Source organism: Suttonella indologenes, assembly GCF_900460215.1.
Taxonomy (GTDB): domain Bacteria; phylum Pseudomonadota; class Gammaproteobacteria; order Cardiobacteriales; family Cardiobacteriaceae; genus Suttonella; species Suttonella indologenes.
In genome coordinates this window covers 57672-157500 of record NZ_UHIA01000004.1, presented here as the reverse complement: position 1 = coordinate 157500, position 99829 = coordinate 57672, and the positions used below count along the sequence as shown (strand labels likewise).

Sequence of the window (99829 nt, the reverse complement as noted above, 5' to 3'; positions counted from 1 at the left end):
GCAATCACATTGTCATCAATGGGCTTTTTACGCATATGCACTTTCAAAATCTGCTCGCGTCCTTTCAGATCAGGCAGACCGACGGTAACTTGGCGGTCAAAACGTCCCGGACGCAATAAGGCAGGGTCTAAAACATCAGGGCGGTTAGTCGCCGCAATGACAATCACACCTTCATTGCCTTCAAAACCATCCATTTCTACCAGCAATTGGTTCAAAGTTTGCTCGCGTTCGTCATGTCCGCCGCCTAAACCCGCACCGCGCTGACGACCGACAGCATCAATTTCATCGATGAAAATAATGCAAGGTGCATGTTTTTTCGCTTCTTCGAACATATCACGCACGCGCGAAGCGCCGACGCCCACAAACATTTCCACAAAATCCGAACCCGAAATAGTAAAGAACGGTACTTTTGCTTCGCCGGCAATCGCGCGCGCAAGCAAGGTTTTCCCCGTCCCCGGCGGCCCTACCATCAATACGCCGCGCGGAATTTTTCCGCCTAGTTTACTGAATTTGCTTGGATCTCGTAAAAACTCGACCATTTCATACGTATCTTGCTTTGCCTCATCGGCACCCGCCACATCGGCAAAGGTTACTTTAATTTTATCTTCGGGAATCAATTTGGCGCGACTTTTGCCGAAAGAAAAAGCTCCGCCTTTACCGCCACCTTGCATTTGACGCGAGATAAAAATAAACAAACCGATAAACAACACCAAGGGCAGCAGATTAATCAAAATACGGCTGAGTAGACTTTCCTGTTTGATTGGTTCGCTGCTAATCATGACGTTATTGGCGCGCAAGTCCCCGACTAAAGCGCTGGTATTGATTTCAGGATTATTCGTGAAATAGCGGTTGCCAGAATTATCAACGAATTCAATCACCATTGTCTGCATATTAATGTCAGCGGAACGAATTTCGCCGTTATAGACGCGATCTAAAAATTGCGAATACGCCACCGTACGCGACTGTGAAGGAGAGCCGAATTTACCCACCTCGCTAATCAACACCACGAACAGCAGAATCAATCCGCCCCAAATTAATATCGATTTGTTTTTCTCGTTCAAAATATCACCTCTTTCCTATGAAATCTGCGTACCGCGAAAACCGCGGGCCAATAAATAAGTTTCCTGACTGCGCGCACGCGATGCCTCGGGTTTGCGCGTCAATACCGTTTTAAAATCCGTTTTCAGCTCCCGAAAATAATTGTCAAACCCAGGACCGTGAAAAACTTTCGTCAAAAAATCGCCGCCCATTGCCAAACGCTGACGGACGAAATCTAGCGCCAACTCCGCCAAATACATGCTCTTCGCCTGATCGGTAGATTTTACACCGCTCATATTTGGGGCCATATCGGAAATAATCAAATCCACAGCCTGATCGCCAATGGTCGCCAACAGTTCATTTAGCACCGCTTCCTCGCGGAAATCGCCCTGTATGAAAGTCACGTCCGCCAGACTATCCATCGGCAAAATATCCAAGGCAATCATACGCCCTTTGCTGCCAATCAAACCTGCTACATATTGCGACCAACCGCCGGGGGCGGCGCCCAATTCCACCACCACCATGCCGCTGCGAATCAATTTGTCGCGCTCTTGAATTTCTTTCAGTTTATATACCGCCCGCGAGCGATAACCTTCCTCGCGCGCTTTTAATACATAAGGATCGCTATGATGTTCTTTTAACCAATTTCCACTAGATTTACTGCGTGCCACGTCTAAATTCTGCTATTCTTGTCTTTCGTTAAAACATACTAGGATAATGCTATGTTAAGCAAAACCCAAATCCGATTTTTAAAATCCGAAGCCCATCATCTGCATCCGATTGTCATGATTGGCACCAATGGCTTAAGCGATGCCGTGCAAAAAGAAATCAATCTTGCGCTGGACAGCCATGAACTCGTTAAAATCAAACTCGGTCAATTGCCTGATGAAGAGCAAGCCGCGATTATCGAGGATATTTGCCGCATACAGCAAGCGGAATTTGTACAAAAAATCGGACATATTGCCGTCATTTACCGCAGCAACCCCGAGAAAAAACGTTATTCCTTACCCAAATAAACACCGAACCTGCTCAATGAGCAGGTTTCTTTTTGCCATGAAAAGGCGCGACGCAAGTCAGCACAATCAAGCCGACTATCAAGCCCACCAAAATTTCAAAAGCATACACACCGATGCCGCCGACACTATGCTGAATATTCTCTATCAGCGGATGCAGATAAGCCGTCAGCGGCGGTAAATGTTCCGCCCAAATCGTTCCGCCGACCGCCAGCATCGCAATCGTGCCGATCACGCTTAATGAACGTAAAATCTTCGGCGCAATCCATAATAAGCCGCGCCCAATCGTATGCAAGATACCTTGTTCTCCCTGCGTCCACTTCGCGCCGATATCGTCCATTTTGACAATCAGCGCGACCAAGCCGTAAACGCCGAAAGTCAGCAACAAGGCGATAAAAGATAGGGAAAAAACCAATTCCATAAACGATTGCGTCATTTCCGTCAGCGCGCCTAAAGCAATGACGACAATTTCCGCAGACAAAATGAAATCGGTACGAATCGCGCCGCGGATTTTCTCTTTTTCCAAAGCAAGCAAATCCACATCCGCTGCCACCGCAGCTAGCCGCTCCTCTTGATGTGCCGCTTTCTCTTTGCGATGGAAGAGCCATTCCCAGACTTTTTCCGCCCCTTCAAAACATAAATACGCCCCGCCGATCAGCAGGACATAATCAATTGCGGCAGAAAAAAAGGCGCTAAGCAATAAGGCAAGCGGCACTAAAATAACTTTATTCAGCAGAGAACCTTTTGTTACCGCCCATACGACAGGCAATTCCCGATCCGCCGCCAAACCGCTGACCTGATTGGCATTAACCGCCAAATCATCGCCTAAAATACCTGCGGTTTTGCGCGTCGCCACTTTAGTCATGGTAGCGATATCGTCTAAAACCGAAGCGATATCGTCAAATAAGGCAAAAAAACTGCCGGCCATTAGTCCTCCAATTCTGTGTAAGGATCGGAAAAGCCCAAAGCCGCTAAAACCTGCCGCTCGGCATTCTCCATGATTTCGGCTTCCGCCTCTTCGATATGGTCATAACCTAAAAGATGCAAAAGCCCGTGTATGCACATATGCGCCCAATGTGCCTGCGGCATTTTATTTTGCTGCTGCGCTTCTTCATTCACGACTTCTACCGCAATCACAATATCGCCTAAAAGACGCGGGCTTTCCGGTACTTCCCATTCCATCGGGAAAGACAGAACATTAGTCGGATAATCTTTGCCGCGATAATCGCGATTCAAAGCAGACATCTCTACCTTATCGACCAAACGCAAGGTTAACTCCAAGGCTTCCTCAATCGCCAAGGTCTTCAGGGCGCTATCCAGCCAATGCTGTACATCGTTCTGTGCAGGAAACGACCAATCCTGCGGTATGTCTTCTATCTGATAATCCAGCAACATCTTATTCATACTCGATCTGTCTTTCTTGCTGCTGATGGCTTTCATAGGCTTCGATAATCCGCTGCACCAAAGGATGGCGCACCACATCAGTCGCTTCAAACTGAGTAAAAGAAATTCCCTCGACCGCTCTTAAGACGCGCTGCGCATGCCGCAATCCGCTCGTGACGCCGCGCGGCAAATCCATTTGCGTCGGGTCACCCGTGATAACGGAAGTAGAACCGAAACCTTGTCGGGTTAGAAACATTTTCATCTGCTCTACAGTCGTATTTTGCGCCTCGTCTAAAATAATAAAGGCGTCATTCAGCGTGCGTCCGCGCATAAATGCCAGCGGTGCGATTTCAATCACACCGCGCTCCATCAGCTTCAAGACACGCTCCGCACCCAACATATCATTCAGCGCATCGTATAAAGGACGCAAATAAGGATCGACTTTTTGCGTCATATCGCCCGGCAGAAATCCCAAGCGCTCCCCCGCCTCTACCGCAGGACGCACTAAAATCACTTTGCGGACTTTGTCTTCCGCCAAATAAGCCACCGCCGCCGCTACCGCCAAATAGGTTTTGCCGGTTCCCGCCGGACCGATGCCGAAATTCACCGCATGCTCGAAAATTCGTTTGAGATAGCGGCGCTGATTATCGCCGCGCCCGGTAATCGTGCCGCGCTTGGTTTCAATTCGAATATCTTTGCCGGCGCCATGAGATTGCACATCGTGCGCCAAGGTTGCACCTGCATCTCGCAAAGCCAAATGCACATCGTCTTGATTAAGCACGTCCGCGCCTGTTTTCTGATACAGCTGCTCAATCACAAAACGCGCTTGGCGGACGCGCCCCTCATCGCCGCTAATCTGAAACAAATGTCCGCGATTAGCGATTTCCACCTTCAATTGACTTTCAATCAACGTGATATGTTGCTGCATCTGTCCGCATAATTCCGCCAAACGCCGCTGATCTTGCGGTTCTAGCTGAAAGGCTAAACTATCTTGCATAGATTTCCCTAGTAAAAACTGCTGCTATTATGACAAAGCCCAAAATGCCTGTGCATGACCTCTTGTTAGGGTAGCAAGGCTAATAAACGTTCGACCATCTGCGCGGATTGCCGCCCCGCCAAAGCAATGAACTCATCAAAACTTTGCTCGGCCTGCTCATCGGCATGATCCGAAATGGCTCGAATCACCACAAAAGGAACGCCGGCTTGATGACAGACTTGCGCAATCGCCGCCGCCTCCATTTCACAAGCCGCCACATCGGGAAAATGCGCGCGAATCGCTGCTGTCTGCACTTCACCATGTACAAATTGATCGCCTGAAACAATTAAGCCCGCATGTACCGTACTGGCAAAAACCCCTGCCGCCTGCGTTACCGCATTGAGTAAATCACTTGCCGCAATAAAGCGCGCAGGCAATTGCGGCACCTGCCCATGCACATAGCCAAATGCGCTCACATCAACATCATGATGCGCCGTTTCTTTGCCAATTACCACATCGCCGATACGAATGGCTGCGCCCAATCCGCCGGCACTACCGGTATTAATCACCGCCTGCACCTGAAAATGCGTCAGCAAAGCGGCTGTCGTTAAAGCAGCATTTACCTTACCGATACCGGATAAAGCCAATACCACCTCACGCCCCGCCAATTTGCCGCGATAACATTTCTGCCCCAGTAGCTCCAGACTTTGCCCTTCCTGCAAAGAATGTTGCAAATACGCCAACTCAGGCTGCATCGCCGCAATAATCACAATCACTTGACTCATAAAACACTCACAGAAGATGTTTCAACACACAGAGCGACACATAAAGCGTCGCTCTGTGTGTTGCTCTGAATTGTAAGAGGTTACACCTCTTACAATTTGATTATCCTCCCTAAAGGGAGGGGTTTCAACCAGTAAGGAAATTTTGATAAATTTGTCGATAAAGATCCGCACACTGAAGACGGGTTTGCACTCGCGAGCCGCTATTGTCAATCACAAAATTGGCACGGCTTAATCTTTGCTCACGCGATAATTGCGCCGTCATAATGCGGCGAATATCCGCTTCCGTTACACCATCTCGCATCGCGCCGCGAGAAATTTGCAAATCAGGCAAGATATCGACAACGATAACCGCATGACATATCATTTCTAAGGCATTTTCAAATAACAGCGGTACGCTATACATTATCCATGCCGCTTGAGATTCGGCAACCGCCAACTGCTGCTGCGCTCGCTCACGAATCAGAGGATGCATTAAATCATTTACTTGCTTTTTTAAACATTCATCTGCAAAAATTTGCCGGCGCAACCAAGCGCGATTCAATTGCCCATCCGACAATAAAACCTCTTTACCGAGCAAAGCTTTCAATTGTTCTAATAAAGGCTCGCCTTTTTGCACAATTTCGCGCGCAATCACATCAGCATCTACCAAGGGAACGCCTTTTGCCTGAAAAAAATCGGAACAAAACGTTTTGCCGCTGGCTATGCCGCCGGTAAGGCCAATAATCATTAATTAGGCAAAAAACTAAGAAATGCGGCAATTTGACCGCCAAACAAGAAAGTAAGCCAACCGGCTACCGCCAAATAGGGCCCAAAAGGTGCAGGCTTGCCAAAACCGATTTTATTAATCATGAAAAACACAATCCCGCAAATCGATGACACCATCAGGATAATCGGCAACATAATCACGCCTTGCCAAGCCAGCAAAGCCGCAAGTAATTTAAAATCGCCATACCCCATGCCTTCTCGCCCGGTCAGTAATTTAAACAGCCAATAAACCGACCATAAAGACAAATAACCCAACATGGCGCCTAAAACGCTATCGCTCAGCGAAATAAACAAACCTTGATTATGTCCCGTCCCCAACCAAGCGGCAAAAATGCCCAGCCACATTAAAGGCAAGGTGATACGGTCAGGCAAAAGACTGGTTTCCGCGTCAATAAAAATCAGCGCAATCAATGCCCAAGTGAATAATAAAGCAAAAAGCAAAGGCAAAGGCGCTTGAATGCGCCAAGCAATCACCGCACTAGCAAAGGCGCTTAATAGTTCAACAATGGCATAACGCGAACTGATCGGTCTCCGACAAGCCTTACATTTGCGTCCCTGCAAAAGATAACTGACAACAGGGATATTTTCCCAAGCGCGAATTTGATGACCGCAATTGGGGCAACGAGAAGGCGGCGTCAATAAATTAAACCGCCCCTCTGCTACCTCAGGATGCCGCTCTCCTTCTCCATGCACAATTTCCCAAGCCAGCAATTTATCTTCGCGTTCAATCATCACAGGAATACGATAAATCACGACATTTAAAAAACTGCCAACCAACAAGCCTAATAATGCAACAAGAAAAATACCTAACGGCGTTCCTAAGATTTCGATAAATATCATTAGAACATACTACCCATACTAAATATTGGCATATACATCGCAATCATCAAACCGCCAACGACAATGGCTAGGAAAGCCATAATCATCGGTTCAATCATTTGAGTTAAATTATCAATCCGCCAATCCAACTCTTCTTCATAAAATAAACCAACGCGTCCTAGCATTTCTCCCAAATTACCGGATTCTTCGCCAATCGCGGTCATTTGTACGGCAATTGCTGGAAACAATCCGGTATTTTTCATCGCAAAACTCATTTGCTGACCATTTTGCACATCATCTCTAATATCATATATCGCATTCTCATAAATAGGATTTCCTGTTGCAGGTGCTGTAGCAGCAAGTCCTTTCATTAAAGAAACCCCTGCATTAAATAAAGTAGACATTGTACGTGCAAAACGCGCATTAGCACCACAACGAATAATACCGCCAATCATTGGTAATTTAAAAGCTAATCGATTCAACTTATCTGCAAAAGCTTTATTTCTTTTTTTCACAAAAATAATGCTAGAAATAAAAAAGACTATTGCAATAATCAAAAATACACCTTTATCAAGCATAAAATTAGAAATATTTACAACTAACTGGGTTGGAGCAGGAAGTTGTGCACCATTAGACTCGAAAAAATTTGCAAAAACTGGCACTACTTTAATCATTAGAACAGCAGTTACTACAATAGCAAATACCATAACAATCGCAGGATAGGTTAATGCTTTTTTCACTTTTTTCTTCGTTGCTTCAGATTTCTCTAAATTTAATGCAATATCATCCATGGTTTGCTCAAGCATACCTGCTTCTTCACCCGCAGCTACCAAACTGGTATATAAATCATCAAAATAAATAGGATATTTTTTCAATGCTTCGGCGAAAGTCGCTCCATTTTCAATACTGGCATGAATATCAAAAATCATTTCCTGCATACGTTTTGGTTTCTCAATCGATTCGCCCACTAATTGCAAGGAACGCATCACAGGCATACCGGCACGCAACATGGTTGCCATTTGTCGGGTAAAAAATACGATATCTTTACTTTTAATTTTACCTTTATTTTCGCCGAACAGAGGTTTAGGTTTGACTTTAACCGTCACGCTAGCCAAACCTTGACGCGCTAAATAAGCTTTTAACACCGCCTCATTTGGTGCCTCCATCTCCCCACTAATTTCTTTACCTTGCTTATTTTTACCTTTCCACTGGAAGGCAATCATTTCTTTTTTTTCAGCAGCCATTGTGCAACTCCTTATGCTTAATCACTGGTAACACGTAATACTTCTTCAATACTGGTAATGCCTTGTTTGACTTTTAACAAAGCCGATTGACGTAAATCGGGATAACCTTCTTTTTGACATTGCTCGGCGATTTCCACCGCCGAAGCATTTTGTAAAATCAATTCGCCGAGACTTTCTGAAATCGGCACGACTTGGTAGATACCTGCCCGTCCGCGATAGCCTTGATAACTGCAACGTTCACAGCCTTTCGGTGCATAAATTTTCAGATCATCTAAATCTTCTTCCGCAAAACCAAGGCTCAATAATTCTTCATGGTGATGTTTGCGATCGCGCACCTTGCAATGATTACACAGACGACGCGCCAAACGCTGCGCCATAATCAAGTTCACGCTCGCGGCAATGTTATACGGCTCGATACCAATATTTACCAAACGTGCAATCGTTTGCGGCACATCATTAGTATGCAGAGTAGATAATACCAAGTGACCTGTTTGCGCCGCTTTGACCGCAATTTCCGCAGTACTCATATCCCGAATCTCACCCACCATGATGATATCCGGATCTTGACGCAGGAAAGCTTTGAGCGCCGCAGCAAAATCAAGACCTGTTTTAGGATTAACGTTTACCTGATTAATGCCCGGCAAGTTAATTTCCACAGGGTCTTCCGCAGTGGAAATATTAACTGTCTGTTTATTCAATAAATTCAGACCGGTATATAGGGAAACCGTTTTACCCGAACCCGTAGGGCCTGTTACTAAGACCAATCCCTGCGGTTTTGAAATCGCATCTAAATAATAGCGTTTTTGATCAGGCTCAAAGCCTAGAATTTCAATATTTAATTTCGCCGCCGAGCTATCCAAGATACGCAGAACAACCTTTTCTCCCCACAAGGTCGGCAATGAGTTCACACGAAAGTCAATTGCTTTAGTTTCAGAGACATATAACTTTATCCGCCCATCTTGCGGTACGCGTTTTTCCGCGATATCCAAATCTGCCATCACTTTCAGACGTGCAGTAATACGGTTGGCAATATTCGGTGGCGGCGTCGCCACTTCTTGCAAAACGCCGTCACGGCGAAAACGCACGCGATAACTGGTTTCATAAGGCTCAAAATGCAAGTCGGAAGCACCGGTACGAATCGCATCAAGCAGCATGCCATTCACAAAACGCACTACCGGCGCTTCTTCCTCGGCACCGGCAATAGACCCCAATGCCTCACCAATCGCATCTAAATTCTCTTCGGCAGATTCATCTTCAAACAGATTATCCATTCCGCCCATGCCGGCGAAATGGTCTTCTATCAAGGCCTCAATCGCATCAACATTCGCGATAATCGGCTCAACCGAGGTATAGTTGCCTTGATATTTAAATTCATCCAGCATATTGCGGTTGCTGGGATCAAAGGTCGCTAAAAATAAACGTCCGCCCGCGGCATACATCGGCAACGCCAAATGCTTGCGCACTACCGATTCTTTAAACTGCGCCGTCAATTCGCGACGAATGTCCATTTCACGCAACGCCACTTGCGGCAAATTAAATACTTCGCGATTGATGGTTGACAAACGCGACGGCGATAACAAGCCGTCGCTTAGCAATTGCTGTAAAAAATTCGCTCTTTTTTTCTGCGCACTACTACGCGCCTCACGCAACTGATCTGCAGTTGCGATTTTATGTTGCACCATATAGGCAACAATTGCATCATAATTATCCATACATTATCCTTTTAAAGCGCTTGTTTCATGCAAAAAATTTGCCAACAACCGATATCCCGCCTCGCTCATAAACGACTCGGGATGAAATTGCACGCCTTCAAGAGGCAATTGACGATGACGCATCCCCATAACCACCTGCTCCTCAGCATCATTAAACCAAGCGGTCAATTCAAAATCCTGCGGCATTTCCACAACTAAAGAATGATAGCGCGTTACCTGCAAAGGCATCGGCAAATCTTTAAACACGCCTTTATTATTGTGTTGAATCAAAGAAGTTTTGCCATGCATCACTTGTTTTGCTCTTTTCACCCGACCGCCAAAGACATCCGCCATACACTGATGCCCCAAACAAACGCCCAATAAAGGCACTTTGCCTGCAAAATGCCGGATGACCGCATTAGAAATACCCGCTTCCTTCGGCGTACAAGGCCCCGGAGAAATCACAAGATAATCCGGCTGTAAAGCCTCTATTTCCGCAACAGTCGTTTCATCATTACGCTTAACCAATACGTCCTGCCCCAGCTCTGCAAAATACTGCACCAAGTTATACGTAAAGGAATCATAATTATCAATCATCAAGAGCATGACAGTCTGCCGTCCCGCAGGTAAAATACCGAAAAATCATAACACAACCCGACACTAAATTCTCTACAGATGCTGCATTTTGACCGCGAACCCGCCTTTGTCCTCAAACGCACCCCCTATAAAGAAAACCAATATTTAATTGATTTACTTAGCTTAAATCATGGAAAAATTCGCGGCATCGCCCGTATTGGCAAACAAAAAACCCATCGCGAGACAGAAAATTTTGCACCGTTTCGAGAACTCGCCATCAGCGGACAGCAAAAAAGCGAATTAGCCCAATTATGGCAAAGCGACATCTTACAAAGCTACAACATCTCCGGCAAAAACTGGCTCAGCGCTTCATACGTTAATGAACTACTCCTGCTTTACGCCGCCCCCGAAACGGACGCGCAACTCTACCGACTTTACCAAACCTGCTTGCAATACCCGAACCATGCCCATTTACGTCAACTGGAATGGTATCTCATCCGCGAACTCGGCCTCATTCCCGAGCGCGAACAACACGCCGCTTATTATCAAATTCATGCGCAAGAAGGCTGGCTGCTGTTGCAAGCCGCCAAACAAGGCTTTGCGCACGAGCTGGTCAGTGCATTAGAAGCCGAGCATCTGCTGCTGGAACATCCGCAGCTCACCGCTTATTTGCAGAGTTTACTAAGACATCACGGCAATACGCCGCGCAGCAAACAGACCGCCCATGCCCTATTGCAGTTATTGCGCTCTTAGGCTGTAAAAGAAGAACCGCAGCCGCAAGTACTTTGCGCATTGGGATTGCGAATCACAAACTGCGCACCTTTTACATCCTCGCGGTAATCGATTTCCGCTCCTGTCAAATAGGGATAACTAATAGAATCGATCAATAAGGTAACGCCATTTGTGACAGCAACCGCATCGCCTTCTTGCGGCGCTTCATCAAACATAAAACCGTACTGAAAACCCGAACAACCGCCGCCGGTAACATAGACCCGCAATTTCAGCGCATCATTCTCTTCTTCCGCCATCAAACTGGCGACTTTATCCGCTGCGGCTTGCGTAAAAACAACTTCCGCATCAAAGATTTCTACATCAGACATACTGCCTCCAAATTAATTATCATACACCGCGGCCAAGCGATAAAAAAGCCCCGTAAACACGGGGCTTCGCTGAGCGATATGCGGTACCTGCTTATTCTGCTTCAACAACGCGCACTAAGACTTGTGATTGAATATCGCCGTATAATTTCAAATCGATGGGATATTCGCCCAATTCACGGATAGCACCGTGCGGCATTAAAATTTCAGGACGGGATAATTCCAAACCTTGTTGTTCGGCAGCAGCGGCAATATGTTGCGTACCGACCGAACCGAATAATTTACCCTCATTGCCCGACTTCGCAAAAATGGTCAATACTTTGCCATTTAATTGCTCCGCACGGCGCTCGGAAGCCGCCAAACGCTCTGCCTGTTGTTTTTCCAACTCTGCACGACGCGCTTCAAACTCTGCAATTTTCGTTTTACTTGCTTCGGTCGCTTTGCCTTTCGGAATCAGAAAATTACGTGCATAGCCTGATTTCACTTCCACTTTATCGCCCAAATCGCCTAAGCCGTTCACACGGTCTAACAAGATAATTTCCATGCGAATTCTCCTTAGTGTTGATCGCTATAAGGTAATAAAGCCAAGAAACGCGCACGCTTGACAGCAGTGGCTAATTGACGTTGATAAAAGGCATTAGTACCAGTTACGCGGGCAGGAACCAATTTAGCGGTTTCGGTAATATAGCCTTTTAATGTTTCCAAATCTTTATAATCGATTTCTTTCACGCCTTCAGCGGTGAAACGACAAATTCTTTTACGACGTGCCATGATAACTCCTTATTTTTTAGCTTCTTGTGCCATAGCAGAAGCTTCGGTAATCGCTTCATCACGGCGGATAGTCAAATGACGCAAAACGGCATCATTAAAACGGAAATTGCTTTCCAATTCAGCTAAAGTGGAAGCGTCGCATTCGATATTCATTAGAATATAGTGCGCTTTAACCAATTTTTGAATCGGATAAGCCAACATGCGGCGACCCCAATCTTCAAAACGGTGCACTTTGCCGCCGTTTGCTTCGATTTGCGAGCGATAACGCTCCACCATTCCGCCTACTTGCTCGCTTTGGTCGGGGTGTACCAAAAACACGATTTCATAATGTCTCATTAGTCTTCCTTATGGATGAAAAACAGCCGCGGATGCGGCAAGGAAATGCCGGTCAAACCGGCAAGGGCGCGAATTTTACGCAGTTTTGCCGGTATAAGCAAGCCCTAAAGACAAAAGATTGAACAAAAACAAGCCGAAAAATAAAGCCTGCGCATTTGCGCTACAATCTTTTTTCATTTAACCGCTGTTATTATGTTTCAAAAATACCGCTCATTATTCTTTTCCCTGCTCTGCCTGCTGCTTGCGCTGGCAGGATATTTTTACGCGCAACGCCAGCCCGTATTGTTTTTGCCGAGCAATACCGACCTTGCCGACCCCAGTCGCTACGCCTTTTTAACCGAAAGCGACGCCGCAGCCGCCTTAGTGGTGGATATGCGCGAGAAACGTTATTTCGGACGCCTTGCCTTGCCGAGCATTGCCCGACACAGCAGCATTGCCGCGCATAGCGCCAGTTTGGCGATAGGCAATCAACAGGAATTATTCGTCCAAAATTTGCGCGACGGCAGCCGCAAACATATTCGCCTGTCGGAAAACATTGACGCGCTTGCCGGCGCTCACGATAAACTCGCCCTGCGCGCGGGCAAGTCTTTTTTGCTCTACAGCCTTCCCGAGCTTAAACCGCTTAGCAGCATCGAACTCGACAGCCGAAGCATTTCTCTGCATTATGCGGATTTACAATCGCGCTGGCTGGCAGTTGAACAACCGCCGGCGATTGTACTGTATGAGCACAATCTCGAGCGCATCGCCCTACCCTATGCCCATATCAGCCCTGCCGCCCTGTCTCCGGACAACCGTTTCCTCGCCTTTCAAGCACAAAATGCCGCAGGACAAGGATTTGCCGTGATTTGGTCATTAGAAAATCAAGAAATCTTGCGCAGCGAACCGCTTGCTGCACCCAGCTTGCGTCCGCTCATCGATAATCGCAACGAATTCATTTATTTTGTCGACACTAAAGGCAAAGGGCTGCAATTTTCTACCAAAGACCTCAATGCCGCGCCGCGCCGCTTCGATAGTCTCGAAAACGCCCAAGACATCGCGCTCGGTTTTTTAGAAACCCGCCTTATCGTGCGTAATGCCGACAGTCTGGTGCTGATTGACAGCGGCAGTTTGCAAACCCTTGCCCGCTTATCGCTGGCGGAAAAAGGACAAGGCTTATTCGTCAGCGCCGACAGCAAAACCGTACTCATCGGCGGACAGCAACAGCTTTTCAGCCTGCAACTGCCGCGTAATCAACTCAGCAGCATCGCCCTGCCCGAAGCCATTCAAATGCGCGATATGTTCATGGGTGCGGGCAATCGACTCTGCCATTAATCCTCGCTTAAATGACGCAGCTGCACTTTTAGCGGCACTTTGCTGCAGGTGCTGCAATAACTTTTGTTCGGCACCTCGTATTTCAAACAGCAACTGCGGCGACGGCGAAAATGCACCGCCGAAACACCGTCCGCCCGCTCATACGGTAAAAGCAACATCGCCGTCTGCAAAGGCATCGGCAAATGGCGCACAAAGCGCGCATGACTCATCATCAGTCCCTCGACATCCGACACATATTGCCGCGCTTTCATCCAAGGATCGGCAACTGCCAAAGCGATATTGCCCCAAGAATCCGTAGTATGTACGCCGAATGCGGAAAAACTCTCGGCAATCTCCCGCGCCAATTCCGCCAATACTTCCGCCGTCTCCGCTACAGTCAAAACCTCGCCCCTCTGCCACTGCAAACCCTTCAAATTTTCGCCGTCCAGATACAAATCGCGCGAATTCGGCGCCACCGCATTGCCGAACAAAGCATTCGCCAGCCACTGTCCCAGAAAACCGCGTACAAACTGCTTTTGCCACAATAGCGCCGCCACAAGCGGTTTATCCACAGATAATTTTGCCGCCAAAGCCGCCATCTTGCGCGCATACAAGTCTTTATCCGCCATAATTTCTGCCAAAGAACGGCTTCCTGATTGCGGCAAAGACACCACAGCGGCATCTCCCATCAAACGCACCGCCTTAAAAGGCTGCAAAACCTCAGACATCAATTCGGCAAAATCACTCATCATCTTCTTCCTATATAAAGTGCTTCATCCACAGGCTATAGTAGAGAAAAAACCCTAAACTATACTTAAATTCCCATCGGCTTAATCTAAAAATTCCGCAAAGAATGCTAATACTGTTAAAATGTCATCATTATTGAAAGTAAAAAAATAGACGCAATCATGATGCACACCCTCATCGCGCTGCTGCGCCCCCGCACACTACCGCTTGCTATCGCCGTCATCTGCCTAGGCAATGCGCTGGCTTATGCTCAAGGCGACTGGCAGGCAAATATCTTTATCTTCAGTCTCTTAACCGCGCTCAGCCTGCAAATGCTGTCCAATGTTGCCAATGATTACGGCGACGGCATCCGCGGCACCGACAACTACCGCGACAGCAGCAGCCCCACACGCCTGACCGGCAGCGGCGCCGTCAGTCTAAGCAGCATGCGACTTTACATCGTCGCTCTCGTCTTACTCAGTATCGCGCTCGGCGGCTACCTCATCAGCATCAGCGTCAAAGGACAGGGACAAATCTTACTCTTTACCGCCCTAGGCGCACTCAGCATCGCCGCCGCCATCTTCTACACCGTCGGACGCTATGCCTATGGTTATGCCGGGCTGGGCGAAGCTGCCGTCTTTCTCTTTTTCGGCATCATCGGCGTATTAGGCAGCTATGCCCTGCAACAAGAACACATACGCCTCATCCAACTTCTACCCGCCGCCGCCATCGGACTCCTCTGTGCCGCCGTTCTCAACGTCAACAATCTGCGCGACATAGACAGCGACAAACAAGCGGGAAAATTCACCCTCGCCGTGCGGCTCGGCTTTTACCGCGCCAAACAATTCCACGCTCTGCTGCTTATCGGCGCCTGTCTCTTGCTGCTGATTTTCAGCCTATGCACAGACTGGAAATCCGCCCTCTGGCTCCTCTTATTTCCAGCCCTGCGCCAACACGGCAAACGCGTTCTTCAGACGCAGACGCCGCGTCTTATCGCCGTCGAACTCAAAAGCATTGTAGGATTATGCCTTGGCATCAGCTTATTACTATCCATCGGCATTCTCTTCAGTAATTTGTAAATCATCCGTTTTTTATTTTAAACCACATACTTATATAGGAAAATACATAAAACAGCGAATTGTGGTTAGCACAGCGTATATGACAAGACAAACATTCGCAGCACATGCTGAATTCCTTAAGCACAACTACAAAAAGTATTCAAATGCGCTCTAATAAAGCTAGGATAATAAAAAACCTCCTGAATTGAAAAATTCAGGAGGTTTAGATTCTAAGCAGTAAAATTAATTACCGCCGCCGCGCCATTTTTCTACAATTTGGTCATATTGACCGCTTGCACGAATATTCTTTAATCCTGTATTTATAGTCGGAGAAGTGAAAAGTAGCACAAGGCGGCGAGCCGCAGACAGTACAAGAGCGTACGGCAAGGCGAGCCAACGCCGTAATACTTTTTCAATTCTTTGACTATACCTTGGTCAGTAGTTCTTGATTTTGTTTATGAAGGACAGATTCCCTTCTAAATTATCAAAGATACCGGAAAATCATGGCTGAAAAACTCTACTTCGAATCCCTGATCTTGCGCGATTGCTTTGTAAGATATCGATATCAATGCCGACAAAATTGCCGGCATTATTGTACATAGTAAAGGTAGGATTGTTATTAAACAATCCTACCTTGTAAGTTTGCGCATAAACAGATAAGGAAGCTGTTAAGGCAAGGGCTAAAAAAGCATTTTTTTCATTTCAAGCTTCGCCTTTGTAATTAATTTTCTTGCAAACAAATTACAATTGCTGCGCTATATTTATTCCAAACAATCGGAATCACATAAGAACGCGCATCTTTCGGCAAATAAATTTCTCCCGGAATGCCTTGAATAACCATTGGCACGGAAATCATAAAAGTTTCGCCATACTGGCTGCGTGCATTACCTGAAATCGTATTGGCAATTTCGCCGACTAAATCCAACATACTGGCTTCACTGACTTCAGACTCGCCGATAGACATCAAGACATGCTTAAGCAGAACTTTAGGAGCGGTAAAATATACACAACCTTTATAATAACCTGAAATACCGATAATACCCGTATAATCCAGAGCCTTAGGCGTATTGTTTTCAACCAGATAAGGCGTTCCCACTTCCGCATTGATATTATTTACTTCATTGAAAAAACGATTAACGCCGTCAATGAATACCTGCATACTATCTTCTTTAATCATCTACTTACTCCATTAATTCATTTAAAGTTTTTAATAATTCGTCATCTGAAAACGGTTTGGTTAAAAAGCCGTTTGCTCCTAATTCTAGGGCTTTAATACCTGTCGCCTTATCCGATAAAGCAGAAATAACCAATATTTGTACTTCAGGATCAATCTTAATCAATTCCTGAATACATTCTAAACCGTCCATTTCCGGCATGGTTAAATCCATCGTAACGATATCGGGTTTGAACGTTCGAAACAAATCGACCGCCTCCATGCCATTTTTTGCTTTTCCTACAATTTTATAAGATGCATTGCTAGGCAAACGTGCAATCTTATTCCGAATAATCATTGAATCATCAACGATAAGCATTTTATACATTAAAAACTCCTTAAGCGCTTAAGCGGATAGTAAAGCGCGTAAATTGATTAGGCTTAGAGCGAATCGCAATTTTTGCACCTAAGCTTCTGACGCGGTCTAAGACCACATCCATTCCCACGCCTCGACCGGCATCTTCCGTGGATGTTTGAGCGGTTGACAAACCGGTAATGAAAATCGCACGATATAATTCATCTTCGCTCATTTCGTCAGGATTTTTATTAAAATCGGGGATTTGACGCAATTTCTCACGAATAGCTTCCGCATCAATGCCTTTGCCGTCATCTTCCACAATCAAATCATAGAATCCGTCGCGATGAATCAGACTGACGCCGATATTGCCTTGTCGCTCTTTGCCTTTTGCCTTACGTGCCTCAGGCGTTTCAATACCATGCACAATGGCGTTACGTACTAATTGCACGGCAATAGACTTAATCAAATCCATACGAATTTCATCAAAAGGTGCTTTATTAAAGCCTTCTACATGATGTTCAACTAATTTGTAATTTCTTTCTGCCGCCTGCTCAATATAGTGCGCCAAATATTGATCCACATCGCCGTGATTGACTTGGGCAACAACATCATGCATAGCGGATTTAAGCCCTTCTTCCACATTATGTGCAGATTTTTCTGAAGCAGAAGGCTGATGCGCATGTACTTGCAAACGCTCATGCAGATTTTTGGTGATTTCCAATTGATCCATTAAGGCATCCAAATAGACCGCAATAGAAAGGAAGTCATCACCGACCAAATCTCTTTGCTCACGCAATTCTTTCAACTTGCCTTCCATTTCTTCTGCAATAGAAACGAAGCGGTCGAATTCCAAAGCGGAAGACTCGCCTTTGAATGAATGGATTTCACGGAAAATTTCATTGATTTTTTCACGCAAACCTACGCGATTATTTTGCTGACGCAAGATGTTGTTGATTTTTTCCGCCACTTGATTTCCGCGACGCAAATAGCCTGCCAAAATAGAAGGCTCTACGCGCAATACTTTCACCAACATTTCTACTTGGCGGTTATTTTGCTCACGTTCTTTTTCCAAGCGTTGCTCAAGTTCCACTTCTTGCGTGATATCTGCAACAGAAACCAGAATTTGCTTGATTTCTTTATCTTCATATACCCGCGTGAAATCAAAACGCAGATATTTATCAGATAAACCGCCTTTTTTATCATCAATAAAGACTTGTACACGGTTCAAAGGGTTAAGCGATTTTACTAAGGATTCTTTAACGCGCGGTTTAAACAACTGGTTAATATAACTCTTAGTATTTTCAATATCGGATTTGCTGAGAATTTTGTCCAATACTTCCTCGAAGGGCTGATCGGCAACATCCATACTTGGCAAAATTGCATTCAAGGCTTGCGAGTGCTGCGAACCGATAACTAAGTTATCATCAACCAAGAACAAACCCTCTTGCACTGACGACATGATTTCATCTACTTCACGACGTGCAACAGCCGCCTGCTCATCCGCTTTAAGCAAATTACGTACGAATACGAAAATCATGAAGATGAAGTACACAATACCGAATCCAATAGCGCCATAAAGAATTCTTTGCTCTAGAATTTCTTCTTCTGCAATATGCCCTTGAATGGTTGAAATGGCGTCATCTGTTTCGGTAATCAAATTGAGGTTAGAAACTTTTGCTTGCGTCATCGCAGACTCTAACTCATCCTGGCTGTCCACCATAATGTCATCAGCAACAGCCAGATAGGCTTTGATATTAGCTGCCAAAGGCTCCCAATTCTGCTTTAAGGCATGCAAATTATTTGAAATACTTTGCACGTTGTCATTAGAAACATGGTACGTCACACCATTGGGGCTGATATAAGTCCCTCCGTTTTCTAATGTTTGTAAGATTTTTGGAAATTCTTGGGTGTTTTGTTGCAGACGATTAAGTACTGCTCTCATGTGCGGACTGTTGGTGTCTTCCCCATAACTTGCATTCGCATCAAAAATATCCCGAATGATTTCCCGGCTATACTGACCAAGAGTTTGAAGAACCTGAATACGATCGTTTTCTGTTTGTTTATGGCTTGCCACCCGTAACTCATACAAGGTAATTCCAATAAAAATAACAACTAACAATGCAATCGCTACAACCAATCCTAAATATTTTTTAAGCGGCGAGGTCTTCTTGATCTCTTGAGTTGGCTTTGCCATAACTACTCCTGATAATATAGAAATATAATATAATTTGCCCAAATAAATGGCGGTTACTTAGAGCAACCGCGTAAACTTTTGGAACCTTTATATCTTAACAAAAGATAAACGGCAAGAAAACTTTTTGTTAGTTGTAGGACACAGTATTTTAATATCTAAAAAACAACGTATTAAAATAATCAACACTGTTTCTAAAAGAATAATATCTGACAAAAACCGTGCAAAAGAGTGTAATCCTTAACTTTCTTAACTTATTTCATCAAAAATACTGAAATTTCCTCATTGCAAGGTCATTTGCTGTGCATTTAATAGCTGCTGCAGACGCTTGCTGTAATAGGCATTGCCATTGCGTTTGTCATACATTTGTGACAAATCTTGCGCCAATTCCTTTGCGGAAACGAAAATATTTTCCTTAAAATATGCCATTGCCGAAAGATAATGCAAGGTGATGATTGGATGATTTTGGCTGCGCCGTCCGATGGCTTCATGATATTTTTCAGATAAGCTCTGTGCCGTATCATATTGTCCTAATTTGATTTGCAATTGAATCAATCTGGGCAGCAAATGAATGAAGTCTTCGCCGGCAGATTCAATGAGTTGCACCGCTTTGTGCATCTGTGCCGCCGCTTCTGTCCATTGATCGCTTTCAATCAGGCTATCGATAATAGGGTAGTAAGTATTGTGCGGTACTTCGCCGCAGCTCATACTGCCGTCAAGAATGGGCTGCGCTAATTGCACGGTTTGTTTATATTGCCCGATAAAGTGTCGGTAATGGATTTCATCGTTTAATTCGCAGGTTTCGCAATCTGAAAAATCATCTTTTTCAGATTGATGCCATGCTTGATGATGTATTTTTGCGCGCTCGATATCGCCCATATTCATGGCTTGGAGCATGAGGCATTTATGCAGCATGGCTGTCCCCAGTTCGCCGCGCTCATAATATTCACGCATGACTTCATTATAAAATTCGATGCGTTCTTTGGACATATCGGGCATAAGCGGCAAATCGGCGATAAACCATTTATATGCCCATAAGCAATGAGAGAGTTCCTGGCAGACTTTCTTTTTTGCTTTTTCCGTTTTACGCAGATTGAGGCGCTCGATGCAGTCTTCCGTCAGCCAATGTAGGCAGGCGATTTGAAAATCGGGAGAATAAAGATGGTTGGGCGCTTCTTCTCCAATGACATGACGACAAATTTGCGCCATCAATTTTTCATCTTCCGCATCTTGCGCGGCATCTAAGGCTTTTACTGTTTCATGCTGGATATCGCCATAACTTTCTAAAAGCCGCCATTGTGCACAAAGCTGTTCGAACTTTTTCATTTATTATCTATACCATAGAGGAATCTTTTCTAAAACACATTTCTACTTAACGCGAATAGGCTAAAGCAATCAAAGCATTGCTTAAATGTAGTGCTGCGGCTTCATAGCCCGCTTGGGTGAAATGCACGCCGTCATTGCGCGCCAATTTACGCCTTATCCATGTTTTCATGCCGCATTCGCCACCCATGACATTTTGCCATGACCAATATAGGGTTTTATGCTGTTGCGCGCTGTACCATTGAATATTTTGAATGGCATCCAATGAGGGCGCACGTGTACCGCATGTGCCGCCCGTGCCTTTTAAGGATTCCGGCGCTCCGATGATGAGTATGCCCGCCTGCGGCAAGGCTTGATGAATATTATTAAGCGTTTGCGCCCATAATTGCTGCACGCTTTCGGGTTTAAAAGGCGTATTGAAGGCTTCATTTGTGCCGTAAGCAAGAATGACCAAATCGGCGCGACTGCGTTTGAGGTCTTGCAACCAGCCCATACGCCATTTGTTGACTTCGCTGAATTGTGCACCATTGATGCCCATCGCGCTATAGACGACGCCTTTGTGCTCGTTTTCAATGTTGATGGCGCCTAAAGCCCATTGAGCGCCGTCGGCGGACTGAAAACTCAGCGGCGGCGTGGCTTTCAAATAGGTATGGAACCATTGTTTCGCCGTGCCCTTTTCTTCTAAGAGCCTGAATCGCTGTCCTGCGGCGTCGCGTACCAGCAGGCTTGAGCCTTGTCGCGGTGGCAAGAGGGTAAGGATAATCGCGGAAGCCCCCTGTGCTTTACGCGGTATCAGATGAAGCGATTGCTTCCCTTGCGACAAGGTCACGACGCCGCCGAGCGGAAAATCGGCATCGTCGCGGCGGCTCGTCAATATCTGCCAGCCTTGATGCTCATAGCTCATGACGGCACTGCGCTGCCCTTTGACATGATTCGGATAAATCCAACCGATGCCGCCGTCGCCAAATTTGGCTTGCAGGGATTGGCGAAGAAAATCGCTAAAATAATCGCCGGCAGTATGCGAATCACCCAACTGAATAATACGGAATTTGTGATTTTCGCCTTTGGCGAGTCCGCGCCATTTTTGCAGCCATATCTGCTGATTGCTGCCGTAATTAATCAATCCATCGGGTAGATTTTGTGCTGCGGCGATATTGCCGAAGCAGGCTAATAAAATCATTATTTTTATTCCCGGCAGACATCGCCGCCTAAAATATTGTACATAATGATTTTTGATTCCGTTCATATCTATTTTCCTTAGCTTTTTAATTTTCTGTTTGCATGTGTAGACGGCGCATAATGGCAATCGCGATTTGCCGCTGCCCCGTCGGTGTGAAATGAATGCCGTCTTTGCTGCGTACGCGCACGCTTTTGCCTTCCAGCATGATGGTATCGACATAGGTGGGCGCACCGCCTGTCAGGATGTATTTGGTCGGCACAAAAATGCCCTTGTCGCGCATTTCGCTGCGCATAATGCCGTCAAGATAAAGCATTTGTTCGTTGAGCTTTTCCGGCTTCATAAAAGGAAGCCCCAACCAAATCACGCCGGCATCATGTTTTTGCGCGCTTTCGACAATACGACTTATGCGGGCGCGATAGACCGCCTCCCATGCTTTGCTTTTAAATTTGAGATAGGGTGCTTTGCTGCCCTGCTCGGGATCGGGGAAATCCCAAGGGTCATTCGGACCTAAAAAGACGACCACGGCTTTGATACTTTTATCCGCCGCCAAGGTTTTTTCCACTTCCGCCGGCCAATTGAAGAAATCGGGATAAGATAAACCCGTGCTTTGTTTGCTTAAATTAATGCTGTTGATATTGTATTGGCGCTGCAGGGTTTGTTGCACGAAGGGCGCCACGCCCTGCATCAGCGAGTCACCGATTAATAAGACTTTGTCGCCCGCCTGCAAGGGAATTTGCTCAAGCAGGGCTTTGTTTTGCGGAGCCGCTTCGGTTTGTGTGTTTGTGCTGTCATTTGCCGCGGCCGTTTGTACGGTGGCTTTGGTTTCGCCGCTGTCATTGCTCGGCGGGGTTTCTGTATTTGCCATCAGTGCTGCGTCTTCGCTTGCTGCGGTGGCATTATTGTTTTCTATCTTTATTTGTGCGGAGTTTTCAACGGCGGCTTTGGTTTCGCCACTGTCGTTTGTCGGCGACGTTTCCGTGTTTGCCATTAGCGGTGCGTCTTCGCTTGGCGTGGCAGTTTTATCGTTTTCCGCCTTTGTTTGCACAGGATCTTCAACGGCGGCTTTACTGTCGCCGCTGTCATTGCTCGGCGGGGTTTCTGTGTTTGCCATCAGTGCTGCGTCTTCGCTTGGCGCGGTGGCATTATTGTTTTCTATCTTTGTTTGTGCGGAGTTTTCAACGGCAACTTTGGTTTCGCCACTGTCGTTTGTCGGCGACGTTTCCGTGTTTGCCATTAGCGGTGCGTCTTCGCTTGGTGCAAAGGTTTTATCATTTTCCGCCTTTGTTTGCACAGGATCTTCAACGGCGGCTTTACTGTCGCCGCTGTCATTGCTCGGCGGGGTTTCTGTGTTTGCCATCAGTGCTGCGTCTTCGCTTGGCGCGGCGGCATTATCGTTTTCCGCGGTCGTTTGCACGAGGTTTTCAGCGGCGGCTTTGCTGTCGTCTGCAGGATGGCTGTGTTCTGTTTGTGTGTCGGTAATGCTCGTTTCTTCAATCTGTTCTGCAAGGGCTTCTGTGGCTTCCCGCAGTTCCGCTTCGCTGAGCGTGAAATCTTCTTGTAGCAGCGCAACATTTGGCCCGGTGGTAGGCGGGCTCTGTTGCGCGGCGATGCGTTGGTCTATCGCTTGAATTTGACTGCGCAGTCCTTGTGCCAAGGTATTGGCGGTATTTTGTAGATTTGCCCCTGCCCTCCACAAAGCAAAGTAATCTAAGGAAGCTAAAGGACTAGGACGGTGATAGGTCTGTTGCCAATAACGATTAATCGACTGCTGACTAAACCAAATGCAGAACAAAGCACTTAAAGAAAGCGCGATAAAAACAGATAGGCGGGTATTAGAAGTTGGCATAGATAAATCCCGGAATGCCGGAAGGTGCAAAAATCATAATCAAGAAAAATACCGCGCTAATCGGTAATGCCCATAGCCATACCGGCAAGCGCTCGAGCAGACGCACAAAACGATTGATGCCGCGCAGAATTTCCTGATAGGCAATCAGCGCGGCGAGCATGGCGGCGAAGAGTAAGGCGGTGGAAAATACCGGCAGACTGAATTGTAGATTGCCGATAAGTGCTTGGAATATCAATGCCGCTTGGCTTAAATCCTGCGCACGGAATATCACGAAAGTAAAACAGACGAAATTCAGGGTAAAGAAGATGCCGATATAGCGCGTCCATTCACGCGCGGCAAGGGCGTCGCGTTTGCCGCACAGGCGGTCGCCGCAATTGAGCAGCACCAATGCCAGTCCGTGCAATAAGCCCCAGAGGGCGAAATTCCAACTGTGTCCGTGCCAAATGCCGGAGAGCAGCATCGCCAACAGCAAATGAATTTGCGTGCGCAGAAAGCCTTTTCGATTGCCGCCTAGCGGGATGTAGATATAATCGCGAATCCATGTGGAGAGCGAGATGTGCCAGCGGTTCCAAAAGTCGCGGATATTGTGCGCAATCAGCGGCATGCGGAAATTCGGCGGCAGTTGGAAGCCGAGCAGCATTGCCAAGCCGATGGCTAAATCGGTATAGCCGGAAAAGTCGAAAAAGAGCTGGGCGGTGTAGCCGTAAATGGCGGTTAGGAGGGTAAAGGTGTCATATTGCAGGGGGTTGTTAAATACGGGATCGACCCAGCCGTCACCGATGGTGCCGGCAAAGCACCATTTTTTAATAATGCCTAATAAAATCAGCGTGATTGCCAGTGCGGGGCGGATGATTTGTCTTGGATTGGAGTTTTGGATTTGTGCGGCGGCTCCTTCGTGTTCGCCGTCGATGGTTTTCATGCGTTCGGCGCGGAAAATCGGGCCTGAAGTGATGGTGGCGAAAAAGCTCAAATGCAGTAATAGTTCATACCAAGCCAGTTTGACGGGTTTGTAGCGGTATAAGGCGCTTAAATAGGCGATGGATTGGAAGGTGTAATAGGAAATGCCCAAAGGCAGCAGCAAATCCGGCCAAGCGCTTTGCCGGTCATGTGGCAATTGGGCACGGAAAAAATCATAATATTTGAATACCGCCAAATTTAGTACCGCCAAGCTGATGCCGATGATTAGCCAAGTCTTAGCATGACGCGCGTCGATGCTATGCACAATCTGCTGCGCCACTACCACATTCAACAAGCCCGCGCCGGCAACCGCCGCCGCAAATAAGGGATTGAGATAATACAGCCAGCCCATGCTAGCAAGGAGCAGAAGCCAATTCTGCACGCGCGGCGATGCGCCAAACAGCCAGTACAGCGGAAAGAACAGCAGAAAAAAAACGGCAAATTCAATGGATAAAAAGGGCATAGGGCTAGCGCTGAGCTAAAAGTGCGAAGTTTACCGCAAAGCAGGCTTTGGCGATAGTTTAGCGTTTTGCCATGACATGAATGTTAATCGGCATCGCTTGAAGCACTTGTTTGAAGCGACTGTTTTTATTTTTAAAAAGTTTTTCATTACTATCTAAATGGATTTTTGCCTCCTATTATGGATACAATATAAGAAAAATCATTTAGAGGCAGGCAAAAAGCACTTTGGGCATGGCTCAAGGTTTTTATTTGGAATCAGTAGGAGTTTGTATGATGAAGAAACAGTTATTAACGGCTTTAGTGGCATTGGGTGCGAGTACGATGTCGTGGGCGGAGGTGAATATTTATTCGTATCGTCAGGAGTTTTTGATTAAGCCGATGTTGGAGGCGTTTACCAAAGAATCGGGCATTCCCGTCAATATTGTTTATGTGAAAGACGGTTTGGCTGACCGACTCAAGCAAGAAGGCGAATTAAGCAAGGCAGATGTGGTGCTGACGGTGGATATCAGCCGTTTGGAGGAGTTGGTCGCCGCAGGGGTAACGCAGCCTTTTACTTCTGATGTGGTCAATGCAAACATTCCGGCGCATTTGCGCGGCGAGCATTGGGCGGCTTTGACTACGCGTGCGCGCGCGATTTATTCTTCCAAAGAACGGGTAGGCAAACTGCCGGCAAGCTTTACTTATCAGGATTTGGCAAAGCCTGAATTGAAAGGCAAGGTCTGCGTGCGTTCGGGCAAACACCCATACAATGTGTCTTTGGTCGCTTCCATGATTGCACGTGACGGCGAGGCGGCGGCGAAGGCTTGGCTGGAAGGCGTGAAGGCGAATTTGGCGCAGAAACCGCAGGGCGGCGATCGCGACCAAGTCAAGGCGATTATGGAAGGCAAATGCGATTACTCGCTGGGCAATTCTTACTATTTCGGCGCGATGCTGAATAATGAGAAAAACCCTGAGCAAAAAGAGTGGGCAAAAGCGGTGGAGATTAATTTCCCGAATCAGAAAAGCACGGGTACGCATGTGAATGTCTCGGGTGTGGCGCTTGCCAAACATGCGCCTAACCGCGCCGATGCTTTGAAATTGATTGAGTTTTTAAGCGGTGATGCGGCGCAGGAGATGTACGCGGAAGTCAATCATGAATACCCTGTGAAAGCGGGTGTGAAGCGTTCTGATTTGGTGGCTTCATGGGGTGATTTTAAAGCAGATGATTTAAATGTGCTGGAGATTGCCAAACATTATCAAAGCGCTTTGAAGCTGATTGATGAAGTGAAATTTGATATGTGATCAAGGCTTAATGTGATAGTCGATTAACATAAGAATGAGACAAGGCGACGAGCCGCAGACAGTACAGATAGTACGGCAAGGCGAGCCAACGCCGTATCATTGCAATTTTAATCGACTATATAAGCCGCAAAAGCGCTTTGAGGGCTTCTTGCTTTCAAAGCGCTTTTTTATGGGCGTGTTGGGATTGCTATGTTATTGAATAAATTGCGCTGTGGTTTTTCTGTGTTACTGCTGTGGGTGGTGGCACTCTTGCTCTGTTTGCCGCTGTTGGCTTTGTTTTACCAAGCCTTGACCGCGGATTCGCCGATTTTTGAGCATTTGCAACGCACGGTGCTGTGGGATTATGTGCGCAACAGCGTGATTTTGGTTGTGGGCGTGGTGCTGCTGTCTTTGCTTTGGGGCGTGCCGAGTGCGTGGCTGATTGCGCGTTATCGTTTTTGCGGACGGGGTTTTTTCCGCTGGGCGTTATTGTTGCCACTGGCGATGCCTGCTTATTTGGCGGCGTTTGTCTATACGGAATTGCTGGATTATGCGGGCATGGTGCAAAGCGCTTTGCGGCGCGTGTTTGGTTTTAAGAATGCGCAGGATTATTGGTTTTTTGAAATTCGCAGCATGGGCGGGGCGGTATTTGTCTTGTCCTTGTGTTTTGCGCCTTATGTTTACTGGCTGTGCGTGCAGGCTTTTGCCAAATTACCTGCCAATCAAATCCACGCTGCCGAGCTTTTGGGGGCAAAGCGCTTTGAGATATTCAGACGGGTACTGCTGCCGCTGCTGCGCCCGACTTTGGCAGTGGCTTGCGGTTTGGTGGCGATGGAAACCTTGGCGGATTTCGGCACGGTGGCGTATTTTTCGGTTTGGCATTTGACGACAGGGATTTACGATGTTTGGCTGGCGCACCGCGATTTGTCCGCAGCGGCGAAATTATCGAGCCTGATGCTCTTGGCGGTGGCGCTGTTGCTGGCATGGGAACAGTATTACCGTCGCCGCAATCATTTAGCACGCAACCACGCGCCGCTCGAAGCCAAGCGCTTTGCCGGTATGGCGAGCGAAATGGCGGCGGTGTTATGGTGCGGTTTGGTCTTGCTGTTGGGCTTTGGCATTCCTTCCGCTTGGCTGCTGTGGGCGGCGTGGCGTTATGTGGGCGATACCGATTGGGCGGCATTTGCCCATATGGGCTTTTATACCTTGCGCCTTGCCTTAACGGTAGCGGCGATTGGTACGGCATTGGCATTTGTGTTGCAAGCATGGCAACGAGCCACCGCGCGCGGCAAGGGTTTGATTCGCCTTGCCGGTTTGGGCTACGGCGTTTCGGGCACGGTATTAGCCATCGGCGTGTTGATGATAACTACTGCCTTCGATCACAAAATCAACGCCATCAGCAAAGCGCTTGGCTTCGGCATGGTCGGCTTGATTTGGAGCGGCACCATAGCGGCTTTGGTCTATGCCTTTTTATGTCGCTTTGCGGCGGTGAGCTTGGGGGCGGTGGAAAGTGGTTTTGCGCACATTCCGCCCAGCCTTGACCAAAGCGCTTTCTTGCTCGGCTGTTCGGAAAAACAAACGGCATGGCGTTTATGGTTGCCGCTGTTGCGCAACAGTCTGGTTACCGCCGCCTTGCTTTTGTTTTTGGAATCAATGAAGGAATTATCGGCGGCGATGCTTTTGCGCCCCTTTAACGTGCAAACCCTCTCGACGTATATTTACGAATACATTTCCGCCGAACGCTTTGAAATGGCTGCATTGCCTGCTTTGCTGATGGTGGTTTTGGGTTTGCCGCTGGTGGCATTGCTGTTGAAAACCATGGAGGATTAAAATGCCAATCGAACAAGAACAAGCGCTTTGCTTGCATCAAGTCAGCATTCATTACGGCGCAGCGGCGGTGGTGCGAGATTGCGATTTTGCATTGCAACGCGGCGAAATCGGCGCACTATTGGGCGCCTCGGGTTCGGGCAAAAGCACCTTGCTCAAAGCCATTGCAGGCTTATTGCCAATTGCGGGCGGAGAAATTTATATGCAAAACCAATTGGTTTCGGGCGATGGCGTGCATATACCGTCGCAGCAACGCGAAGTGGGCATGCTGTTTCAGGACTACGCCCTGTTTCCGCATTTGAACGCGCTGGAAAACGTCTGCTTCGGCTTGCGCCATTTGCCCACAGCGGCAGCGAAAGACAAAGCGCTTTCCATGCTCGAACGCGTGCAATTAGCGGATTTTGCCAAACGCTTTCCGCACGAACTCTCGGGCGGACAGCAACAGCGCGTCGCCCTTGCCCGCGCCTTAGTGAGAGAACCGCGCCTGTTACTACTCGATGAACCTTTTTCCAGCCTCGACCAAGCGGTACGCGAACATTTAATCGATGATTTGCGCCTATTATTCAAAGAACAGCACATCAGCGCCTTGCTTGTTACCCACAACAAACGCGAAGCCTTCGCGCTGGCGGATAAAGTGGCGCTGATGAAGGCAGGGCAGGTGGTGGACAGCGCCGCACCGCAACAGCTCTACGACCACAGCGCACAAGGTGAACTGGCGACAGTCTTGGGGCATCTCTGCTTGATTAGCGCGGTGAAAGTGGGCGATGGGGCGCAAAGCGCTTTTGGCGCATTGCCTTTGCCGCTGTCGGCGCGTGATGCCCCTGAGGGCGAGGCATTATCAATCGCCCTGCGACCGCATCAATATGATTTGCACGCCGCACAGGAAGATGGCGCAACGGTCATGGAGGTGCAATTTTTGGGAGATATGTCGCGCTATCGCCTGCAGCAGGGCAAAAGCAGTGCGGAATTTTTAAGCACCAAGCGCTTTGTCTGCGGGCAGAAAGTGCGGGTGGTGTTTCATTAAAAATTCCTTTTCGGCTGAACTCTCGCCATTTATGGCGCTAGAATTTCATTGGAAGCGGCAGTCAGCGCTTCCCGTTCAGGGCAACATATAGGGCGATGCTTTATGCGTATCGTCCTGTGTGTTGAAACATCAGGTATAGGCGGGATTTAGGGCGTTTTGCGTCCGAATTTTGGCATTTTTTCCGTAAATCCGCGATAATAGCCGGCTTATTTTAATTTAGCAGATGCTCATCATGATACAAACCCTCAAACACGTTTACATCGAAACCCACGGCTGCCAAATGAATGAATACGATTCTTCCAAGATGTTGGCGGTGCTGAAGGTGTCGCATGGCATTGTACCGGTGAAAACGCCTGAAGAAGCGGACGTGCTGTTACTCAATACCTGCTCTATCCGCGAAAAGGCGCAGGAAAAAGTTTTTTCCCAAATCGGGCGCTGGCGACCGCTGAAAGAGAAAAATCCGCATATTATCATTGCCATCGGTGGCTGCGTCGCTTCGCAGGAAGGTGAGGAATTGCGCCGCCGTGCGCCTGAGGTCGATGTGGTCTTCGGACCGCAGACTTTGCACCGCTTGCCGAATTTAATCAGCGAAGCCCAGCAGAAACGCGGCGGCGTGGTCGATGTGTCTTTCCCCGAGATTGAAAAATTCGATCATTTGCCCGAGCCGCGCGCCGAAGGCCCGACCGCTTATGTGTCGGTGATGGAAGGCTGTTCCAAATATTGCACCTTTTGCGTAGTGCCTTATACGCGCGGCGAAGAAGTCAGCCGTCCTTTTGACGATGTGATTGCCGAATGCGCTTCGCTTGCGGCGCAGGGCGTGCGGGAAATCAATCTCTTAGGGCAAAATGTGAATGCCTATCGCGGCGCTATGGACGACGGTAATATCGCGGATTTGGCTTTGTTGATTGAATACGTTGCCGCGATTGAGGGTATTGACCGTGTGCGCTTTACCACATCGCATCCTGTGGAATTTACCGACAGCTTGATTGAGGTTTATGCCCGCGTGCCGCAATTAGTCAGCCATCTGCATCTGCCGGTGCAAAGCGGTTCGGATAAGGTGCTGGCTTTGATGAAGCGCGGACATAAGGCGGCGGAATATGTGGAGAAATTGGAACGTATTCGCGCCATTCGTCCCGATATCAGCTTTTCTTCCGATTTTATCGTCGGTTTCCCCGGCGAGGAAGACAGCGATTTTGAAGACACGATGAATCTGATTGAAACGGTGTTTTACGATACTTCTTATAGCTTTATTTACAGTCCGCGCCCCGGCACGCCGGCTTCCGCCATGCCTGACCGCATTTCTATGGATGTGAAAAAAGCGCGTCTGGCGCGTTTGCAGGCGCGTATTCTCGAGATGGCGGGCCAGATTTCGCAACAGATGGTCGGCACGGAGCAATGGGTCTTGGTGGATAGAATTTCGCGTAAAAACCAAAACGAAGTCAGCGGACGTACGGAGAATAATCGCGTGGTGAATTTCCAAGCGCCGGCTTCTTTGATTGGACGCTTTGCTAAAGTGCAAATTACGGCGGCTTATCCTAATTCTTTGCGCGGTCGTCTGATTGAGGCGGAGGGGATGCAGCGCCCCGTGATTTACGGACAAAGCGCCTAATAAAAAACCGCCACTTTCAACAGTGGCGGTTATGTTTTTTACTCAAACGGCGATTATTCCGCAAAACAATCTTTCAAACCTTTTGCCAGATTTTTCTGTAACTCGCCGAACATGGCAGGGCCGGTCGCCAAATCTGCGCCGACAGGATCTAAGACCCCTACTTTCACCTGCGTGCCTTCAATCAATTTATCGGTGAGTTTGGAAGAAAATTGCGGCTCATTGAAAATACAGGCGACTTTATTTTCCTGTAAAACAGCACGTAATTCGCCGATACGTTTTGCGCCAGGCTCGTGTTCCAGATCCGCACGCACCACGCCCACAGGATTGAGAGCGAATTCTTCTTCAAAATAAGGATAGGCATCATGGAAAGTCATGTAAGGCTTACGCGCCACGCCCTCCAAAGATTGCGCGACTTCTTGATGTAGAGTTTGCAGATTTTTCAAAGCGGTTTGCAGATTTTGCTCATATTTGTCCGCATTGTCTTTATCCAAAATGCTCAAATCGGCGGCAACCGCTTTTAACAAAGGCGCGGCATTTTCCGTTCCTAACCATAAATGGAAATTGTATTCGCCATGGTGATGATCGTGTCCGCCGTCCATATGACTGAAGCCGGAATCTTCATCGCCATGATGGTGATGCGCTTCTTCCCATAAACCGCCGCTGCGGGTTTTTAACAATTTCACGCCGGCGGATTTATCCCAAATCAGGGTTTTTGCGCCTTTGATTTTTGCTGCGCTGCCTGCCATGAATGTTTCCAAATCATCGCTGACCCAAACCAATAATTGCGCATCATTCATGGCTTTCACATCAGAAGGCTTGAGCGCATAGGCATGCGGCGAACCTTCTTTAATCAATAATTTCGGCTCGCCGACGCCGTCCATAATTTGTGCGACCAAACTATGCAAAGGTTTGATAGTGGTGACTACGTTCGGCACCTCCGCCTGCGCGGCAAAGCCGATAGATAGAGCGATTGAGCCGATTAAGAGTTTTTTAAGCATGACATTCTCCATAGGTTTTGAATAAATGTAATGCTATAACAATTGTGAAAAAAGATAAAGCGAATTTATCGCAGAACACTGAATGCCTGCCAAGCATTTAACACGTCTTCAACAGCAATATCCGCCATCTTGCCGCCGCCACTGGCAGGGCAATCTTTGGGTTGAACTATCGCTAAAGGCGCGTCGAAAATGGGGCGCGTGCGTTGCGGATTGGTCGGGCCGTATAAACCGACGGTCGGCGTGCCGGCGGCATTGGCAAGATGCAAACCGCCGGTATCGTTGCCAATCACGCATTGCGCTCGGCGGAGCAAATTAAAAAACTCCGACATGTCGGTCTTTCCTGCCAGATTGCGTACCTGTTCAAGCGCTAAATCTTGCATAATCGCTTGGCAAATTTCCTTATCTTTGGCAGTGCCGCACAGCAGGATTTCCGCATCGCTGTGGCGGCGCAATTGTTGGATAAAAGCCCGCCATTTGCTGACTTCCCAGCGTTTTTCAGGACTGTTTTCCGAGCCGCAAATCAGCACGATATGCGATGCGCGGTCGGCATTTGGCAATAAAGGCGCAAAAGAAACGCCGTCTTGCAAAGCAAAATGGGCGGTAAAATCTGTCCATAATTGACTTTGATGCCGCTCTCCGTCCTGCTCGGGATGAGAAATATAATAGCGATGCGTCAGCAGGCGGCGCGGACGCGTTTGCCATGCAATGCCGTAACGTTTTGGAATGCCTTGCAGCCATGCTTCCGCATCGCTGCGCTGCGAATTGGCAAATAAAACCGCTTGTCTGAATTGTCCGCGTTGCTGCCAAAAATGCGGATAATAACGCCAATTTTTCGACGGCAAAGCGCGATATTCTTGCTGAAAACCTAAAGCGGGCAACAAAGGGGCAAATGCCGCTTGTCCGCTGAATACACTGCGCGGATGTTTTTGCAGTATCGCCGCCGCAACAGGCAAAGCCATAACCACATCGCCCAACCAATTCGGCAAACGGATAATTAGCGACATACGACCTCCAAATTAGGCGCGGTGATAGGGGTGATTTTGATTGATAGACCAAGCACGATACAGGGCTTCCGCTACAATAATGCGCACCAAAGGATGCGGCAACGTCAGCTTGCCTAATGACCAACTTTCATTGGCTTTGGCTTTTACCGCTTCGCTCAATCCTTCCGGGCCGCCGATCACAAGCGCCAGATGCCGCGCTTGTTGCTGCCATAGCTGCAAACGTTCGGCAAGCGCTTCGCTGCTATGGACTTTGCCCGGAATGTCTAATGTGACGATGTAATCCGCCTGCGCAAGAGTTTGCAAAATTTGCTCGTCTTCTTTTTGCCTTGCGGCGGCTATTTGGTTTTTATCGCTGCGTTTTTGCAGAGGAATTTCTTTGAGTTGCAGACTGACGCCGCCTTTAAGGCGTTCGGCATAATCCTGATAGCCTGCTTCCACCCAAGCAGGCATTTTATGACCGACAGCGATAAGTGTGATGAGCATTATTGCTGCTGCAAATATTGCCGGGCAGGCGGAAATCCTTGCGCGGCGGCTTTTTGGATATAGGCTTTGCCGTTTTTTGCATTAGCGACAACGCCGTCGCCGCGCATCAGCATAATGCCGTAATTAAATTGGGCGGCGGCATCGCCATTGTCCGCCAAAGCTTGCATCCATGGTGCTGCTTGCTGCGCTTGTCCTGTGGACAAATAATACATGGCTAAATCGTATTGCGCAGGCGGATAACCTGCTTGCGCGGATTGCTGCAACCATTGCAAGGCGGCTTGCTGATTGACCGCCGTGCCGTCGCCGTTGCCGTAAGCGACGGATAAATTATAGGCGGCAACCGGATCGCCTGTTTGCGCGGCTTTGTTCAGATGATTAAAGGCTTTCACGGCATCGCCCTGCTGATGCGCTTGAGCCGCCGCCTGCAATTCCGCCTGCGCATTTTGCGCTTGTGCGCTCATGCAGGCGAAGCCTGCCAATAAGATTGCAAGCAGATGAGTTCTTAATTGCATGATGTCTCCTCTTTTTGATAGCGTAAATCCCAAACGTCGTGTCCTTTGCCGATGCCGCGCCGTTCGAATTTGGTTTCTGGCCGCCATTCGGGACGGGGTGCAAAATCTTCTCCATCGCCTAAATTATGCCATTTATTATCTTCGCGCAAAATATCGCGCATCCAAAAGGCATAATGCTCCCAATCGGTTGCCAAATGTAATTCTCCGCCTGCACGCAATTTTTTATGCAGCAAATCGGTGAAAGACTGCTGAATGATGCGGCGTTTGTGATGGCGCAATTTCGGCCAAGGATCAGGGAAATAGATTTGCACGCGCATCAGGCTATTATCGGCAATATGGCTTTGCAATATTTGAACGGCATCCGCTCGAATAATGCGCAAATTATCTATGCCCCGCGCCTCTGCGCCCATCATGATGTGTCCGACACCGGGACCGTGCACTTCAATGCCTATAAATCCGAGTTCCGGCGCAGCTTCCGCCATGCTCAATAGCGATTCGCCATTGCCGAATCCGATTTCTAAAACAATATCTTTTCTCAGTGGTTCAAATAAATGGGCTATTTCTATGAGACCCGTATCATCGGCGATGTCAATACCGTAACGCGGCCATAGGGTTTCAAACGCGCGCTCTTGTCCGCTGGTCATCCGCCCTTGACGCAGAACGAAGCTACGGATGCTCATAAACGTTTATCATGTTCAATGATGGCATAGGCTGAGTGATTATGAATCGACTCAAAATTCTCTGAAGACACGCTATAGGATTGAATCCGATCGTCTTCATTCAGCATCAATGCCACATCGCGCACAATGTCTTCGACAAATTTCGGATTTTCGTAGGCATGTTCAGTCACCCATTTTTCATCAGGGCGCTTCAAAGTCGCCCAAATCGGGCAAGAACCGCCTTTTTCGCCCATTCCAATCAATTCCTCAATGGAAAAAGGACGTTCAGGATCGTAAAGTGCAGTGATGATGATATGCGAACGCTGATTATGCGCACCGTAATCGGAAATCTCTTTCGAGCAAGGACAAAGGCTAGTTACCGGCACGGTAACTTCCACATATAATTCGCTATTGCCGACATTGCCGTCTGCCAATAGGCTTACTTCATAATCCATCATGCTTTTGCTGCCGCTGACCGGTGCGGATTTCTCCACAAAATAGGGGAAAGTCAGCGCAAAAGTACCTTCATCCGCCATCAAACGCTGCAGCATTTGCCCGTGCAGTTGCAAAAAATCCGCCACGCTATATTGCGAGGTTTCGTTCAGTATCTGAATAAAGCGCGACATATGCGTGCCTTTTTTATCATGCGGCAGCAGTACGGTCATTTCCGCCGTAGCAACGCTGTGTTGCTGCTTGCTTTCGGCATTGCTAAAAATAATCGGCATACGGATATCACGAATGCCAACGCGCGTAATCGGCAATTGACGGCGATCCGCCGAGCCTTGCACATCAGGAATCATTTCTGTCATTAGAGTTCTCGCTAAAAAATCGGGGTATTATGCGGTGCGGGCTTGCTTCCTGCAAGCCATTAAGCAAATGTTATTCTTGTTCGCTTTTTGCTTTCGCATAGTGATCATTTTCTTTGTTACTGACTTTCAGTACAAAATAGTCAAGCAAAGAAGTGGGTAAGAAACGTTTTGCCAAAGCCATCAACCATGTCAGTTTAGTCACATAGTAACGCGCCTTGGGCTTATCGGATTCAATCGCATGAATCAAGGCTGCCACTACCGCTTCAGGACCTAGCGTAAAAGGTGCAGGCTTATCGCTTTCCAAGCGCTGAATCATTTTCAGATAAGCCAGTTTATGCAAACTTTGCGCCGCATCAATCCAACGCTGGAATTGCAGGAATGAATTGCTACGAAAAGAGGAACTAATCGGTCCCGGTTCAATTAAGCTTACATGAATGCCGCTGCCTTTTAGCTCAAGACGCAAAACATCGCTCAAGCCTTCAATGGCAAATTTGGTTGCCACATAGGCGCCGCGAAAGCGCATCGCCGCAATTCCTAATACAGAGCTATTGTTAACGATACGCCCAAAACCTTGGCGACGCATGATCGGCAAAACCGAAACCGTCAGCTCATGCCAGCCGAGAAGGCAATTGTCCAATTGATAAGCCAAAGCGCTGCGCGATAAATCTTCTACTGCCGCAGGAATGGCAAAAGCACCGTTATTAAACAGGGCGTCAAGGCGACCTTGAGTAAGCTTTAAAGTCCAATCCAATGCCATCGCAATCGAATCAGGAGAAGCCAAATCCAATTGCACCGCATGCAAACCTTGCGCACGCAATTGCTCGACATCACCGGCATCTCGCGCTGTAGCAATTACCAACCAGCCGCGTTCATGTAACATTTCCGCCGCTTTACGCCCAATGCCGCTAGAACAACCTGTAATTAAAATCGAGCGCTGCATATTATTTTCCATGAGCAAAAGCCGGCCAATCTTGGGTATGGCGTAAAACCAAATCATGCAATAAAGCGATATGATCCGCACGGGCATTTAAGGCAGGAATATAGTCATAACGTTCGCCGCCATGATGTAAAAACAGCTCACGATTCCCTTCTGCCATTTCTTCCAAAGTTTCAAGACAATCTGCCGTAAACCCAGGACACATTACCGCCAAACTTTTCACGCCTTCTTTGGCTAATTGTTCAATGGTTTTATCCGCATAGGGCTGCAACCACACTTCTTTACCGAATTGCGATTGAAATACCACCATAAATTGAGAGGCTTGCAAAGACAATTTTTCAGCCACTAAACGTGCCGTTTTCTGACAAAAGCAATGATAGGGATCGCCCTCATGCAAATAACGCTCGGGTACGCCGTGAAAAGAAAAAAGAACTTTTTCAGGCATCTCGTTTGTCTGCAAATATTCCCTTACAGTCTGTGCTAATGCTTCGATATAAGCCGCCTCATCATGCCAATGATGCACAAAACGCCATTCTGGCATATAACGCATTTTCTTAAAAGCATCCGCTACCGCATCAATGACTGTCGCCGTTGTCGCATCACAATATTGCGGATACATCGGCACAATCAACAACTGATTAACACCTTGAGCTTGCAAAGCACGCAATTTACTTTCTATTGAAGGATTACCATAGCGCATCGCATAATCCACAATAATATCTTGACGAGCATAATGCTGATAAAGCAAATCACGCAAAGCATCTGTTTGCGCTTTAGTAATCTCTATAAGAGGTGCGCCTTTATCCGTCCATACTTTGGTATACAAAGCCGCAGATTGCTTCGGGCGCTTCGGCAAAATAAAAGCATACAAAATAAAAAGCCATTGCCAACGCGGCAAATCAATCACGCGCGGATCAGATAAAAACTCGGCAAGATAAGGACGCAGTGCCTTTGCCGTCGGCGCATCAGGCGATCCTAAATTTACTAATAAAACAGCTGATTTAGGAGAAATTGCAGGATGATCTACTTTCATATAAAAAAGCTCTGCCGAAGCAGAGCGTTTTGCATTAGGCCTGAGTATCTTCAACCGGACGGTCAACCAATTCTACGTAAGCCATTGGCGCCTGGTCGCCTGGACGGAAACCGCATTTTAAAATGCGAATATAACCACCCGGGCGCTCTTTATAGCGTGGCGCTAATTCAGCAAATAATTTTTGTACCGCATCACGATCACGCAGACGGGCAAAAGCTAAACGGCGCGCCGCAACCGTATCATTATTTTTTGCATGAGTAATGATAGGCTCTAATACACGGCGTAAATCTTTTGCTTTAGGCAAAGTTGTTTTAATCAACTCATGCTGAATCAAAGATACGCTCATATTTTTAAACATCGCTTCACGATGCGCGCTAGTACGGTTCAATTTACGACCAGCTAATTTATGTCTCATAATTCACTCCAAAATCTGAAAGCCGACATTAATTCTGCGGCCAATTTTCAATATCCATACCAAGCTCTAAACCGCGAGCAGCTAAAACCTCTTTGATTTCATTGAGAGATTTTTTACCTAAATTCGGTGTTTTCAGCAATTCAACTTCCGTACGACGAACTAAATCGCCAATACTGTTGATATTTTCCGCTTTTAAGCAATTAGCAGAACGAACGGTCAATTCCAAATCATCAACAGGACTTAAAAGAACAGGATCAATATGAATTTCTTCCTCTTCTTCCTCGATTACTTCTGTCGACTCAAGCTTAACAAAAACTTTAATTTGATTATGTAAAATCGTTGCCGCTTCACGTATCGCTTGCTCAGGCTCAATTGTGCCGTTTGACTCAATATCAATAATCAATTTATCAAGATTGGTACGTTGTTCAACCCGAGCTTGTTCAACACGATAAGCAATACGGCGTACAGGACTAAATGAAGCATCAAGGTGCAGAACATTTGCTCTCACTGATTCACCATCCTCAGTTTCCTGTGAAACCACGCGATAACCACGTCCTTTTTCAACAACAACCGTCATAGAAAAAGGTTTGTCTTGGGTTAAGTGCGCAATAACATAATCAGGATTTGCAATTTTCACCCCTGCCGGCGCACGAAAATCACCAGCAGTGACAACACCAGCCTTGCTTACGCTCAATTTCATTTCGGCACGTTCTAGATCAGGCATAATCAAAGCCACGCCTTTAAGATTCAGCAAGACATCAATAACGTCTTCCTTAACCCCTTCAATTGCCGAATATTCATGTAAAACACCTTCAATATCACACTCTATAATTGCTGCTCCTTCAATAGAAGAAAGCAATACTCGGCGCAGAGCCGTTCCTAAAGTGTAACCGAATCCGCGTTCCAAAGGCTCAAGCGTAACGCGAGAGGTGTTTGGGCCGATTTCTTTAATTTGAACAATACGAGGAGTCAATAATTCAGATAAAGCCATACCAACACCTTTTTAATAAAACCAAGACTATTTAGAATAAAGCTCAACAACCAACGACTCATTAATATCAGCCGATAGATCAATACGCTCTGGAATGCGCTTGAATTGACCTGTCATTTTAGACACATCAACTTCAATCCAATCAACAAAGCCGCGTTGAGAAGCCAGCTCTAAAGCGCTCTTAATGCGTACTTGATTGCGCGATTTTTCACGTACTGAAATCACATCTTCTGCTTGAACTTGATAAGAAGCGATAGTTACGCGCTTGCCATTAACTTCAATAGCACCATGAGAAACCAACTGACGAGCTTCTGCACGAGTAGCGCCGAATCCCATACGGTAAACCACATTATCTAAACGCTTCTCCAAAATTTGTAACAGATTTTCGCCTGTTGAACCTTTTTGCTGAGCAGCTTTTTTAAAGTAATTACGGAATTGACGTTCTAATACGCCATAAATACGCTTTAACTTTTGCTTTTCACGCAACTGACTACCGTAATCAGATAAGCGACCTCTACGAGCGCCATGCTGACCGGGTGCAGAAGCCATTTTACGAGTTTTTTTCTCCAGCGGGATAATGCCAGATTTTAATTCAAGATCAACGCCCTCACGACGCGCTAATCGACACTTAGGACCAATATATCTAGCCATAAATTACTCCAAAATATTTATACGCGACGTTTTTTAGGCGGACGACAGCCATTGTGCGGAATAGGCGTAACATCCGTAATACTATGAATATTAAACCCGCTTGCGTTCAACGCACGCACAGCCGATTCACGCCCCGGACCCGGACCTTTGATATTTACATCAAGGTTTTGCACTCCATATTCTTTCGCCACTTCGCCAGCACGTTCTGCTGCAACCTGAGCTGCGAAAGGAGTACTTTTACGAGAACCACGGAAACCTGAACCACCGGCAGTTGCCCAAGAAAGCGTGTTACCTTGACCATCTGTGATGGTCACGATTGTGTTGTTAAAAGAAGCATGGACGTGCGCAACGGCGTCCACAACAACACGCTTTGCCTTTTTTCTTACATTTTTCTGTTTACCAGCAGCTTTAGCCATAAATCATCTCTCTTAATTAACGTTTAATTGGACGACGAGGTCCTTTACGAGTACGTGCATTTGTTTTCGTACGTTGTCCACGAACCGGCAGACTACGACGATGACGCAAACCTCTAAAACAACCCAAATCCATCAGACGTTTAATATCCATAGACACTTGACGACGAAGATCGCCTTCAACTGTATATTGTCCAACAGCTTGACGTAACGCATCAATTTCTGCATCAGTCAAATCGCGAATTTTCTTATCCGGCTGAACACCTGTCTCTTTGCAAATTGCCTTTGCACGAGTAGGTCCAATACCGTAAATTGAAGTCAATGCAATTACCGTATGTTTTTGGGTAGGTACATTGATACCGGCAATACGTGCCATATTTACTCCTTAAAAAGAAAGGTGCGAAATTATAATGATCTCGCACCACGAAGTCAAAATAATTTAGCCTTGACGTTGCTTATGACGCTTGTCAGTGCAAATTACACGAACACTACCGTTACGACGGATTACCCGACAGTTACGGCACATTTTTTTAATTGAAGCACTTACTTTCATTTTTACTCCATCGAGTTTTAACGATGATATTGTCCGCCAAATCCGGAAAGATTGGCTTTTTTCATCAAAGATTCATATTGTTTTGACATAATATGAGACTGAACTTGTGACATAAAATCCATAGCGACCACCACAGCAATTAATAATGAAGTCCCGCCAAATAAGAACAAAATTTGCCCTGAAGTGGAACCAATATTCATTAACGAAGGTAAAATACAGACAAATGCCACATATAGCGCCCCTACCAAAGTTAGACGCTCCTGCACCATATCCAAATAATCAGCGGTTTGCTTACCCGGTCTAAATCCTTGGATAAAAGCATTGGAGCGCTTCAAATTATCTGCCAATTCTCTATTTTCAAACATCATAGATGTGTAGAAGAAAGCAAATAAAATAATTAACAATGCAAAAGCAGCAATATATAACCAACCGCCGGGATTTAATCCATTACCTAAATCACTCATATAACGCCCAAAAGCATTATTCATCCCGGAGAACAGGGAGAGCGCAGACACCAAAAGCGTTATAATCGCCGAAGCGAAAATCGCAGGTATGACGCCTGCCATATTAATTTTTAATGGCAAATGCTGACGATCTGTCATCCCACGAGAAGCACCATGCTGTTGTCGCGCATAATGGATCGCAATACGCCGCTGCGCGCGTTCTACAAAAACGATTAAAGCAAAGAGGGCGACAATAACAAGCAAGATTAGAAAAAACTTTCCATAACCGATTTCACCAACTTTAGCTTGGTTAAACAAATTATAAATGCCACTTGGCATATTGACGGCAATACCTGCAAAAATAAGCATAGATATACCATTACCAATTCCGCGTTCGGTAATTTGCTCTCCTAACCACATCATAAACAATGCGCCGGTAGCAAGACCGATCGTCGCTACAAGAAGAAATTGAGCCGCAGGCACTGTAGGCAGCACCATTCCCTGCGCTAAAACTGCTCGAGATATAGCAAAACCTTGAATTAAACCTAAAAACAATGCAAAGAATCGCGTATATTGAGTAATTTTCTTTTGCCCGGTACTTCCTTGCTGACGTAACTCCTTCAGAGGAGGATACATATGCGATAGAAGCTGCATTACGATAGATGCGGTAATATATGGCGCAACACCTAATGCCAAAAGAGAAGCATTAGACAAAGCGCCGCCAGAAAACATATTGAATAGCTGAAATAATGAACTATTACCACTATCAAACATATCTCTAATCATCGCCAAATTTACACCTGGCACAGGAATGTGCGCACCAACTCGATAAATGATTAATGCAACCACCAAAAAAATAAATCTTGAGGTTAATTCCTTATAAGGATTAGCAACGGGCTTTGCCATAAATTACCTTTACTCTTCTACTTTTCCGCCAGCAGCAGAAACTGCATTACTAGCACCTTCACTCAATGTTAATCCCTTAATTGTCACAACTTTATCCAATTTACCATGGAGATAAATTTTGACGTTCTGTGCTTGAACAGGAATAACACCAGCAGCTTTGAGAGCTGATAAATCAATAACTTCCGAATCAATTTTATTCAGTTCCGACAAACGGACTCGAGCAGTTAAATTACGATTTAAACTATTAAAACCACGCTTAGGCAAACGACGTTGCAAAGGCATTTGTCCGCCTTCAAAACCTACTTTATGATAACCGCCTGAACGGGCTTTTTGCCCTTTATGACCTTTACCACTTGTTTTACCTAAACCTGAACCAATACCTCGACCAAGTCTTTTGGCAGAATGCTTAGAGCCTTCGGCAGGCTTTAGAGAATTTAAACGCATTATTAGACTTCCTCTACTTTTAGCAGGTAAGATACTTTATTAATCATGCCCCGATTCTCGGGTGTGTTAATCACTTCACGCGATTGATGCATTTTACGCAATCCCAACCCAGCAACACATTGCTTATGAGATTCTAAACGACCATTAAGGCTTTTAATCAACGTTACTCGCAATTTATTGGACATTTGCTAATACCTCTTCAATAGACTTACCTCGTTTAGCAGCAACATCGGCTGCTGTATTCATAGATTGCAAGCCATTAATGGTCGCACGGATAACATTTCCCGGATTGCGAGTTCCCATACATTTCGCCAATACGTCTTTAACACCTAGTACTTCGAATACAGCACGCATTGCACCGCCGGCAATAATTCCCGTACCTTCAGAAGCAGGTTGCATAAATACACGAGCCGCACCATGTGTCCCAACGACAGCATGTTGCAGAGTATCTTTATGCAGAGAAATTTTCACTAATGATTTTTTGGCTTGATCCATAGCTTTCTGAACAGCAATAGGTACTTCTTTAGCTTTTCCATAACCAAAACCAACACGCCCATTACCATCTCCCACGACAACCAAAGCTGCAAACGCAAATTGGCGCCCACCTTTAACCACTTTGGTCACTCGGTTAACAGCAACCAGCTTTTCCAAAAATTCATTGTCTTGTTGACGTTCTTTTTGTTGAGCCATAGTAACCTCTTAAAATTCCAATCCAGTTTCTCGCGCAGCTTCAGCTAAAGCCTTCACACGACCATGATAGCGAAAACCGCTGCGATCAAAAGCAATCGTCTCAATTCCAAGAGATTTTGCTTTCTCACCAATCAGCCTACCTACTTTAGCAGCTGCTTCAATATTTCCGGTATATTTTAAACCTTCAGCAACAGAAGATTGTAAAGTAGAAACCGTTGCCAAAACGCGCCCATCTTGACCGTTTATAATTTGCGCATACATATGACGAGGTGTTTTATTTACAATCAAACTTGCCTTACCTGAAGCACGAATATTCAAACGGGTACGTTTTCCGCGACGGATTCGATTTATTTTCTTTTGATTCATAATTTCACCCCGTTATTTTTTCTTAGCTTCTTTAATGGCTACATACTCATTTGCATAACGAACACCCTTGCCTTTATAAGGCTCCGGCGGACGGTAAGCACGAATTTTCGCCGCAACTTCACCCACTAATTGTTTATCACTGCCTCTAACCAATATTTCTGTTTGGCTTGGAGTTTCAATAGTAATACCTTGAGGCGCATTAAACTCAACAGGATGAGAAAAACCTAGAGAAAGATTCAATTTTTGACCTTGAACCTGTGCACGATAACCAACACCAATCAATTGTAATTTTTTTTCAAAACCTTGACTAACACCAATTACCATATTATTGACTAATGCACGCATAGTACCCGTCATGGCCCAAGCATCTGCGGATTCTTTGACTGGGCTAAAAGTTAATTGCTCACCTTCTTGCGCAACTTTAGTATAAGGATGAAGGTTCAAAGTCAATTGACCTTTGCTTCCTTTTACAGTTACTTCTTGATTATTAATGCTGATATCAACGCCTTTTGGCAAAGCAACAGGCTGTTTTCCTACTCGTGACATATTACCTCCAAATTTATGCTACAAAGCAGATGACTTCGCCACCAAGACCATCTTTTCGCGCTTGGTGATCGCTCATCATACCTTTGGAGGTAGAAATAATAGCAATTCCTAATCCGCCTTGAATGCGAGGAAGCTCATTTTTACCTTTAAAAATTCGTAAACCCGGACGGCTAATTCTCTTAATCAACTCAATAACAGGCTTTCCCTGATAATATTTTAAATGCACCGTCAACTCTGGCTTTGCATCATTAGAGACTTCAAATAATTGAATATAACCCTCTGATTGCAAAACTTTTGCAATAGCGACTTTTTGCTTAGAAGAAGGCATAGCTACGATTGATCGTCCTATGCGTTGAGCATTACGAATACGCGTCAGCATATCCGCAATTGGATCCATTAACATATTTAACCTCTTTCAGTATCAGATCGATACGATCTTGGAACTTAGATAAAGCTGGTAAAATTACCAGCTCGCTTTTTTAACACCCGGCACTTCGCCACGCATTGCCAATTCCCGTAATTTTATACGAGATAAACCAAATTTACGGTAAACCGCATGCGGACGACCTGTAATACGGCAACGACGTTGCAAACGTGAAGCTGATGCATTACGCGGTTGCTTTTGCAATTTTTCTTGAGCAAGAAGACGCTCTTCTTCCGAATAAGTATCAACTTTACGAATAATCTCTTTTAATTCAGCTCTTTTTGCAGCGTATTTTTGAACCGTTTTAATGCGTTTAGCCTCACGGTTTATCATACTTTGTTTAGCCATAAGCCTTTATCCTTTAAATGGAAAGCCAAAAGCCGCTAATAAAGCTTTAGCTTGTTCATCTGTTTTTGCCGAAGTGGTAAAAGTAATATCCATTCCGCGCATTGCATCTGTTTTTTCAAAGTCAATTTCTGGGAAAATGATATGCTCTTTAACACCAAAGGTATAATTTCCACGTCCATCAAAAGATTTTGCGCTTAAGCCGCGGAAATCTCGAGTACGCGGCAAAGAAACATTAATTAAACGATCTAAAAATTCATACATTTGCTCGCGGCGAAGCGTAACTTTACAGCCTATTGGCCATCCGTCACGAATTTTAAAACCAGCAATTGATTTTTTAGATTTTGTAATTAATGGCTTTTGTCCGGCAATTAACCCTAAATCACGCACAGCATTGTCCATAATTTTTTTATCATTAACCGCTTCGCCAACACCCATATTGATGGTAATTTTCTCCAAACGAGGAACTTCCATCACATTAGCTAACCCCAGCTCTTTTAACAAAGCCGGCGCTAGCTCTTCTTTATATAATTTTTGTAAACGAGCCATATTTTCCTCAGCTTACCTTCGCACCATTAGATTTAAAAACGCGGAATTTTACCCCATCTTCGATTTTAAATCCAACACGATCGCCTTTTCCCGTTTCAGGATTAAACAGCATCACATTTGAAACATGAATAGAGGCATTTTTCTTCACAACACCACCCTCAATGCCCAATTGCGGATTAGGCTTCACATGTTTAGAGACCTGATTAACACCATCAACTATCACACGATCGCCATGTACTGATAAGACCTTACCACGCTTACCTTTATTTTCTGCTTTACCGGCAATCACAATAACTTCATCACCAGTCTGTATACGTTTCATGTTGACTCCTTATAACACTTCAGGGGCAAGAGAAACTATTTTCATAAACTTTTCGCTACGTAATTCACGTGCGATAGGTCCGAAAACACGCGTACCAATTGGCTCTAATTTATTATTCAGCAACACAGCCGCATTGCCATCAAAACGTAATAAAGAACCGTCACGGCGACGCACACCCTTACGTGTACGTACGATCAACGCATTGTATACGTCACCTTTTTTCACACGACCGCGAGGCATAGCTTCTTTCACAGAAACTTTGATAATATCCCCAATACCTGCATAACGGCGGTGAGAACCGCCCAATACTTTAATACATTGTAACTCTTTAGCACCACTGTTATCAGCAACAGAGAGGCGAGATTGCATCTGAATCATGATAACTCCTTAACCTTTTGCTCTTTCGATAATCTCAACCAATCTCCAAGTTTTTGTTTTAGAGATTGGGCGACTTTGCACTATACGAACAGTATCACCAATATTGCATTCATTATTTTCATCATGAGCATGGCATTTCAATGTGCGCTTAATATATTTTCCATAAACCGGATGACGTTCATAACGAACGACACTCACAGTAATAGACTTATCGCCTTTATTGCTTACAACCTGCCCCTGAAGAGTGCGCTGAATAGATTGTTGTTCACTCATCACTTACACCTTGATATTCTGTTGCGTCAACAGTGTTTTAACACGAGCAATATCACGACGCACTTGGCGAATTTGATGTGTTTGCTCCAGTTGTCCACTACCTTTTTGCAATCTCAATTTCAACTGAGCTTGACGCAATTCAATTAATTCTGTGCGCAGCCCATCTACATCTTTTGATTTTAGATCTTCTAAGCTCATTACATCACCTTGCGCGTTTCAAATACTGTCAAAACAGGCAATTTTGCCGCTGCCAAACGAAAAGCCTCACGAGCAAGTTCCTCGCTTACGCCCTCTAACTCATAAAGCACGGTACCAGGCTGAACTTTAGCAACCCAATATTCCACATTACCTTTACCTTTACCTTGACGAACCTCTAATGGTTTATTTGTTACAGGAACATCAGGAAAAATTCGAATCCACATGCGGCCACCACGTTTTACATGGCGATTAATTGCACGACGCGCCGCCTCGATTTGGCGTGCTGTAATACGTCCTCGGGTTGTTGCTTTTAACCCGAACTCACCGAAGCTTACTGAATTACCAGACTGAGCCGTACCACGGTTACGACCTTTCTGCTGTTTTCTGAATTTAGTACGTTTTGGTTGTAACATTGTTATTCACCTTTCTCTTTATTACGGCGAGCACGCTGTTTAGCTGGGCGACGATTGCGTTTGTCATCTGCATTTTCACGAGGAGCAACTTCTGCCGCATCTACACCATTAAGATTTTCCCCTTTGAAAATCCATACCTTCACGCCAATGACGCCATATGTTGTATTCGCTTCCGCCAAACCATAGTCGATATCAGCACGAAGCGTATGAAGCGGCACACGTCCTTCGCGATACCATTCGGTACGTGCAATTTCAGCACCATTTAAACGTCCGGAAATAGCAACTTTAATACCCGAAGCGCCTAAACGCATAGTAGAAGCGACCGCTCGTTTCATAGCACGGCGGAACATAACCCGACGCTCTAATTGCTGAGCAATGCCTTCAGCTACTAAATAAGCATCTAATTCAGGACGACGAATTTCTTCAATGTTAATGGAAGCCGGAACACCTAAAATTTTACTGACTTCTTTCTTTAAAATCTCAATATCTTCACCTTTTTTACCGATGACAATACCGGGACGAGCAGTAAAAATTGTGATTTGAGCGCCATTGCGAGGGCGTTCAATCTGAATTTTACTCACAGAAGCTTGAGCTAATTTTTTACGAATATATTCACGAACTTCAAAATCTTTTTCTAAATAATCCGCATAATCACGTCCCTCTGCATACCATTTTGATACCCAGTCTTTTGAGACTCCTAAGCGGAAACCGATTGGATGTACTTTTTGACCCATAAAATTTTCCTTTCTTAGCGCTCTTGAACGCGAATAAAAATATTACTTGTGCGTTTAGTGATACGATTTCCACGTCCTTTAGCACGAGCAGTGAAGCGTTTCATACTCATTCCTTCACCCACTTGTATTTCAGCGACATGTAATTCGTCAATATCTGCGCCTTCATTATTTTCTGCATTAGCAATAGCTGAATTCAACAATTTCAAAATAATTGCAGCTGCTTTTTTATTGCTAAAAGTCAATATTTCCACTGCTTCTTCAACATGTTTGCCACGTATTTGATCCGCCACTAAGCGCGCTTTTTGAGCAGAAATTCGGGCAGCGCGTAATTTTGCTGTAGATTGCATTTTTTACTCCTATTTGCCTTTTTTATCTGCTGCATGACCACGATAGTTACGAGTAGGTGCAAACTCACCAAGCTTGTGACCAATCATATCTTCACTCACTAACACAGGAACATGCTGTTTTCCATTATGAATAGCAAAAGTCAAACCAATCATTTCCGGGGTAATCATCGAACGACGAGACCAAGTTTTAATCGGTTTTTTACTTTTATTAGCAACCGCCTCATCAACTTTTTTTGCTAAATGCAGGTCAATGAAGAAGCCTTTTTTCAATGAACGTGCCATATTTTAGCCTCTCTTCTTACGACGTTGGACGATCAACTTATCAGTACGCTTATTGGTGCGCGTTTTCTTACCTTTAGTTGGCTGACCCCATGGACTCACAGGATGACGACCACCTGAAGTACGTCCTTCACCACCACCATGAGGATGGTCAACCGGGTTCATAACGACACCACGAACAGTCGGACGAATACCGCGCCAACGTTTGGCACCGGCTTTACCTAATGAACGCAAACTATGTTCATGATTACTTGCTTCGCCTAAGACAGCTCTACAATCAGCCAAAACTTTGCGGCGTTCACCTGATTTCAAACGTAAAGTTACATATTTACCTTCACGAGCAACCAATTGAGCAGAGGCTCCGGCACTACGCGCTAATTGAGCACCTTTCCCCGGTTTCATCTCTACGCAAAAAACTACTGAACCAACCGGAATATTGCGCAACGGCAAACAATTTCCTGTTTTAATCGCCGCATCATCGCCGCTACGTAACTGATCACCTGCTTTCATGCCACGCGCAGCAATAATATAGCGACGCCCTCCATCAGCATATTTAAGCAGAGCAATATGTGCGGTACGATTTGGATCGTATTCTAGACGCTCAACAACAGCATCAACACCATCTTTTTGACGTTTAAAATCAATAATACGATATTTTTGCGCATGACCGCCACCACGGTGACGAGTCGTAATACGACCGGCATTATTGCGCCCACTGCCACGAGTTTGTTTTTCAACCAAGGCAGCAAAGGGCTGTCCTTTATGCAACTCTGGACGAGTAACATTTACGACAAAGCGCCGACCAGCAGAAGTAGGTTTATGTTTAATAATAGCCATTAGTTACCCCTTAACTTTGCTCCGATAACAATGCTTCCATATCGACAGACTTATCAAGACTCACATAAGCCTTTTTAAAATCTTTTCGACTTCCCATACGGGCACGGAAACGCTTTGCCTTACCTTTTATAACAACTGTATTTACCGCAATCACTTTGACTTCAAGTAAAGACTCCACAGCTGCACGAATTTCCTCCTTAGTAGCTGTCTTTTCTACTTTGAATGCGAGTTGATTAACAGTCGCCAAGCCAGAAGTTTTTTCGGTTACATGCGCCGCCTGAATAATTTGCAACAATCTTTCTTGTTTCATGACAACCACTCATTCATTGCTTCCAGCGAAGCTTTATCAACAACAACATGCTCATGACGCAATAACAATGCAGGATCTATGGCCTTAACATCTATAACGGTTACTTTTGTTATATTGCGAGCACTGAGATACACAGACGGTTCAACATTAGCCAATATTAATAAAACATCTTGCCCAACATTCATTGCATTCAATTTAGCAAGGAATTCTTTTGTTTTAGTTTCATTTAAAACAAATGCATCAACTACACTCAAACGCTCTTGACGATGCAATTCCGACAATATTGAACAAATTGCAGCACGATACATTTTTCGATTAACTTTCTTCTCAAAATCTCGTGGTTTAGCAGCAAAAGTAACGCCACCTTTACGCCAAATTGGAGAGCGGATAGAGCCCGCACGCGCACGACCCGTACCTTTTTGCTTCCAAGGTTTTGCACCCCCGCCAGATACTTCGGAACGCGTCTTTTGCGCTTTCGTACCAGAACGAGAGCCAGCCAAGAAAGAAGTTACAACTTGATGCACTAAGGCTTCATTAAAATCCGCAGCAAAAATCTTATCCGCCACAGAAACAGTTCCAGAACCATTTTTAAATTGCAATTCCATACTATCTCCTATCCTTTCACTGATGGGCGAATAGTGACATAAGCACCTTTGCTACCAGGAACGGCGCCTTTAATCAGAATCAAATTACGTTCTGCATCAATACGTGCAATTTCAAGATTCTGAACGCTGCGCATCACATTCCCCATATGCCCTGACATTTTTTTACCTTTAAATACACGCCCTGGTGTTTGGTTCTGCCCGATGGAGCCTGGAACGCGATGTGAAAGAGAGTTACCATGCGAGTTACGCTGCCCTCTAAAATTATGACGCTTAATCGTACCGGCAAAACCTTTACCAATACTACGAGCGCGCACATCAACCTTTTGCCCTTCAGCAAACAAAGAGAGCTCAACTGTTGCGCCAAGAGAATATGTTGCAACTTCTTCTTCGCTCAATCTAAACTCTTTGGTAAGCAAACCAACGGCAATATTTGCTTTTGCAAAATGACCAGCCAATGCTTTATTAGCTTTATTTGCTTTACGTTCACCAATAGACACCTGTACAGCCGTATAACCATCATTCTCCAGCGTTTTAATTTGGGAAATCACATTAGGCTGAACTTCGATAACGGTTACTGCGCTAGCAGAACCATCCGAATCAAATATTCGGGTCATTCCTATTTTTTGACCCACCAAACCCATTGTCATAAATAATCCTCAGTAAATGAAAAAGGCGAGAGGAGGGCGGGTAACCCTCTTCGCCTTCAAACTAACGAAAGGTGCGCGATTTTACTGCAATTCAATCTTAACGTCAACACCTGCAGCCAAATCAAGCTTCATCAACGCATCTACAGTTTTGTCTGTAGGGTCAATGATATCCATAATCCGTTTATGAGTACGCAACTCATATTGGTCTCTAGCATCTTTATTAACATGCGGAGAAATCAATACGGTATAGATTTCTTTTTTTACCGGCAAGGGCACAGGACCTTTTACCTGCGCCCCGGCACGCTTAGCCGTTTCTACAATCTGCTTGGCAGAAGAATCTATCAAGCGATGATCATAGGACTTTAATCGAATACGAATTTTTTGTGTACTTGCCATTGTCATTACTCAATAATTTTCGCCACAACACCGGCACCAACTGTACGGCCGCCCTCACGAATCGCAAAACGCAAGCCTTCGTCCATCGCAATTGGATGAATCAGTTGAACTTCGATTTTTACGTTATCTCCGGGCATGACCATTTCTGTGCCTTCAGGAAGGATACATTCGCCTGTTACGTCCGTGGTACGGAAGTAGAATTGAGGACGGTAGCCTTTTAAGAATGGGGTATGACGTCCACCTTCTTCTTTAGAGAGCACGTATACTTCGGCTTCAAATTTGGTGTGCGGGGTAATAGTACCCGGTTTTGCCAATACTTGTCCGCGTTCGATGTCTTCACGTTTGGTACCACGCAATAGTACGCCAACGTTGTCGCCCGCTTGTCCTTGATCTAGGAGTTTGCGGAACATTTCTACACCTGTACAGGTGGTTTTTGCTGTTGGACGCAGTCCTACGATTTCAAGTTCGTCGCCTACTTTAACGATACCGCGCTCTACACGTCCGGTTACTACGGTGCCGCGTCCTGAGATTGAGAAGACGTCTTCGATTGGCAGCAGGAATGGTTTGTCGATGTCTCGTTCCGGCTCCGGGATGTAGCTGTCCAGTGCTTCAACGAGTTTTTCGATTGCCGGAACGCCGATGTCCGAGGTATCGCCTTCCAGAGCTTTCAGTGCCGAGCCCACAATGATTGGGGTGTCGTCACCGGGGAAGTCGTAGTCCGATAAGAGTTCACGAACTTCCATTTCAACGAGCTCAAGCAGTTCCGCATCGTCAACCATGTCAGCTTTATTCAGGAATACGACGATGTATGGTACGCCTACTTGGCGAGACAGAAGGATGTGCTCGCGAGTTTGCGGCATCGGACCGTCTGCCGCCGAACATACGAGGATTGCGCCGTCCATTTGTGCCGCACCGGTGATCATGTTTTTCACATAGTCGGCGTGTCCCGGGCAGTCTACGTGTGCGTAGTGACGGGTTGGGGATTCGTATTCTACGTGTGCAGTAGAGATGGTAATACCGCGAGCGCGTTCTTCAGGCGCACCGTCAATTTGGTCGTAGGCTTTGAATTGCCCGCCAAAACGGTCTGCACCCACTTTGGTCAATGCCGCTGTCAGCGTCGTTTTACCATGGTCTACGTGACCGATCGTGCCCACGTTTACGTGGGGCTTCGTACGTTCAAATTTCTCTTTTGACATATTTTTTCTCCGTCAAGGAATTAAGATTTACTTTTAATGACTTCTTCAACGACGTTATTCGGCGCTTCATTATAGCAATCGAATTCCATCGAGTAATTTGCACGACCCTGACTCAATGAGCGCAGAGAAGTTGCATAACCAAACATATTTGCCAAAGGCACTTGAGCACGGATGATTTTGCCTGTTGACTCTTCATCCATACCTTGAATCAAACCGCGACGACTGTTCAAATCCCCGATCACATCGCCCATATAATCTTCTGGGGTCGAGACTTCTACCTTCATCATCGGCTCAAGCAAGACAGGCTTAGCTTTGCGAGCCCCTTGCTTAAACCCTTCTGCAGCAGCAAGTTTAAATGCCATCTCAGATGAGTCAACCTCATGGTAAGAACCGTCAAACAAGGTAACTTTAACATCTACTAATGGATAACCTGCCAAGACACCATTTTGCATTTGCTCTTGAACACCTTTATCAACTGCCGGAATATATTCTTTAGGAACCACACCGCCAACAATTGCCGAGACAAATTCATAACCGAAGCCCGGCTCTTGAGGTTCAATACGCAACCACACATGACCAAACTGACCGCGACCGCCTGATTGACGTACGAATTTACCCTCTTGCTCAACAGATTCGCGGATTGTTTCGCGATAAGCCACTTGAGGAGCACCAACGTTTGCTTCAACTTTAAACTCACGTTTCATGCGGTCAACAATAATCTCAAGATGCAGTTCGCCCATACCGGAGATAATGGTCTGCCCTGTTTCTTCATCTGTATGCACACGGAATGAAGGATCTTCTTGCGCCAACTTACCTAAAGCCATACCCATTTTTTCTTGGTCAGCTTTTGTCTTAGGCTCGACCGCAACCGAAATAACAGGCTCGGGGAATTCCATGCGCTCTAAAATAATCGGCTTATTCACATCACATAAAGTCTCACCCGTGACCACATCTTTCAAACCGATACAAGCCGCGATATCTCCTGCCAAGACTTCTTTAATCTCTTCACGAGTATTAGCGTGCATTTGCACCATACGCCCGATACGCTCTTTTTTATCTTTTACAGAATTCAGAACAGTTGAACCGGCTTCTAAAACACCTGAATAGCAACGAATAAAGGTTAGCGTTCCAACAAAAGGATCGGTTGCAATCTTAAATGCCAGAGCAGAGAAAGGCGCTTCATCACTTGATTCGCGCGAATCTGTTCCCTCCGTATTCGGGTCAACACCCTGAATAGCCGGCACATCAACCGGACTTGGCAATAACTCAATCACCTTATCCAACATTGCTTGCACGCCTTTATTTTTGAAAGACGAACCGCATACTACAGGAATAATCTCATTGGCAATCGTGCGCTCACGCAAACCGCGAACAATTTCTTCTTCGCTTAACTCGCCCTCTTCCAAATACTTATTCATCAATTCTTCATTTGCTTCCGCTGCCGCTTCTACCAATTGCTCACGCAATTTTGTCGCCTGCTCAAGCAGATCAGCAGGAACATCGGCATATTCAAATGATGTACCTTTATTATCTTCATTCCAGATAATTTCTTTCATCTTGATAAGGTCAACAACACCTTTAAAGGTATCTTCCGCCCCTACAGGAATCTGTAAAGGAACCGGATTAGCTTTCAAACGGTCGCGCATTTGCTCAACAACACGCAGGAAGTTTGCTCCGGTGCGATCCATTTTATTGACATAAGCAATACGCGGCACGCGGTATTTATTTGCTTGACGCCACACAGTTTCCGTTTGCGGCTGCACGCCACCAACAGAACAAAGCACCAAACAAGCACCGTCTAACACACGCAATGAACGCTCTACTTCAATGGTAAAGTCAACGTGCCCCGGGGTGTCAATAATATTAATACGGTGACGAGGGAATTGCTTTGCCATTCCTTCCCAGAAGCAAGTCGTTGCCGCAGAAGTAATTGTAATACCACGCTCCTGCTCCTGCTCCATCCAGTCCATTGTCGCTGCACCTTCGTGCACTTCGCCTAATTTATGCGAAACACCAGTATAGAAAAGGATACGCTCAGTAGTTGTTGTTTTACCTGCATCAATATGCGCCATGATACCTAGATTGCGGTATCGTTCAATTACGGTTTCACGTGCCACGTAAAATCTCCAAATTTAAAAGGTTGGATTACCAACGGAAGTGAGCAAAGGCTTTGTTTGCTTCTGCCATGCGGTGCGTATCATCACGCTTCTTAACGGCTGCGCCGCGCTCTTCAATCGCCTCAACCAACTCGTGAGCCAAACGCTCTGCCATTGATTTTTCATTACGTTTACGAGCCGCATCAATCAACCAACGCATTGCCAATGCATTTTGACGCACCGGACGCACTTCAACCGGCACTTGATAAGTGGCGCCGCCTACGCGACGAGATTTTACCTCTACCGCCGGACGAACTTTCTCCAAAGCCTCTTCAAGCACATCTACCGGCTGCATTTGTTTCTTCTCGGCAGCAGCTTCTAATGCTTTGTAAACAACGCTTTCCGCAACCGATTTTTTACCGCTTACCATCAGCATGTTTACAAATTTAGCAACAACGATATTCCCGAATTTCGGATCGGGCAAAATGTGGCGCACAGGCGCACGTACTCTTCTTGACATGTTTTCTTTTCCTAGAAATTATGATTTAGGACGCTTGGTGCCGTATTTTGAACGACCTTGTTTGCGATCCTTAACACCTGCTGTATCCAATGCACCGCGCACGATGTGATAACGCACACCCGGCAAATCTTTTACACGCCCGCCTCGAATAAGCACTAAGCTGTGCTCTTGTAGGTTATGACCTTCACCGCCGATATAGGCAGTTACTTCATACTTGTTAGTTAAACGCGTACGCGCAACCTTACGCATAGCTGAGTTAGGCTTTTTAGGTGTTGTAGTATAAACACGGGTACATACACCGCGTTTTTGAGGGCATCCCTGCAATGCAGGGACATTTGTTTTATCAACTTGCTTGACGCGCGGTTTGCGCACCAATTGGTTAATAGTTGCCATATTTTTTATTCTCCAAAGCGTTAATATCTTAAAAACAATTCGCTAAACCGCGTCAAAGGTGCGGGATAGTACTGTTATCTATTGCAAAAGTCAAGCATCTTCATGCCCGGCAACGTTTTCTGCAACAGTTTGCGCCGCTTCGTTTTGCTGCATCAGTTCTAATGATTGTTCAGCATAACGCAATTCTCGACGCTGTTGATGATAAGCCAGCCCCGTACCTGCCGGTATCAGGCGACCCACAATCACATTTTCTTTCAGTCCGCGTAAATCGTCCGCTTGTCCGACCACGGCAGCTTCCGTCAATACGCGGGTGGTTTCTTGGAAAGAAGCCGCTGATACGAACGAATCCGTTGCCAAAGAGGCTTTGGTAATTCCCATCAGCACCGGTTCGTAACGTACCGGCAGCTTGCCTTCTGCCAATAATTTGTCATTCACTTCCAAGACGCGATTCAATTCCAATTGTTCGCCGGGAATCAAGCGCGATTCGCCCGCATCGACCACCAAAGCTTTACGCAACATTTGACGTACAATCACTTCAATATGTTTATCGTTGATTTTTACGCCTTGCAAGCGGTAAACATTTTGAATTTCACGGACGATATGTTCATTTAATTCATGTACGCCACGCAAACGCAAAATATCTTGCGGATTCGGCTCGCCGTCAGCAAGCACCTCGCCTTTTTTCACTTGCTCGCCTTCAAATACGTTTAAACGCCGCCATTTAGGAATCAATAATTCTAAAGATTCCCCTTCTTCGCCGTTGATAATCAAGCGCTGCTTACCTTTGGTTTCTTTACCGAAAGCAACCGTTCCGGTCATTTCCGCCAGAATTGCCGGCTCTTTCGGTTTACGCGCTTCAAACAAATCTGCCACGCGCGGCAAACCGCCTGTAATATCTGCTGATTTACCGGAAGCCTGCGGCATTCTCGCCAAAACATCACCTACGCGAATTTCTGCGCCGTCAAGCAAATTGACAATCGCACCCGCCGGTAAGAAATAGTTCACCGGAATTTCCGAGCCTGATTGCGTAATTGCCTTACCGTTTTCATCCAATAACTGAATCAAGGGACGCTTATCTTTCGCCGAGGTTGGGCGCTGCGAGTTTTCCATCACGGTTTGCACCGTCAAACCGGTATCGGCATCAGATGAGGTTTGCACCGTCACACCCTCTTCAAAATCAAAGAAGCTGACGCGCCCCGCCACTTCGGCAACAATCGGATGCGTATGCGGATCCCACATTGCGACTGTTTGTCCTTGTTTGACTTCATCGCCGTCAACGATATTCAAAATCGCACCGTAGGCCAGTTTATAGCGCTCGCGTTCATGACCGTTCTTATCGAGAATGGACAATTCTCCGGAACGCGATACCGCTACCAGTTTGCCTTCGCTGTTAGTAACGGTCTTAATATTAGACAGACGCGCATGACCGTTGGTTTTCACTTCAATACTGCCGACCGCCGCCGAACTTTGTGCCGCACCGCCAATATGGAAAGTACGCATGGTTAACTGCGTTCCGGGTTCGCCGATTGATTGCGCCGCAATTACGCCTACCGCCTCGCCGACATTCACTTGATGGCCACGCGCCAAATCACGACCGTAACATTGTGCGCATACGCCGTGACGCGATTGACAGGTAATAACCGAACGTACTTTAACGCGATCAACACCGGCTTTTTCCAAAATTTGAATTTCAGCTTCTTCCAGCAACTGTCCGGCTTGCAAAACAATGTCATCATTGCCGTCGCTGACCGGCTCTGCCAATACCCGACCCAATACGCGCTCTGATAATGAGACGACCACATCGCCACCTTCTACCACCGCTTGAATCTCAATACCTTCGCTCGTGCCGCAATCTTTTTCCGTAATCACGACATCTTGCGCGACATCGACCAAACGACGCGTTAAATAACCGGAGTTTGCCGTTTTCAAAGCGGTATCCGCCAAGCCCTTACGCGCACCATGCGTAGAGATAAAGTACTGCAATACGTTTAAACCTTCACGGAAATTCGCCGTGATCGGGGTTTCGATAATCGAACCATCCGGCTTCGCCATCAAGCCGCGCATACCGGCCAACTGACGAATCTGTGCCGCAGAACCCCGCGCACCGGAATCCGCCATCATAAAGACCGAGTTGAAAGAATCCTGCTCAACCTCTTGTCCGTCACGTGTCGTTACTTTGTCTTTACCCAGTTGCTCCATCATTTTCTTAGCAACTTGGTCATTGGTGCGCGACCAAATATCGATGACTTTATTGTATTTCTCACCGGCAGTTAATAAACCTGAAGAGAATTGCTCTTCAATTTCCTTAACTTCGCCTTCCGCTTTTGCCAAAATTTCCTGCTTCGCTTCCGGCACAACCATGTCCACAATGCCGATTGAAGAACCAGAACGGGTCGCATAGCGGTAACCTGTGTACATCAGCTGGTCAGCCAAAATAACCGTATCTTTCAAGCCTAATTGGCGATAGCATTGGTTAATCAAAGCGGAAATGGCTTTTTTCTTCATCGGCTTGTCAATATGGACAAAACCCAGACCCGCCGGCAGAATTTGCGATAACAAAGCACGGCCAACCGTTGTTTTGACACGCACCGGCGCCGTATCCGCCGTATCGCCGTCGGCATAAACTTTCAAGCGCACTTCAATGATCGCCTGCAAATCCACCAAGCCGCTTTGATACGCACGCTCAACTTCCGCCACATCGGCAAAACGCATCCCTTCGCCTTTGGCATTGATGCGCTCACGCGTCATATAGTAAAGCCCCAATACCATATCTTGTGAAGGCACGATAATCGGCTCGCCGTTTGCCGGCGACAAGATGTTGTTCGAACTCATCATCAATGCGCGCGCTTCCAATTGCGCTTCTAAAGACAAAGGCACATGCACCGCCATTTGGTCGCCGTCAAAGTCGGCGTTAAATGCCGAGCAAGCCAAAGGATGCAATTGAATCGCCTTGCCTTCAATCAAGACCGGCTCAAAGGCCTGAATACCCAAACGATGCAAAGTCGGTGCGCGGTTAAGCATCACAGGGTGTTCGCTAATCACATATTCCAGCGCATCCCAAACCTGCGGCTCATCGCGCTCTACCATCAATTTTGCCGCCTTAATCGTCGGCGCATGTCCGTTTAAAATCAATTGATGGAAAATAAAGGGTTTAAACAATTCTAATGCCATGCGCTTGGGCAAACCGCATTGATGTAGGCGCAGGGTCGGACCAACCACGATGACAGAACGTCCGGAATAATCAACCCGCTTACCTAACAAGTTTTGACGGAAACGTCCCTGCTTACCCTTAATCATATCAGCTAAGGATTTCAAAGGACGTTTGTTAGAACCGGTTACAGTACGACCGCGACGACCATTATCCAATAAGGAATCCACCGCTTCTTGCAGCATGCGTTTTTCATTGCGCACAATAATATCCGGCGCAAATAGCTCCAACAAACGCTTTAAGCGGTTATTACGGTTAATAATGCGGCGGTATAAATCGTTCAAATCCGAAGTGGCGAAACGACCGGAATCCAATGCCACCAATGGACGCAAATCCGGCGGCAACACAGGCAGGGCTTCTAAAATCATCCACTCCGGTTTATTGCCCGATTGCAGCAAGGAATCCATGAGTTTCAAGCGTTTTAACAAACGCTTGCTTTTGGTTTCGGAATTCGTCGCTTCCAACTGTTCGCGGATATCCTGAATTTCAGCCGCCAAATCCATATGTTTAAGAATGTATTGAATCGCTTCAGCACCCATCATTGCTTTGAATTCATTACCATATTCGGCAACCGCCTGATGATAGGCTTCTTCATTTAAGAGCTGATTTTTTTCCAAAGGCGTCATGCCCGGATCAAGCACAATGAAGGACTCAAAATACAAGACCCGCTCGATTTCGCGCAAGGTCAAGTCTAATAGCAAACCAATACGCGAGGGCAAAGATTTTAAAAACCAAATATGGGCGACAGGCGTTGCCAAGTCAATATGCCCCATACGCTCACGGCGCACAGAGGCTTTGGTCACTTCTACACCGCAACGTTCACAGACCACGCCGCGATGTTTCAAACGTTTGTATTTGCCGCACAAGCACTCATAATCCTTCATCGGACCAAAGATTTTCGCGCAGAACAAACCATCACGCTCCGGCTTGAAGGTACGGTAGTTAATGGTTTCGGGTTTTTTTACCTCGCCGTAAGACCAAGAACGAATCACATCAGGCGATGCCAATCCAATACGGATTTGATCAAAATCTTCCGCCACATTCTGTGGCCCGTACATAGCAATAATTTCTTTCATTCCAACACCTTTGTGAATTATTCTTGAGCAAGACCGATATCAATACCCAAAGCACGAATTTCTTTGGTAAGCACGTTAAAGGACTCCGGCAAGCCCGGATCGATACGCAAATCGCCATCGACAATGTTTTTATACATCTTCGTACGACCTTCCACGTCATCAGATTTTACCGTCAGCATTTCTTGCAAGGTATAAGCCGCACCATAAGCCTCTAATGCCCACACCTCCATTTCTCCGAAACGCTGACCGCCGAATTGCGCACGTCCGCCTAAAGGCTGCTGCGTCACCAAACTATAAGGACCGGTTGAACGCGCATGCATTTTGTCATCGACCAAATGGTGCAATTTAAGCATATACATGTAACCGACCGAGACATCACGGTCAAAGGCTTCGCCCGTGCGACCGTCGTATAAACGCGTCTGTCCTGAGAGCGGCAAACCGGCAAGCTCTAACATTTTGCGCAGATCGGTTTCTTCTTTGGCACCGTCAAAAACAGGCGTTGCCATCGGAATCCCTTCACGTAAATTCTGACATAAGACTAAGAAGTCTTCATCATTCAAACTCGCTAAATCCGTGGTAGCGCATTCCGGATTATGGTTATACACCGCATGCAAATAGTCACGCAATTCTTTAACGGATTTGCCCTCATCCATCAATTGTCCCAAGCGACGTCCCAAACCGCGCGCGGCCCAACCTAAATGCAATTCAAGAACCTGTCCGATATTCATTCGAGAAGGTACGCCTAATGGGTTAAGCACAATATCTACCGGCGTGCCGTCTTCCATGTAAGGCATATCTTCCACCGGCACGACCAAAGAGACGACACCCTTATTACCATGGCGACCTGCCATTTTATCGCCCGGTTGCAAACGACGCTTAACTGCCAGATAGACTTTTACCATCTTCAATACACCGGGCGCCATATCATCGCCCTGTGCGAATTTGGCTTTCTTCTCTTCGTAGAAATCTTGCAATTCTTTGCGTTTATCGGCAAGCAATTGGTGCATGGTATCGAGTTGCTCATTAATATCCGCATCTTTCATGCGCAAATCAAACCATTGCTCAGGCGCCACTTCGTCCAACAAAGCCTGATCCACTGCAGCACCGGCCTTACGTCCCGGCACTTTTTTGATTTCTTGCCCCATCAGCAAACGCGCCACGCGGTCATAAATATCTTTTTCGAAAACACGTAATTGGTCTTTAATGTCTTGCGCAATCGACTCGATTTCCATCGCCTCGATTTCTTTGGCGCGCTCATCTTTTTCTACGCCGTCGCGGGTATAAACACGCACATCAACCACCGTACCGTCCATTCCGGTCGGTACACGTAAAGAACTGTCTTTTACATCAGAAGCTTTTTCGCCGAAAATTGCGCGCAGCAATTTTTCTTCCGGCGACTGGGAGCGTTCGCCTTTCGGCGTCACTTTACCGACCAGAATATCTCCGGCTTTCACTTCCGCACCGATATGCACGATACCTGTAGCATCCAATTTAGCCAAAGCGCTTTCTTTCACATTCGGAATGTCACTGGAAATTTCCTCAGGACCTAATTTCGTATCCCTCGCGACGCAAGTCAATTCTTCAATATGAATAGTCGTAAAGCGGTCTTCTTGCGAGACGCGTTCGGAAATTAAAATCGAGTCTTCATAGTTATAGCCGTTCCAAGGCATAAAGGCGACCAATACATTTTGCCCTAAAGCCAATTCGCCCATATCTGTGGACGGACCGTCAGCCAATACGTCGCCGCGCGCTACCACATCCCCCGGAAAAACCAAAGGCTTTTGATTGATACAGGTATTTTGATTCGAACGGGTATATTTGGTGAGATTATAAATATCTACCCCTAAGCCGCCCGCTTGTACTTCATCGTCGTTTACTTTGACGACAATCCGCGAAGAATCGACAGAATCAATCACACCGCCGCGCTCCGCACGCACCAATACACCGGAATCTTTCGCTACCACGCGCTCCATGCCTGTTCCGACTAAAGGCTTATCCGCACGTAAAGTCGGCACCGCTTGACGTTGCATGTTTGAACCCATCAAAGCGCGGTTCGCATCATCATGCTCAAGAAATGGAATCAAAGAAGCCGCTACCGAAACAATCTGCTTCGGCGATACGTCCATGAACTGCACGCGATCGGCAGGCATTAAGGTAAATTCGTTTTCAAAACGCGTCGAAATCAAATCGTCAACAAATTCACCCTTTTCATTCAATTGCGCATTTGCCTGCGCAATAACAAAATTCGCCTCGTCAATTGCCGACAAATAAACGATTTCCTCAGTTACTTTGCCGTCAATCACTTTGCGATAAGGGGTTTCTAAGAAGCCGTATTCATTAGTCTTTGCATATACCGCCAATGAATTGATCAAACCGATGTTCGGACCTTCAGGCGTTTCAATCGGGCACAAACGACCGTAATGCGTCGGATGCACGTCGCGCACCTCAAAACCGGCACGTTCACGTGTCAAACCGCCCGGACCTAAAGCCGAAATCCGCCGTTTATGCGTAACTTCAGATAAAGGATTGTTTTGATCCATAAATTGCGAAAGCTGCGAAGAACCGAAGAACTCTTTAATAGCCGCCGAAACGGGTTTCGCATTAATCAAATCTTTGGGCGTCCAACCTTCGGATTCCGCCTGATTCAAACGCTCGCGCACAGAACGCTCTAAACGTACCAAACCGACACGAAAAGCATTTTCTGCCATTTCCCCGACACAGCGGATACGGCGATTTCCTAAATGATCGATATCATCCGTGTTGCCGAAACCGTCTTTTATCGCGATTAATTTTTTCACCACATCAACAATATCTTCGCGCGATAAAACTCCTGCACCTTCTATTTCTTCGCGCCCTAAGCCGCGATTGAACTTCATCCGCCCAACGCGGGATAAATCATAGCGTGTTTCATCGAAGAACAATCCTTCAAACAAAGTATCTGCCGCATCTTTAATCGGCGGCTCGCCAGGGCGCATCATACGATAAATTTCGACACGCGCTTCTAATTCCGTTGTCGTTTCATCGGTACGCAGCGTATCAGCCAAATAACCGCCGCGCCCATGTTCATTGATGAACAAAGTATCAAATGATTTGACTCCCAATTCAAAGAAGCGCTGCAAATGCTCAATCGTTAATTCGCTATTGGCAGGCAAAATTAATTCGCCGCTCTCTTTATCAATTAAATCTTGCGCTAGAATGCGACCAATCATAAATTCAGCAGGAACCTCTTGTTTTTTAACTCCTGCCGCCTCTAACTGACGAATATAACGAGAAGAAATCTTCTTACCTGCGCTAACCAAGACTTCGCCATTAGCAACAATATCAAACTGAGCCACTTCTCCGCGAAATTCTTCCGGCTCGAATTGCATCTCGATTTTGTCGTCTTTAGTAATGGTAAAATGCTGTTTATCGAAGAACATATCCAGCATTTGCTGGTTATCATAGCCCAAAGCGCGTAATAAAATCGTCACCGGCAATTTACGCCGACGGTCAATACGACAATAAATCAAATCCTTCGCATCAAATTCAAAATCCAACCACGAGCCGCGATAGGGAATAATGCGCGCATTGAATAATAATTTGCCGGAGCTATGCCCTTGACCATTATCATCACCGAAAAACACCCCCGGTGAGCGATGCAATTGAGAAACCACCACTCTTTCAGTACCGTTGATGACAAATGTGCCATTATCCGTCATTAAAGGCATTTCGCCCATATAAACCGATTCAGACTCAATCACTTGTTTGAGCTTTTTCTTAGTGCTGTTCTTATCGTAAATCGCCAAACGTAAACGGGCGCGCAGCGGACTGGCATAAGTCACTCCCCGCAATTGACACTCTCGCACATCAAATTCAGGTTTACCGAGGTCATAACCGATAAACATCAATTCAACCATTTCATTATGACTTTTTATAGGGAAAATTGAATTGAAAGCTTCTTGCAAACCTTTATTCTCACGACGATCTGAAGCAACATGCTGTTGCAAGAAATCGTTATAAGAATCCAGCTGCATAGAAAGCAAATAAGGCGTTTCTAAAACGGCTGGACGCTTGCTGAAGTTTTTACGGATACGTTTTTTTTCGGTAAACGAATAGGTCATAATCAAGCAACCTCGGCATTGGAATGTGCATATTGCACGGAAATAAATGGATAAATCATCATTGCTATAATGACTTGTTTAATCCCCATAGCAATTAGGATTTTCGAAGACAAGAAAGAGTACCGATACTTTCGTATCAGTACTCCATAAAGAAACAACAGGGCAATTATTTGAGCTCCGCTTTCGCTCCAGCTTCTTCCAATTGTTTCTTCATTTTTTCAGCTTCATCTTTAGATGCTGCTTCTTTGATAGTTGAAGGCGCACCGTCAACCGCAGCTTTCGCTTCTTTCAGACCTAAGCCGGTCAATTCACGTACAACTTTGATGACTGATACTTTGTTAGCACCGGCATCAGTTAAAATCACGTCAAATTCAGTTTTCTCTTCTGCGGCAGGAGCAGCATCGGCAGCAGCAGGAGCAGCAGCAACAGCAGCGGTAACGCCAAATTTCTCTTCCATCGCAGAAATCAAGTCAACAATTTCCATTACGCTCATTTCAGAAATTGCATTTAAAATATCTTCTTTAGAGATAGCCATGTTAAAAATTCCTTAAGTAAAATTCAAAAAAAAACAGTAAGAAAATTAAGCCGCTTCTTTGGCTTGACGGACAGCGTCAATAGTACGGGTCAATTTCGCAACAGGTGCAAGCATACAAGACATAAGCATAGAAATACCTTCGTCTTTAGTCGGCAATTTAGCAACTTTCTCATAGTCGCTACCGGGCAATAGCTCACCTGAAATACTGACAAACTTAACAATATCTTTGCTAATTTTGTCATTTTCTTTCAGGAAATCGCGCCACAAACGCGCCGCTGCACCCGGAAACTCCATTGAAAAAGCTAAAATCAATGGACCAACTAATTTTTCATCAACACATTTAAATTCTGTGTCGGTTAATGCACGGCGTGCCAAACTGTTTTTTACAACACGCAAATATACGCCGTTTTCGCGCGCACGAGAATGTAATTGCGTCAGATGCGCCACTGTTAATCCGTGGTACTCTGTTGCGACAAGCGAATACGCTTTACTTGCAACATCAGCAACTTCTGCAACAACTTCTTGTTTGCCGGTTAAATTTAATCCCATTCCATACTCCTTATGGTCGGATTAGATTGTCCACCGCTTTTCGCGGGCCTTTGGCATGGCTATCCTAATTTGACGCCACTACCATCTATGCAGGAAATTAAGCCGTAGCACCTGCAGTCTTTGACGATAGCTGCATACGCAGCCATCCAAAGAATCTTCGATTATTCTTAAGCGCTCAAACCGCTAATTTCTATTTGCAAACCAGGTCCCATCGTTGTAGAAAGATAAGCCTTTTGCAAATAAACGCCTTTTGCTGTTGCCGGACGTAATTTGCTAATTTCAGCAACCAGAGATTTCAAATTCTCTTCCAATTTAGCTGTTTCAAAGTCTGCCTTACCGATAATCGCATGCACTACGCCGCCTTTATCCGCACGAAAACGCACTTGACCTGCTTTGGCATTTAATACTGCTGTTTTTACATCAGGCGTTACCGTACCCACTTTTGGATTTGGCATTAAGCCTCTTGGACCTAAAATTTGACCTAATTGTCCAACGACAGCCATCGCAGCCGGTTCGGCAATAACGACATCAAAATCGCTGCGTCCGCCTTTGATTTCATCTGCCAATTCAGCCATACCAACAATATCCGCACCGGCAGCTTGAGCAGCTTCCGCATTCGCGCCTTGAGCAAATACAGCCACACGCACGCTCTTACCAGTACCGTTAGGCAATACAGCTGCGCCGCGCACCACTTGATCTGATTTACGCGGATCAATACCTAATTGAATCGCCACATCCACAGATTCGACAAACTTAACAGCGGAAAGCGATTTTAATAAATCTAATGCCTCAGCAACATTATAGATTTTGCCGGCAGCAACTTTTTCACGGATAGCTAAATTACGCTTAGTCTTCTTTGCCATTGTTTAGCCCTCCACCTTCAAGCCCATTGACCGGGCACTTCCCGCCAATGTACGAACACCGGCTTCCACATCCGCAGCAGTTAAATCCGCTTTTTTAATTTCAACAATTTCTTCTAATTGCTTACGCGTAATCGTACCTACTTTTTCAGTATTAGGGCGCGCGCTTCCGGATTTGATGCCCGCAGCTTTTTTCAGCAAATATGCAGCCGGAGGCGTTTTCTTAACAAAAGTAAAGCTGCGATCACTATATACCGTAATCACAACAGGTATCGGCATACCCGCTTCTAAAGACTGGGTTTCTGCATTAAACGCTTTACAGAACTCCATAATATTCACACCATGCTGACCTAATGCCGGACCAACAGGAGGACTTGGATTTGCTTTACCTGCAGGAATCTGCAATTTGATATATCCGCTAATTTTCTTAGCCATTTATAAAACTCCTAAATGGGTATCACGCCTTTCAGCTTCCCAATTAAATGATTTTCTCCACTTGAGTAAACTCAAGCTCGACCGTGGTGGAACGGCCGAAAATCATGACAGACACCTGCATACGGCTCTTATCATAATTCACTTCTTCAACCGTTCCGGTAAAATCAGCAAAAGGTCCGTCAATAATCCGCAACTCTTCACCAATTTCAAATAAAGTTTTCGGACGAGGTTTCTCGATCCCCTCCTGCATTTTGCGCATAATCGCATCAACTTCCGCCTGCGTAATCGGCGCAGGTTTCTCATGCGTTCCGCCAACAAAACCGGACATCTTAGGAATGGAATTGACTAAATGCCATGTATCATTATTCATTTCCATTTCAACTAAAACATAACCCGGGAAAAATTTGCGTTGAGATACACGCTTTTTATTCTCTTTGACCTCAACCACTTCTTCTGTCGGGATCAAAATTTGCCCAAAGCTATCTTGCATACCTTCGCGCTCAATAACTTCCTGCAACTGTTTTTTGACGTATTGCTCAAATTGCGAATACGACTGTAGCACATACCACTGTTTTGCCATCACAACACCAATTGAACAATTAACGTTAAAATCCAATCTATAATACTTAATACGATTGCAAAAACCGTCACAATCGCCAAAACCATCGCAGTGGTTTTAATTAATTCGTCTTTATTCGGCCAAAAAACTTTATTCATTTCTATCCGAGCACCTCGGACGAGACTAATCATTTTGTGCCAATAGATTGTTTGAGTGAGTGCGGCGGCTGCCAAGACTGCTCCAAGAACAGCAACCGCCAATCGCAGATACCAAGCCTTACTTGCTAAAAACAAAGAACCTGCTAGATAGAATCCGCCTAAAAACAAAACAATCGCTAAAACCGTAAACAAACCGGATAGCGGTTTTTTTTCAACTGCAATTTCTGTTGACATAAAGGATTCTCTGAGAAACATGGCAGGCGAGGAGGGACTCGAACCCCCAACCGACGGTTTTGGAAACCGCAACTCTGCCAATTGAGCTACTCGCCTATTTAACTAATGAAGAGGCGGGATTTTATCCCCGCCTTGTATTTTTGTCAAGTATCGTAAGAAAAATTACTCAATAATTTTCGCCACAACACCGGCTCCAACTGTACGACCGCCCTCACGAATCGCAAAACGCAAGCCTTCGTCCATCGCAATCGGATGAATCAGTTGAACTTCGATTTTTACGTTATCTCCGGGCATGACCATTTCTGTGCCTTCAGGAAGGATACATTCGCCTGTTACGTCCGTGGTACGGAAGTAAAATTGAGGACGGTAGCCTTTTAAGAATGGGGTATGACGTCCACCTTCTTCTTTAGAGAGTACGTATACTTCGGCTTCAAATTTGGTGTGCGGGGTAATAGTGCCCGGTTTTGCCAATACTTGTCCGCGTTCGATGTCTTCACGTTTGGTACCACGCAATAGTACGCCAACGTTGTCGCCTGCTTGTCCTTGATCTAGGAGTTTGCGGAACATTTCTACACCTGTACAGGTGGTTTTTGCTGTTGGACGCAGTCCTACGATTTCAAGTTCGTCGCCTACTTTAACGATACCGCGCTCTACACGTCCGGTTACTACGGTGCCGCGTCCTGAGATTGAGAAGACGTCTTCGATTGGCAGCAGGAATGGTTTGTCGATGTCTCGTTCCGGCTCCGGGATGTAGCTGTCCAGTGCTTCAACGAGTTTTTCGATTGCCGGAACGCCGATGTCCGAGGTATCGCCTTCCAGAGCTTTCAGTGCCGAGCCCACAATGATTGGGGTGTCGTCACCGGGGAAGTCGTAGTCCGATAAGAGTTCACGAACTTCCATTTCAACGAGCTCAAGCAGTTCCGCATCGTCAACCATGTCAGCTTTATTCAGGAATACGACGATGTATGGTACGCCTACTTGGCGAGACAGAAGGATGTGCTCGCGAGTTTGCGGCATCGGACCGTCTGCCGCCGAACATACGAGGATTGCGCCGTCCATTTGTGCCGCACCGGTGATCATGTTTTTCACATAGTCGGCGTGTCCCGGGCAGTCTACGTGTGCGTAGTGACGGGTTGGGGATTCGTATTCTACGTGTGCAGTAGAGATGGTAATACCGCGAGCGCGTTCTTCAGGCGCACCGTCAATTTGGTCGTAGGCTTTGAATTGCCCGCCAAAACGGTCTGCACCCACTTTGGTCAATGCCGCTGTCAGCGTCGTTTTACCATGGTCTACGTGACCGATCGTGCCCACGTTTACGTGGGGCTTCGTACGTTCAAATTTCTCTTTTGACATCTCAATCCACCCGATGTAAATGGAGCCCATAACCGGATTTGAACCGGTGACCTCTTCCTTACCAAGGAAGTGCTCTACCTACTGAGCTATATGGACTGGAATAAAAACTGAATTAAATGGAGCGGGCGATGGGAATCGAACCCACACCATCAGCTTGGAAGGCTGAGGTTCTACCATTGAACTACGCCCGCTTGATATGGTGGAGGGAGAAGGATTCGAACCTTCGAAGGCTGAGCCGACAGATTTACAGTCTGTTCCCGTTGACCGCTTGGGTATCCCTCCGCAAGGCGCGCATATTAGCAGATTAAAAATATGCGTCAAGTCTTTTTGGAATTATTTTGCAATCGCCACTGTTGCCGCCACCCGCCATTGCGCCAAATCGAAAGCAATCAGCTCGCCGCCCCATGCCGCACCGCCGTCAATACAGGCGTATTTTTCATGCAGCCGCAAACCTAATGCCGCCCAATGCCCGAAAACCACGCGAAAAGCCTGCCGCGCCGCATGCAATTCATACCAAGGCACAAGCGCTTTCGGCGCTTCTTCCGGCGGCATTTTGCCGCCAAAATCCAAAGCGGCATTTGTCTTTAAAAAACGCATACGCGCAAAAGCATTGACCGCAAAGCATTGTTTGACGCTATTTTTGCCGTTTTTTTTCCATTCGCCGTTGCCGTTGCGATACACTGCCTGCAAAAACTCTCGCCGCTCATTGTCTTTTTGCCGCATCTGCCGGCAGTATTGCGCATTCATCTCGATTGCCGTATCCAAATCCCAATAAGGATAGACCCCCGCATGCGCCATTACGATTTGCCGTGCTTCATCTTGCACCATCAGCGGCCACGATTGGACGGCATCAATCATCTCCTGCGCATCAGGCGCATTTAGAATCTCTTTGGTCGTGTTTTTAATCCGTCCCTTATCCAATCCGTTCGCCTGTACCATCAAAGTAAAATCATGATTACCAATAACGACTTTCGTTTTACCTTTTAAGCGACTGACACAGCGCAAAGCCCGCACGGAATCCGGTCCCCGATTGATAATATCGCCCACAAACCACAACTCATCCGCCGCTTCGTCATAATTAAGACGCTCTAACAAACGCATCAAAGCCTCATATTGTCCATGCACATCGCCGATTGCATAAATCCCCATTCCGTTTCACTCCTTGTATAATAAACGCCATGAACACAGCACTTCTTCCCACGCGTCCGCTTGGCAACAGCGGTATCCGCCTTTCCGCTCTCGGACTAGGCACAGTCAAAATCGGGCGCAATCAAGGCGTCAAATATCCGCAATCTTTTGATTTACCCGACGATAAAGCCGTACAGGAACTGCTTGCACTTGCCCAATCGCTGGGCATCAATTGGCTGGATACCGCCCCTGCTTACGGCAGTAGCGAAAACCGCCTTGGCGCGCTTATCCGCCGCAACGAATGGTACATCGCCAGCAAAGTCGGCGAAAACTTTCATAACAACCAATCCAGCTTTGATTTTTCCGCCGCCGCCGTCAAGCAAAGCATCGACAACAGCCTGCGCCGCCTACGCAGCGAACACATCGACCTCATCAACATCCATTCCGACGGCAATGATCTCGCCATTTTACATCAAAGCGACTGCCTTGCCGCCCTCGAGCAAGCCAAGCAAGCAGGCAAAATCCGCGCCATCGGCATTTCCTGCAAAACCGACGCAGGGGCACAAGCATGGCTGCCTTATGTGGATGCACTCATGCTCGAGCTGAACCCCGAACACAGAGAAATGACGAATGTCATTACGCAAGCCGACGCTCAAAACGTCAGCATCCTCATCAAAAAAGGCTTTGGCAGCGGGCATCTGCTGGCGCAATATTCGCTGCAAAACCTCGCTGATTTTCTCTTTCAACACCCGATTACCGCCTTAATCAGCGGCACTATTAATCCAGACCATCTGCGCGCCAATTGCGCCGCCGTCAGCCGAGCCAGCCATGCCGCTTCTCTATAACTGCCTACTGAATCTCCTCGCTCCTTTTGCCCTGCTGCGCCTGCTCATTAAATCGCGCCGCAATCCCGAGTATCGCCGCCATATCGGCGAACGCTTTGCTTATCTTCTACCGCCCACCAAGCCTGCATCGCTATGGATACACGCCGTATCGGTAGGCGAATTTCTCGCCATTGCACCGCTTTTAGAAACCCTGCTTACGCGCCATACAGACCTCAACCTATGGATTAGCTGCACCACGCCCACCGGTCGCGCGCAAATCGCCACCTTTGCCACAGGCTACCCCCAACGCATCCAATACAGCTATTTGCCCTATGATAGCCGCGGCAACATCCGCCGCTTTCTGGCGCATGTGAAACCGCGCGGCGTAGTGCTGATGGAAACCGAAATTTGGTTCAATCTTCTGCGACAATGCCAAGCGCAAAACATCCCCACCCTACTCATCAACGCCCGCTTATCCGCCAAATCCCTGCGCGGCTACTATCGTTTTGCCCGCCGTCTGCTGCGCCGCGTACTACCGCAATTACGCATCAATGCACAAAATCGCAGCGACGCCAAACGCTTCCGCTTTCTTTGCCGCGACAGCCGCATCAGCATCACGCCCAGTCTAAAATTCGCCGCTCCCGTCACCGAAATACTTCCTTTACAGGACTTTCTGCCGCCCAATCCGCAAGCGCCACTGTGGATAGCCGCCAGTACCCACGAAGGCGAAGAAAAGCACATCTTAGCCGCCTACAAAAATCTGCTTCATCACCTACCGCAACTGCGCCTGTGCATCGCACCGCGCCACCCCGAACGCCGCGACAGCATCTGCAAACTCATCGAAAAATCAGGATTTACGCCCCTATTGCGCAGTCAAGGCGCCACCTTAAGCAGCAATACGCACGGCATCGCCCTGTTAGACACACTCGGCGAACTCGGCGCCGCCATGTCTTGCGCATCGGTCGCCTTTATCGGCGGCAGCCTCATCGCGCGCGGCGGACATAATCCGCTGGAAGCCGTACATGCCGGCATACCGCTGTGCTTTGGCAAATCGATGTTCAATTTCCAAGATATCGCCGAACAACTGCGCAAAGAAAACTTCGTCCGTCAATGCGATGCCGACACCCTTCCCGATGCCGTTCAAGCCTTACTAGATTATCACGCCCAAGCGGGCAGGCAAGACATCATCGCTTATAGCCGCCGACACAGCGGCGACATACTCGACAGGCATTACGCCTTTATTGCACAGCAAATTGCGCTGGATGTTTCAACACACAGAGCGACACATAAAGCGTCGCTCTGTGTGTTGCCCTGAATTGGAAGAGGTTACACCTCTCCCAATTCGATTATCCTCCCTAAAGGGAGGGATTTCAACCAGTAAGGAAATTTTGATGAATCACAGCATCGGCGGTAAAGGCGGCGGCGTATCCTCTGTATCCGTCTCTTGCGCCGCCTCGCGCCGTTCGGGAATCTTCAAGCCCAGCCATTTGATATAGCCGCGATCGTCCAATTCCTTGATGATGATTTCGCTGTCATTAATTTTTAAAGCATCGCCCGCCACCGGCACATCGCCGAAACGCTCGCGGAACATATCGCCCAGCGTCCGCTCCGCATCCTCCTCGGCAATCTGAAGCCCGTATTCTTCCGCCAATTCGCTCATCCGCACATAAGGCTTGACTTCAATATCGCCGAAAAATTCCTGCTCATTATCGTTTTGCGCATAGCCGGCAAATTGCTGGGCGAAATCCTCGCCCTTATCCTCGGGAAAGATAAACCATGCCACATCTTCCGCCTGCATGCGCGTATTCATACCCACGCGCAGACTTTTACCCTCGCGGATTAAAGCGAAAAGCCGCCCATGCTGAAAGGCTTTCGGACGCGTCAAGGCATAGGGATGGCTGTTTTCCGCCGGCGAACTTTTTTCCACCGCAAAAGACTGCAAATGCATATTCAGCTTTTCGGTCAGCCAAATCGCCTTGCTTTGCAATGGCTCCGGCTGCGGCGGCAGAACCACTTTCAATTTCCGCGCCATCAAACCGATTGTCGTGCCCTGAATCAGCAAAGAAAAAATCACTACCGAAAAGACCACATCAAAAAACAGGCGCGAATTCGGCACACCCGCCATCAGCGGCATCATCGCCAGCGTAATCGGTACTGCGCCGCGCAAACCCACCCAACTGATATAGGCAACCTCTCGTTTTTTAAAAGGAAACCACAGTAGCGAGCTATATACTGCCAGCGGCCGCGCCACAAAAATCAAAAAGGCGGCGATAATCAAAGCATCGAAACTTTCTTCAAACAAACGACTCGGCGTTACCAATAAACCCAAGACCAAGAACATGCTTGCCTGCGCCAGCCAAGCCAAGCCGTCCATCACATTCAACAAAGGTTCATTGGCAGGGCTGCGCGTATTGCCGATGATAATGCCGGCAATATAAACGCTTAAAAAGCCGCTGCCGCCGAGTAAATTCGACAAAGCGAAAGCCATCAAACCGCCTGAAGCAATCATCAGGGCATACAAACCCTCCGCCAAAGCAATTTTGCGCAAAATCCACGCCAGAATTTTGCCTGCTACAAAACCAATCAAGAAACCCAAACCCATTTGCAGCAACAGCATTTTCAAAAAACCTGCCGCACCGCCGCCCTGCGGATCCGTAACTAAAGTCAGCAAAGCGGTCACCAGAAAAATCGCCATCGGATCATTCGCGCCGCTTTCCACTTCCAAAGTCGATAAAATCCGCGAATGCAGGCGCACGCCGCTATTGCGCAATAACGAGAAAACCGCCGCAGCATCGGTCGAACCGACAATCGCCGCCATCAAAAAGCCGAGCTGCCAATCGATTTTCAAGAAAAAAGTCGTGAATAATCCGAGACTGATGACCGTCGCCACCACGCCCCAAGTCGCCAAGGTTACCGCCGGTTTGACGGCGATTTTAATACTGCTCATCTGGGTGCGCAGGCCGCCGTCCAGCAGAATAATCGCCAAGGCAAATTGTCCGATAAAAGTCGCACTGAAAAAGCTGTCGTAAACAATACCGCCGACTCCCTCTTCGCCCGCCAACATGCCCACGCCCAAAAACACCAATAGCAAAGGCATGCCGAAATGCGCGGACAAACGCGTCGCCACGATGCTGACAAAAAATAAAAAAGCGAAAATCAGGAGAATGATTTGAATACTTTGCACGAATTTTCCTTATTGATTACTCTAAAACGCGGTCATTAAGCCAAATGCTCCAATGTCCTTATCGCTTGCGCCACGATTTCAGGTACTGCCTCCGGTCTTTTGCTTTCGGGATTAAGCCACACCATCACCGCCGTCGATTGGGCGCAGCGTTTGCCGGCATTCCAAATTTCGGCATAAACGTCAAAACTGCTCCTGCCCAAACGCGAGATTTTGCTTTTCACGACCAATTCGGCGGGATAAACAATCTCCGCCTCAAATTTGCACTGCATCTCCGCCAAGACAATCATGGGTATTTTACCGCCAATCAGCGGCAGCACATATTGCTCGAAATAGGCAAAGCGCGCGGATTCTAGGTAGCGGAAAAACAGCGTATTATTTACATGTTGATAGGCATCCATATCTCCCCAGCGGATAGTAATGGGGAATTGGTGCCGGAATATTATCTCTTTAGGCATAATATTTCCTGATGAAAAGACGCTATCTTAGCCTGATTTCCCCTATTTGGCGGCAAAATCTTAGAAAAAACGATTTGCCGACGCTGAATGCGATTGGGATATGTTAAGATACGCGAGGTTTTTGTGACCATTCAACCAACAAAATTGGAAATTAGCTATGAATTTACATGAATATCAAGCCAAATCACTTTTTCGTGATTATGGCGTTAGCATTCCGCGCAGTATTTTGGCTAAATCTGCAGAAGAAGCAGTAGCGGCGGCTAAAGAGCTGGGTGGTACGGTTTGGGTTGTCAAAGCTCAAGTGCATGCAGGCGGACGCGGCAAAGCAGGCGGCGTGAAAGTCGCCAAATCTTTGGACGAAGTGCGCAATTACGCTGAAAACATGATCGGCAACACCTTAAAAACCAAGCAAACCGGCGATATCGGCCTGCCGATCAATATGGTCTTGATTGAAGAAGGCTTGGATATCGTTGACGAATTATATTTATCGGCGGTTGTTGATCGCGCCACGCGCCGCGTCAGTTTCATTTGCTCTTCGGAAGGCGGCATGGATATCGAAGAAGTGGCGGAGACCCACCCTGATAAAATCATCAGCGTCAGCGTGGATCCCGCTGCCGGTTATTTCCCTTATGTTGGTCGTCAAGCCGCCTTCGACATGGGCTTGAATAAAGAATTATCCGGACAACTGGCCAAATTAATGGAAGGTTTATACAAACTCTTCATTGAAAAAGATTTGGCGATGGTGGAAATCAATCCTTTGATTGTCACCCGCGACGGCAATTTGCTGGCTCTTGACGCCAAAATCGGCGTGGACGACAACGCCCTTTACCGCCATAAAGATTTGGAAGAAATGCGCGATCGCAGTCAAGAAGACGAGCGCGAAAACAAAGCACAGGAATTGCAGCTCAATTATGTGGCATTAGGCGGCAATATCGGCTGTATGGTAAACGGTGCCGGCTTGGCAATGGCGACCATGGACATCGTCAAACTGCACGGCGGCGAACCGGCGAATTTCTTGGATGTGGGCGGCGGCGCGACAGCAGAACGCGTGAAGGAAGCCTTTAAACTGATTTTGACTTCGCCGGAAGTGAAATCGATTTTGGTCAACATCTTCGGTGGCATCGTACGCTGCGATTTGATTGCCGAAGGCATTATCAGCGCCGCAAAAGAAATCGATTTGAAAGTGCCTGTGGTCGCGCGTTTGCAGGGCACCAATGTGGAATTGGGACGCAAAATGCTCAATGAAAGCGGCTTAGGCATTGAAGCGGCAGATGATTTAACCGATGCGGCAAAACGCGCCGTAGCAGCGGCACAATAAGGAGCAGCCATGAGTATTTACATCAATAAAGACACCAAAGTCATTACCCAAGGCTTTACCGGCTCGCAAGGCACCTTCCATTCCGAGCAGGCGATTGCCTACGGCACGCAATTGGTCGGCGGCGTAACGCCGGGCAAAGGCGGACAAAGCCATTTAGACCGCCCTGTATTCAATACCGTTACCGAAGCGGTACGCGATACCGGCGCTAATGCTTCCATGATTTTCGTACCGCCGCCCTTTGCGGCAGATTCGATTTTAGAAGCCATTGATGCCGGTATTGAAATCATCGCCTGTATCACCGAAGGCATTCCTGTTTTGGATATGATGAAAGTCAAAGCGGCTTTGCAAGGCAGCGCTTCGCGCCTCATCGGTCCGAACTGCCCGGGCGTGATTACTCCCGGTGAATGCAAAATGGGCATTATGCCTGGTCATATCCATCAAAAAGGCAGCGTGGGCATTGTGTCGCGTTCCGGCACATTGACTTATGAAGCCGTACATCAAACCACGCAAATCGGCTTGGGACAAAGCACCTGCGTCGGCATCGGCGGCGACCCGATTAACGGTACCAATTTCATTGACGTGCTGTCTGCTTTTGAAGCGGACGAGCAAACCAAAGGTATTGTGATGGTCGGCGAAATCGGCGGTTCGGCTGAAGAAGAAGCGGCGGAATTTATCAAAGCCCATGTCAGCAAACCTGTGGTGGCTTATATTGCTGGCGTGACTGCACCTCCGGGCAAACGCATGGGACATGCGGGCGCGATTATCGCCGGCGGCAAAGGCACGGCGGCAGATAAATTCAAAGCCCTTGAAGCGGCGGGCGTGGCGACCGTGCGTTCGCCGGCGGACATCGGCGCAACCCTGAAGCAATTGATGGGTGCGTAATAAAGCGCATCATTATCTGCTAATAAAAAGCAGCTCGATTCTTAAAAGAAAAGAGCTGCTTTTTTTGTTGGCGGTCTTTCAAAGATGATGCTTAAGCAAGGACTTGCGCAGTCACGCCTTCTCTCGGCTGGCAAACAAAGATTTCCTCTTTCAGACCGGTTTTGGCTTGATAATGCGCCTCAAGATGCGCGCTTACCGCCTTAACCGCCTCATGCGGCACCAGCGCCACCACACAGCCGCCGAAACCGCCGCCGGTCATGCGCACGCCGCCGCTATGCCCGATAACTTCGTCAATCAATGCCACCATGGCATCTACCGCCGGATGGGTAATCTCGAATTCATCGCGCATACCGGCATGGCTTTCTGCCATCAGGCGCGATAAAGCGCTGATATCATTATTTTTCATTGCCTGTGCTGCCGCCAATGTACGTTGATTTTCCTGAATAATGTAGCGGGCGCGTTTTGCCGCCAGCGCCTCAAGTCCGCCTTTTTCGGCTTCAAATTGCTCCAAACTGACATCGCGCAGGGCTTTCACGCCGAAATGCGCGGCAGCGCTTTCGCATTGTTCGCGGCGCGTATTGTACTCGCTGCCGACCAAGCCACGTTTGACGTGGGAATGAATAATCATCACGCTCAAGCTGTCGGGGATGGCAATCGCCTGCGTTTCAAGACTGCGGCAATCGATTAAAATCGCATGACCTTTTTCGCCGCGCGCGCTGGCAAGTTGATCCATGATGCCGCATTTGCAGCCGACAAAATGATTTTCCGCATATTGTCCGATAAGGGCGAGTTCGCTTTCGTTGAGCGGCAAATCAAACAGCGTTTGCAGGGCTTTGCCTACCGCCACTTCCAAAGCGGCGGAAGAACTCAATCCCGCCCCCTGCGGCACATCGCCGCTAATCGCCATATCCAAGCCCTGCCTAATCGGATAGCCTTTTTCCGCCAATGCCCAGAAGACGCCGCGCACATAATTCGCCCATTGCTTATCCGAGGCAGGAAAAGCGCCGTTTAATTCAAACTCATCATATTCCCGATAATTTTCAGTATATACGCGCACACGCTTGCCGTCGTTTTTTTTCACCGCCGCATAATTGGCGAAATCAATGGCGCAGGGCAGCACAAAGCCGTCGTTATAATCGGTGTGTTCGCCGATTAAATTCACGCGTCCCGGCGCGCGAATCCGATATGCGGGCGCGGTATTAAATATTTCGGTAAAAATAGCGGAGATATCCATTGTTATATTCCTTGTGAATGCGTTTTCAAACGTTAATAGATAAGCAATAAAAGAGCCGAAATCATCAGCTGCTCCAGTAAATACTTAAACCGACGATGCTCGGCGGCGGACGAAAACCTATCTTTAGACACATTTTCTCAAACATAAGGCAAGGCATGTGGAAGAGCCATGCCGCCAATCGCAGCAACGCAGCAAAAACCTCGTCCATTAATCTGCCGTACGATAATGCACATCAGACAATGCCGCCAAACGTTCCGCCGCCTGTTCCGGCGTTAAATCGCGCTGCGCTTCGGCAAGCATTTCATAGCCGACCATAAATTTGCGCACGCTGGCAGAACGCAGCAGTGGCGGATAGAAATGCGCATGCAGCCGCCATTGCGGATGCTCTTTGCCGTCAAAGGGCGCGCCGTGAAATCCCATAGAATAGGGAAAACTGCATTGGAAGAGATTGTCGTAACGCGTGCTTAAGCGCTTAAGTGCCAAGGCTAAATCACTGCGTTGCGAGACATTCAAATCCAAAAGGGTATGCAGAGGAATTTTAGGCAGGAGCAGGGTCTCAAAGGGCCATGCCGCCCAATAAGGTACTACCGCTAGCCAATCCCTTGTTTCCACGACGATGCGTTCGTGACGACGCAATTCTTCCGCCGCATAGTCTTGCAAGAGCGCGCGGTGATGGCGGGCAAAATATTCTTGCTGGGCTTGATGCGCTTTGGCGGGCAAATGCGGCAGAAAATCACTTGCCCAAATTTGTCCGTGCGGATGCGGATTCGAGCAACCCATCACCGCTCCCTTGTTTTCAAATATCTGCACCCATTGGTATTTTTCTCCCAATTCCCGACATTGCGCCTGCCAGACTTCTATCACGGCTTCGATTTCCGGCAGGGACAATTCCGGCAGGGTTTTGCCATGATCGGGCGAAAAACAGACCACGCGACTCACGCCGCGCACGCTGTGGCTTTGAAACAGAGGATGCGTCTCTTCACAATGCTCGGGCGTATCGGGCAAAAGAGCGGAGAAATCATTGGTAAAGACATAAGGCGCGGTATAAACGGGATTTTTCTCGCCGTTAATCCGCGTATTGCCCGGGCAGAGATAGCATGTGGGATCGTAAGAGGGTTTGCGCTCGGTATCGCATTTTTCCTGCTGTCCTTGCCAAGGCCGTTTGGCACGATGGGGAGAGACTAACACCCATTCGTCGGCAAGCGGATTATAGCGGCGGTGCGGATGATCGTTGGGCATAAACATGGCATTCGCTCCTGATATGGAATACACATTATCATGAATAGTATTTCATCAAAAGTCAATGTGGATTTTGTATAAGAAAACTTATTTTTTAAGGGTGTTTTCATGATTTTGCCCACCATTTGCCGCATTAAAACACATGGAAATTCATATAATTGCTTTGGCGTTTAGAAAAAATAGTTTACAAAGCAGTCTGTTTGCTTAAAATTAACATTGTGTCAATGAAGAGATAATTTTCATTGCCGCCTTACCTTTGCGTGAGAGATATTTGTTGAGAAAAACATAGGAGACTTTTATGACATTTCGCAAGACCTTAGCTGTCTGTGTTGCGGCTTTGATGATGGGACAATCTTTTGCTGCCGATGCGCCGAAAGTGGGCGTTACCATCTATAAATACGATGATAATTTTATGTCTTTGATGCGTAAATCTTTAGAGGCGGAAGCGGCGGAGCATAAAACCGCCAAGCTCTTAATGAATGATTCGCAAAATAATCAGTCCGAGCAGAATAACCAAGTCGATGTGATGATTGCCAAGGGCGTGAAAGTGCTGGCAATCAATTTGGTTGACCCTGCCGCAGCGCCGACGATTATCGAAAAAGCGCGCGCCGAAGACATTCCTGTAATTTTCTTCAATAAAGACCCGGGCGAAGCGGCAATCGCTTCTTATGACAAAGTCTATTTTGTCGGCACGAATCCTCAAGAATCGGGCGAAATCCAAGCGGATTTGATTACCAAGACATGGAAAGAAAATCCTGACTGGGACACCAACAAAAACGGCGTTTTGGATTTTGTGCTGCTCAAAGGCGAGCCCGGACACCCCGATGCGGAAGCGCGCACCAAATTCGTGGTCGAAAAACTCAATGCAAACGGCATTAAAACCAATCAGCTGCAATTAGACGCCGCTTTATGGGATGCCGCCAAGGCGAAAGACATTATGCAGGCTTGGCTCTCAGGCCCTTCAGGCAAAAATATCGAGGTCGTCATTTCCAATAACGACGGCATGGCATTAGGCGCGATTGAAGCGATGAAAGCGCAAGGCGGCGTATTGCCGACCTTCGGCGTCGATGCTTTGCCGGAGGCTTTGCAATTAGTGAAATCGGATGTGCTGAAAGGCACGGTCTTAAATGACGGCGAAACGCAGGCGAAAGCGATTTATGCTTTAGCGGTAGATTTAGCAAACGGCAAAGATTTGTCGCAAAGCAGCGTGTACACATTAGACGGCAAGCAAATCCGCGTGCCTTATGTAGGCGTGGATAAGAGCAATTTGGATAAATTTTTAAAATAAGCCTCATCATAAAAACCATTGCGAGGGCGCGGCATCAGCCCGCCCTTTTTTAACTGATAAAGGATACTTTAATGACAGCTCCTGCACCCTCTACCGGCGAGATTCTGCTGACCATGACGGATGTCCATAAATCCTTTCCGGGCGTTAAAGCGCTTGACGGCGTCAATTTGCAAGTACGCGCCCATTCCGTGCATGCCTTGATGGGGGAAAACGGCGCGGGAAAATCGACTTTGCTCAAATGCCTATTCGGTATTTATGCGAAAGACAAGGGCAGCATTGAATTTTTAGGCAATGAAGTCGATTTCAAAACCACAAAAGAAGCATTGGAAAACGGCATTTCCATGGTTCATCAAGAATTGAACATGGTCAAGCAGCAAAGCGTGATGGATAATCTGTGGCTGGGACGCTATCCCATCAAAGGCTTTTTCATCGACAGCAAGAAAATGTATGCCGATACCAAGGCGATTTTCGACGAACTGGGCATCGATATCGACCCGCGCGAAAAAGTGGCGAAATTGACCGTGTCGGAAATGCAGATGATTGAAATCGCGAAAGCATTTTCCTATCAAGCGAAAATCGTAATTATGGACGAGCCCACCTCTTCGCTGTCTGAAAAAGAAGTCTCTCATCTCTTTACCATTATCGACAAACTCAAGCAGCGCGGCTGCGGCATCATTTACATCTCGCATAAAATGGAAGAGATTTTCAAAGTCTGCGATACGATTACGATTCTGCGCGACGGCAAATGGATTGACACGGTACATACGGCCGAAACCAATATGGACGCCTTAGTCGCCAAAATGGTCGGACGCAGCCTGACCCAGCGTTTTCCTGAAAAAGATAATACGCCGGGCGAAATCGTGCTGGAAGTGCGGGCATTAAGCGCGAAAAACCAGCCCTCGATTCAAAACATCAGTTTTGAACTGCGCAAAGGCGAAGTTTTGGGCATCGGCGGCTTGGTCGGCGCCAAACGCACCGACTTGGTCGAAACCCTATTCGGCATCCGCGAACGCGGCAGCGGCGAAGTGCGGATAAACGGCAAAGCGGTCGCCAACAGAAGCCCTGTGGAAGCGATTAAAAACGGCTTTGCCCTCGTAACGGAAGAGCGGCGCAGCACCGGCATTTTCGGCGGTTTGGACATCAGCTTCAACTCCCTGATTGCCAATATGAAACACTATGAACATAGCGGCTTTTTAGACAATAAGGAAATGCACAAAGACACGCAATGGGTCATCGACTCCATGCACGTCAAAACCCCCTCACAAAGAACGCGCATCGGCTCGCTCTCGGGCGGCAATCAGCAAAAAGTCATTTTAGGACGCTGGCTGCTCACAGGGCCGGACATCCTCATGCTGGATGAACCCACGCGCGGCATCGATATCGGTGCTAAATACGAAATATATCAAATGATTAACGAACTCGCCAAACGCGGCAAAGCCATCATCATGATTTCTTCCGAAATGCCCGAACTGCTGGGCGTAAGCGACCGCATCTTAGTCATGAGCGCCGGCAAAGTCGCGGGCATCGTCAATACCGCAGACACCTCGCAAGAAGAAATCCTGCACCTTTCCGCCAAATACCTATCTTCTCCAATTGCTGACAGTTAAAAGGAATTATCATGAACGCATCCGCCTCCAACAAAGCTTTTACCTTCTTTAAAGACTACGCTCTGTATTTTGTGCTGCTGATTCTGTTGCTTACCATCGTCTCCAAAGACACCAGCTTCCTCAGCCTGACCAATTTCAGCAACATCCTCACCCAATCCTCCGTGCGCATCATCATCGCCCTTGGCGTGGCAGGGCTGATTTTAACCCAAGGCACCGACTTATCCGTGGGCAGACAAGTCGGCTTGGCCGCCGTGGTTGCCGCCACCCTCCTGCAAGCCACTACCAACGTCAATAAAGTATTCCCCGAACTGGAAACCCTCTCCATTCCGCTCGTCATCATCCTCGTCTGTGCCATCGGCGCCATACTCGGGCTATTAAACGGTATCATCGTTACCGTGCTGAACGTTACCCCCTTCATCGCCACCTTAGGCACCATGCTCATCGTCTATGGCATCAACTCCCTGTATTACGACTTCGTCGGCTCCGCGCCCATTGCGGGATTCGACGCCGCCTACTCCAGCTTCACGCAAGGCTATTTCAAAATAGGCGGCTTCAAACTCTCCTACATCACCATCTACGCCCTCATCGCCATCATCATCATGTGGACCATCTGGAACAAAACCCGTTTCGGCAAAAACCTCTTCGCCATTGGCGGCAACCCTGAAGCCGCCCGCGTTTCAGGCGTCAACGTTACCCTCAACCTACTCGGCATCTACACCCTCTCGGGCGTCTTCTACGCATTCGGCGGATTCTTGGAAGCCGGACGCATCGGCTCGGCAACCAACAACCTCGGCTTCATGTATGAAATGGACGCCATCGCCGCCTGCGTCATCGGCGGCGTCTCCTTCAGCGGCGGCGTGGGCAGTATTATCGGCGTCGTCATCGGCGTCATCATCTTCACCCTGATTAACTACGGACTCACCTACATCGGCGTCAGCCCCTACTGGCAATACATCATCAAAGGCAGCATCATCGTCCTTGCCGTTGCCATCGACTCCCTCAAACACGCCAAGAAAAAATAAGGAAAGCCCATGTTCAACGTCTACATCCGAACACAAAGCATTATCTTGGAACACAAAAATCACGCGAGGGCAGAAATCCTGTCCTTCGGCGCCCTCCTGCACGCCTACGCCCTTTTACAAAAAAACGGCGAATGGTTCAACGCCATACAAGGCTACGAAAACCCCGAACAAGCCCGCAGCAATATCACTCAAGGCTTTCGCAGCGCCAAACTCAGCCCCTTTGTCTGTCGCATGAAAAATGCCCGCTACCGCTTCAACGAACAAGAACACCACTGCCAAAAACACAATCGCAAAGGCCATGCCTTGCACGGACTCATCTACGACCAAGACTTCCAAATCGGCGAACAATACGCAGACGACAACAGCGCATGGATTGAACTCCATCACCACTACCGGCAAAACGAAGAAGGCTACCCCTTCTGCTACCGCATCGACATCCGCTACACACTCAGCGCCGAAGGACTGGAAATCGCCAGCACCGTCAGCAACAGCGGAACAGAAGCCATACCCATCGCAGACGGCTGGCACCCCTACTTCCGCTTGGGCGAACAAGCCGACACATGGCAACTCTACATCAACAGCCAAGAACAACTGGAATTTGACCAAGATCTGCTGCCCACAGGCAAACGCATCCCCGACCAACGCTTCAGCCGCGCCAGCCTCATCGGCGACACCATGCTGGATAACAGCTTCGTCCTGCAAAACCACGACGGCGCCGCCTGCCATTTAGAAAACGCGCAATTCCGCCTCAGCCTCTACCCCGACGACAGCTACCCCTACCTGCAAATCTACATACCGCCGGAACGCCAATCCATCGCCCTGGAAAACCTCAGCGGCGCACCCGACTGCTTTAACAACGGCATGGGATTGCACATCCTCGCCCCCAACAGCCGAAAAACCTTCCGCACCCGCTATCAACTCAGCGAAAAATAAGCAAAAAAGATTGCCGCACAATGCGGCAATCTTAATATAGTCAATTCATACAAAATTAATGTTTTTCAATTTGGTAGGTCGGATACTTGTATCCGACATTACTTAAAATATAAATTTTTCGGATTCAAGAATCCGACCTACTTCCTTATAAATTAATAGTTTAGATATTTATATCCAACACAATTTGTCATGCGAGTGCTTTCTGGCATAAACACCTAAGCTAAGGTTAAAAATATAATGTTCGTATTTGTCATGAATTGACTATAGTTTCTTCAGATTAAAACGAGACAATAAAAATTTTCAACATATTGAAAATATTACAATATTTTCTTTAAGGCGCATCATTTTAATCTAAAGAGACTATATCATCGGCACAATCTCTGATAAGCGGCTAAAATCGATATCGTCGAAAAAACGGCACAAGCCCGCTAAAGCAAAGCCGCTCCTGCAAAAACCTCCGCATACGCCGCCGCCTTTTTCTCCAAAGCCAAAGGATAAGCACGCGAACTGGAGGGCAAACGATGCAAACACAAATTACGCCCCAAAAATTCAGCGCGTGAAGATTGCCCAATTTTCGGCACAGCGGTGTGTTCAGGTAACTGCGACAATAAAGTCTGCGTTGCCAATTCTCCCGTAGTCATAATGTGCCGACAATCGGTAATCCGCGCCAACAACGCCGTCAAATCCACAGGCTGCACAATCTGCAAAAACTTATCCGCCGCATTGTTTTGCAAACGCCGCACCTGATAAGCCGTACCGTAAATGGCGATGCCTTTATCATGCAAAAAATCGCGGATTTGCGCTTCTTTGAAATGTTTGCCTGTCACATCAATAAAATGATTCTTATCGCCGAAAAATACCAAGCCGAAAATCCGCCACATATCATTATTGAAATTCGGATAATAAAAATCCATCTTCCAACGATTGCGCGGTGGCGGAAAACTGCCGAGCATCAACAGCTTGGCATTGGACGGTAGAAAGGGGGGGAATGGGTGGGTTTTGATTTCATTCATTTTCCAATAAACCACTCTTTTCCAAAGCCTGACACAATTTAGGTTTCAAACGCCAAATAAAATAATTTGTTTCCTGCTGCCACCAGCCTTCAAAAAACAGCATCCACCATTGAAACGTGCCATTACCACGCCGATTAAACAGCAATTGTTCGCCATAATGACGATGAATTTTTTGGCTGTATCTACCCACCATCATGTTAATAGTGGAATGCGGACTTTTGGTGTAGCCCATTTGTTCGCCAATAATGCCCGCGCGATTTTGATGATTGGGGCTACGGTAAACCGTCAGCAAAATTTGCAGGGATTTTGGGGTGCTTAATTTGGGGTTATGCAAAACTTTGAGCCATTCTTCAACGGTTAAAGTGGTGGTGATGTTTGGGGTCATAGTTGGTGTCTCAATGTGTTTACAGGCAGCCCGAAATATCAATCAACTTCGCAAATGTATCAGCTATTTTATTGAAATTTGGATAGAAAAAATATTTCCCAAATAGGTTTGGGTGGTAGGAAACCACCTAACATCAAGATTTTAATAGTCTCTGACAGGAAAGATTTCAGAGGATAGGGGCAATCATATTTTTTTACTTAAATATACATTTTCTCCAAAAGCTTTTTTATCCATCATTTCTATTGCAGTCTTTTCTACAAGACTAATCATATCAATTCTAGGAATATGTTCATTTTGGTATATATTTTCTATCCAATCTTGATTAAAATCTAGGTGTTCGAATAGTTTTGCTCGAACCAATAATTCATCATAAGCAATAGAATTTCTTTCATTACTTTTACTCCAACCATAACTATTAAATAAAATTAAAAATAATACATTAGATGGAATCAATCCACGAACCAAACCAAAATATTCATTTTTATCATCATCTTCAATCTTCTCAGTATTTTTTATATATTTTAATATGCGAAAAAGAATTATAAGATAAGGTTTAACTATTTTATTACCATTAATCAATTGTTCTAATTCAGTCTTAATGGCAGATAAATTTTTATCAATATGATCTTCTTTAAAATATCTTTCAATAATATTAATAACCTCATCAGAATATTTAATAACTATATCACGTTGTGTTTTATAATCTTGGTCGGATTCTTTACAAAAAATTTGATATGTTGGATTATATAACTCATGTTTGGTATTTATTTTATTTTCTTCATTATATATTGATTTCAATGAGTTTCTTAATTTAATCACTTCCTCAATATTATTCTTCCTTTTTGTTGTATGTAATTTACATAATAGTTCTTGATAAATAAGTATATCATCAGGATATTTAAAATTGTATTTCCGAATAATATTAACAATTTCTTCATTTAATTTTTCCACCCCCTTTTTAAAAGATTCATTCTCCATTAATTTATTGTGTTCATTTAATAAGATTTGAAATAAATTTTCAAATTCTGTACTTTTTTGGTTTTTGAAGGTTAAATAACTGAACCAAACCAATCCGATTGCAGAAATAATTGTACCGATTGTATTAAACGACTCTATCAAATTAAACTTATTTCCTAAGTTAAACCAATCACATTTTGATTCCACTGGATTGCAGAAGGAAAATGGAAAATTGAAAAATATCAACAAAATTAAAAACATAACCAATAAAATCAATAATATAGTTGATAAACATATCACTTTTCTATACATCTCAATCTCCAAATAATTAACTTCAGGCAGCCTGAACGGTTTATTTTTTCAACTTCGCAAAAGCATCTGCCATTGCCGTATTCTTCACTGCCGTTTTGCGTGGTTTGGATTTTGGAGATTGTCTGAAATCGCGTTTTTCTGATTTCCCTGATTTTTCAAGCGTTTTTCCATCATCGTCCAAACGCATGGTCAAGGCGATGCGTTTGCGTGCCGCGTCCACTTCTAGCACTTTTACTTTTACTACATCGCCTGCTTTCACCACTTCGCGTGGGTCGCTGACAAATTGATTGGACAGGGCGGAAATGTGCACCAAGCCGTCTTGATGTACGCCGATGTCCACAAATGCGCCGAAGTTCGCCACATTGGACACCACGCCTTCCAAAATCATGCCGATTTCCAAATCGCTGATTTCATTCACGCCTTCGCTGAAATTCGCCATTTGGAATGCGCCGCGTGGGTCGCGGGCGGGTTTTTCCAGTTCCGCCAAAATGTCCATAATCGTGGGCAAACCGAAACGTTCGTCAATAAAATCAGTGGCTTTGATTTGAGCGATTTTTTCGCGTTTGCCAATCACGTCATCTGCCGATAAATCGTATTTTGCCAACATTTTCGTCACCAAATCATAGGCTTCTGGATGAACCGCGCTGGCATCTAGGGGTTCGCTGCCGCCGTTAATCCGCAAAAATCCTGCCGCCTGTTCAAAGGTTTTTTCGCCCAAACGCGGCACTTTTAACAGGGTTTTGCGGTTGGGAAATGCGCCGTGTTCATCGCGGTAGGCGACAATGTTTCGGGCAAGGGTTTGATTTAAACCTGAAATTCGGGATAGCAAAGGTGCAGAAGCGGTGTTCACGTCCACGCCCACCGCGTTCACGCAATCTTCCACCACTGCGTCCAGAGATTTTGCCAGTTGTGATTGATTCACATCGTGCTGATATTGCCCCACGCCGATGGATTTCGGGTCAATTTTCACCAATTCCGCCAAGGGGTCTTGCAAACGCCGCGCAATGGACACCGCACCGCGCAAACTCACATCCAAATCGGGGAATTCTGCCGTCGCCAATTCCGAAGCCGAATAGATGGACGCGCCCGCTTCGGAAATGACGATTTTATGCAAGTCTTTCAATCCCAATGATTTAATCAATTCGCCTGCTACTTTGTCGGTTTCGCGGCTGGCGGTGCCGTTGCCGATGGCAATCAGCTTGACTTGGTGTTTTTTGATTAAGGCTGCCAGTGTATTTAACATATTGTTTTCTTGATGCAAATACACAATCACGGTATCCAATAATTTGCCCGTGTCGTCCACCACCGCGCATTTCACGCCATTGCGATAACCGGGGTCAAGCCCCAAAGTCGGCAAACGACCTGCGGGGGCGGCAAGCAGTAAGTCTTTCAAATTACGCGCAAAAACGGTAATCGCGTCGGTGTCGGCTTGCTCTTTCAGGCGGCTGAACGCTTCCAATTCCAAAGACAGGAAAATTTTCGCCCGCCAAGTCAAACGCACGGTATCGCGCAACCATTTGTCGGCAGGGCGATTTTTATCCTGCAAATCAAAATGTTGGCAGATGATTTTTTCGTATTCGGATTGCTCGGTAATGGGTGTTTTATCGGGCTGATATTTTAAGGCAGCCTGCAAAATGCCTTCATTGCGACCGCGCAAAACCGCCAAGGCACGATGGCTGGGCATGGCACGAATCGCCTCGCGGTAATCAAAATAATCTTTGAATTTTTCGCCGGTTTCTTGTTGTCCGTCCACCACTTGCGCATGGACTTCGGCTTCCTGCCACAATTTTTCGCGCAAAAGCCCGATTAATTCGGCATCTTCGGCAAATTGCTCCACCAAAATGGCGCGCGCACCGTCCAAAGCGGCTTTGCTGTCGGGCACTTGCTTGTTGATGAAAGCGGCGGTGGCGGTTTCGGGGTCGGTTTCAGGCTGGCTGAACAGCAAATCCGCCAATGCCTGCAAACCGTTTTCACGCGCAATTTGTGCTTTGGTGCGGCGTTTGGGTTTGTAGGGCAAATACAGGTCTTCCAGCGCGGTTTTGTTGTCGCAAGCCTCAATTTGCGCGGCGAGTTCGGGCGTGAGTTTGCCTTGTTCTTCAATGCTTTTCAGTACGGTGGCTTTTCTGTCGAGTAATTCGCGCAAATAGGTCAGGCGGTCGGCGAGCGTGCGGAGCTGCGTGTCGTCCAGTCCGCCCGTCATTTCTTTGCGGTAACGCGCGATAAAGGGGACGGTTGCGCCTTCGTCCAGCAGGGTAATCGCGGCTTGGATTTGGGTTTCTTGTGCGCCAAGTTCGGTGGCGATGATTTGGGAGATGTTCATGTTTTTTCTCGTAAAAGATTAAAAAATAGGGGTTCAGGCTCTCTGAAAATTACAATTTGGGATTTTTCTTATTTTCCCAAGTTTCTAATAAATAAACGGCTAATGATCCTGATAAATTAACAGCTAATGCGGCATGGCGTGGTTTTGGTTGAACACCTATTTTCCCTTTCCCATGTGCATCACTTAAACGATTTCGCAGCGTTCCTAATCCTTCAATAATTGCCGTACAACCGCCTAAAATCTGTTTAAAAATTTCCTCTGTATGTTGAGATGGAGCTAAATTTAAATGTTTTGCCGTTTGTTTATATAACGCAGGCAAATCTTGTTTATCATCATAAGAAATATTATCTTCATCTAAAATATGCTTGCATACACTTTCAATCAATGTTCTTGCTGATGTAATTGTCCCTTCTGGGTCTTCAAGCCGTCTTTCAAGAGCTTTTTTCCAAGCATTTTCTACATGTATCGCGTCAATTTTTTGGATAATTTCATTGGTCAAATTGTCAGAAGGTTGAACTTTGTTGTAACTAAATTCTATAAAATTCAGTAGAGGCGCAAATTCATCATAAATAAATTTTCTACGTTCAGCATAAGTTTCAAATCTAGGTGCTTTTACTTCGTGCCAAAATTGATGTAAATCTCTGCATGCCATTAAAAAATTTGGAATATATTTTTCTAATTCCTTATTTGAAAATAGTAATGTTCTCAATCGTAAGTAGTCTATATTAGCTTCCTTTTCGTTTGATGAGTTAATTCCACCTGTGGCACGAGAAATTAATAGATTTTGTAAGATTTGAACTTCAATCAGTAAATTACTCATTTTTTATTCCTAAATATGTTTTCAGGCTACCTTACAGTACACGACAATTTTTACAAACACCCAAAATGTAGGGTGCGTCCCACGCACCAAATCATTGAAATTTCGGTGCGTAACACGCACCCTAAATGAATTGTGTCGTGTACTGAAAGGCTACCTGAAAATTAAATGTCTCGCTTAAATTCAGGGTCAGGTTTGGGTGCGTATTTTTGCACGGTTTGTTCATAGGCATAAATAAAATATTCGCGCGATAAAGTAAATTCCCCTGTTTCATAATACGCAAAAATGCCGTCTGAATAGGCTTTGTAGCTGTCTTGCAAAAACACGCATGGGAAAATTTGCGCTTGCATTAGGGTAAAAGTGAAGGTGTTGCGGGCGGTGCGTTTATTGCAATCGCGAAAAAATTGCAGATATGCCAGATTATTATGAAAATATAGTGCTTTATCAAATGGGTTGGCGATTTTTTCCGCAATGCCGATTAAATAATTCAATTCAGCGTCTAATTTTTGCGGATTCACCAAAGGCGTATAGTCCGTGCCTGAAATGTGTCCGCCACTTTGCCGAACCGTACCCAATTCATAGTTAGGCAATAAGTCTTTAGCAATCAGGGCATGTGTGTTTTTGATAAATGTTTTCCATTGTTCAGGCTGAGTCGCGTCCAAGCAGGAAAGCATGTATTCGTAACTTGCACGCAAATTCAATAGCATCACGGCATCGGAAAATAATTTTCCGCCCGCCGTCTGTCCCATTTTTAACAGCGCAAGCGTGTCATGCTTGTCGTAGGTATTGCCCTCTAATTGCGCGGAACTGTGCACAAAATCAATGCCGATTTCTTCCATATTGCGCGGCGATTGCAGCAAAACAGATAAGGGCAATTCGGCGCTTAATGCCGCTAAATGCCTCTGCTCTTGCGCGGTAAAAATGGGGCGCGGGTTCAAAAAATCGGGCTTGTATTGCATGTTTATCCTATATATTTTTATGTTCGGGCTGTCTGAAAATAAAATACCCTGTCGGCGTAATATTCACAACAATGCTTACCAACAAATACCTATACGCGGCTATTTCTGCATTTTATGCAAAACACTATGCCGGTGCTAGACACAAAATCAAGGCGACAACCGCCGCCGCTAGTTTTTCAGTACGATGATAGTGAAATCCACATAAATATGCTATCTTCATGCCATGGTTGATGATTTAGACAATATACGGATTTTAAGGAGAAAATGATGTATTCATTGCGTCAAACGTTGCCTGATACGCCTTTGGATATTGTAGGCGATGTGCATGGCGAATGGCAGGCTTTGGAAAGCCTGCTTCATTATTTGGGCTATCGGGAAAACGGTTCGCACCCGCAGGGACGCAGATTGGTTTTTGTGGGCGATTTGTGCGATAGGGGACAAAATAGTCCTGCGATATTAGAATGGTTTAAATCGGCACATGATGCGGGCTGGGCTTATATGGTGTTGGGTAATCATGAGCTGAATTTATTGGTGCATGATGCTAAGGACGGTTCGGGTTGGTATTTTGCCGAACGCCGCCAAAAAGATCAGAAATATTCGCCGTGGCATGTGCAGGCAGAGGGCGGTAAGGCGGCATTGGAAGGTTGGCTGTCGCAGCAGCCTTTATTATTGGAACGCGCTGATTTGCGGATTGTGCATGCGGCATGGTTGCCTGAAAGTATGGCGCAAATTGAGCAGGCGGAAGGGAGTCTGCTTGAGCGATACCGTTATTTTGACAAGTTTTTGCTGAAACATATTCAGTCGGCATCTTGGTATGACGATTATTTGCGCGAACAGGAAATATTGGCCGATATGTTGGAAAATCCTCATGCAAGCCCTCCTATGATGCCTGCAAGCGCAGAATATGATTTGGCACGCAGCCGCTTGAATCCTATTCGGGCTTTGAGCTGCGGAGTGGAAAAAATATCGGATAAGCCTTTTTTTGCGGGCGGTCGCTGGCGTGCTACCGAGCGTTTTGCATGGTGGAATGATTATGTTGAACCGACACCGATTGTGATAGGGCATTATTGGCGCAATTGGTATCCGAAAAAAGTGGCGAAGAATGAGTCGGCTCATTTGATGCCGCCACAGGGCAATGCTTGGCATGGCGCGAGGAAGAATGTGTTTTGTGTGGATTTTTCGGTAGGCGCACGCTGGCGCGACAGACAATCAGGCACGCCGCCGCATCAGTCGTCATTTCGTTTGGCGGCTTTGCGTTTTCCTGAGCAGGTGTTGATGTTTGATAATGGCGATATGGCGGCGACCGTTCGATAATTCATTATTTTCGGAAAACTCTGCTCATAACATTAAAGACCTTAGATTCAAGCTTGAAGTGCAACGTTTAATAGACAAGAGAGAAGATGTAAGATGTGCGGTGTTGCACTTGCTCATCAACTCTTACCTATCAGAACGTTATGAAACACTATACACATCTTAACAAGAACAAAGGTATAAATATCCGTGCTTAAGAAAAGCGCTTATTCATATAGCGAAATAGCCAATATCGTGGGCTGCCATAAATCTATAGTCGGAGAAGTGAAAAAGTAGTACAAGGCGGCGAGCCGCAGACAGTACAAGAGCGTACGGCAAGGCGAGCCAACGCCGTAATACTTTTTCAATTCTTTGACTATACCATCAGCCGAGAGATCAAACGCAATACAGGTAAAAGAGCTTATCGACCGCTGCAAGCTCAAGAAATGGCACAAGATCGTAAAAGCAAAACGCTTATCAACTCAGTGATTTTGCCAAAGCCTACATCAATCATCTGATTGAGAGAAAATATTCTCCCGAACAGATAACAGGGCGTCTTAAACGACTGGGTTGGCAACATGTTCCCAGTCATGAAAACATCTATCGCTATATTTATGCAGACAAGAAATCAGGCGCAGACTTATATCGTCATCTGCGTAGTCAGAAAACCTACCGTAAACGTGGCTTCAAAGCTCATGACAGACGCGGGCACATTCCCAACAGAGTAGATATTTCAGAACGCCCGGAAATAGTAGAACAGCGTAGCCGTTTAGGGGATTATGAAGGTGATACGGTCATTGGTCATAAGCACAAAGGAGCATTAGTGACTCTTGTAGAAAGAACAACGAGAGAACTCAAACTCAAAGCATTGAAGCATCGTAAAGCCGAACAAGTGGCACAAGCTTGTATAGAGATACTTAATGCTGAAAAGGTTTGCACGATTACTTTTGATAATGGCAAAGAATTTTCTCGGCATGAACAGATAGCTGAAGCACTCAATGCCGAGATATTTTTTGTCAGACCTTATCACTCTTGGGAGAGAGGGAGTAATGAGAACCTCAACGGATTGATTCGGCAATTTTTGCCGAAGTCTGTGAGACTTGATAATCTCTGCGCTGAATTCATCAAAGAGATAGAGGACAATTTGAATAATCGTCCTCGTAAGGTGCTAGACTTTATGACGCCATTGGAGGTTAAAGCTAGCTTTGGGTGCGTTGCAGTTCATATTTGAATCTACCATCGATTAAAAATGCCGTTCGCATATAAAGATTGCAAACGGCATTTTTAGTTATAGTCGAAGAATTGAAAAAGTATTACGGTGTTAGCTCGCCTTGTCGTACGCTCTTGTACTGTCTGCGGCTCACCGCCTTGTATATCGAAGAATTTAAAAAGTGACACAAGGAGGCAAATTGCAGGCGATACAGTGAGTACGAAAAAGTGAACCGAAGTTGTAACTCTTTTTAAATTCTTTGACTATAATACTTTTTCATTTCTCCGACTATATTATGCAGAAAATACAGCAAAGTTATATTGATTCTTTTAAATCACCAAAGCCGATATTGCTTTTATGATAAGGAAGATTTATTCATTGACGCATCTGCTTTAGCGCGGCGCAATTCCAAACTATCACGAATTTCACGCAGCAACAGAATCTCTTCTGCCGGCTCCACAATCGCCTCTTCTTTTTTCATTTTATCTTTCAGCTTATTCATCGGCACCACGATAAAGACATACACCGCCAAGGCAATTAAAAAAAAATTCACTACTGCAGTAATGATATTGCCAATCGGGAATTCAGTCCCTGCAATCACATATTTCACGGAATCAAAATTCGGCTGGCCAAAAAGCATCGCAATTAAGGGATTGATAAAACTCTCAACCAATCCTGTCACGATTTTGCCGAATGCCGCCCCCATGACGACTCCCACTGCCAAATCTACCACATTGCCTTTAGAAATAAACTCTTTAAAACCTTGAATCATTTTTTCCTCCTAATAAAAAGGTGCGGATTATAGGCTGAATCCACACCGTAAACATTAATCATATCGATAGTTCTTTTGTTTAAATCAAAAAGGCAGCAAAAGAAATCTATACTGTTATTTAAGCTTTAGGCTAAAGCCATATTCTCCCGCATACGCAATAAATATTTGCGCAATGCTTCCCGCTCTTCGTCGCTAAAATTTTTCAATGCCGCTTCTTTGGCTTCCACTGCAATTTCATGCATATGATCCATCAGCGGCTGGCTTTTAGCTGTGAGATAAATCAGATTGGTGCGGCGATCGCGAGCATCTTGGCGACGCGACAATAGACCGTCTTCCTCTAATTTATCGATTTGACGAGTAAGCGTCATTGGTGCCAAATCCATATATTCGGCTAATTTAGTTTGGCTTACGCCTTCATAGCGGAATAAATAGGTCAGCAGGGTCCATTGCGTACGGGTGATGCCGTAGGCGCGCACACGGCGATCATAATAGCGGTTCATCAAACGCGTGGTGTCATGCATTAAAAAGCCGAAGCCGTGGCGCAAATCATCATGTTCATCTTTTTTCATGTTTTACTCTTGAGTCTTATTCTTCACAGTTTTTGCCCCTGATTTTTTCGCTACCTTAGTCGCTGTGGTTTTGGTAGTTTTTTTAGCAGCGGCTTTGCTTTCTGCAGCGGCGGTTTTGGATATTTTAGCCGTCGTTTTGCTTTTGCTTGCCGTTTTACCACTCGCACCGCGTTTAGCCTTACGTTCCTTCGCTTTTTCGAGCAATTCAAGCGCTTGCGCTAAATCGACTTCTTCAGGGGTAAATGTTTTCGGTATCGAGGCGTTAATAGTACCATTTGTTACATATGGGCCAAAGCGACCATTCAAAACTTGTAATATCTCATCTCCATTTTTTATCTCTTTTATATATTTCTGCGCGTCTAATGCCTTCTTCTCCGCAATCAATTCTAAAGCACGTTCAAAGCTGATTGTAAAAGGATTTTCTTCTTTCGGCAGGGAGACATATTTCTTGCCGAAACGCACATAAGGACCAAAACGCCCCAGATTTGTTACAATCTCTCCATCTTCTTCGCTGTGCCCTAAAACGCGCGGCAATTTAAACAATTCCAAGGCTTGCTCAAGCGTGATTTGCTCGAAATTCCATTCCGGCGGAATACTGGCGAAGTCCGGTTTATTCTCATCATCTTTGCTGCCGCGTTGGACAAAAGGCCCGAAACGCCCGAAGCGCACGCTAATCGGTTTACCTGATTTGGGATCTGTGCCCAACTCCCGTGCCTGCATGACTTCTTCGCGAGAAATATCTTTTTTCTCTTCAATTTGACCGTGGAAATGCTGCCAAAACTCCGCCAGCAAGGGTTTCCATTGCATTTCTCCACGCGAAACGGCATCCAATTCGTCTTCCAGATTGGCGGTAAAGTCATAGTCCACATAGCGTTCGAAATGATTGGTCAGGAAATCATTCACGACCTTGCCAATGGTGGTAGGAATAAAGCGGCGGTTATCCATTTCCACATATTCGCGGTTCATCAGCGTAGAAATGATACTGGCATAAGTCGAAGGACGACCGATGCCTTTTTCTTCCAAGGCTTTAATCAAACTGGCTTCGGAATAACGCGGTGGCGGCGCAGTAAAATGCTGCGTGCCAAGAATATCCTGTACCTGCACCTCATCGCCTGCTTTAAGCGCAGGCAGGATGCCGCCTTCTTCTTCGCTGACATCGTCCTGATCTTCCAAATAGACACTCATAAAGCCGGAGAATTTAATCGTCGAACCGGTCGCGCGGAACTGGTGTTCTGCACTACCTGCCTGCATATCAATGCTCACTTGCTCCATAATCGCCGGCGACATTTGCGAGGCGAGGGTGCGTTTGCGGATTAAATCATAGAGTTTGCGCTCATCGCCCCCCATATCCGCCGGCAATTGTCCCGCTTCGATGCGTATATCGGTGGGGCGAATCGCCTCGTGCGCCTCTTGGGCGTTTTTGGATTTGGTGCTGTACGTCGGCGCGGTTTTGGGAAGGAATGTCTGTCCATATTGCGATTGAATCAGCTCGCGAATGGCAGCCACCGCTTCTTTCGCCAAATTGACGGAATCGGTACGCATATAGGTAATGCAGCCTTCTTCATACAATTTTTGGGCAACACGCATGGTTCTCTGCGCGCTAAAGCGCAATTTACGCGCCGCTTCCTGCTGTAAAGTAGAGGTAATAAAAGGCGCGGCAGGATTGCGTCTGCGGTCTTTCGCCTGCACCTCGATGACTTGCAAGACGCCGTTCGCCGCTTGTTTTAAGGCGGCAATCGCAGCTTGTGCGGCGGCTTCGTCAGTAAAACTGAATTGCTCGACTTTTTTGCCGGCAAATACGGATAATCCCGCTTGGAAAGCCTGTTTGCCAAAGAGATTGGCAGCGGCGATTTTCCAATATTCTTCCGTTTTAAAGGCTTCGATTTCGCGCTCGCGCTCAACAATCATGCGCAAGGCAGGGGATTGCACGCGTCCTGCGGAAAGCCCCGGCTGCACTTTGCGCCACAGCAGCGGCGACAAATTAAAACCTACCAAATAATCCAATGCCCGCCGCGCTTGCTGGGCATTGACCAAATCCATCGCAATGCCGCGCGGATTTTCCACTGCATGCAAAATCGCCGCTTTGGTGATTTCGTGAAAAACGACGCGTTGCACGTTTTTATCATCCAAAGCGCCTTTTTCTTTCAATAATTCATACAAATGCCATGAAATCGCCTCGCCTTCGCGGTCGGGGTCAGTCGCGAGCAATAAGGAATCCGCACCTTTTAATGCCTTGACGATATTGCTCACATGTTTTGCATTGCGGTCAATCACTTCGTAATTCATCGCGAAGTCCTTTTCCGGATCAACCGCGCCGTTTTTCGGCACCAAATCGCGCACATGCCCGTAAGAAGCCAAGACTTCGTAATCCGCGCCCAAATATTTATGCAAGGTTTTCGCCTTCGCCGGCGATTCTACGATTAACAGATGCTTTGTCATTTCCTCAATCCCTGATTATTGCCATACATTATTATCATCGACATACAGCCATTGCTCGCGCCAAGCGCCGACAAGCGGATCATCTTCCTGCCGCCGCGCATTGAGCATGACCATCAAAGCCACCCAGCGCAATATCTCGACATCCAAAGGCTCTTCTAAAGCCAAGGCGCGCTCAATCACCATTTCCAAAATGGCGCCGTCAATCACGCCGCTTCTTTGCAAGCCGTAAAGAAAATTCTGGCATTCGCTGTCTAAAAACTCGCGCTCGCGGCTTGAGAACACGCGGATGGCATGCTGCCCGACCTGCGGCGCCGTTTCATTTAAATTCCCAAAAGCATAAAACCAGTCCATGGCGCGGACAATATCCTCCCGCGCAAAGCCGGCTTCTTCCAAACTATTGGCAACAAATTCAAAATCGGTTTCATCTGCGCCCTCTTCTTCCAAAATATCTTCAAAGAGATAAAACAAGACATCTATGACCGACTCGCGCATCACTTCCTCCTAAGATTTAAGACGCTGATAGCGTCCGCCCGGCAAGGCCTGCACCTCGCCGTCTAATTCAAGCATTAACAGCATGGCGGAAATTTCGCTAATCGTCAATTCCGTACGCGCCAGCAAGTCGTCGGCGCGCACAGGTTCATAACCCATCGCCTGCAATAAAGCCGACTGCCCCTCATCCGCCGCTTGAGGATTAGCCACCTGATTTTGCGGAGATTGCACCGCCTGTACCTCAAGCCCATCCGCTTGCGGTGCGGCCTTGTGCAGCAATTGCCAATTCGCCTTCGCCAGCGGCAACAATTCTTCCAAAATATCCTGCGCCGTCTCGGTTAATTTCGCGCCCTGACGAATCAAAGCATGACAACCGCGACTCAGCGGATTTTGAATCGCACCGGGAATGGCAAAGACCTCGCGCCCTTGCTCCGCCGCATGACGCGCCGTAATTAAAGAACCGCTCTGCACGCTGGCTTCAACCACCAATACCCCCGCCGACAAACCGCTGATAATGCGGTTGCGCTGCGGAAAATGATGCTGACGCACACCCACGCCGATCGGAAATTCCGACACAATCGCCCCTTGCGCCGCAATCTGATACGCCAAATCGCGATGACGCGCCGGATAGACGCGATCCAATCCCGTCCCGACCACCGCAATCGTCTGTCCGCCGGCATTGAGCGCCGCTTGATGCGCCGCCCCGTCAATCCCCAAAGCCAAACCGCTGGTAATCACAATCCCCGCCGCACTCACCTGCTCGCAAATATGCCCGCAAACCGCCTCACCGCCCGGCGTGGATTGACGACTGCCTACCACGCCCAATTGCACCATGCTCAAGACTTCCGCATTACCCAAAACGAACAAAAGCGGCGGCGGATCGGCAATTTCTTTCAATAAAGGCGGATAGCCTTCATCATGCAAGGTAATGATATAGCGATTATCCGCCGCATGAAGCCAATCGATATCTTTCTGCACATCAGGGTGTGAGAGCATCTCCTGCCAAGCGCGCCAATGGGTTTCTTTGACACTGGGCAAATGCTGACAAATACTTGCCGCAGAGGCGGCAAAAAAAGCATCTGGCGACCCGAAGGCCGCCAGTAATCGGGAAAATCCCTTATTGCCTAATTGCGGCGCGCGCAGCAGCGCACACCATGCCTTAAGCGAATCGTTCATGAGTTAAGGACGTACCAACCAATCGGTAATATCGATATTTTGGGTAGAATCCAATACAAATCCTAAGCTGTGCGTGTCATACACTCTGATAATCATCAGATAACCCAAATCTTTGGCAGGAATTTGCACAGGTTTACCGTCAATCACGCGCGAAGGTCCTGGACGGACAATTTTCCAAATATCGCCGGTTTGCGCGCCGTTATCACGACCGAAACTGGTCACCACCGTGTCAAATTCTTTCACGCTCAAAGTTTGCGTATTGGTGTTGGTAATCATATAACCGCGATTACATTGCGCAGAAGGCAATTGCGGGAAGAAGTCGCGGTCGTCATAAGCATTGACCGGCATCAAAACATCACCCTCTTTCATCGCTTGCGCCACTTCGACAGGACGTAATTTGGTCAAACCGCTTGCCACGTCAAAACCGCTGACCTCGACCTTGCCGATATAATCCATTTGATAGCCTAAAATCGCCGCGCTGTTTCTACCGTTTGCGTCCGCTCGGGTCACAGCTTTTCCGCCCACATAGTCATGCAAAGGATAGCCGACGCGATACACATTCAATTCGCTGACGCCGTTCGGCACGCTGTGAGTGTAAATTTCCTGCTGCTGACTTAAGGTCAAATAATCGCCGGCATCGCCGAAGATTTTCGGCAGACTTTGAATCTGATGCGGTAATAAAATTTCCGTTTTCAGCAACATAGGCTTGATTGCGCCATGAGCGATACTGATTGGTCCGTCATTGAGTGCATATTCGCGATCGCCGTTCGGCGTGTATTTATAAATTTTGAGATTATGCGATTGCTCGGAATGTTTCATGCGGTGTATATCGATATGCTCAGGACTTTTCACTCTGACCATGCGGCCGGTATCTTTGCCGTGATAAGGACCGTTGCCTTCAATCATGGTAATGCGTCTTTCGCCGTTGATGGAAACCACCGCTAAGACATCGCCCGGATAAATCAGATGCGGATTGCGGATTTGCGGATTGTCATACCACAATTGCTTCCAATACCAAGGCATGACTAAGAAGCGCTTGGAAATATCCCATAGCGTATCGCCTTTTTTCACCACATAGCGCATTACTTGGCGATCGCCGAAAGCCGCCTGTGGCGAAACGCCTTGATGATAATTGCCTGCCAAACATTGCTCGTCCGGCCGATCCAGGCGATTGGCAAAAGGTTCGCGCGGTGAGCTGCATCCTGCCAGAATCGCTACCAAAGAAGCACCCATTAATAATCCATTTACACGGTTTGCTGACACCTTTGACTCCTCAAAAACAATACATAATATTAACCTCAAGGGTTACATTGCGTATAATAACGGCATTAGCGTCATTTTCCTACTTTTTATTCAGAACCTTTGCAAGCGCGGCAGAAATACCCGCGCAAAAACAAGACGGAGACCTTATGTCCGCATATTCGATTTTAATTCATCCCGACAAACGTTTACGCCAAGAAGCGGCGACAATCACAACATTCGACGAAGCCCTGCGCAACACCATTGCCGACATGTTTGAAACCATGTACGCCGCCAAAGGCATCGGATTGGCGGCAACGCAAGTGAACATTCATCAACGATTGACCGTCATGGATGTGCCGCAGATGCCGCCTCAGGAAGCGCACAGCCAAAGCGAGGAAAGCGCAGACGAGGAAAACTCATCGGAAATCGCCGCAGCCAGCGACAAGCTCGTGCTGATTAATCCGGAAATCATCGACAGCTCGCAAGAGCTTGCCGAGTATGAAGAAGGCTGCTTATCCCTGCCGGGGCAATACGCCGGCGTATGGCGACCTGCGCAGATTCGCGTGCGTTATCAGGACGAATACGGCGAAAGGCAAGAACGCGAAGCAAGCGGCTTACTCGCCGTCTGCATCCAACACGAAATCGACCATCTGCACGGACGTTTATTCATTGACCATCTCTCGCGCATGAAACGCGAGCGCATCGAGAAAAAACTCGCCAAATCCATCAAAGAGGCGCAAACGCGTGACTAAACCGATCCTGTGGTTTGCCGGCACCCCCGAATTTGCCGCCCATAGCCTCGCCGCCCTGATTGAAGCGGGTTAT

At 46.7% G+C, this 99829-nt stretch carries 108 protein-coding genes, 4 tRNA genes and 3 pseudogenes (2 of these 115 only partly in view); 22 read left to right on the top strand and 93 right to left on the bottom strand.

Annotated elements, in window-relative coordinates:
* Positions 1-1061, bottom strand: partial view of an ATP-dependent zinc metalloprotease FtsH gene (gene ftsH, locus DYC63_RS04755; protein ID WP_115218197.1) — the 5' portion only. 889 nt of this gene lie to the left of the window's left edge; the window shows 1061 of its 1950 coding nt (coding positions 1-1061); its start codon is at positions 1059-1061; its stop codon lies beyond the left edge, outside the window.
* A gap of 15 nt (positions 1062-1076) precedes the next feature.
* Positions 1077-1709, bottom strand: a complete 633-nt coding sequence (gene rlmE, locus DYC63_RS04750) for a 23S rRNA (uridine(2552)-2'-O)-methyltransferase RlmE (RefSeq protein ID WP_115218196.1) — start codon at positions 1707-1709, stop codon at positions 1077-1079.
* A gap of 51 nt (positions 1710-1760) precedes the next feature.
* Between rlmE and yhbY the strand changes: the two genes are divergently transcribed.
* Positions 1761-2054 carry a ribosome assembly RNA-binding protein YhbY gene (gene yhbY / locus DYC63_RS04745; RefSeq protein WP_115218195.1) on the top strand — a complete coding sequence of 98 codons (294 nt, stop codon included), beginning with the start codon at positions 1761-1763 and terminating at the stop codon, positions 2052-2054.
* A 13-nt stretch (positions 2055-2067) separates the two neighbouring features.
* Here the strand turns inward: yhbY and DYC63_RS04740 are convergent, their stop codons facing one another.
* The 9 genes from DYC63_RS04740 to DYC63_RS04700 form a co-directional block, all read right to left on the bottom strand.
* Positions 2068-2979 carry a DUF808 domain-containing protein gene (locus DYC63_RS04740; protein ID WP_115218194.1) on the bottom strand — a complete coding sequence of 304 codons (912 nt, stop codon included), beginning with the start codon at positions 2977-2979 and terminating at the stop codon, positions 2068-2070.
* Positions 2979-3455: an rRNA maturation RNase YbeY gene (ybeY, locus tag DYC63_RS04735; RefSeq protein WP_115218193.1), complete on the bottom strand. Its 477-nt coding sequence runs from the start codon at positions 3453-3455 to the stop codon at positions 2979-2981. Before ybeY ends, DYC63_RS04740 begins: the two co-directional genes overlap by 1 nt.
* Positions 3448-4431, bottom strand: a complete 984-nt coding sequence (locus DYC63_RS04730; RefSeq protein WP_115218192.1) for a PhoH family protein — start codon at positions 4429-4431, stop codon at positions 3448-3450. Before DYC63_RS04730 ends, ybeY begins: the two co-directional genes overlap by 8 nt.
* Before the next feature lie 65 nt (positions 4432-4496).
* Positions 4497-5195 carry a 5'-methylthioadenosine/adenosylhomocysteine nucleosidase gene (locus DYC63_RS04725; protein ID WP_115218191.1) on the bottom strand — a complete coding sequence of 233 codons (699 nt, stop codon included), beginning with the start codon at positions 5193-5195 and terminating at the stop codon, positions 4497-4499.
* Positions 5196-5319: 124 nt separating this feature from the next.
* Positions 5320-5922, bottom strand: coding sequence for a dephospho-CoA kinase (gene coaE, locus DYC63_RS04720; RefSeq protein ID WP_115218190.1), 603 nt, complete (start codon positions 5920-5922; stop codon positions 5320-5322).
* Positions 5922-6800, bottom strand: a complete 879-nt coding sequence (locus DYC63_RS04715; protein WP_115218189.1) for a prepilin peptidase — start codon at positions 6798-6800, stop codon at positions 5922-5924. Before DYC63_RS04715 ends, coaE begins: the two co-directional genes overlap by 1 nt.
* On the bottom strand, positions 6800-8023 hold the full coding sequence (locus DYC63_RS04710) for a type II secretion system F family protein (protein WP_115218188.1): 1224 nt from the start codon (positions 8021-8023) through the stop codon (positions 6800-6802). Before DYC63_RS04710 ends, DYC63_RS04715 begins: the two co-directional genes overlap by 1 nt.
* 17 nt (positions 8024-8040) lie before the next feature.
* Entirely contained in the window at positions 8041-9735 is a 1695-nt protein-coding gene (pilB, locus tag DYC63_RS04705; RefSeq protein ID WP_115218187.1) for a type IV-A pilus assembly ATPase PilB, read from the bottom strand.
* 3 nt (positions 9736-9738) lie between these two features.
* Entirely contained in the window at positions 9739-10320 is a 582-nt protein-coding gene (locus DYC63_RS04700; protein WP_115218186.1) for an anthranilate synthase component II, read from the bottom strand.
* Between the two features lie 69 nt (positions 10321-10389).
* On the opposite strand from DYC63_RS04700, the gene recO reads away from it, so the two are divergent.
* Positions 10390-11043 (top strand): DNA repair protein RecO, encoded by a 654-nt coding sequence (gene recO, locus DYC63_RS04695; protein ID WP_115218185.1) that lies wholly within the window; start codon positions 10390-10392, stop codon positions 11041-11043.
* Here the strand turns inward: recO and erpA are convergent.
* The 4 genes from erpA to rpsF form a co-directional block, all read right to left on the bottom strand.
* Positions 11040-11390 carry an iron-sulfur cluster insertion protein ErpA gene (gene erpA, locus DYC63_RS04690; RefSeq protein ID WP_115218184.1) on the bottom strand — a complete coding sequence of 117 codons (351 nt, stop codon included), beginning with the start codon at positions 11388-11390 and terminating at the stop codon, positions 11040-11042. The two genes, recO and erpA, sit on opposite strands and share 4 nt — an antisense overlap.
* A gap of 91 nt (positions 11391-11481) precedes the next feature.
* A complete protein-coding gene (gene rplI / locus DYC63_RS04685) occupies positions 11482-11931 on the bottom strand; it encodes a 50S ribosomal protein L9 (protein WP_115218183.1) in 450 nt (149 codons plus the stop codon).
* An 11-nt stretch (positions 11932-11942) separates the two neighbouring features.
* Entirely contained in the window at positions 11943-12158 is a 216-nt protein-coding gene (gene rpsR / locus DYC63_RS04680; protein ID WP_115218182.1) for a 30S ribosomal protein S18, read from the bottom strand.
* Between the two features lie 9 nt (positions 12159-12167).
* Positions 12168-12494, bottom strand: coding sequence for a 30S ribosomal protein S6 (gene rpsF, locus DYC63_RS04675; protein ID WP_115218181.1), 327 nt, complete (start codon positions 12492-12494; stop codon positions 12168-12170).
* Positions 12495-12686: 192 nt separating this feature from the next.
* On the opposite strand from rpsF, the gene DYC63_RS04670 reads away from it, so the two are divergent.
* Positions 12687-13805: a hypothetical protein gene (locus DYC63_RS04670; protein WP_115218180.1), complete on the top strand. Its 1119-nt coding sequence runs from the start codon at positions 12687-12689 to the stop codon at positions 13803-13805.
* Here DYC63_RS04670 and DYC63_RS04665 read toward each other — a convergent pair.
* On the bottom strand, positions 13802-14533 hold the full coding sequence (locus DYC63_RS04665) for a (2Fe-2S)-binding protein (protein ID WP_218564548.1): 732 nt from the start codon (positions 14531-14533) through the stop codon (positions 13802-13804). The genes DYC63_RS04670 and DYC63_RS04665 overlap by 4 nt on opposite strands.
* Positions 14534-14692: 159 nt before the next feature.
* Here DYC63_RS04665 and menA point away from each other — a divergent pair, with 159 nt between their 5' ends.
* Together menA and DYC63_RS13715 are read left to right on the top strand one after the other, a co-directional pair.
* Positions 14693-15589 carry a 1,4-dihydroxy-2-naphthoate octaprenyltransferase gene (gene menA / locus DYC63_RS04660; RefSeq protein WP_245888030.1) on the top strand — a complete coding sequence of 299 codons (897 nt, stop codon included), beginning with the start codon at positions 14693-14695 and terminating at the stop codon, positions 15587-15589.
* Between the two features lie 297 nt (positions 15590-15886).
* Positions 15887-16002, top strand: a pseudogene (locus DYC63_RS13715) (IS30 family transposase); the annotation flags it as partial.
* Positions 16003-16289: 287 nt separating this feature from the next.
* Here the strand turns inward: DYC63_RS13715 and DYC63_RS04655 are convergent.
* The 7 genes from DYC63_RS04655 to DYC63_RS04625 all read right to left on the bottom strand — a co-directional run bounded on the left by DYC63_RS04655 (position 16290) and on the right by DYC63_RS04625 (position 25039).
* The gene (locus DYC63_RS04655; protein WP_115219469.1) at positions 16290-16742 is read right to left on the bottom strand and encodes a chemotaxis protein CheX; all 453 of its coding nucleotides are present in this window, start codon (positions 16740-16742) and stop codon (positions 16290-16292) included.
* Between the two features lie 7 nt (positions 16743-16749).
* Positions 16750-17109, bottom strand: a complete 360-nt coding sequence (locus tag DYC63_RS04650) for a response regulator (protein WP_115218177.1) — start codon at positions 17107-17109, stop codon at positions 16750-16752.
* Between the two features lie 10 nt (positions 17110-17119).
* Positions 17120-19315: an ATP-binding protein gene (locus DYC63_RS04645; RefSeq protein ID WP_147284925.1), complete on the bottom strand. Its 2196-nt coding sequence runs from the start codon at positions 19313-19315 to the stop codon at positions 17120-17122.
* A gap of 237 nt (positions 19316-19552) precedes the next feature.
* On the bottom strand, positions 19553-20596 hold the full coding sequence (locus DYC63_RS04640) for a hypothetical protein (protein WP_115218175.1): 1044 nt from the start codon (positions 20594-20596) through the stop codon (positions 19553-19555).
* 46 nt (positions 20597-20642) lie between these two features.
* Positions 20643-21773: a GDSL-type esterase/lipase family protein gene (locus DYC63_RS04635; protein WP_172459419.1), complete on the bottom strand. Its 1131-nt coding sequence runs from the start codon at positions 21771-21773 to the stop codon at positions 20643-20645.
* Between the two features lie 85 nt (positions 21774-21858).
* Positions 21859-23619, bottom strand: coding sequence for a DUF459 domain-containing protein (locus tag DYC63_RS04630; RefSeq protein ID WP_115218173.1), 1761 nt, complete (start codon positions 23617-23619; stop codon positions 21859-21861).
* On the bottom strand, positions 23606-25039 hold the full coding sequence (locus tag DYC63_RS04625) for an MBOAT family O-acyltransferase (RefSeq protein WP_115218172.1): 1434 nt from the start codon (positions 25037-25039) through the stop codon (positions 23606-23608). The genes DYC63_RS04630 and DYC63_RS04625 overlap by 14 nt, the downstream gene beginning before the upstream one ends.
* A gap of 272 nt (positions 25040-25311) precedes the next feature.
* On the opposite strand from DYC63_RS04625, the gene DYC63_RS04620 reads away from it, so the two are divergent.
* From DYC63_RS04620 to miaB, 4 genes are all read left to right on the top strand, one after another.
* Positions 25312-26319: an extracellular solute-binding protein gene (locus tag DYC63_RS04620; protein WP_115219468.1), complete on the top strand. Its 1008-nt coding sequence runs from the start codon at positions 25312-25314 to the stop codon at positions 26317-26319.
* A gap of 189 nt (positions 26320-26508) precedes the next feature.
* Entirely contained in the window at positions 26509-28128 is a 1620-nt protein-coding gene (locus DYC63_RS04615; protein ID WP_115218171.1) for an ABC transporter permease, read from the top strand.
* 1 nt (position 28129) lies between these two features.
* Complete coding sequence (locus DYC63_RS04610; protein ID WP_115218170.1) at positions 28130-29149, top strand: ABC transporter ATP-binding protein; 1020 nt, start codon at positions 28130-28132, stop codon at positions 29147-29149.
* Between the two features lie 232 nt (positions 29150-29381).
* Positions 29382-30758: a tRNA (N6-isopentenyl adenosine(37)-C2)-methylthiotransferase MiaB gene (miaB, locus tag DYC63_RS04605; RefSeq protein WP_115218169.1), complete on the top strand. Its 1377-nt coding sequence runs from the start codon at positions 29382-29384 to the stop codon at positions 30756-30758.
* Between the two features lie 53 nt (positions 30759-30811).
* Here miaB and DYC63_RS04600 read toward each other — a convergent pair whose 3' ends face one another.
* The 54 genes from DYC63_RS04600 to DYC63_RS04335 all read right to left on the bottom strand — a co-directional run bounded on the left by DYC63_RS04600 (position 30812) and on the right by DYC63_RS04335 (position 69089).
* Entirely contained in the window at positions 30812-31756 is a 945-nt protein-coding gene (locus tag DYC63_RS04600; protein WP_115218168.1) for a zinc ABC transporter substrate-binding protein, read from the bottom strand.
* A gap of 65 nt (positions 31757-31821) precedes the next feature.
* On the bottom strand, positions 31822-32760 hold the full coding sequence (locus tag DYC63_RS04595; RefSeq protein WP_115218167.1) for a glycosyltransferase family 9 protein: 939 nt from the start codon (positions 32758-32760) through the stop codon (positions 31822-31824).
* A 12-nt stretch (positions 32761-32772) separates the two neighbouring features.
* Entirely contained in the window at positions 32773-33243 is a 471-nt protein-coding gene (gene rlmH, locus DYC63_RS04590) for a 23S rRNA (pseudouridine(1915)-N(3))-methyltransferase RlmH (RefSeq protein WP_115218166.1), read from the bottom strand.
* Positions 33243-33755, bottom strand: coding sequence for a tetratricopeptide repeat protein (locus DYC63_RS04585; protein ID WP_172459418.1), 513 nt, complete (start codon positions 33753-33755; stop codon positions 33243-33245). The genes rlmH and DYC63_RS04585 overlap by 1 nt, the downstream gene beginning before the upstream one ends.
* Positions 33746-34435 carry a tRNA (guanosine(46)-N7)-methyltransferase TrmB gene (gene trmB / locus DYC63_RS04580; RefSeq protein ID WP_115218164.1) on the bottom strand — a complete coding sequence of 230 codons (690 nt, stop codon included), beginning with the start codon at positions 34433-34435 and terminating at the stop codon, positions 33746-33748. The genes DYC63_RS04585 and trmB overlap by 10 nt, the downstream gene beginning before the upstream one ends.
* Complete coding sequence (gene folE2 / locus DYC63_RS04575; RefSeq protein ID WP_115218163.1) at positions 34432-35223, bottom strand: GTP cyclohydrolase FolE2; 792 nt, start codon at positions 35221-35223, stop codon at positions 34432-34434. The genes trmB and folE2 overlap by 4 nt, the downstream gene beginning before the upstream one ends.
* Before the next feature lie 70 nt (positions 35224-35293).
* Entirely contained in the window at positions 35294-36163 is an 870-nt protein-coding gene (locus DYC63_RS04570) for an SDR family NAD(P)-dependent oxidoreductase (protein WP_115218162.1), read from the bottom strand.
* Between the two features lies 1 nt (position 36164).
* Positions 36165-37193 carry a ferrochelatase gene (gene hemH, locus DYC63_RS04565; protein WP_115218161.1) on the bottom strand — a complete coding sequence of 343 codons (1029 nt, stop codon included), beginning with the start codon at positions 37191-37193 and terminating at the stop codon, positions 36165-36167.
* 34 nt (positions 37194-37227) lie between these two features.
* Positions 37228-37608, bottom strand: coding sequence for a 50S ribosomal protein L17 (gene rplQ, locus DYC63_RS04560; RefSeq protein WP_115218160.1), 381 nt, complete (start codon positions 37606-37608; stop codon positions 37228-37230).
* Positions 37609-37636: 28 nt separating this feature from the next.
* Positions 37637-38599: a DNA-directed RNA polymerase subunit alpha gene (locus DYC63_RS04555; RefSeq protein ID WP_115218159.1), complete on the bottom strand. Its 963-nt coding sequence runs from the start codon at positions 38597-38599 to the stop codon at positions 37637-37639.
* Between the two features lie 27 nt (positions 38600-38626).
* Complete coding sequence (gene rpsD / locus DYC63_RS04550) at positions 38627-39250, bottom strand: 30S ribosomal protein S4 (protein WP_115218158.1); 624 nt, start codon at positions 39248-39250, stop codon at positions 38627-38629.
* 17 nt (positions 39251-39267) lie between these two features.
* Positions 39268-39666: a 30S ribosomal protein S11 gene (rpsK, locus tag DYC63_RS04545; protein ID WP_115218157.1), complete on the bottom strand. Its 399-nt coding sequence runs from the start codon at positions 39664-39666 to the stop codon at positions 39268-39270.
* A gap of 16 nt (positions 39667-39682) precedes the next feature.
* Positions 39683-40039, bottom strand: a complete 357-nt coding sequence (rpsM, locus tag DYC63_RS04540) for a 30S ribosomal protein S13 (RefSeq protein WP_115218156.1) — start codon at positions 40037-40039, stop codon at positions 39683-39685.
* Positions 40040-40102: 63 nt separating this feature from the next.
* Positions 40103-40216 (bottom strand): 50S ribosomal protein L36, encoded by a 114-nt coding sequence (gene rpmJ, locus DYC63_RS04535; RefSeq protein WP_115218155.1) that lies wholly within the window; start codon positions 40214-40216, stop codon positions 40103-40105.
* A 17-nt stretch (positions 40217-40233) separates the two neighbouring features.
* Positions 40234-41565, bottom strand: coding sequence for a preprotein translocase subunit SecY (gene secY / locus DYC63_RS04530; protein WP_115218154.1), 1332 nt, complete (start codon positions 41563-41565; stop codon positions 40234-40236).
* A gap of 9 nt (positions 41566-41574) precedes the next feature.
* Positions 41575-42009, bottom strand: a complete 435-nt coding sequence (rplO, locus tag DYC63_RS04525; protein ID WP_115218153.1) for a 50S ribosomal protein L15 — start codon at positions 42007-42009, stop codon at positions 41575-41577.
* A 2-nt stretch (positions 42010-42011) separates the two neighbouring features.
* Complete coding sequence (gene rpmD / locus DYC63_RS04520; RefSeq protein ID WP_115218152.1) at positions 42012-42194, bottom strand: 50S ribosomal protein L30; 183 nt, start codon at positions 42192-42194, stop codon at positions 42012-42014.
* On the bottom strand, positions 42184-42699 hold the full coding sequence (rpsE, locus tag DYC63_RS04515) for a 30S ribosomal protein S5 (protein WP_115218151.1): 516 nt from the start codon (positions 42697-42699) through the stop codon (positions 42184-42186). Before rpsE ends, rpmD begins: the two co-directional genes overlap by 11 nt.
* 9 nt (positions 42700-42708) lie before the next feature.
* Positions 42709-43065 (bottom strand): 50S ribosomal protein L18, encoded by a 357-nt coding sequence (rplR, locus tag DYC63_RS04510; protein ID WP_115218150.1) that lies wholly within the window; start codon positions 43063-43065, stop codon positions 42709-42711.
* A 12-nt stretch (positions 43066-43077) separates the two neighbouring features.
* Positions 43078-43611: a 50S ribosomal protein L6 gene (rplF, locus tag DYC63_RS04505; protein ID WP_115218149.1), complete on the bottom strand. Its 534-nt coding sequence runs from the start codon at positions 43609-43611 to the stop codon at positions 43078-43080.
* Positions 43612-43624: 13 nt separating this feature from the next.
* Positions 43625-44014, bottom strand: a complete 390-nt coding sequence (gene rpsH / locus DYC63_RS04500; RefSeq protein WP_115218148.1) for a 30S ribosomal protein S8 — start codon at positions 44012-44014, stop codon at positions 43625-43627.
* A 60-nt stretch (positions 44015-44074) separates the two neighbouring features.
* The gene (rpsN, locus tag DYC63_RS04495) at positions 44075-44383 is read right to left on the bottom strand and encodes a 30S ribosomal protein S14 (RefSeq protein WP_115218147.1); all 309 of its coding nucleotides are present in this window, start codon (positions 44381-44383) and stop codon (positions 44075-44077) included.
* Between the two features lie 6 nt (positions 44384-44389).
* Complete coding sequence (gene rplE / locus DYC63_RS04490) at positions 44390-44929, bottom strand: 50S ribosomal protein L5 (RefSeq protein WP_115218146.1); 540 nt, start codon at positions 44927-44929, stop codon at positions 44390-44392.
* A 7-nt stretch (positions 44930-44936) separates the two neighbouring features.
* Complete coding sequence (rplX, locus tag DYC63_RS04485) at positions 44937-45251, bottom strand: 50S ribosomal protein L24 (RefSeq protein ID WP_115218145.1); 315 nt, start codon at positions 45249-45251, stop codon at positions 44937-44939.
* Positions 45252-45260: 9 nt separating this feature from the next.
* A complete protein-coding gene (gene rplN, locus DYC63_RS04480; RefSeq protein WP_115218144.1) occupies positions 45261-45629 on the bottom strand; it encodes a 50S ribosomal protein L14 in 369 nt (122 codons plus the stop codon).
* Positions 45630-45638: 9 nt separating this feature from the next.
* Positions 45639-45902, bottom strand: coding sequence for a 30S ribosomal protein S17 (gene rpsQ / locus DYC63_RS04475; protein WP_115218143.1), 264 nt, complete (start codon positions 45900-45902; stop codon positions 45639-45641).
* A 3-nt stretch (positions 45903-45905) separates the two neighbouring features.
* Complete coding sequence (rpmC, locus tag DYC63_RS04470; protein WP_115218142.1) at positions 45906-46100, bottom strand: 50S ribosomal protein L29; 195 nt, start codon at positions 46098-46100, stop codon at positions 45906-45908.
* Positions 46100-46513, bottom strand: coding sequence for a 50S ribosomal protein L16 (gene rplP / locus DYC63_RS04465; protein WP_115218141.1), 414 nt, complete (start codon positions 46511-46513; stop codon positions 46100-46102). Before rplP ends, rpmC begins: the two co-directional genes overlap by 1 nt.
* 2 nt (positions 46514-46515) lie before the next feature.
* Complete coding sequence (gene rpsC / locus DYC63_RS04460; RefSeq protein ID WP_115218140.1) at positions 46516-47247, bottom strand: 30S ribosomal protein S3; 732 nt, start codon at positions 47245-47247, stop codon at positions 46516-46518.
* 14 nt (positions 47248-47261) lie between these two features.
* A complete protein-coding gene (rplV, locus tag DYC63_RS04455; protein ID WP_115218139.1) occupies positions 47262-47594 on the bottom strand; it encodes a 50S ribosomal protein L22 in 333 nt (110 codons plus the stop codon).
* A gap of 9 nt (positions 47595-47603) precedes the next feature.
* Entirely contained in the window at positions 47604-47876 is a 273-nt protein-coding gene (gene rpsS / locus DYC63_RS04450) for a 30S ribosomal protein S19 (protein WP_115218138.1), read from the bottom strand.
* 3 nt (positions 47877-47879) lie between these two features.
* The gene (gene rplB / locus DYC63_RS04445; protein ID WP_115218137.1) at positions 47880-48710 is read right to left on the bottom strand and encodes a 50S ribosomal protein L2; all 831 of its coding nucleotides are present in this window, start codon (positions 48708-48710) and stop codon (positions 47880-47882) included.
* A gap of 10 nt (positions 48711-48720) precedes the next feature.
* Entirely contained in the window at positions 48721-49020 is a 300-nt protein-coding gene (gene rplW, locus DYC63_RS04440) for a 50S ribosomal protein L23 (RefSeq protein WP_172459417.1), read from the bottom strand.
* Positions 49017-49625: a 50S ribosomal protein L4 gene (gene rplD / locus DYC63_RS04435; protein ID WP_115218135.1), complete on the bottom strand. Its 609-nt coding sequence runs from the start codon at positions 49623-49625 to the stop codon at positions 49017-49019. The genes rplW and rplD overlap by 4 nt, the downstream gene beginning before the upstream one ends.
* Positions 49626-49633: 8 nt before the next feature.
* Positions 49634-50272, bottom strand: a complete 639-nt coding sequence (gene rplC / locus DYC63_RS04430; RefSeq protein WP_115218134.1) for a 50S ribosomal protein L3 — start codon at positions 50270-50272, stop codon at positions 49634-49636.
* 81 nt (positions 50273-50353) lie between these two features.
* Positions 50354-50668 carry a 30S ribosomal protein S10 gene (gene rpsJ / locus DYC63_RS04425; RefSeq protein WP_115219467.1) on the bottom strand — a complete coding sequence of 105 codons (315 nt, stop codon included), beginning with the start codon at positions 50666-50668 and terminating at the stop codon, positions 50354-50356.
* A gap of 5 nt (positions 50669-50673) precedes the next feature.
* Complete coding sequence (gene tuf, locus DYC63_RS04420) at positions 50674-51864, bottom strand: elongation factor Tu (RefSeq protein WP_115218122.1); 1191 nt, start codon at positions 51862-51864, stop codon at positions 50674-50676.
* Positions 51865-51884: 20 nt separating this feature from the next.
* Positions 51885-53981 carry an elongation factor G gene (gene fusA, locus DYC63_RS04415; protein ID WP_115218133.1) on the bottom strand — a complete coding sequence of 699 codons (2097 nt, stop codon included), beginning with the start codon at positions 53979-53981 and terminating at the stop codon, positions 51885-51887.
* Between the two features lie 28 nt (positions 53982-54009).
* Positions 54010-54480: a 30S ribosomal protein S7 gene (gene rpsG / locus DYC63_RS04410; RefSeq protein WP_115218132.1), complete on the bottom strand. Its 471-nt coding sequence runs from the start codon at positions 54478-54480 to the stop codon at positions 54010-54012.
* 18 nt (positions 54481-54498) lie between these two features.
* Positions 54499-54873 (bottom strand): 30S ribosomal protein S12, encoded by a 375-nt coding sequence (gene rpsL / locus DYC63_RS04405; protein ID WP_115218131.1) that lies wholly within the window; start codon positions 54871-54873, stop codon positions 54499-54501.
* A 90-nt stretch (positions 54874-54963) separates the two neighbouring features.
* Entirely contained in the window at positions 54964-59157 is a 4194-nt protein-coding gene (gene rpoC / locus DYC63_RS04400; protein WP_115218130.1) for a DNA-directed RNA polymerase subunit beta', read from the bottom strand.
* 17 nt (positions 59158-59174) lie between these two features.
* Entirely contained in the window at positions 59175-63257 is a 4083-nt protein-coding gene (rpoB, locus tag DYC63_RS04395) for a DNA-directed RNA polymerase subunit beta (protein ID WP_115218129.1), read from the bottom strand.
* Positions 63258-63423: 166 nt separating this feature from the next.
* Positions 63424-63792: a 50S ribosomal protein L7/L12 gene (gene rplL, locus DYC63_RS04390; RefSeq protein ID WP_115218128.1), complete on the bottom strand. Its 369-nt coding sequence runs from the start codon at positions 63790-63792 to the stop codon at positions 63424-63426.
* 45 nt (positions 63793-63837) lie between these two features.
* Positions 63838-64341, bottom strand: a complete 504-nt coding sequence (rplJ, locus tag DYC63_RS04385) for a 50S ribosomal protein L10 (RefSeq protein WP_115218127.1) — start codon at positions 64339-64341, stop codon at positions 63838-63840.
* 167 nt (positions 64342-64508) lie between these two features.
* Positions 64509-65204 carry a 50S ribosomal protein L1 gene (rplA, locus tag DYC63_RS04380; RefSeq protein WP_115218126.1) on the bottom strand — a complete coding sequence of 232 codons (696 nt, stop codon included), beginning with the start codon at positions 65202-65204 and terminating at the stop codon, positions 64509-64511.
* Between the two features lie 3 nt (positions 65205-65207).
* Positions 65208-65636 (bottom strand): 50S ribosomal protein L11, encoded by a 429-nt coding sequence (gene rplK / locus DYC63_RS04375; RefSeq protein WP_115218125.1) that lies wholly within the window; start codon positions 65634-65636, stop codon positions 65208-65210.
* A 43-nt stretch (positions 65637-65679) separates the two neighbouring features.
* A complete protein-coding gene (gene nusG, locus DYC63_RS04370) occupies positions 65680-66216 on the bottom strand; it encodes a transcription termination/antitermination protein NusG (protein ID WP_115218124.1) in 537 nt (178 codons plus the stop codon).
* Complete coding sequence (gene secE, locus DYC63_RS04365) at positions 66216-66587, bottom strand: preprotein translocase subunit SecE (protein ID WP_172459416.1); 372 nt, start codon at positions 66585-66587, stop codon at positions 66216-66218. Before secE ends, nusG begins: the two co-directional genes overlap by 1 nt.
* Before the next feature lie 20 nt (positions 66588-66607).
* A tRNA-Trp gene (locus DYC63_RS04360) sits at positions 66608-66683 on the bottom strand.
* Positions 66684-66749: 66 nt separating this feature from the next.
* Positions 66750-67940, bottom strand: coding sequence for an elongation factor Tu (tuf, locus tag DYC63_RS04355; protein ID WP_115218122.1), 1191 nt, complete (start codon positions 67938-67940; stop codon positions 66750-66752).
* 20 nt (positions 67941-67960) lie between these two features.
* Positions 67961-68036, bottom strand: a tRNA-Thr gene (locus tag DYC63_RS04350).
* Between the two features lie 21 nt (positions 68037-68057).
* Positions 68058-68131 (bottom strand) — tRNA-Gly (locus DYC63_RS04345).
* Positions 68132-68137: 6 nt separating this feature from the next.
* Positions 68138-68222, bottom strand: a tRNA-Tyr gene (locus tag DYC63_RS04340).
* Positions 68223-68273: 51 nt separating this feature from the next.
* The gene (locus DYC63_RS04335) at positions 68274-69089 is read right to left on the bottom strand and encodes a symmetrical bis(5'-nucleosyl)-tetraphosphatase (protein ID WP_115218121.1); all 816 of its coding nucleotides are present in this window, start codon (positions 69087-69089) and stop codon (positions 68274-68276) included.
* A gap of 29 nt (positions 69090-69118) precedes the next feature.
* Here DYC63_RS04335 and DYC63_RS04330 point away from each other — a divergent pair, with 29 nt between their 5' ends.
* Together DYC63_RS04330 and DYC63_RS04325 are read left to right on the top strand one after the other, a co-directional pair.
* A complete protein-coding gene (locus DYC63_RS04330) occupies positions 69119-69913 on the top strand; it encodes an aldo/keto reductase (protein WP_115218120.1) in 795 nt (264 codons plus the stop codon).
* Complete coding sequence (locus DYC63_RS04325; RefSeq protein ID WP_115218119.1) at positions 69897-71207, top strand: 3-deoxy-D-manno-octulosonic acid transferase; 1311 nt, start codon at positions 69897-69899, stop codon at positions 71205-71207. Before DYC63_RS04330 ends, DYC63_RS04325 begins: the two co-directional genes overlap by 17 nt.
* Before the next feature lie 81 nt (positions 71208-71288).
* Here DYC63_RS04325 and DYC63_RS04320 read toward each other — a convergent pair whose 3' ends face one another.
* Both DYC63_RS04320 and DYC63_RS04315 read right to left on the bottom strand, forming a co-directional pair.
* On the bottom strand, positions 71289-73076 hold the full coding sequence (locus tag DYC63_RS04320; protein WP_115218118.1) for a potassium/proton antiporter: 1788 nt from the start codon (positions 73074-73076) through the stop codon (positions 71289-71291).
* Positions 73077-73111: 35 nt separating this feature from the next.
* Positions 73112-73531, bottom strand: a complete 420-nt coding sequence (locus DYC63_RS04315; RefSeq protein WP_115218117.1) for an acyl-CoA thioesterase — start codon at positions 73529-73531, stop codon at positions 73112-73114.
* A gap of 157 nt (positions 73532-73688) precedes the next feature.
* Between DYC63_RS04315 and sucC the strand changes: the two genes are divergently transcribed.
* Complete coding sequence (sucC, locus tag DYC63_RS04310) at positions 73689-74849, top strand: ADP-forming succinate--CoA ligase subunit beta (protein WP_115218116.1); 1161 nt, start codon at positions 73689-73691, stop codon at positions 74847-74849.
* 9 nt (positions 74850-74858) lie between these two features.
* Entirely contained in the window at positions 74859-75731 is an 873-nt protein-coding gene (gene sucD, locus DYC63_RS04305; RefSeq protein ID WP_115218115.1) for a succinate--CoA ligase subunit alpha, read from the top strand.
* 91 nt (positions 75732-75822) lie between these two features.
* On the opposite strand, the gene galK is transcribed toward sucD, so the two are convergent.
* On the bottom strand, positions 75823-76965 hold the full coding sequence (gene galK, locus DYC63_RS04300) for a galactokinase (RefSeq protein WP_115218114.1): 1143 nt from the start codon (positions 76963-76965) through the stop codon (positions 75823-75825).
* Positions 76966-77172: 207 nt separating this feature from the next.
* Entirely contained in the window at positions 77173-78210 is a 1038-nt protein-coding gene (locus DYC63_RS04295) for a UDP-glucose--hexose-1-phosphate uridylyltransferase (protein ID WP_115218113.1), read from the bottom strand.
* A gap of 292 nt (positions 78211-78502) precedes the next feature.
* Between DYC63_RS04295 and mglB the strand changes: the two genes are divergently transcribed.
* The 4 genes from mglB (at position 78503) to DYC63_RS04275 (ending at position 83054) form a co-directional block, all read left to right on the top strand.
* The gene (mglB, locus tag DYC63_RS04290) at positions 78503-79492 is read left to right on the top strand and encodes a galactose/glucose ABC transporter substrate-binding protein MglB (protein WP_115218112.1); all 990 of its coding nucleotides are present in this window, start codon (positions 78503-78505) and stop codon (positions 79490-79492) included.
* A gap of 71 nt (positions 79493-79563) precedes the next feature.
* Positions 79564-81099, top strand: coding sequence for a galactose/methyl galactoside ABC transporter ATP-binding protein MglA (gene mglA / locus DYC63_RS04285; protein WP_115218111.1), 1536 nt, complete (start codon positions 79564-79566; stop codon positions 81097-81099).
* A gap of 11 nt (positions 81100-81110) precedes the next feature.
* Positions 81111-82121, top strand: coding sequence for a galactose/methyl galactoside ABC transporter permease MglC (gene mglC, locus DYC63_RS04280; RefSeq protein ID WP_115218110.1), 1011 nt, complete (start codon positions 81111-81113; stop codon positions 82119-82121).
* A gap of 9 nt (positions 82122-82130) precedes the next feature.
* Positions 82131-83054, top strand: a complete 924-nt coding sequence (locus DYC63_RS04275) for an aldose 1-epimerase (protein WP_115218109.1) — start codon at positions 82131-82133, stop codon at positions 83052-83054.
* Between the two features lie 428 nt (positions 83055-83482).
* Here DYC63_RS04275 and DYC63_RS04270 read toward each other — a convergent pair whose 3' ends face one another.
* From DYC63_RS04270 to DYC63_RS04245, 6 genes are all read right to left on the bottom strand, one after another.
* Complete coding sequence (locus tag DYC63_RS04270; protein ID WP_115218108.1) at positions 83483-84067, bottom strand: uracil-DNA glycosylase family protein; 585 nt, start codon at positions 84065-84067, stop codon at positions 83483-83485.
* Positions 84060-84452 (bottom strand): hypothetical protein, encoded by a 393-nt coding sequence (locus DYC63_RS04265; protein ID WP_115218107.1) that lies wholly within the window; start codon positions 84450-84452, stop codon positions 84060-84062. The genes DYC63_RS04270 and DYC63_RS04265 overlap by 8 nt, the downstream gene beginning before the upstream one ends.
* A 183-nt stretch (positions 84453-84635) precedes the next feature.
* On the bottom strand, positions 84636-85616 hold the full coding sequence (locus DYC63_RS04260) for a putative phage abortive infection protein (RefSeq protein ID WP_172459415.1): 981 nt from the start codon (positions 85614-85616) through the stop codon (positions 84636-84638).
* A 145-nt stretch (positions 85617-85761) separates the two neighbouring features.
* Positions 85762-88041: a Tex family protein gene (locus DYC63_RS04255; protein ID WP_115218105.1), complete on the bottom strand. Its 2280-nt coding sequence runs from the start codon at positions 88039-88041 to the stop codon at positions 85762-85764.
* Positions 88042-88090: 49 nt separating this feature from the next.
* Positions 88091-88861, bottom strand: coding sequence for an abortive infection family protein (locus DYC63_RS04250; RefSeq protein WP_115218104.1), 771 nt, complete (start codon positions 88859-88861; stop codon positions 88091-88093).
* 161 nt (positions 88862-89022) lie between these two features.
* A complete protein-coding gene (locus DYC63_RS04245) occupies positions 89023-89817 on the bottom strand; it encodes a Fic family protein (protein WP_115218103.1) in 795 nt (264 codons plus the stop codon).
* A gap of 264 nt (positions 89818-90081) precedes the next feature.
* Here DYC63_RS04245 and DYC63_RS04240 point away from each other — a divergent pair, with 264 nt between their 5' ends.
* The 3 genes and pseudogenes from DYC63_RS04240 to DYC63_RS04235 all read left to right on the top strand — a co-directional run bounded on the left by DYC63_RS04240 (position 90082) and on the right by DYC63_RS04235 (position 92338).
* Complete coding sequence (locus DYC63_RS04240; protein ID WP_115218102.1) at positions 90082-91131, top strand: metallophosphoesterase; 1050 nt, start codon at positions 90082-90084, stop codon at positions 91129-91131.
* Between the two features lie 140 nt (positions 91132-91271).
* Positions 91272-91380: pseudogene (locus DYC63_RS13710) on the top strand (helix-turn-helix domain-containing protein); the annotation flags it as partial.
* A pseudogene (locus DYC63_RS04235) lies at positions 91377-92338 on the top strand (IS30 family transposase). The pseudogenes DYC63_RS13710 and DYC63_RS04235, both read left to right, overlap by 4 nt.
* Positions 92339-92672: 334 nt before the next feature.
* Here the strand turns inward: DYC63_RS04235 and mscL are convergent.
* The 6 genes from mscL to DYC63_RS04205 form a co-directional block, all read right to left on the bottom strand.
* Complete coding sequence (gene mscL, locus DYC63_RS04230) at positions 92673-93089, bottom strand: large conductance mechanosensitive channel protein MscL (RefSeq protein WP_115218100.1); 417 nt, start codon at positions 93087-93089, stop codon at positions 92673-92675.
* Positions 93090-93214: 125 nt separating this feature from the next.
* Positions 93215-93658: a MarR family winged helix-turn-helix transcriptional regulator gene (locus DYC63_RS04225; protein ID WP_115218099.1), complete on the bottom strand. Its 444-nt coding sequence runs from the start codon at positions 93656-93658 to the stop codon at positions 93215-93217.
* Between the two features lie 3 nt (positions 93659-93661).
* Positions 93662-96097 carry a type I DNA topoisomerase gene (gene topA, locus DYC63_RS04220; RefSeq protein ID WP_115218098.1) on the bottom strand — a complete coding sequence of 812 codons (2436 nt, stop codon included), beginning with the start codon at positions 96095-96097 and terminating at the stop codon, positions 93662-93664.
* Between the two features lie 15 nt (positions 96098-96112).
* Complete coding sequence (locus DYC63_RS04215; protein ID WP_115218097.1) at positions 96113-96589, bottom strand: DUF494 family protein; 477 nt, start codon at positions 96587-96589, stop codon at positions 96113-96115.
* A 9-nt stretch (positions 96590-96598) separates the two neighbouring features.
* Entirely contained in the window at positions 96599-97762 is a 1164-nt protein-coding gene (dprA, locus tag DYC63_RS04210; RefSeq protein ID WP_115218096.1) for a DNA-processing protein DprA, read from the bottom strand.
* 3 nt (positions 97763-97765) lie between these two features.
* A complete protein-coding gene (locus DYC63_RS04205; RefSeq protein ID WP_245888028.1) occupies positions 97766-99025 on the bottom strand; it encodes a LysM peptidoglycan-binding domain-containing protein in 1260 nt (419 codons plus the stop codon).
* 146 nt (positions 99026-99171) lie between these two features.
* Here DYC63_RS04205 and def point away from each other — a divergent pair, with 146 nt between their 5' ends.
* Positions 99172-99756 carry a peptide deformylase gene (def, locus tag DYC63_RS04200; protein ID WP_115218095.1) on the top strand — a complete coding sequence of 195 codons (585 nt, stop codon included), beginning with the start codon at positions 99172-99174 and terminating at the stop codon, positions 99754-99756.
* A protein-coding gene (gene fmt / locus DYC63_RS04195; RefSeq protein WP_115218094.1) for a methionyl-tRNA formyltransferase crosses the window boundary here: on the top strand, positions 99749-99829 show its 5' portion. It continues 858 nt past the right edge of the window; the window shows 81 of its 939 coding nt (coding positions 1-81); it begins with the start codon at positions 99749-99751; its stop codon lies off the right edge, out of view. Before def ends, fmt begins: the two co-directional genes overlap by 8 nt.

Bases quoted from the DNA above. Each gene is read 5' to 3' on its own strand.
- yhbY (WP_115218195.1), top strand. From the start codon at position 1,761: ATGTTAAGCAAAACCCAAATCCGATTTTTAAAATCCGAAGCCCATCAT.
- DYC63_RS04740 (WP_115218194.1), bottom strand. From the start codon at position 2,979: ATGGCCGGCAGTTTTTTTGCCTTATTTGACGATATCGCTTCGGTTTTA.
- ybeY (WP_115218193.1), bottom strand. From the start codon at position 3,455: ATGAATAAGATGTTGCTGGATTATCAGATAGAAGACATACCGCAGGAT.
- DYC63_RS04730 (WP_115218192.1), bottom strand. From the start codon at position 4,431: ATGCAAGATAGTTTAGCCTTTCAGCTAGAACCGCAAGATCAGCGGCGT.
- DYC63_RS04725 (WP_115218191.1), bottom strand. From the start codon at position 5,195: ATGAGTCAAGTGATTGTGATTATTGCGGCGATGCAGCCTGAGTTGGCG.
- coaE (WP_115218190.1), bottom strand. From the start codon at position 5,922: ATGATTATTGGCCTTACCGGCGGCATAGCCAGCGGCAAAACGTTTTGT.
- DYC63_RS04715 (WP_115218189.1), bottom strand. From the start codon at position 6,800: ATGATATTTATCGAAATCTTAGGAACGCCGTTAGGTATTTTTCTTGTT.
- DYC63_RS04710 (WP_115218188.1), bottom strand. From the start codon at position 8,023: ATGGCTGCTGAAAAAAAAGAAATGATTGCCTTCCAGTGGAAAGGTAAA.
- pilB (WP_115218187.1), bottom strand. From the start codon at position 9,735: ATGGATAATTATGATGCAATTGTTGCCTATATGGTGCAACATAAAATC.
- DYC63_RS04700 (WP_115218186.1), bottom strand. From the start codon at position 10,320: ATGCTCTTGATGATTGATAATTATGATTCCTTTACGTATAACTTGGTG.
- recO (WP_115218185.1), top strand. From the start codon at position 10,390: ATGCTGCATTTTGACCGCGAACCCGCCTTTGTCCTCAAACGCACCCCC.
- erpA (WP_115218184.1), bottom strand. From the start codon at position 11,390: ATGTCTGATGTAGAAATCTTTGATGCGGAAGTTGTTTTTACGCAAGCC.
- rplI (WP_115218183.1), bottom strand. From the start codon at position 11,931: ATGGAAATTATCTTGTTAGACCGTGTGAACGGCTTAGGCGATTTGGGC.
- rpsR (WP_115218182.1), bottom strand. From the start codon at position 12,158: ATGGCACGTCGTAAAAGAATTTGTCGTTTCACCGCTGAAGGCGTGAAA.
- rpsF (WP_115218181.1), bottom strand. From the start codon at position 12,494: ATGAGACATTATGAAATCGTGTTTTTGGTACACCCCGACCAAAGCGAG.
- DYC63_RS04670 (WP_115218180.1), top strand. From the start codon at position 12,687: ATGTTTCAAAAATACCGCTCATTATTCTTTTCCCTGCTCTGCCTGCTG.
- DYC63_RS04665 (WP_218564548.1), bottom strand. From the start codon at position 14,533: ATGAGTGATTTTGCCGAATTGATGTCTGAGGTTTTGCAGCCTTTTAAG.
- menA (WP_245888030.1), top strand. From the start codon at position 14,693: ATGATGCACACCCTCATCGCGCTGCTGCGCCCCCGCACACTACCGCTT.
- DYC63_RS04650 (WP_115218177.1), bottom strand. From the start codon at position 17,109: ATGTATAAAATGCTTATCGTTGATGATTCAATGATTATTCGGAATAAG.
- DYC63_RS04640 (WP_115218175.1), bottom strand. From the start codon at position 20,596: ATGAAAAAGTTCGAACAGCTTTGTGCACAATGGCGGCTTTTAGAAAGT.
- DYC63_RS04635 (WP_172459419.1), bottom strand. From the start codon at position 21,773: ATGATTTTATTAGCCTGCTTCGGCAATATCGCCGCAGCACAAAATCTA.
- DYC63_RS04630 (WP_115218173.1), bottom strand. From the start codon at position 23,619: ATGCCAACTTCTAATACCCGCCTATCTGTTTTTATCGCGCTTTCTTTA.
- DYC63_RS04625 (WP_115218172.1), bottom strand. From the start codon at position 25,039: ATGCCCTTTTTATCCATTGAATTTGCCGTTTTTTTTCTGCTGTTCTTT.
- DYC63_RS04620 (WP_115219468.1), top strand. From the start codon at position 25,312: ATGAAGAAACAGTTATTAACGGCTTTAGTGGCATTGGGTGCGAGTACG.
- DYC63_RS04615 (WP_115218171.1), top strand. From the start codon at position 26,509: ATGTTATTGAATAAATTGCGCTGTGGTTTTTCTGTGTTACTGCTGTGG.
- DYC63_RS04610 (WP_115218170.1), top strand. From the start codon at position 28,130: ATGCCAATCGAACAAGAACAAGCGCTTTGCTTGCATCAAGTCAGCATT.
- miaB (WP_115218169.1), top strand. From the start codon at position 29,382: ATGATACAAACCCTCAAACACGTTTACATCGAAACCCACGGCTGCCAA.
- DYC63_RS04600 (WP_115218168.1), bottom strand. From the start codon at position 31,756: ATGCTTAAAAAACTCTTAATCGGCTCAATCGCTCTATCTATCGGCTTT.
- DYC63_RS04595 (WP_115218167.1), bottom strand. From the start codon at position 32,760: ATGTCGCTAATTATCCGTTTGCCGAATTGGTTGGGCGATGTGGTTATG.
- rlmH (WP_115218166.1), bottom strand. From the start codon at position 33,243: ATGCTCATCACACTTATCGCTGTCGGTCATAAAATGCCTGCTTGGGTG.
- DYC63_RS04585 (WP_172459418.1), bottom strand. From the start codon at position 33,755: ATGCAATTAAGAACTCATCTGCTTGCAATCTTATTGGCAGGCTTCGCC.
- trmB (WP_115218164.1), bottom strand. From the start codon at position 34,435: ATGAGCATCCGTAGCTTCGTTCTGCGTCAAGGGCGGATGACCAGCGGA.
- folE2 (WP_115218163.1), bottom strand. From the start codon at position 35,223: ATGACAGAAATGATTCCTGATGTGCAAGGCTCGGCGGATCGCCGTCAA.
- DYC63_RS04570 (WP_115218162.1), bottom strand. From the start codon at position 36,163: ATGCAGCGCTCGATTTTAATTACAGGTTGTTCTAGCGGCATTGGGCGT.
- hemH (WP_115218161.1), bottom strand. From the start codon at position 37,193: ATGAAAGTAGATCATCCTGCAATTTCTCCTAAATCAGCTGTTTTATTA.
- rplQ (WP_115218160.1), bottom strand. From the start codon at position 37,608: ATGAGACATAAATTAGCTGGTCGTAAATTGAACCGTACTAGCGCGCAT.
- DYC63_RS04555 (WP_115218159.1), bottom strand. From the start codon at position 38,599: ATGGCTTTATCTGAATTATTGACTCCTCGTATTGTTCAAATTAAAGAA.
- rpsD (WP_115218158.1), bottom strand. From the start codon at position 39,250: ATGGCTAGATATATTGGTCCTAAGTGTCGATTAGCGCGTCGTGAGGGC.
- rpsK (WP_115218157.1), bottom strand. From the start codon at position 39,666: ATGGCTAAAGCTGCTGGTAAACAGAAAAATGTAAGAAAAAAGGCAAAG.
- rpsM (WP_115218156.1), bottom strand. From the start codon at position 40,039: ATGGCACGTATTGCCGGTATCAATGTACCTACCCAAAAACATACGGTA.
- rpmJ (WP_115218155.1), bottom strand. From the start codon at position 40,216: ATGAAAGTAAGTGCTTCAATTAAAAAAATGTGCCGTAACTGTCGGGTA.
- secY (WP_115218154.1), bottom strand. From the start codon at position 41,565: ATGGCAAAGCCCGTTGCTAATCCTTATAAGGAATTAACCTCAAGATTT.
- rplO (WP_115218153.1), bottom strand. From the start codon at position 42,009: ATGCGTTTAAATTCTCTAAAGCCTGCCGAAGGCTCTAAGCATTCTGCC.
- rpmD (WP_115218152.1), bottom strand. From the start codon at position 42,194: ATGTCCAATAAATTGCGAGTAACGTTGATTAAAAGCCTTAATGGTCGT.
- rpsE (WP_115218151.1), bottom strand. From the start codon at position 42,699: ATGGCTCAACAAAAAGAACGTCAACAAGACAATGAATTTTTGGAAAAG.
- rplR (WP_115218150.1), bottom strand. From the start codon at position 43,065: ATGAATCAAAAGAAAATAAATCGAATCCGTCGCGGAAAACGTACCCGT.
- rplF (WP_115218149.1), bottom strand. From the start codon at position 43,611: ATGTCACGAGTAGGAAAACAGCCTGTTGCTTTGCCAAAAGGCGTTGAT.
- rpsH (WP_115218148.1), bottom strand. From the start codon at position 44,014: ATGTTAATGGATCCAATTGCGGATATGCTGACGCGTATTCGTAATGCT.
- rpsN (WP_115218147.1), bottom strand. From the start codon at position 44,383: ATGGCTAAACAAAGTATGATAAACCGTGAGGCTAAACGCATTAAAACG.
- rplE (WP_115218146.1), bottom strand. From the start codon at position 44,929: ATGGCTCGTTTACAAAAATTATATAAAGAAGAGCTAGCGCCGGCTTTG.
- rplX (WP_115218145.1), bottom strand. From the start codon at position 45,251: ATGAAACGTATACAGACTGGTGATGAAGTTATTGTGATTGCCGGTAAA.
- rplN (WP_115218144.1), bottom strand. From the start codon at position 45,629: ATGATTCAGATGCAATCTCGCCTCTCTGTTGCTGATAACAGTGGTGCT.
- rpsQ (WP_115218143.1), bottom strand. From the start codon at position 45,902: ATGAGTGAACAACAATCTATTCAGCGCACTCTTCAGGGGCAGGTTGTA.
- rpmC (WP_115218142.1), bottom strand. From the start codon at position 46,100: ATGAGCTTAGAAGATCTAAAATCAAAAGATGTAGATGGGCTGCGCACA.
- rplP (WP_115218141.1), bottom strand. From the start codon at position 46,513: ATGTTACAACCAAAACGTACTAAATTCAGAAAACAGCAGAAAGGTCGT.
- rpsC (WP_115218140.1), bottom strand. From the start codon at position 47,247: ATGGGTCAAAAAGTACATCCAATCGGTTTCCGCTTAGGAGTCTCAAAA.
- rplV (WP_115218139.1), bottom strand. From the start codon at position 47,594: ATGCAATCTACAGCAAAATTACGCGCTGCCCGAATTTCTGCTCAAAAA.
- rpsS (WP_115218138.1), bottom strand. From the start codon at position 47,876: ATGGCACGTTCATTGAAAAAAGGCTTCTTCATTGACCTGCATTTAGCA.
- rplB (WP_115218137.1), bottom strand. From the start codon at position 48,710: ATGGCTATTATTAAACATAAACCTACTTCTGCTGGTCGGCGCTTTGTC.
- rplW (WP_172459417.1), bottom strand. From the start codon at position 49,020: ATGAAACAAGAAAGATTGTTGCAAATTATTCAGGCGGCGCATGTAACC.
- rplD (WP_115218135.1), bottom strand. From the start codon at position 49,625: ATGGAATTGCAATTTAAAAATGGTTCTGGAACTGTTTCTGTGGCGGAT.
- rplC (WP_115218134.1), bottom strand. From the start codon at position 50,272: ATGACAATGGGTTTGGTGGGTCAAAAAATAGGAATGACCCGAATATTT.
- rpsJ (WP_115219467.1), bottom strand. From the start codon at position 50,668: ATGGCAAGTACACAAAAAATTCGTATTCGATTAAAGTCCTATGATCAT.
- tuf (WP_115218122.1), bottom strand. From the start codon at position 51,864: ATGTCAAAAGAGAAATTTGAACGTACGAAGCCCCACGTAAACGTGGGC.
- rpsG (WP_115218132.1), bottom strand. From the start codon at position 54,480: ATGTCAAGAAGAGTACGTGCGCCTGTGCGCCACATTTTGCCCGATCCG.
- rpsL (WP_115218131.1), bottom strand. From the start codon at position 54,873: ATGGCAACTATTAACCAATTGGTGCGCAAACCGCGCGTCAAGCAAGTT.
- rpoC (WP_115218130.1), bottom strand. From the start codon at position 59,157: ATGAAAGAAATTATTGCTATGTACGGGCCACAGAATGTGGCGGAAGAT.
- rpoB (WP_115218129.1), bottom strand. From the start codon at position 63,257: ATGACCTATTCGTTTACCGAAAAAAAACGTATCCGTAAAAACTTCAGC.
- rplL (WP_115218128.1), bottom strand. From the start codon at position 63,792: ATGGCTATCTCTAAAGAAGATATTTTAAATGCAATTTCTGAAATGAGC.
- rplJ (WP_115218127.1), bottom strand. From the start codon at position 64,341: ATGGGATTAAATTTAACCGGCAAACAAGAAGTTGTTGCAGAAGTTGCT.
- rplA (WP_115218126.1), bottom strand. From the start codon at position 65,204: ATGGCAAAGAAGACTAAGCGTAATTTAGCTATCCGTGAAAAAGTTGCT.
- rplK (WP_115218125.1), bottom strand. From the start codon at position 65,636: ATGGCTAAGAAAATTAGCGGATATATCAAATTGCAGATTCCTGCAGGT.
- nusG (WP_115218124.1), bottom strand. From the start codon at position 66,216: ATGGCAAAACAGTGGTATGTGCTACAGTCGTATTCGCAATTTGAGCAA.
- secE (WP_172459416.1), bottom strand. From the start codon at position 66,587: ATGTCAACAGAAATTGCAGTTGAAAAAAAACCGCTATCCGGTTTGTTT.
- tuf (WP_115218122.1), bottom strand. From the start codon at position 67,940: ATGTCAAAAGAGAAATTTGAACGTACGAAGCCCCACGTAAACGTGGGC.
- DYC63_RS04335 (WP_115218121.1), bottom strand. From the start codon at position 69,089: ATGGGGATTTATGCAATCGGCGATGTGCATGGACAATATGAGGCTTTG.
- DYC63_RS04330 (WP_115218120.1), top strand. From the start codon at position 69,119: ATGAACACAGCACTTCTTCCCACGCGTCCGCTTGGCAACAGCGGTATC.
- DYC63_RS04325 (WP_115218119.1), top strand. From the start codon at position 69,897: ATGCCGCTTCTCTATAACTGCCTACTGAATCTCCTCGCTCCTTTTGCC.
- DYC63_RS04315 (WP_115218117.1), bottom strand. From the start codon at position 73,531: ATGCCTAAAGAGATAATATTCCGGCACCAATTCCCCATTACTATCCGC.
- sucC (WP_115218116.1), top strand. From the start codon at position 73,689: ATGAATTTACATGAATATCAAGCCAAATCACTTTTTCGTGATTATGGC.
- sucD (WP_115218115.1), top strand. From the start codon at position 74,859: ATGAGTATTTACATCAATAAAGACACCAAAGTCATTACCCAAGGCTTT.
- galK (WP_115218114.1), bottom strand. From the start codon at position 76,965: ATGGATATCTCCGCTATTTTTACCGAAATATTTAATACCGCGCCCGCA.
- DYC63_RS04295 (WP_115218113.1), bottom strand. From the start codon at position 78,210: ATGTTTATGCCCAACGATCATCCGCACCGCCGCTATAATCCGCTTGCC.
- mglB (WP_115218112.1), top strand. From the start codon at position 78,503: ATGACATTTCGCAAGACCTTAGCTGTCTGTGTTGCGGCTTTGATGATG.
- mglA (WP_115218111.1), top strand. From the start codon at position 79,564: ATGACAGCTCCTGCACCCTCTACCGGCGAGATTCTGCTGACCATGACG.
- mglC (WP_115218110.1), top strand. From the start codon at position 81,111: ATGAACGCATCCGCCTCCAACAAAGCTTTTACCTTCTTTAAAGACTAC.
- DYC63_RS04275 (WP_115218109.1), top strand. From the start codon at position 82,131: ATGTTCAACGTCTACATCCGAACACAAAGCATTATCTTGGAACACAAA.
- DYC63_RS04270 (WP_115218108.1), bottom strand. From the start codon at position 84,067: ATGAATGAAATCAAAACCCACCCATTCCCCCCCTTTCTACCGTCCAAT.
- DYC63_RS04265 (WP_115218107.1), bottom strand. From the start codon at position 84,452: ATGACCCCAAACATCACCACCACTTTAACCGTTGAAGAATGGCTCAAA.
- DYC63_RS04255 (WP_115218105.1), bottom strand. From the start codon at position 88,041: ATGAACATCTCCCAAATCATCGCCACCGAACTTGGCGCACAAGAAACC.
- DYC63_RS04250 (WP_115218104.1), bottom strand. From the start codon at position 88,861: ATGAGTAATTTACTGATTGAAGTTCAAATCTTACAAAATCTATTAATT.
- DYC63_RS04245 (WP_115218103.1), bottom strand. From the start codon at position 89,817: ATGCAATACAAGCCCGATTTTTTGAACCCGCGCCCCATTTTTACCGCG.
- DYC63_RS04240 (WP_115218102.1), top strand. From the start codon at position 90,082: ATGATGTATTCATTGCGTCAAACGTTGCCTGATACGCCTTTGGATATT.
- mscL (WP_115218100.1), bottom strand. From the start codon at position 93,089: ATGATTCAAGGTTTTAAAGAGTTTATTTCTAAAGGCAATGTGGTAGAT.
- DYC63_RS04225 (WP_115218099.1), bottom strand. From the start codon at position 93,658: ATGAAAAAAGATGAACATGATGATTTGCGCCACGGCTTCGGCTTTTTA.
- topA (WP_115218098.1), bottom strand. From the start codon at position 96,097: ATGACAAAGCATCTGTTAATCGTAGAATCGCCGGCGAAGGCGAAAACC.
- DYC63_RS04215 (WP_115218097.1), bottom strand. From the start codon at position 96,589: ATGCGCGAGTCGGTCATAGATGTCTTGTTTTATCTCTTTGAAGATATT.
- dprA (WP_115218096.1), bottom strand. From the start codon at position 97,762: ATGAACGATTCGCTTAAGGCATGGTGTGCGCTGCTGCGCGCGCCGCAA.
- def (WP_115218095.1), top strand. From the start codon at position 99,172: ATGTCCGCATATTCGATTTTAATTCATCCCGACAAACGTTTACGCCAA.